General features: G+C 65.7%; 105 protein-coding genes (2 of these 105 running past the window's edge). 44 read left to right on the forward strand and 61 right to left on the reverse strand.

The genetic code is table 11. The annotated features are described in order from the left end of the window. Positions 1 to 386: the 3' end of a M20/M25/M40 family metallo-hydrolase gene (locus KVT32_RS03575; RefSeq protein ID WP_217617718.1), read on the forward strand. Its footprint begins 841 nt before the window's first position; the window shows 386 of its 1227 coding nt (coding positions 842-1227); the start codon falls outside the window, past its left edge; the stop codon is at positions 384 to 386. On the opposite strand, the gene KVT32_RS03580 is transcribed toward KVT32_RS03575, so the two are convergent. Next, a complete protein-coding gene (locus KVT32_RS03580) occupies positions 383 to 2434 on the reverse strand; it encodes an OPT family oligopeptide transporter (protein ID WP_152383736.1) in 2052 nt (683 codons plus the stop codon). The two genes, KVT32_RS03575 and KVT32_RS03580, sit on opposite strands and share 4 nt — an antisense overlap. A gap of 212 nt (positions 2435 to 2646) precedes the next feature. Between KVT32_RS03580 and mdeB the strand changes: the two genes are divergently transcribed. The 3 genes from mdeB to KVT32_RS03595 all read left to right on the forward strand — a co-directional run bounded on the left by mdeB (position 2647) and on the right by KVT32_RS03595 (position 8401). Then, on the forward strand, positions 2647 to 5334 hold the full coding sequence (mdeB, locus tag KVT32_RS03585) for an alpha-ketoglutarate dehydrogenase (RefSeq protein ID WP_217617719.1): 2688 nt from the start codon (positions 2647 to 2649) through the stop codon (positions 5332 to 5334). A 213-nt stretch (positions 5335 to 5547) separates the two neighbouring features. Beyond that, entirely contained in the window at positions 5548 to 7848 is a 2301-nt protein-coding gene (locus KVT32_RS03590) for an NADP-dependent malic enzyme (protein WP_217617720.1), read from the forward strand. Between the two features lie 100 nt (positions 7849 to 7948). Then, entirely contained in the window at positions 7949 to 8401 is a 453-nt protein-coding gene (locus tag KVT32_RS03595; RefSeq protein WP_217617721.1) for a DUF2214 family protein, read from the forward strand. A gap of 9 nt (positions 8402 to 8410) precedes the next feature. Here KVT32_RS03595 and KVT32_RS03600 read toward each other — a convergent pair whose 3' ends face one another. Further along, positions 8411 to 9523: a hypothetical protein gene (locus KVT32_RS03600; RefSeq protein ID WP_217617722.1), complete on the reverse strand. Its 1113-nt coding sequence runs from the start codon at positions 9521 to 9523 to the stop codon at positions 8411 to 8413. A gap of 170 nt (positions 9524 to 9693) precedes the next feature. Between KVT32_RS03600 and KVT32_RS03605 the strand changes: the two genes are divergently transcribed. The 4 genes from KVT32_RS03605 to KVT32_RS03620 all read left to right on the forward strand — a co-directional run bounded on the left by KVT32_RS03605 (position 9694) and on the right by KVT32_RS03620 (position 14800). Then, positions 9694 to 10233 carry a fimbrial protein gene (locus KVT32_RS03605; protein ID WP_063952709.1) on the forward strand — a complete coding sequence of 180 codons (540 nt, stop codon included), beginning with the start codon at positions 9694 to 9696 and terminating at the stop codon, positions 10231 to 10233. A gap of 79 nt (positions 10234 to 10312) precedes the next feature. Continuing rightward, positions 10313 to 11050 carry a fimbria/pilus periplasmic chaperone gene (locus tag KVT32_RS03610; protein WP_152383732.1) on the forward strand — a complete coding sequence of 246 codons (738 nt, stop codon included), beginning with the start codon at positions 10313 to 10315 and terminating at the stop codon, positions 11048 to 11050. Between the two features lie 85 nt (positions 11051 to 11135). Next, entirely contained in the window at positions 11136 to 13760 is a 2625-nt protein-coding gene (locus KVT32_RS03615; RefSeq protein ID WP_254636751.1) for a fimbria/pilus outer membrane usher protein, read from the forward strand. Positions 13761 to 13774: 14 nt separating this feature from the next. Further along, positions 13775 to 14800: a fimbrial protein gene (locus KVT32_RS03620; protein ID WP_175156269.1), complete on the forward strand. Its 1026-nt coding sequence runs from the start codon at positions 13775 to 13777 to the stop codon at positions 14798 to 14800. An 80-nt stretch (positions 14801 to 14880) separates the two neighbouring features. Here KVT32_RS03620 and KVT32_RS03625 read toward each other — a convergent pair whose 3' ends face one another. From KVT32_RS03625 to KVT32_RS03655, 7 genes are all read right to left on the reverse strand, one after another. After that, positions 14881 to 16191, reverse strand: a complete 1311-nt coding sequence (locus KVT32_RS03625) for a citrate synthase (RefSeq protein WP_056322100.1) — start codon at positions 16189 to 16191, stop codon at positions 14881 to 14883. Positions 16192 to 16210: 19 nt separating this feature from the next. Then, positions 16211 to 16471: a succinate dehydrogenase assembly factor 2 gene (locus KVT32_RS03630; protein WP_056322097.1), complete on the reverse strand. Its 261-nt coding sequence runs from the start codon at positions 16469 to 16471 to the stop codon at positions 16211 to 16213. Between the two features lie 24 nt (positions 16472 to 16495). Further along, on the reverse strand, positions 16496 to 17212 hold the full coding sequence (locus KVT32_RS03635) for a succinate dehydrogenase iron-sulfur subunit (protein WP_056322095.1): 717 nt from the start codon (positions 17210 to 17212) through the stop codon (positions 16496 to 16498). Positions 17213 to 17230: 18 nt separating this feature from the next. Next, entirely contained in the window at positions 17231 to 19009 is a 1779-nt protein-coding gene (sdhA, locus tag KVT32_RS03640) for a succinate dehydrogenase flavoprotein subunit (RefSeq protein ID WP_056322092.1), read from the reverse strand. 3 nt (positions 19010 to 19012) lie between these two features. Beyond that, on the reverse strand, positions 19013 to 19396 hold the full coding sequence (gene sdhD / locus KVT32_RS03645) for a succinate dehydrogenase, hydrophobic membrane anchor protein (protein ID WP_056567857.1): 384 nt from the start codon (positions 19394 to 19396) through the stop codon (positions 19013 to 19015). Continuing rightward, entirely contained in the window at positions 19397 to 19810 is a 414-nt protein-coding gene (sdhC, locus tag KVT32_RS03650) for a succinate dehydrogenase, cytochrome b556 subunit (RefSeq protein WP_056322086.1), read from the reverse strand. 120 nt (positions 19811 to 19930) lie between these two features. Continuing rightward, a complete protein-coding gene (locus KVT32_RS03655; protein WP_056322083.1) occupies positions 19931 to 20710 on the reverse strand; it encodes a GntR family transcriptional regulator in 780 nt (259 codons plus the stop codon). A gap of 357 nt (positions 20711 to 21067) precedes the next feature. Between KVT32_RS03655 and KVT32_RS03660 the strand changes: the two genes are divergently transcribed. From KVT32_RS03660 to KVT32_RS03725, 14 genes are all read left to right on the forward strand, one after another. Beyond that, complete coding sequence (locus tag KVT32_RS03660) at positions 21068 to 22057, forward strand: malate dehydrogenase (protein WP_056322080.1); 990 nt, start codon at positions 21068 to 21070, stop codon at positions 22055 to 22057. A gap of 211 nt (positions 22058 to 22268) precedes the next feature. Continuing rightward, complete coding sequence (gene prpB / locus KVT32_RS03665; RefSeq protein WP_056322077.1) at positions 22269 to 23159, forward strand: methylisocitrate lyase; 891 nt, start codon at positions 22269 to 22271, stop codon at positions 23157 to 23159. A 90-nt stretch (positions 23160 to 23249) separates the two neighbouring features. Beyond that, entirely contained in the window at positions 23250 to 24443 is a 1194-nt protein-coding gene (gene prpC / locus KVT32_RS03670) for a 2-methylcitrate synthase (protein WP_056322074.1), read from the forward strand. A gap of 73 nt (positions 24444 to 24516) precedes the next feature. Further along, positions 24517 to 25968: a bifunctional 2-methylcitrate dehydratase/aconitate hydratase gene (locus KVT32_RS03675; RefSeq protein WP_152383729.1), complete on the forward strand. Its 1452-nt coding sequence runs from the start codon at positions 24517 to 24519 to the stop codon at positions 25966 to 25968. A gap of 126 nt (positions 25969 to 26094) precedes the next feature. Next, a complete protein-coding gene (locus KVT32_RS03680; protein WP_172802131.1) occupies positions 26095 to 26523 on the forward strand; it encodes a CopD family protein in 429 nt (142 codons plus the stop codon). A 33-nt stretch (positions 26524 to 26556) separates the two neighbouring features. Continuing rightward, the gene (locus KVT32_RS03685; protein ID WP_175156271.1) at positions 26557 to 28332 is read left to right on the forward strand and encodes a class I SAM-dependent RNA methyltransferase; all 1776 of its coding nucleotides are present in this window, start codon (positions 26557 to 26559) and stop codon (positions 28330 to 28332) included. A 200-nt stretch (positions 28333 to 28532) separates the two neighbouring features. Beyond that, a complete protein-coding gene (locus KVT32_RS03690; protein WP_008161862.1) occupies positions 28533 to 28721 on the forward strand; it encodes a hypothetical protein in 189 nt (62 codons plus the stop codon). A gap of 184 nt (positions 28722 to 28905) precedes the next feature. Further along, positions 28906 to 29427 carry an RDD family protein gene (locus tag KVT32_RS03695; RefSeq protein WP_128827696.1) on the forward strand — a complete coding sequence of 174 codons (522 nt, stop codon included), beginning with the start codon at positions 28906 to 28908 and terminating at the stop codon, positions 29425 to 29427. A 147-nt stretch (positions 29428 to 29574) separates the two neighbouring features. Continuing rightward, positions 29575 to 30480 carry a DUF2167 domain-containing protein gene (locus KVT32_RS03700; RefSeq protein ID WP_152383726.1) on the forward strand — a complete coding sequence of 302 codons (906 nt, stop codon included), beginning with the start codon at positions 29575 to 29577 and terminating at the stop codon, positions 30478 to 30480. Positions 30481 to 30582: 102 nt separating this feature from the next. Next, complete coding sequence (locus KVT32_RS03705; RefSeq protein ID WP_128827694.1) at positions 30583 to 31455, forward strand: UDP-2,3-diacylglucosamine diphosphatase; 873 nt, start codon at positions 30583 to 30585, stop codon at positions 31453 to 31455. 125 nt (positions 31456 to 31580) lie between these two features. Next, the gene (locus KVT32_RS03710; RefSeq protein ID WP_152383725.1) at positions 31581 to 33296 is read left to right on the forward strand and encodes an acyl-CoA synthetase; all 1716 of its coding nucleotides are present in this window, start codon (positions 31581 to 31583) and stop codon (positions 33294 to 33296) included. 1 nt (position 33297) lies between these two features. Continuing rightward, the gene (locus tag KVT32_RS03715) at positions 33298 to 33819 is read left to right on the forward strand and encodes a gamma carbonic anhydrase family protein (RefSeq protein WP_063952693.1); all 522 of its coding nucleotides are present in this window, start codon (positions 33298 to 33300) and stop codon (positions 33817 to 33819) included. Between the two features lie 96 nt (positions 33820 to 33915). Further along, positions 33916 to 34848 (forward strand): Hsp33 family molecular chaperone HslO, encoded by a 933-nt coding sequence (hslO, locus tag KVT32_RS03720; protein ID WP_152383724.1) that lies wholly within the window; start codon positions 33916 to 33918, stop codon positions 34846 to 34848. A 91-nt stretch (positions 34849 to 34939) separates the two neighbouring features. Continuing rightward, positions 34940 to 35692 carry a pilus assembly protein gene (locus tag KVT32_RS03725; protein ID WP_152383723.1) on the forward strand — a complete coding sequence of 251 codons (753 nt, stop codon included), beginning with the start codon at positions 34940 to 34942 and terminating at the stop codon, positions 35690 to 35692. 41 nt (positions 35693 to 35733) lie between these two features. Here the strand turns inward: KVT32_RS03725 and ftsB are convergent, their stop codons facing one another. The 4 genes from ftsB to KVT32_RS03745 form a co-directional block, all read right to left on the reverse strand. Beyond that, positions 35734 to 36201: a cell division protein FtsB gene (gene ftsB, locus KVT32_RS03730; RefSeq protein WP_062838542.1), complete on the reverse strand. Its 468-nt coding sequence runs from the start codon at positions 36199 to 36201 to the stop codon at positions 35734 to 35736. A 66-nt stretch (positions 36202 to 36267) separates the two neighbouring features. Beyond that, positions 36268 to 37554 (reverse strand): phosphopyruvate hydratase, encoded by a 1287-nt coding sequence (gene eno / locus KVT32_RS03735; RefSeq protein ID WP_062838541.1) that lies wholly within the window; start codon positions 37552 to 37554, stop codon positions 36268 to 36270. Positions 37555 to 37558: 4 nt separating this feature from the next. Then, positions 37559 to 37843, reverse strand: a complete 285-nt coding sequence (locus KVT32_RS03740) for a DUF1330 domain-containing protein (protein ID WP_217617723.1) — start codon at positions 37841 to 37843, stop codon at positions 37559 to 37561. Between the two features lie 203 nt (positions 37844 to 38046). Then, positions 38047 to 39699, reverse strand: a complete 1653-nt coding sequence (locus KVT32_RS03745) for a CTP synthase (RefSeq protein ID WP_056322044.1) — start codon at positions 39697 to 39699, stop codon at positions 38047 to 38049. Between the two features lie 222 nt (positions 39700 to 39921). Between KVT32_RS03745 and KVT32_RS03750 the strand changes: the two genes are divergently transcribed. Next, a complete protein-coding gene (locus tag KVT32_RS03750) occupies positions 39922 to 40920 on the forward strand; it encodes a hypothetical protein (protein WP_217617724.1) in 999 nt (332 codons plus the stop codon). 89 nt (positions 40921 to 41009) lie between these two features. Here the strand turns inward: KVT32_RS03750 and KVT32_RS03755 are convergent, their stop codons facing one another. The 9 genes from KVT32_RS03755 to KVT32_RS03795 form a co-directional block, all read right to left on the reverse strand. Beyond that, the gene (locus KVT32_RS03755) at positions 41010 to 42800 is read right to left on the reverse strand and encodes an aminopeptidase P family protein (protein WP_175235131.1); all 1791 of its coding nucleotides are present in this window, start codon (positions 42798 to 42800) and stop codon (positions 41010 to 41012) included. Between the two features lie 14 nt (positions 42801 to 42814). After that, entirely contained in the window at positions 42815 to 43648 is an 834-nt protein-coding gene (locus KVT32_RS03760) for a M55 family metallopeptidase (protein WP_175235132.1), read from the reverse strand. Between the two features lie 20 nt (positions 43649 to 43668). Then, positions 43669 to 44763, reverse strand: coding sequence for a P1 family peptidase (locus tag KVT32_RS03765; protein WP_056322035.1), 1095 nt, complete (start codon positions 44761 to 44763; stop codon positions 43669 to 43671). Between the two features lie 145 nt (positions 44764 to 44908). Further along, complete coding sequence (gsiD, locus tag KVT32_RS03770) at positions 44909 to 45808, reverse strand: glutathione ABC transporter permease GsiD (RefSeq protein WP_056322031.1); 900 nt, start codon at positions 45806 to 45808, stop codon at positions 44909 to 44911. A 7-nt stretch (positions 45809 to 45815) separates the two neighbouring features. Beyond that, on the reverse strand, positions 45816 to 46736 hold the full coding sequence (gene gsiC, locus KVT32_RS03775; protein ID WP_056322028.1) for a glutathione ABC transporter permease GsiC: 921 nt from the start codon (positions 46734 to 46736) through the stop codon (positions 45816 to 45818). 89 nt (positions 46737 to 46825) lie between these two features. After that, positions 46826 to 48379, reverse strand: coding sequence for a glutathione ABC transporter substrate-binding protein GsiB (gsiB, locus tag KVT32_RS03780; RefSeq protein ID WP_063955287.1), 1554 nt, complete (start codon positions 48377 to 48379; stop codon positions 46826 to 46828). Positions 48380 to 48416: 37 nt separating this feature from the next. After that, positions 48417 to 50303, reverse strand: coding sequence for a dipeptide ABC transporter ATP-binding protein (locus tag KVT32_RS03785; protein WP_152383719.1), 1887 nt, complete (start codon positions 50301 to 50303; stop codon positions 48417 to 48419). Between the two features lie 46 nt (positions 50304 to 50349). Beyond that, positions 50350 to 51330 (reverse strand): isoaspartyl peptidase/L-asparaginase family protein, encoded by a 981-nt coding sequence (locus KVT32_RS03790; RefSeq protein WP_152383718.1) that lies wholly within the window; start codon positions 51328 to 51330, stop codon positions 50350 to 50352. Beyond that, positions 51327 to 52202, reverse strand: a complete 876-nt coding sequence (locus tag KVT32_RS03795; RefSeq protein ID WP_056322019.1) for a MurR/RpiR family transcriptional regulator — start codon at positions 52200 to 52202, stop codon at positions 51327 to 51329. The genes KVT32_RS03790 and KVT32_RS03795 overlap by 4 nt, the downstream gene beginning before the upstream one ends. A gap of 190 nt (positions 52203 to 52392) precedes the next feature. Between KVT32_RS03795 and KVT32_RS03800 the strand changes: the two genes are divergently transcribed. Further along, entirely contained in the window at positions 52393 to 52854 is a 462-nt protein-coding gene (locus tag KVT32_RS03800; RefSeq protein ID WP_056322017.1) for a GNAT family N-acetyltransferase, read from the forward strand. Positions 52855 to 52980: 126 nt separating this feature from the next. On the opposite strand, the gene KVT32_RS03805 is transcribed toward KVT32_RS03800, so the two are convergent. The 3 genes from KVT32_RS03805 to KVT32_RS03815 all read right to left on the reverse strand — a co-directional run bounded on the left by KVT32_RS03805 (position 52981) and on the right by KVT32_RS03815 (position 55083). Then, positions 52981 to 53634, reverse strand: a complete 654-nt coding sequence (locus KVT32_RS03805; protein WP_056322014.1) for a CoA transferase subunit B — start codon at positions 53632 to 53634, stop codon at positions 52981 to 52983. Between the two features lie 12 nt (positions 53635 to 53646). Beyond that, positions 53647 to 54345, reverse strand: a complete 699-nt coding sequence (locus tag KVT32_RS03810) for a CoA transferase subunit A (RefSeq protein WP_217617725.1) — start codon at positions 54343 to 54345, stop codon at positions 53647 to 53649. 285 nt (positions 54346 to 54630) lie between these two features. Continuing rightward, entirely contained in the window at positions 54631 to 55083 is a 453-nt protein-coding gene (locus KVT32_RS03815) for a thioesterase family protein (protein ID WP_254636752.1), read from the reverse strand. Positions 55084 to 55193: 110 nt separating this feature from the next. Between KVT32_RS03815 and KVT32_RS03820 the strand changes: the two genes are divergently transcribed. From KVT32_RS03820 to KVT32_RS03835, 4 genes are all read left to right on the forward strand, one after another. Then, positions 55194 to 56840, forward strand: coding sequence for an electron transfer flavoprotein-ubiquinone oxidoreductase (locus tag KVT32_RS03820; protein WP_056322006.1), 1647 nt, complete (start codon positions 55194 to 55196; stop codon positions 56838 to 56840). Positions 56841 to 56915: 75 nt separating this feature from the next. Continuing rightward, on the forward strand, positions 56916 to 57767 hold the full coding sequence (locus tag KVT32_RS03825; protein ID WP_217617726.1) for an NAD-dependent epimerase/dehydratase family protein: 852 nt from the start codon (positions 56916 to 56918) through the stop codon (positions 57765 to 57767). A gap of 72 nt (positions 57768 to 57839) precedes the next feature. Further along, entirely contained in the window at positions 57840 to 59000 is a 1161-nt protein-coding gene (locus KVT32_RS03830; RefSeq protein ID WP_217617792.1) for a cytochrome P450, read from the forward strand. Next, entirely contained in the window at positions 58997 to 59341 is a 345-nt protein-coding gene (locus KVT32_RS03835) for an antibiotic biosynthesis monooxygenase (protein ID WP_152383714.1), read from the forward strand. Before KVT32_RS03830 ends, KVT32_RS03835 begins: the two co-directional genes overlap by 4 nt. An 81-nt stretch (positions 59342 to 59422) precedes the next feature. On the opposite strand, the gene ltaE is transcribed toward KVT32_RS03835, so the two are convergent. The 6 genes from ltaE to KVT32_RS03865 form a co-directional block, all read right to left on the reverse strand. Further along, positions 59423 to 60433 carry a low-specificity L-threonine aldolase gene (ltaE, locus tag KVT32_RS03840; protein ID WP_152383713.1) on the reverse strand — a complete coding sequence of 337 codons (1011 nt, stop codon included), beginning with the start codon at positions 60431 to 60433 and terminating at the stop codon, positions 59423 to 59425. Positions 60434 to 60473: 40 nt separating this feature from the next. Further along, positions 60474 to 61322, reverse strand: coding sequence for a DMT family transporter (locus tag KVT32_RS03845; protein ID WP_217617793.1), 849 nt, complete (start codon positions 61320 to 61322; stop codon positions 60474 to 60476). Positions 61323 to 61488: 166 nt separating this feature from the next. Next, a complete protein-coding gene (gene acs / locus KVT32_RS03850) occupies positions 61489 to 63468 on the reverse strand; it encodes an acetate--CoA ligase (RefSeq protein WP_056321994.1) in 1980 nt (659 codons plus the stop codon). 327 nt (positions 63469 to 63795) lie between these two features. Continuing rightward, positions 63796 to 65136: an MFS transporter gene (locus KVT32_RS03855; RefSeq protein ID WP_062840571.1), complete on the reverse strand. Its 1341-nt coding sequence runs from the start codon at positions 65134 to 65136 to the stop codon at positions 63796 to 63798. Further along, the gene (locus KVT32_RS03860; RefSeq protein ID WP_056321988.1) at positions 65133 to 65540 is read right to left on the reverse strand and encodes a heme-binding protein; all 408 of its coding nucleotides are present in this window, start codon (positions 65538 to 65540) and stop codon (positions 65133 to 65135) included. Before KVT32_RS03860 ends, KVT32_RS03855 begins: the two co-directional genes overlap by 4 nt. Next, positions 65537 to 67561: a propionate--CoA ligase gene (locus tag KVT32_RS03865; protein ID WP_256450065.1), complete on the reverse strand. Its 2025-nt coding sequence runs from the start codon at positions 67559 to 67561 to the stop codon at positions 65537 to 65539. The genes KVT32_RS03860 and KVT32_RS03865 overlap by 4 nt, the downstream gene beginning before the upstream one ends. A 154-nt stretch (positions 67562 to 67715) precedes the next feature. On the opposite strand from KVT32_RS03865, the gene KVT32_RS03870 reads away from it, so the two are divergent. Then, on the forward strand, positions 67716 to 68375 hold the full coding sequence (locus tag KVT32_RS03870) for a C40 family peptidase (protein ID WP_056321982.1): 660 nt from the start codon (positions 67716 to 67718) through the stop codon (positions 68373 to 68375). A 211-nt stretch (positions 68376 to 68586) separates the two neighbouring features. Here the strand turns inward: KVT32_RS03870 and KVT32_RS03875 are convergent, their stop codons facing one another. From KVT32_RS03875 to KVT32_RS03890, 4 genes are all read right to left on the reverse strand, one after another. After that, entirely contained in the window at positions 68587 to 68910 is a 324-nt protein-coding gene (locus KVT32_RS03875; protein ID WP_035212827.1) for a DUF2325 domain-containing protein, read from the reverse strand. 209 nt (positions 68911 to 69119) lie between these two features. Beyond that, positions 69120 to 70064 carry a CysB family HTH-type transcriptional regulator gene (locus tag KVT32_RS03880; RefSeq protein WP_056321979.1) on the reverse strand — a complete coding sequence of 315 codons (945 nt, stop codon included), beginning with the start codon at positions 70062 to 70064 and terminating at the stop codon, positions 69120 to 69122. Between the two features lie 94 nt (positions 70065 to 70158). Continuing rightward, positions 70159 to 71652, reverse strand: coding sequence for a CoA-acylating methylmalonate-semialdehyde dehydrogenase (locus KVT32_RS03885; protein ID WP_056321975.1), 1494 nt, complete (start codon positions 71650 to 71652; stop codon positions 70159 to 70161). A gap of 93 nt (positions 71653 to 71745) precedes the next feature. Further along, positions 71746 to 72963 carry an ABC transporter substrate-binding protein gene (locus KVT32_RS03890; RefSeq protein ID WP_152383710.1) on the reverse strand — a complete coding sequence of 406 codons (1218 nt, stop codon included), beginning with the start codon at positions 72961 to 72963 and terminating at the stop codon, positions 71746 to 71748. Between the two features lie 214 nt (positions 72964 to 73177). Here KVT32_RS03890 and KVT32_RS03895 point away from each other — a divergent pair, with 214 nt between their 5' ends. Then, positions 73178 to 74098, forward strand: a complete 921-nt coding sequence (locus KVT32_RS03895) for a LysR family transcriptional regulator (protein WP_152383709.1) — start codon at positions 73178 to 73180, stop codon at positions 74096 to 74098. A 27-nt stretch (positions 74099 to 74125) separates the two neighbouring features. On the opposite strand, the gene lptF is transcribed toward KVT32_RS03895, so the two are convergent. Beyond that, the gene (gene lptF, locus KVT32_RS03900; RefSeq protein WP_056321967.1) at positions 74126 to 75229 is read right to left on the reverse strand and encodes an LPS export ABC transporter permease LptF; all 1104 of its coding nucleotides are present in this window, start codon (positions 75227 to 75229) and stop codon (positions 74126 to 74128) included. A gap of 57 nt (positions 75230 to 75286) precedes the next feature. On the opposite strand from lptF, the gene KVT32_RS03905 reads away from it, so the two are divergent. The 9 genes from KVT32_RS03905 to KVT32_RS03945 all read left to right on the forward strand — a co-directional run bounded on the left by KVT32_RS03905 (position 75287) and on the right by KVT32_RS03945 (position 84030). Beyond that, the gene (locus tag KVT32_RS03905; RefSeq protein WP_152383708.1) at positions 75287 to 76795 is read left to right on the forward strand and encodes a leucyl aminopeptidase; all 1509 of its coding nucleotides are present in this window, start codon (positions 75287 to 75289) and stop codon (positions 76793 to 76795) included. 22 nt (positions 76796 to 76817) lie between these two features. Further along, positions 76818 to 77279, forward strand: a complete 462-nt coding sequence (locus tag KVT32_RS03910; RefSeq protein ID WP_056321960.1) for a DNA polymerase III subunit chi — start codon at positions 76818 to 76820, stop codon at positions 77277 to 77279. 54 nt (positions 77280 to 77333) lie between these two features. Then, positions 77334 to 77747 carry a hypothetical protein gene (locus KVT32_RS03915; RefSeq protein WP_152383707.1) on the forward strand — a complete coding sequence of 138 codons (414 nt, stop codon included), beginning with the start codon at positions 77334 to 77336 and terminating at the stop codon, positions 77745 to 77747. A gap of 85 nt (positions 77748 to 77832) precedes the next feature. Continuing rightward, positions 77833 to 78543 (forward strand): Bax inhibitor-1/YccA family protein, encoded by a 711-nt coding sequence (locus tag KVT32_RS03920; RefSeq protein WP_056321955.1) that lies wholly within the window; start codon positions 77833 to 77835, stop codon positions 78541 to 78543. A 99-nt stretch (positions 78544 to 78642) separates the two neighbouring features. Further along, positions 78643 to 79560: an aldo/keto reductase gene (locus tag KVT32_RS03925; RefSeq protein WP_152383706.1), complete on the forward strand. Its 918-nt coding sequence runs from the start codon at positions 78643 to 78645 to the stop codon at positions 79558 to 79560. Positions 79561 to 79564: 4 nt separating this feature from the next. Beyond that, positions 79565 to 80854: an NTP/NDP exchange transporter gene (locus KVT32_RS03930; protein WP_152383705.1), complete on the forward strand. Its 1290-nt coding sequence runs from the start codon at positions 79565 to 79567 to the stop codon at positions 80852 to 80854. A 90-nt stretch (positions 80855 to 80944) separates the two neighbouring features. Beyond that, entirely contained in the window at positions 80945 to 81901 is a 957-nt protein-coding gene (locus KVT32_RS03935; RefSeq protein ID WP_152383704.1) for a tripartite tricarboxylate transporter substrate binding protein, read from the forward strand. A gap of 44 nt (positions 81902 to 81945) precedes the next feature. Then, positions 81946 to 82926, forward strand: a complete 981-nt coding sequence (locus tag KVT32_RS03940) for a succinylglutamate desuccinylase/aspartoacylase family protein (RefSeq protein WP_152383703.1) — start codon at positions 81946 to 81948, stop codon at positions 82924 to 82926. Positions 82927 to 82929: 3 nt separating this feature from the next. Beyond that, on the forward strand, positions 82930 to 84030 hold the full coding sequence (locus KVT32_RS03945; RefSeq protein WP_152383702.1) for a pyridoxal-phosphate dependent enzyme: 1101 nt from the start codon (positions 82930 to 82932) through the stop codon (positions 84028 to 84030). Between the two features lie 9 nt (positions 84031 to 84039). On the opposite strand, the gene KVT32_RS03950 is transcribed toward KVT32_RS03945, so the two are convergent. The 18 genes from KVT32_RS03950 to KVT32_RS04035 all read right to left on the reverse strand — a co-directional run bounded on the left by KVT32_RS03950 (position 84040) and on the right by KVT32_RS04035 (position 101132). Then, positions 84040 to 84948, reverse strand: a complete 909-nt coding sequence (locus KVT32_RS03950; protein WP_062840562.1) for a LysR family transcriptional regulator — start codon at positions 84946 to 84948, stop codon at positions 84040 to 84042. 15 nt (positions 84949 to 84963) lie between these two features. Next, positions 84964 to 85551 (reverse strand): DNA repair protein RecO, encoded by a 588-nt coding sequence (gene recO / locus KVT32_RS03955; protein WP_056321935.1) that lies wholly within the window; start codon positions 85549 to 85551, stop codon positions 84964 to 84966. Further along, entirely contained in the window at positions 85544 to 86434 is an 891-nt protein-coding gene (era, locus tag KVT32_RS03960; RefSeq protein WP_056321933.1) for a GTPase Era, read from the reverse strand. The genes recO and era overlap by 8 nt, the downstream gene beginning before the upstream one ends. Continuing rightward, positions 86431 to 87192, reverse strand: coding sequence for a ribonuclease III (gene rnc / locus KVT32_RS03965; RefSeq protein ID WP_056321930.1), 762 nt, complete (start codon positions 87190 to 87192; stop codon positions 86431 to 86433). Before rnc ends, era begins: the two co-directional genes overlap by 4 nt. 2 nt (positions 87193 to 87194) lie before the next feature. Next, positions 87195 to 88082 (reverse strand): signal peptidase I, encoded by an 888-nt coding sequence (gene lepB / locus KVT32_RS03970; protein WP_056321926.1) that lies wholly within the window; start codon positions 88080 to 88082, stop codon positions 87195 to 87197. 22 nt (positions 88083 to 88104) lie between these two features. Continuing rightward, entirely contained in the window at positions 88105 to 89898 is a 1794-nt protein-coding gene (gene lepA, locus KVT32_RS03975; protein WP_062840561.1) for a translation elongation factor 4, read from the reverse strand. Between the two features lie 291 nt (positions 89899 to 90189). Next, positions 90190 to 91671 (reverse strand): DegQ family serine endoprotease, encoded by a 1482-nt coding sequence (locus KVT32_RS03980; protein ID WP_175156285.1) that lies wholly within the window; start codon positions 91669 to 91671, stop codon positions 90190 to 90192. 38 nt (positions 91672 to 91709) lie between these two features. Continuing rightward, on the reverse strand, positions 91710 to 92798 hold the full coding sequence (locus tag KVT32_RS03985) for a MucB/RseB C-terminal domain-containing protein (RefSeq protein WP_056321918.1): 1089 nt from the start codon (positions 92796 to 92798) through the stop codon (positions 91710 to 91712). Continuing rightward, complete coding sequence (locus tag KVT32_RS03990; protein WP_056321916.1) at positions 92798 to 93310, reverse strand: sigma-E factor negative regulatory protein; 513 nt, start codon at positions 93308 to 93310, stop codon at positions 92798 to 92800. Before KVT32_RS03990 ends, KVT32_RS03985 begins: the two co-directional genes overlap by 1 nt. Before the next feature lie 12 nt (positions 93311 to 93322). Beyond that, on the reverse strand, positions 93323 to 93922 hold the full coding sequence (rpoE, locus tag KVT32_RS03995; RefSeq protein WP_008161984.1) for an RNA polymerase sigma factor RpoE: 600 nt from the start codon (positions 93920 to 93922) through the stop codon (positions 93323 to 93325). Positions 93923 to 94414: 492 nt separating this feature from the next. Continuing rightward, entirely contained in the window at positions 94415 to 95644 is a 1230-nt protein-coding gene (gene fabF, locus KVT32_RS04000; RefSeq protein ID WP_217617727.1) for a beta-ketoacyl-ACP synthase II, read from the reverse strand. Between the two features lie 183 nt (positions 95645 to 95827). Beyond that, positions 95828 to 96067, reverse strand: coding sequence for an acyl carrier protein (gene acpP, locus KVT32_RS04005; protein ID WP_003813816.1), 240 nt, complete (start codon positions 96065 to 96067; stop codon positions 95828 to 95830). Between the two features lie 191 nt (positions 96068 to 96258). Then, positions 96259 to 97011, reverse strand: a complete 753-nt coding sequence (gene fabG / locus KVT32_RS04010; RefSeq protein WP_056321905.1) for a 3-oxoacyl-ACP reductase FabG — start codon at positions 97009 to 97011, stop codon at positions 96259 to 96261. A gap of 3 nt (positions 97012 to 97014) precedes the next feature. Then, a complete protein-coding gene (gene fabD, locus KVT32_RS04015) occupies positions 97015 to 97950 on the reverse strand; it encodes an ACP S-malonyltransferase (RefSeq protein WP_056321901.1) in 936 nt (311 codons plus the stop codon). A gap of 96 nt (positions 97951 to 98046) precedes the next feature. Continuing rightward, positions 98047 to 99033 carry a beta-ketoacyl-ACP synthase III gene (locus tag KVT32_RS04020; RefSeq protein ID WP_056321898.1) on the reverse strand — a complete coding sequence of 329 codons (987 nt, stop codon included), beginning with the start codon at positions 99031 to 99033 and terminating at the stop codon, positions 98047 to 98049. Further along, positions 99033 to 100100: a phosphate acyltransferase PlsX gene (gene plsX, locus KVT32_RS04025; RefSeq protein WP_056321895.1), complete on the reverse strand. Its 1068-nt coding sequence runs from the start codon at positions 100098 to 100100 to the stop codon at positions 99033 to 99035. Before plsX ends, KVT32_RS04020 begins: the two co-directional genes overlap by 1 nt. A 59-nt stretch (positions 100101 to 100159) precedes the next feature. Then, positions 100160 to 100342, reverse strand: coding sequence for a 50S ribosomal protein L32 (gene rpmF / locus KVT32_RS04030; protein ID WP_006218037.1), 183 nt, complete (start codon positions 100340 to 100342; stop codon positions 100160 to 100162). A gap of 52 nt (positions 100343 to 100394) precedes the next feature. Continuing rightward, complete coding sequence (locus KVT32_RS04035) at positions 100395 to 101132, reverse strand: DUF177 domain-containing protein (protein WP_217617728.1); 738 nt, start codon at positions 101130 to 101132, stop codon at positions 100395 to 100397. Positions 101133 to 101204: 72 nt separating this feature from the next. On the opposite strand from KVT32_RS04035, the gene KVT32_RS04040 reads away from it, so the two are divergent. The 3 genes from KVT32_RS04040 to KVT32_RS04050 are packed head-to-tail and all read left to right on the forward strand — an operon-like array spanning position 101205 to position 103302. After that, a complete protein-coding gene (locus KVT32_RS04040) occupies positions 101205 to 101807 on the forward strand; it encodes a Maf-like protein (protein WP_152383698.1) in 603 nt (200 codons plus the stop codon). Beyond that, positions 101804 to 102514 carry an SAM-dependent methyltransferase gene (locus tag KVT32_RS04045; RefSeq protein ID WP_152383697.1) on the forward strand — a complete coding sequence of 237 codons (711 nt, stop codon included), beginning with the start codon at positions 101804 to 101806 and terminating at the stop codon, positions 102512 to 102514. Before KVT32_RS04040 ends, KVT32_RS04045 begins: the two co-directional genes overlap by 4 nt. Positions 102515 to 102516: 2 nt before the next feature. After that, entirely contained in the window at positions 102517 to 103302 is a 786-nt protein-coding gene (locus tag KVT32_RS04050; protein ID WP_152383696.1) for an N-acetylmuramoyl-L-alanine amidase, read from the forward strand. Between the two features lie 13 nt (positions 103303 to 103315). Here the strand turns inward: KVT32_RS04050 and msrQ are convergent, their stop codons facing one another. The 4 genes from msrQ to KVT32_RS04070 form a co-directional block, all read right to left on the reverse strand. After that, positions 103316 to 103963 carry a protein-methionine-sulfoxide reductase heme-binding subunit MsrQ gene (msrQ, locus tag KVT32_RS04055; RefSeq protein WP_217617729.1) on the reverse strand — a complete coding sequence of 216 codons (648 nt, stop codon included), beginning with the start codon at positions 103961 to 103963 and terminating at the stop codon, positions 103316 to 103318. A 10-nt stretch (positions 103964 to 103973) separates the two neighbouring features. Then, entirely contained in the window at positions 103974 to 104936 is a 963-nt protein-coding gene (gene msrP, locus KVT32_RS04060) for a protein-methionine-sulfoxide reductase catalytic subunit MsrP (RefSeq protein WP_217617730.1), read from the reverse strand. A 184-nt stretch (positions 104937 to 105120) separates the two neighbouring features. Continuing rightward, positions 105121 to 105783 carry an HAD family hydrolase gene (locus KVT32_RS04065; RefSeq protein ID WP_142050309.1) on the reverse strand — a complete coding sequence of 221 codons (663 nt, stop codon included), beginning with the start codon at positions 105781 to 105783 and terminating at the stop codon, positions 105121 to 105123. 1 nt (position 105784) lies between these two features. Then, positions 105785 to 106747 (reverse strand): RluA family pseudouridine synthase, encoded by a 963-nt coding sequence (locus KVT32_RS04070; protein WP_371825564.1) that lies wholly within the window; start codon positions 106745 to 106747, stop codon positions 105785 to 105787. A 524-nt stretch (positions 106748 to 107271) separates the two neighbouring features. On the opposite strand from KVT32_RS04070, the gene KVT32_RS04075 reads away from it, so the two are divergent. After that, on the forward strand, positions 107272 to 110367 hold the full coding sequence (locus tag KVT32_RS04075) for an Rne/Rng family ribonuclease (protein ID WP_152383693.1): 3096 nt from the start codon (positions 107272 to 107274) through the stop codon (positions 110365 to 110367). Between the two features lie 90 nt (positions 110368 to 110457). Here KVT32_RS04075 and KVT32_RS04080 read toward each other — a convergent pair whose 3' ends face one another. Beyond that, a complete protein-coding gene (locus KVT32_RS04080; protein WP_217617732.1) occupies positions 110458 to 111354 on the reverse strand; it encodes a LysR family transcriptional regulator in 897 nt (298 codons plus the stop codon). A gap of 159 nt (positions 111355 to 111513) precedes the next feature. Between KVT32_RS04080 and KVT32_RS04085 the strand changes: the two genes are divergently transcribed. After that, on the forward strand, positions 111514 to 112449 hold the full coding sequence (locus tag KVT32_RS04085; RefSeq protein WP_152383692.1) for a dihydrodipicolinate synthase family protein: 936 nt from the start codon (positions 111514 to 111516) through the stop codon (positions 112447 to 112449). A 100-nt stretch (positions 112450 to 112549) separates the two neighbouring features. Here KVT32_RS04085 and KVT32_RS04090 read toward each other — a convergent pair whose 3' ends face one another. Further along, positions 112550 to 114097 carry a UxaA family hydrolase gene (locus KVT32_RS04090; RefSeq protein ID WP_152383691.1) on the reverse strand — a complete coding sequence of 516 codons (1548 nt, stop codon included), beginning with the start codon at positions 114095 to 114097 and terminating at the stop codon, positions 112550 to 112552. Between the two features lie 87 nt (positions 114098 to 114184). Further along, positions 114185 to 114844, reverse strand: partial view of a tripartite tricarboxylate transporter substrate binding protein gene (locus tag KVT32_RS04095; RefSeq protein ID WP_056321868.1) — the 3' portion only. 348 nt of this gene lie beyond the right edge of the window; only the last 660 of its 1008 coding nucleotides appear in the window; the start codon falls outside the window, past its right edge; its stop codon occupies positions 114185 to 114187.

The following is a 114844-nucleotide window of genomic DNA, read 5'->3' on the forward strand; positions in this document are numbered from 1 at the left end:
CCGAAGAAAACGCCACAGAGGTCGAGGCCGACATCCGGCGCATCATCGAAGAAGCCGCGGCTTCATGTCCCGGTATCCGCGTCGAGATCAAGCGGCTGCTGCTGGCCAATTCGATGCGCCCGCTGCCCGGCGCGCAGCCGCTGGTGCAGGCCATCCAGCAACATGGGGAGGCCGTGTTCGGCGAACCCATCCCCGCGATGGGCACACCGCTCTACACCGACGTGCGCCTGTACGCCGAAGCCGGCATCCCCGGCGTGATCTACGGCGCGGGCCCGCGCACGGTGCTGGAATCGCACGCCAAGCGCAACGACGAGCGCATCAATCTGGAAGACCTGCGCCGCGCGACGAAGGTCATTGCACGCACGCTGGCGGATTTGCTGCACTAAGCCAGCCGCATCACCCGCCGCCAGAACAGCACGGCCACCATGACAAACACGGCCAGCCCGAGGTAGGACGCCATGCCGGCGAACGCCTCTCCCGCGATCGCCAGCGGCGCCTCGGAGCCCGTGCCGCCGATGATGGCCGCCATCAGCACGCCCACCAGGCTCTCGCCCACGATCAGGCCCGAGGCGATCAGCACGCCGCGGCGGTTGGCCGCCTCGGCGAAGCGGTCGTAGGGCTGGTTGGCGGCGGCGGCGCGGCGGCGCAGGGCGCGCTCAAGCAGCCAGGCGAGCAGCGCGCCCGCCACGATGGGCGCGGCGACGGTCGGCGGCAGGTAGATGCCGATGCCGACCGCCAGCACGGGAATGCGCGCCACCTTGCAGGTGCGCTTCATGATCTCGTCCACCACGATCAGCCCCACGCCCACCGCCATGCCGATCAGGATCATCGTCCAGTTCAGCTGATGGGTGAAGATGCCGCGCGTGATCGCCAGCATCAGCGTGGCCTGCGGCGCGGACAGCGCCTGCGAGGCGTCCATGCCCTCGCGCGGCATCGCGTCCGCAAACCCGTATGCGTTGTACAGCAGCTCCAGCACCGGCGAAATCACCGCCGCGCCCACGACGCAGCCGATCAGCAGCGCGACCTGCTGACGCCACGGGGTGGCCCCCACCAGCCAGCCGGTCTTCAGGTCCTGCAGGTTGTCGTTCGAAATCGACGCCACCGCCACCACGGCCGAGGTGCTGAAGATCGCCAGGGCAATCGCCATCTGCACGCCGTTTTCCAGCGCCATCAGCTCGCCGCCCACGCCCAGCATCAGCACGGACACCAGGACGATGGCGACGATGCCCACGCCGGAAATCGGGCTGGTCGACGACCCCACCAGGCCGGCCATGTAGCCGCAAGCCGCGGCCACCAGAAAACCGAACACAAAGGCGAAGAGGACCGCGTAGGCGACCAGCTTCCAGATGGCGCCGGCCGACAGCGGCGTGCCCGACAGGAACACCTGGAACGTGAAGACCAGGATTGCCACCAGCACCAGCGTCACGGCCGAGATCCAGCCCGCCGACAGGTCGCGTTCGGTGCGCGGCGCGGTGCCCGCTCGGGCCGCGCCCTCCTTGGTCAAGGCCGAAAACGAGGCCTTCACGCCGCGCGCCATCGGCACGAACAGCGTCGCCAGCGTCCAGATCGCGCCCACGCCGATCACGCCCGCGCCAATGAAGCGCACCTGCGAGGACCACAGCCCCGTGGCATAGGATGCCAGCGTCGCGCCCGCGGGCATGTCGCCCATGGCGGTCAGGATGGGCACCGCGATGCCCCACGCAATGACCAACCCCGTCAACATCGCCAGCCCGGCGACGATGCCGATCAGGTAGCCCGCACCCAGCAGCGCCAGCGAAAAGCCCATCGGCAGCCTGAACACGGCGCCGCCCAATGCAAACCAGCCGCTGACGCTGTCGCCCAGCACGCGCAGCCCGCTGGCGGCAAAGCTGACCACGGCCGCCGCGACGCCCCCGGCGACGATGTCGCCCATGCCGGTGGCGGCGGGTTTGGCCGACGCGTGCGCGCCGGTCTGCGGTGCGTCCTGCGCGCGCTCGGCGCTGCCCACCCGCAGAATCTCCGCCGCCGCCACGCCTTCCGGATACGGCAGGTTGCTCTGCACCACCATCACATGGCGCAGCGGAATCGTGAACATCACGCCCAGCATGCCGCCGGCCGCGCAGATGCCCAGCGTCTGCCAGAACGGGAAGCCCTGCCAGTGGCCCATCATGACCAGCGCCGGCAGGATAAAGATGATGGCCGACAGCGTGCCGGCCGCCGAGGCCTGCGTCTGCACCATGTTGTTTTCAAGGATGTTGGCGTCCTTGAACATGCGAAGGACCGACATCGAGATCACGGCCGCCGGAATGGCCGACGAGAACGTCAGGCCCACTTTGAGCCCCAGGAACACGTTCGAGGCGGTGAAGATGACGGTGATCAGCGCGCCGAGCAGGACGCCCCGGACGGTCAGCTCGGGCAGCGTGACCTCCGGCGGAACGCGGATGGGCTGGGTCATGGGTTTCTCCCTATTGATAGCCGCGCATTCTAGCGCCAGACCGTCCACCCCGTGGTCACCAGCGGTAAGCGCGATCGTGCAGTGGAACCTGCCGTGCCGCAGGATCCTGGCGAAAGATTATGCTGAAAGCGCCGGATTTCCTTGCGGAATTTGATGACTCATGCCTCGGGCATGGGTCTAGCATGAGCAGTAAAAACAGGAGACGACTCACCATGCTCGACCCTCGCCAGCCCCTTTCCGGATCGGCCCTCCAGGACGACGCCGACCCCGCCGAAACCGCCGAATGGCGCGAAGCGTTGCAGTCCCTGCTGCAGGCCGACGGGGCCGAGCGCGCGGGCTACGTGCTGGACAGCGTCCTGGGCCACGCCGCCTCGCTCGGGCTGCGCGCCAACAGCCAGACCCGCACGGCCTACCTGAATACCATTCCCGCCGACCAGGAACCGCCCTTCCCCGGCAACCTGGCCGTCGAAGAGCGCATCGCCCGCATCAACCGCTGGAACGCGCTGGCGATGGTGGTGCGCGCCAATCAGGCGCATGGCGAGCTGGGCGGCCACATCGCCAGCTACGCGTCGGCCGCCGACCTGTTCGAAGTCGGCTTCAACCATTTCTTTCGCGCCCGCACGGACGGCAACCCGGGCGACATCGTCTACATGCAGCCGCATTCGGCGCCCGGCGTCTACGCGCGCGCCTTCCTCGAAGGCTTTCTGGGCGAAGACGACCTGGCGCATTTCCGCCAGGAAATTACCGCCACCACGCGCGGCTTGCGCGGCCTGTCCTCGTACCCCCATCCGTGGCTGATGCCGGATTTCTGGCAGTTCCCCACCGGCTCGATGGGCATCGGCCCCATCAACGCCATCTACCAGGCGCGCTTCATGCGCTATCTGGAACATCGCTCGCTGGTGCCCGGCGCCGATCGCAAGGTGTGGGGCATCTTTGGCGACGGCGAAATGGACGAGCCCGAATCCATTGCGGCGCTCACGCTGGCCGCGCGCGAAAAGCTCGACAACCTGATCTTCGTCGTCAACTGCAACCTGCAGCGCCTGGACGGCCCGGTGCGCGGCAACGGCCGCATCATCGACGAACTCGAAACCCTGTATGCCGGCGCGGGCTGGAACGTCATCAAGCTCGTCTGGGGCAGCGACTGGGACGCGCTGCTGCGCCGGGACACCGGCGGCGCGCTCGCCCGCGCCTTCGCCAACACCGTGGACGGCCAGTTCCAGACCTTCGCGGCCAACGATGGCGCGTTCAACCGCGCCCATTTCTTCAACCAGAATCCTGAGCTGGCGGCGCTGGTGGCCGACTGGTCCGACGACGCCATCGACCGCCTGCACCGGGGCGGCCATGACATGGTGAAGATCCACGCCGCCTACCACCGCGCCGCGAACCATCGCGGCCAGCCCACCGTCATCCTCGCGCAGACCAAGAAGGGGTTTGGCATGGGGACGGCCGGCCAGGGCAAGATGACCACCCATCAGCAAAAGAAGCTGGACGACGAAGCGCTGCTCGCGTTCCGCGACCGCTTCGCGCTGCCGATTTCCGACGCCGACTGCCTGGCGCTCAAGTTCTACCGCCCCGCCGACGACAGCGCCGAAATGCGCCATCTGCAGGCGCGCCGCGCCGCGCTGGGCGGCTATATCCCGCGCCGCAACGCCGAGGCCCCGCGGCTCGCGCCCCCGGACGCCGACCAATGGGCGCGCTTTGCGCTGGCGGCCGACGGCAAGGAGATGTCGTCCACGATGGCCATCGTGCGCATGCTGACCGCGCTGCTCAAGGACGCCACCGTGGGCCCGCGCATCGTGCCCATCGTCGCGGACGAGGCGCGCACCTTCGGCATGGCCAACCTGTTCCGGCAGATCGGCATCTATTCCGCGCAAGGCCAGCTCTATGAACCCGAGGACATCGGCTCGGTGCTGTATTACCGCGAGGCGCGCGACGGCCAGATCCTGGAAGAAGGCATCACCGAGGCCGGCGCCATCTCGTCCTGGACGGCGGCCGGCACCAGTTACTCGGTCAACGGCCTGCCGATGCTGCCGTTCTATATCTATTACTCGATGTTCGGATTCCAGCGCATCGGGGACCTGATCTGGGCAGCCGCCGACCAGCGCGCCCGGGGCTTTCTGATCGGCGCCACGTCGGGCCGCACGACACTGGGCGGCGAAGGCCTGCAGCACCAGGACGGCTCCAGCCACATCATGGCCGCCACCGTGCCCAATTGCCGCGCGTATGACCCGGCCTACGCCTTTGAGGTCGCCGTCATCGTCGAACATGGCATGCGGCGCATGCTGGACGAGCAACGCGATGAATTCTTCTACCTGACCGTCACGAACGAGAACCTGGCGCAGCCCGACATGCCCCGGGATCCCGCGACGCGCGAAGGCATCCTGCGCGGCCTGTACCGGCTGCGGCCCGCGCGCGGCAAGGCGCAGGTCCGCCTGCTGGGCGCCGGCCCCATGCTGCGCGAAGCCGAGCTGGCTGCCGCGCGCCTGCAGGACGAATTCGGCGTGGATGCGGAAGTCTGGAGCGTGACCAGCTTTTCGGAGCTGGCCCGCAGCGGCCGCCAGGCCGAGCGCGCACGCGTGCTGGGCCTGGAAGCGCCACAGGACCAGGACTGGGTGCACACCTGCCTCGCCGACAGCGACGCCCCGGTGATCGCGGCCAGCGACTACGTGCGCGCCGTGCCCGAACAGATTCGCGCCTACGTAAAAGCGCCCTACCGCACGTTGGGCACGGACGGTTTCGGGCGCAGCGACACGCGGGCGCGCTTGCGCGATTTCTTCGAGGTCGGCGCCGACTGGATCGTGCTGCATGCGCTGGACAGCCTGGACAGGCAGGACGATGCGCGCACCTTGCGCCGCGCCTTGAACGCCGGCAGCCGCCAGGCGCCACCGTGGGAAATCTAGGGTCTCATCCATTTCACCTCGTCCATCGGGGCGGCGCCGCGCACGCGTTTGCTTGATCAAAAGCGAACGCTCGCTGCACTGCAGCAACCAAGCACCCGCGCTTTCTGGTGAAATACGGGTGTTCCCTAAGCATTTCGCGATGAATACGGCGGGCCGCGAGCCCGCTTTTTGCATCCCTGTTTTTTTCCGTTAGCCCTTTCAGGCCCCGATCCCATGGACGAAACTCTCACCAAACTGGCGTTGGACTACCACGCCTATCCCACTCCCGGCAAAATCTCGGTCACCCCGACCAAGACCCTGGCCAACCAGGACGACCTGTCCCTGGCCTACTCCCCCGGCGTGGCTGCGGCTTGCATGGCCATTTTCGACCAGGGCGACGACGCCGCCTCCAAGTACACGTCGCGCGGCAACCTCGTGGGCGTGATCACCAACGGCACCGCCGTGCTGGGCCTGGGCAACATCGGTCCGCTGGCCGCCAAGCCCGTGATGGAAGGCAAGGGTTGCCTGTTCAAGAAATTCGCCGGCATCGACGTATTCGACATCGAACTCGCTGAAAACGATCCGGACAAGCTGGTGGACATCATTGCCGCGCTCGAGCCCACGCTGGGCGGCGTCAACCTTGAAGACATCAAGGCGCCCGAGTGCTTCTACATCGAAAAGAAGCTGCGCGAGCGCATGAAGATCCCCGTCTTCCACGACGACCAGCACGGCACCGCCATCATCTCGTCGGCCGCCATCCTGAATGGCCTGAAGGTCGTGAACAAGGACATCGGCTCGGTCAAGCTGGCCTGCTCCGGCGCCGGCGCCGCGGCCATCGCCTGCCTGGACCTGCTGGTTCACCTGGGCATCAAGCGCGAAAACATCTTCGTGGTCGACTCGCGCGGCGTCATCTGGGACGGCCGCGACGAGAACATGGAAGCCAACAAGAAGCGCTACGCGCAAAAGACCGACGCGCGCACGCTGGCCGACGTGGTCAATGGCGCCGACGTGTTCCTGGGCTGCTCGACCGCTGGCGTGCTGACCGCCGACATGGTCAAGACCATGGCCGACCGTCCGCTGATCCTGGCCCTGGCCAACCCGGAACCCGAAATCCGCCCCGAAATCGCCAAGGCCGCGCGCCCCGACTGCATCATCGCGACGGGCCGTTCGGACTACCCGAACCAGGTCAACAACGTCCTGTGCTTCCCCTTCATCTTCCGCGGCGCCATGGATGCCGGCGCTTCGCGCATCACCGAGGAAATGAAGCTGGCGTGCGTCAAGGCCATCGCCGACCTCGCCCAGGCCGAGCAGAACGATGAAGTGGCCCGCGCCTACGCTGGCCAGGAACTGTCGTTCGGTCCCGAGTACATCATCCCCAAGCCGTTCGACCCGCGCCTGATCGTCCAGATCGCGCCGGCCGTCGCGCAGGCCGCCGCCGACTCCGGCGTTGCCGCCCGTCCCATCGAGGACATCGAGGCCTACCGCCAGAAGCTGATGGGCTTCGTGTACCACTCGGGCCAACTGATGCGCCCGCTGTTCGCCCAGGCCAAGAAGGCGCCCAAGCGCGTCATCTACGCCGACGGCGAAGACGAGCGCGTGCTGCGCGCCGTGCAGACGGTTGCCGACGAGAAGCTGGCGTTCCCGATCCTGATCGGCCGTCCCGCCGTCATCGAAATGCGCATCCAGAAGGCCGGCCTGCGCCTCATCGCCGGTCAGCACTTCGAGATCGTGGATCCCGAAGACGACAGCCGCTTCAACGAAACCTGGAACGCGTACTACCAGTTGAAGGGCCGTGAAGGCGTGACGCCGGCCATCGCCAAGGCGATGATCCGCAAGCACAACACGCTGATCGGCGCGATGCTGCTGCGCCGTGGCGATGCCGACGCACTGCTGTGCGGCGTGGCCAGCAAGTACGACAACCAGCTCAAGTACATCGACGAAATCATCGGCAAGAAGGAAGGCCAGACCTACGCCGCCCTGAACGTGCTGATGCTGCCCGACCAGACGCTGTTCGTCACCGACACCCACGTCAACGAAAACCCGACGGCCGAGGAAGTCGCCAGCATCACGATCCAGGCCGCCGACGAAATGCTGCGTTTCGGCGTGGTGCCCAAGATCGCGCTGCTGTCGCACTCGAACTTCGGCAGCCGCATCACGGAATCGTCGCGCAAGATGGCCGCCGCGCGCCAGATCGTGCAAGACCGTGCCCCTGACCTGGAAGTCGACGGCGAAATGCACGCCGACGCCGCCCTGTCCGAAAAGATCCGCGTCCTGGCCTACCCGGACAGCACGCTGAAGGGCCCGGCCAACCTTCTGGTCATGCCCAATCTGGACACCGGCAACATCACGTACAACATGCTGAAGATGACCGGCAGCAATGGCGTCGCGATGGGTCCGATCCTGCTGGGCGCCGCGCGTCCCGTGCATATCCTGACCACCAGCGCCACCGTGCGCCGCATCGTCAACATGACGGCCCTGGCCGTGGTGGATGCGCAGCAGGAAGCCGCGGAAGAAGCCAAGAAGCGCCGCCGCTGATCGCACCCTCTGGCTGCACGCTCACGGGCGCCCCTCAAACGGGGCGCCCGTTTTCTTTTTTGGATGGTAAAACCTAGCTTGACCTTTACCTGGAGACGACATGCTGGCCGATGCAATGTATGCCTGGTTCCACTACCTGGCGATCTTCGTTCTGGTGGTGGTGCTCACCGCCGAAGCCGTATTGCTGCGGCCCGACCTGACGCCCGCCGGCGTCAAGCGCCTCATCATCTACGACCGCCTCTATGGCGCGAGCGCAGTCCTCGTCCTCGTCACCGGGGTGCTGCGGCTGACCGCCGGCGCCAAGGGCGCCGCGTTCTACATGGGCAATCCCTGGTTCCACGCCAAGATTTCGCTCTTTGTCGTCATCGCGCTCTGTTCCATTCCGCCCACGCTGACCTTCCTGCGCTGGGCAAAACAACGGCGCCAGGAACCAGAGTTCGTCCCGGCCCTGCCCGAGATCAAGCGCGCGCGCCGCTGGGTGATGATCGCTTCGCACCTGTTCATCTTCCTGCCGCTCTTCGCGGTGCTGATGGCGCGCGGCATCGGCTACTGATGCCTGCGGCTATGGGCAGCGGGCGCGCGCCGGGCGCGCCGGCTCCTTGCCATCGACGACGAACGTGTCAAAGCGGAACACACCCGCCGCTTCGTTGCTGACGATCTTGATGAACTCGCCTTGCGGCGCATGCATCACGGACATGCCTTCGGGCACGTCCTCGTGGCCGGGCCGAACCGCGGCCTGCCCGTTCCAAGGACTGAAGACGAGGACGCCCGGGTACGGTTCACGATCCTCCTCCGCGCCCCGCCGCGCGGTCTTGAACTGTGTGCCAGCGGGGTACGTCAGGCCGCCGAACTGCGTGCGGCACGCCAGCTCCGCGTCCGTGACGCGCAATACGTTGCGCGACGCATCCAGATAGAGCGTGGGCCGGCTGAGAAACAGCCCGAACAGCGGCACGGCCGCCTCGCTCTCCACCTCAAGCCGCCAGCGGTCGGCGTCCCGCGAACCATCCGTGTAGACCGTGCCGCTCGATCCGCGCAACGCCGTGCCTGCCGCGATGGCCAGGCCCGCGGCCTCGTTGCCCGGCGCCAGCACGCATTGTTCGAACGCCTTCATGGCGCCGTCCGGTTTGACGGCGAACTCGATGTCGTGCGCGCCGTCGCACGCCCAACCTTGCACGGTCTGCACGCCCGCGCCCCGCAGGATGACCGTGCGCGGGTGCCGGCCAAGCGTGGCATAGGTTTGCGCTTCGTACTCGGTATCCAGGTAGCGCCGGGCCGACGTTGCCTGAACGCCCAGCATGGGCACCGCTTGCGGAAAACTGGCTTCGACGTAGGTGTCGAGCTTGCCCTCGTCCTGCAGCGTCAGGCGCGTGCCGGCGGGCATAACCACGTCCCCGACCGTTGCCGACTCCTGCAATGTGACGCGCAGCGCCGCCTGCTTGCGATCGATGTCCCGGCCCACCTGCCACATCACCGCGTGGAACCACGCATAGAAGCTGAACGGCGCGGCCAGCGCCAGGCAAAGCACGAGGGACGTCTTCCAGTACTTGCGGACGGTGCGCCGGGCGCGGCCGCTGATGGCCAGGGCGATGCCCCAGCCCAACAACAACAGGCCGGCGAAGAAGCCGGCCGTGAGCAGAATGAAAAAACTGGCGCTGGGAAGTGCTATCGGAATCATGGCGGTGATGCTATCCGCAAAATTACTCACTAGCTAATTATCAGAATTTTATTAAAGACACCACTTCTCGGACCGACTGTAATCACACATGTCGCCGAGAAGTACGCCATAAACCTCTGAAAAGCACCGTCGGCGCATTGCATTTCAGCCAATTTGATAGACATCAACTTATGAAATCCAAAGTAATCATCGCGCTGGCCATCGGCGCCCTCGCTTCCACGTCGCAGCTGGCCTTTGCCTCGGACGGCACGATCAATTTCACGGGCGCCATATCCGCCAACACGTGCACCATCGATGGCAACGGCACCGGCAGCAAGAACTTCAACGTGCTCATGCCCACGGTCGGCGTCGATTCACTGACGGCCGCGGGCCAAACGGCCGGCACCACACCCTTCACCATCCGCCTGACCGCATGCACCCCGGGTACGGGCATGGTCCACACCCTGTTCGAACCCGGCGCCAACGGCAATGCCGCCACCGGCAACCTGACGATCGCCGCAGGGGGGGCCGCCAACGTCGAGATCCGCCTCCTGAATGGCGACGCGACGCCCATCAGCGTCACCGTCGCCGACGAGGCCCAGAACTCCAAGGCCGTCTCCCTGGCCAACGGCGAGGCCACGCTTCATTACCAGGCTCAGTATTTCGCGCTCGGCCAGGCAGGCGCGGGCAACGTGAACGCCACTGCCAAATACACCATCATTTATCAATAAGCCGCCCGGCTTGGCCTTGCGCTCGTTTGCAGCCGCCCGGATCAGTAGTCAAGCCCCCATTTACAGTCCGAGGAAACCGATGAACCCATTCAACGTAGCTCTTGCAGCCGGTGCATTGGCAGGCTGTATCTTCGCCGCCGCGCCGGCGACCGCATCCGTCGTCATTGGCAGCACCCGAATCGTCTATGAGGCCGGCCAGGCGGAAGTCAACGTCAAGCTCAAGAACGAGGGCGACCAGCCCGCGCTCACCCAGACCTGGATCGACACGGGCGACGCCAAGGCGGCGCCGGGGTCCATCCAGGTGCCCTTTATCGTGACCCCGCCCGTGTCCCGCATCGACCAGGGCAAGGGCCAGACCCTGCGCCTGATGCACACGGGCGAACCGATGCCTCAGGACAAGGAGTCCGTGTTCTGGCTCAACGTGTTGGAAATCCCGCCCAAGGACAAGGCCAATCAGAACCTCTTGCAGATGGCGTTCCGGTCGCGAATCAAGCTGTTCTACCGGCCCAAGGACCTCAAGGGCAAAGCCGAAGACGCACCCGCGCAGGTCAGCTGGCGCCTGGTCAAGTCCGGCAACCGCACCGCAATCGAAGCCACAAACCCCACGCCGTATCACATCACCTTCATCGAAATCAATGTGGCAAGCAACGGCAAGCGCGCCAAGTTCACCGACGGGGACATGCTGGCCCCGGGCGAAAAAAAGGTCCTTCCCCTTGTGGGCGACGTGGTCCAGGGCGCAGACGCCGAAGTCACGTACCGCTTCCTGAATGACCACGGCGGCGCAGTCAAAGGCACACGCGCCCTCAGCCCCGCCTAGCGCGGCATCAGCATGACCGGCCCGCACTGACCGGCCGGCGGTCCGCTTACCAAACCACCACCCGACGCCTGCAGGGGCGGCGCCATTGGCAGGCATCAGCCAGCCGATAGCGCCGCGCCTCACCACGCACCTGCCCATCATGGAACGTCTCGCCACCACGCCGCATTTCGCGCTCGCCGCGATCACGCTAAGCCTGCTCAGCGCAACTGCCTGGGCCGCCAGCAGCACCGAGCTCGCCGCGTTGGAAGCGGACGTGGAGTTCAACGACGCCTTCCTGAGCGGCGCGGAGGTGGACGTCAGCCAGTTCTCGCGCTCGAACAGCGCCATCCCGGGCTCCTACCGTCTCGACGTGCTGGTGAACGACCGCTGGCTGGGGCGTTCCGACGTGCGCATCGGCAAACCTTCGACCTCAAACGCGCCGCTTCAAGCCTGTTTCGACCCGGCGCTGGTCGAACTGGTGGGCATCGACCTCGCCAAGATCGACGCCGCGCGAGCCGGGCAGCTGACCGCCGGCCAATGTGTCCCGGTGACCTACCTGGTGAAGGAAGCGCATGCGGAGTTCGACGCGGGCGAACAGCGGCTGAACGTGACGGTGCCCCAGGCCTCGCTGATCCGGCAGGGCCGCGGGTTCGTGGACCCCAAGCATTGGGACGAAGGCGTGCCGGCGGCGCTCTTGAATTACAACGCGAACTTCTACACCTCCCGCGCCGATGGCAAGACGTCGACGCAGAGCTTTGCGGGTCTGAACGCCGGCGCGAACGCGGGCCCCTGGCGCTTGCGCCACACCGGCAACGCAACAAAGGGCAGCAAGAGCGGCCTGCAGTATCAAAGCGTGCAGACCAATCTGCGGCGCAACATCACCGGCATGAAGAGCCAGCTGGTGATCGGCGATGCCTTCACGGACGGGTCGACTTTCGACAGCGTCGGGTTCCGCGGCGTGCAGATGTCCAGCGACGATCGCATGTATCCCGAATCGCAGCGCGGCTTTGCGCCGACCCTGCGCGGCATCGCCAACACGAACGCGCGCGTCCAGGTGCGCCAGAACGGCAACATCATCTACGAAACCACCGTCGCCCCCGGTCCGTTCATCATTGACGACCTGTATGCCACCGGCTACGGCGGCGACCTGGAGATGGTGGTCAACGAAGCCGACGGCCGCGTCCTGGTGTCACGGGTTCCTTTCTCCAGCACGGTGAATTCGTTGCGCCCGGGTGTGACCCGCTACAGCGTCACCGCGGGCCAGTACCGCACGCCGCAGACGGCCGATCGGCCCCTGATGGCGCAAGCGACCGTTCAGCATGGGATCAACAACCTGGTGACCGCCTATGGCGGCCTGACCGGGGCTCAGGGCTACGGCGCCGTGTTGGGCGGCGCTGCGCTAAACACGGATTTTGGCGCGTTTGGCCTGGACGTCACGCAGGCGGCCACGCGCCTGCCCAAGGAAAAAAACCGCAATGGGCAGAGCGTCAAACTGGGCTACTCCAAGTTCCTGGAGCCCACGCGCACCAACCTCACGCTTGCGGCCTACCGCTATTCCAGCCGCGGCTACCTGAGCATGGCCGACGCCATGGAACTGAGATCCCGGCAAGAGCTGGGGCAAGGCGCTGGCCCGTATGGAACGCAACGAGGCCGTCTGCAGGCGACGATCAATCAAAACCTGCCGGCCGGTTATGGATCCCTGCATTTCACGGGTTCGACCCAGGACTACTGGGACAAGTCCGGCCGCGACACGCAGATCCAGGCGGCCTACAGCAACAGCTACAAGCGCGTGAACTATAGCGTTTCGGCCACCCGCCAACTCAACGTGGGCACCCAGAAATGGGACAACCAGGTCATGCTCAACCTGGGCATTCCGCTGGGCCGCAACCAGAATCCGGTCTACGCATCGACCAGCCTGCAGAAGGGATCGGATGGATCTGGCAGCGTCCAGCAATCCGTGGCGGGCTCGCTCGGCGCGGACAACGCGTTCAACTATGGCGTCAGCGCCGGCCGCGGCGTGTCGTCAAACAGCCCGGCCAACACCAACATCGCAGCCAACGCCTCGTACCTCACGCCAGTGACCGCCGTGACCGCCAACGCCAGCACCAGCGCGAACTACACACAATACGGCGCGGGCATTTCCGGCGGCGTCGTGGGCTATGGCGGCGGTGTCGTGATGACGCCGGTCTCTGGCGAAACGATCGCCATCGTCGAAGCGAAAGATGCTGCCGGCGCGCGGGTGCTCAACAGCAGCGGCGTGCGCCTGGACGCCAAGGGCCGCGCGATCGTATCGACGTTGACACCCTACGCCAGAAACGGCATCGAAATCGATCCCAAGGGTCTGCCGTTCAATGTCGAGCTCAAGGCGACCGAACAACACGTGGCCCCTACCGCCGGCGCGGTGGTTCGGCTGAGCTTCGAAACCGAAAACGCCGGCAGTGCCGCGCTGCTGACCGTGGCAACGCCCGGCGGCGAACCCCTTCCGTTTGGCGCCGACGTGCGGGACGCCGACGGAAACAGCGTGGGCGTCGTGGCGCAAGGCGGCCGCGTCCTTGCGCGCGGACTGAAGGACACGCAGGGCATCCTGACCGTGCAATGGGGCGCGAACGATGGGCAAGCCTGCACGTTCGGCTACGCCCTTCCCGCGCAGCCTCCCAAGGACGCAGCGCTGCCGCGGGTAAGCGGACTGCTCTGCGAGGGGTCGGCGCTTACCCGGATAGCCATCAACTGATGATGAGAACACTGATGAAAAAAGCCATCCTGCATGCGGCGATTTTGCTGCTTGCCTTGCTCGGTTCCACGTCTTCGTGGGCCGCCTCGATCTGCACCCAGACGACAAGCTCGGTTGCCGTGAACACACCGCCCCACATCACGATTCCCCGGGATGCGACCAACGGCACCGCGCTGACCGGCTGGCTGGAAACCGACGCCACCACCAATTGGTTCAATTGCAATGTTCCCGCGGGCATCGGCACCGGCACGAGTATGCGCACACTCATTCCCAGCTCGGGTTGGACCAAGGTGGTTGATGGAATCACCTACACGGTTTACGCGACCGGCGTCGATGGTCTAGGCATCATCCTGGGTGGCAGAGGCTACATCAACGGCTGCGGGTGGGCAGCATTCCAGGCCCTGACGCCGATCTGGAGAGGCGGCGCATGCAACACGGCAGGCGCCGTCACCAACGGCGGCCAGCTACGCGCGATGTTCGTCAAAATCGGACCGGTGGCCACCGGCGTTCTCGCACCGATCACCCTTGCCGCCGCGGCGTCGTCATCGAATGAAGGGGGTGGCGGTATCGTCACGAATCCGAACCTCGAAATCCAGTTCGTCACGATGGCGATGGCGGTGACGTCACAGGCGTGCACCACGCCCGACGTTTCCGTATTCCTCGGAACCCCCAAGTCCTCGGATTTCACGGGCAAGGATTCGTCCAGTCAGGTTGTTGCATTCGATATTTCGTTGAATGGCTGCCCGGCGGGGATGAGCACCATCCACTACCGGATCGACGCCGTCACTCCCGTTGTGGACGCCGCAAATGCAGTCATCGGTCTGGACGCGAGTTCATCGGCAACGGGCGTCGGCGTCCAGTTGCTGGACGCCGATGGCAATCCGGCCGTTCTGGGAAGGAGACTGCCGTTTGCTGCATACAACAGCGCAGCCGGCGGCAGCTTCAAGATCCCCTTGCGGGCGAGATATCGTCAAACCGGCGACAAGGTCACGCCGGGCTCGGCAAACACGGCAGTCACCTTCACGATGAACTACCTGTAGCCGGAAAGAAAAACGCCAGTCGGCGCAAGGCTGACTGGCGTTTTGCCGGAAGGCGTTGCCTTCCGGATGCGCATTGCGAATTAACGCTTGTCCATCGGGGGCACGTCGCGCGTGACCGAACCGGTGAACAGCTGACGCGGACGGCCGATCTTGTAATCGGGATCCGACAGCATTTCGTTCCACTGGGCGATCCAGCCCACCGTGCGAGCCAGCGCGAAGATGGCCGTGAACAGCGAGGTCGGGATGCCGATGGCGCGCTGGACGATACCCGAGTAGAAGTCCACGTTCGGGTACAGCTTGCGCTGCACGAAGTACGGATCTTCCAGGGCGATGCGTTCCAGTTCCATGGCCAGCTTGAACAGCGGGTCGTTTTCCAGACCCAGGGCGGCCAGCACTTCCTTGCAGGTTTCCTGCATCAGCTTGGCGCGCGGGTCGTAGTTCTTGTAGACGCGGTGGCCAAAGCCCATCAGGCGCACGCCCGAGTTCTTGTCCTTGACCTTCTCCATGAACTCGCCGACCTTGTCGATGCCGCCGTTGGCTTGCAGTTCTTCGAGCATCTGCAGGCAAGCTTCGTTGGCGCCGCCGTGAGCCGGACCCCACAGGCAAGCCACGCCAGCCGAGATAGCCGCGAACGGGTTGGTGCCCGACGAGCCGCACAGGCGGACGGTCGAGGTCGACGCGTTTTGCTCGTGGTCGGCGTGCAGGATGAAGATGCGGTCCAGCGCGCGCTCGACGACTTCATTGACCTTGTAGTCTTCGCACGGCGTAGCGAACATCATGCGCAGGAAGTTGCCCGTGTAGGACAGATCGTTTTGCGGGTAGATGAACGGTTGGCCTTGCGAGTACTTGTACGCCATCGCAACCAGCGTCGGCATCTTGGCGATCAGGCGGATGGCCGAGATGTGGCGATGCTGCGGGTTCGTGATGTCGGTCGAGTCGTGGTAGAACGCGGACAGCGCACCCACCAGGCCCGTCAGGACGGCCATCGGGTGGGCGTCGCGGCGGAAGCCACGCAGGAAGAAGTGCAGTTGCTCGTTGACCATCGTGTGATGGGTCACTTGCGAGTCGAAATCGGCCTTTTGTTCCTGGTTCGGCAGTTCGCCGTTCAAGATCAGGTAGCAGATGTCCATGAAGTCGCAGTTCACGGCCAGCTGTTCGATCGGGTAGCCGCGGTACAGCAGTTCGCCCTTGTCGCCGTCGATGTACGTGATGCCGGATTCGCACGCGGCCGTCGACATGAAGCCGGGGTCAAACGTGAACATGCCCGTCTGGCCGTACAGCTTGCGGATGTCGATCACATCCGGACCGACCGTGCCCTTGTAGACAGGGAACTCAATGGGTGCGCTGCCATCCGAGAAGGATAGAGTGGCTTTTTTGTCAGACAGGTTCATGTTTATTCCTCTCAATTAATCAGAGCGAGCGCATCTGGCCAATAATCGCCCGAAGCTTGGGGGTGTCCAATTCGCCTTCGAGTTCCTTTCTGGCCAGCAGCAGATCGAGAAGATCGTTGTCTCCCATCTCGAAAAGCTGGGTCAATGCGGCCACGTCATCATCGGTAAGCTCAGCTTCGTGGGCATCCAGATACCGAGTGATGATCAAGTCGTTTTCGAGCAGGCCGCGGCGCGCCCGCCAACGCAGTCGCGCCCGCTCCAGTTCAGTCAGCCTGCTCATTCGTACACCTCAAATACACAAAAACTAGACCGTGCGGCGGACCATCAGTTCCTTGATCTTGCCGATCGCCTTGGTCGGGTTCAGTCCCTTGGGACAGACGTCGACGCAATTCATGATCGTGTGGCAACGGAACAGACGGTACGGGTCTTCCAGGTTGTCCAGGCGCTCGCCGGTGGCTTCGTCGCGGCTGTCGGCGATGAAGCGGTAGGCTTGCAGCAGGCCGGCCGGGCCGACGAACTTGTCGGGATTCCACCAGAACGACGGGCAGGAAGTGGAACAGCACGCGCACAGGATGCACTCGTACAGGCCATCGAGTTCCTCGCGCGCCTCGGGCGACTGCAGGCGCTCTTTTTCGGGCGGCGGCGTGTCGTTGATGAGGTACGGGCGGATCGAGTGGTACTGGTTGAAGAAGTGCGTCATGTCCACGATCAGGTCGCGGATGACCGGCAGGCCAGGCAGCGGACGCAGGACGATCGGTTCCTTCAGTTCGCGCAGGTTCGTGGTGCAGGCCAGGCCGTTCTTGCCGTTGATGTTCATGGCGTCCGAACCGCACACGCCTTCACGGCACGAGCGGCGCAGGGCCAGGCTGTCATCGACGTCGTTCTTGATGCGCACCAGCGCATCAAGCAGCATCTTGTCGGTGGGCTGGAGTTCGACGTCCAGCTTCTGCATGTAGGGACGCTCGTCCTTGTCCGGATCGTAGCGGTAGATTTCGAACTTGACGATTCTCTTGGTGCTCATAGTAGGCTCAATCCGGACTTAGAAGGTACGCGCCTTGGGCGGGAAGGACTCGACCGTCAGCGGCTTCATCTGAACAGGCTTGTAATCCAGGCGGCTGCCTTCGGAGTACCAAAGCGTGTGCTTCAGCCAGTTCTCGTCGTCGCGGGTCGGGTGGTCGTCAAGCGCATGCGCGCCGCGGCTTTCGGTGCGGGCGGCGGCCGACTTGATGGTGGCGCGGGCCACTTCGGTCATGTTCGCCAGTTCCAGCGCCTCGACGCGGGCGGTGTTGAACACCTTGGACTTGTCCTTGAAGTAGATGCTGTCGGCTTGCTTGGCCAGATCTTCGATCTGGGTCACGCCTTCGTTCAGCAGCTCCAGCGTGCGGAACACGCCGCAGTGGCGCTGCATCGAGAAGCGGATGGCGTTGCCGATGTCCTGCGTCTTTTCGCCGGACGTGCGCGACTCCAGCTTGTTGATGCGGTCCAGCGAGAATTCGACGGCCTGCTGCGGCAGGTCCTGGTGCGCGCGCTGGCGCTCAGGATGCGAATTCACGATGTGGTTGCCGGTGGCGCGGCCGAACACGATCAGGTCCAGCAGCGAGTTCGTGCCCAGGCGGTTCGCGCCGTGGACCGACACCGCGGCGCATTCGCCGATGGCGTACAGGCCGTTGACGATCTTGTTCTCGCCGTTTTCGCGCGTCAGCACCTGGCCGTGGTAGTTGGCCGGAATGCCGCCCATCTGGTAGTGGATGGTCGGAACGACGGGGATCGGTTCCTTGATCGGGTCCACGTTGCCGAACTTGATGGCGATTTCGCGGATCGAGGGCAGGCGCTTGTTGATGACGTCGGCGCCCAGGTGGTCAAGCTTGAGCACCACGTAGCTGCCGTCCGGACCGCAACCGCGGCCTTCCTTGATTTCCTGGTCCATCGAGCGCGACACGAAGTCACGCGGCGCCAGATCCTTCAGGGTGGGCGCATAGCGCTCCATGAAGCGCTCGCCATCCTTGTTCAAGAGGATGCCGCCTTCGCCACGCACGCCTTCCGTGATCAGCACGCCCGCGCCGGCCACGCCGGTCGGGTGGAACTGCCAGAATTCCATGTCTTGCAGCGGGATGCCGGCACGGGCAGCCATGCCCAGGCCGTCGCCGGTGTTGATGAACGCGTTGGTGGAAGCGGCCCAGATGCGGCCCGCGCCGCCGGTGGCCAGCACCGTGGTCTTGGCTTCCAGGATGTAGATCTCGCCCGTTTCCATTTCGAGGGCGGTCACGCCCACGACGTCGCCGGCTTCGTTGCGCAGCAGGTCCAGCGCCATCCATTCGACGAAGAACTGGGTACGCGCGGCAACGTTGCGCTGATAGAGCGTGTGCAGCAGGGCGTGGCCGGTACGGTCGGCAGCGGCACAGGCGCGCTGGACGGGCTTTTCGCCGAAGTTCGCGGTATGGCCGCCGAACGGACGCTGATAGATCGTGCCGTCGGGGTTGCGGTCGAACGGCATGCCGAAGTGCTCGAGCTCGTACACGGCGTTCGGGGCTTCACGGCACATGAATTCGATGGCGTCCTGGTCGCCCAGCCAGTCCGAACCCTTGACGGTGTCGTACATGTGCCAGTACCAGTTGTCTTCGCTCATGTTGCCCAGGGAGGCGCTGACGCCGCCCTGCGCGGCAACGGTGTGCGAGCGCGTGGGGAACACTTTGGAGAGCACCGCAACGGACAGCCCCGCTTGGGACAGTTGCAGCGAACAACGCATGCCGGCTCCGCCGGCGCCAACGACCACCACATCAAACTGGCGGCGCGGCAGGGATTTCATGACAGAGACCACGGCTTAAATGCTCCAGAGGATTTGCGCGAAGTAAACGACCGAACCGACCAGCCAGAGGATCGTCAGCACTTGCAGCAGCAGGCGCACGCCCACCGACTTGACGTAGTCCATCCAGATGTCGCGCACGCCAATCCAGGCATGCCAGGCCAGCGCAATGAATGCAAGGGTGGCCAGGATCTGGCCAACCGGAAGAACGCCCACGTAGAAATTGAACAGCGCGGTCCAGTGCTCGTACGTGAAGGCAGGCATCATGAGGATGCCGATGAGCAGCACCAGCGTGTACACGGCCATAATGACGGCGGTGATGCGCTGGATGATGAAGTCCATGACGCCATAGTGCGCGCCGACGACCAGGCGCTTGGGTCCGTAGTTTTTAGCGGCGGCCATTTACAGCACTCCGAACAGTTTGAGAGCAAACACCAGGGTCAGCGCGAGGCTGACGCCGAACACCACGCCGGCGCTCTTCTTGGACGATTGCTTGTCGATGCCGATGTGCAGATCCAGCATCAGATAGCGGATGCCCGCACAGAAGTGGTGCAGGTAACCCCACACGAGGACGAGGAAAACGAGCTTGACGATCGGGTTGCCGGCGTACGCGGCCACGGCGGCGAACGTCTGGGGCGCGGCCACGCTGGCCGCGAACAGCGGCAGGATGACCAAGGGAAGACAGAGGAACAACAACGCGCCGCTGACGCGGTGCAGAATGGACAGCTTGCCGGCCAGGGGCAGGCGGTAACTGGCAAGTTGCGCAATACCAATATTGCGAAACTGCGGACGTGGCTTGGCAGCGGTGTCGGACATGACGGCCTCGGTGTTTCGGAACTAGGGAATCGTTACGGCAAAATTGCCGCGGCCCTTGCGGGCAAACGCGGTATTTTCGCCCAGAGACGGGTTGGTATCAAATCGTAGGTAAAAAGCTCATCAATTCAGACTATTGCGGTAGTGGTATCGATCGGTCAAGTACAACCCCCGGCGGATTTCCATGGGGCGGTCACCGTACGTGTAAGACACCCGGTCTACCTGCAACAACGGCGTTCCGGCGGCAACATTAAGCAGCGTACAGACTTCGGCCGGCGCGGCGACCGCGCGCAGCTTCTCGTCCGCGCGCACCATGCTGACGCCGAACTCGGATTCAAAAAGGCCATAGAGCGGCGCCTTGTTGGCGGTCAGCAGCTCCAGGGTGAGACCACGGAAGATCGAACCGGGCAGCCAGATGTCGTCCAGCACGGTGGGTGTCTGCCCCATGGACAGCAGGCGGCGGATCATGACGACGGTTTCGCCGGCGCGCAGATCGAGCGCGCGGGCGATCTCGGCGGGCGCGCGCGTGCGGCGGCATTCCAGGATGCGGCTTTCCGCCCGGCCGGCCTCGCCCTCTTCGTCGGGGGCCAGGCGCAGGAAACGATAGCGCACGCGGGCTTCGTGGTGGGTGGCGACAAAAGTGCCCTTGCCCTGGCGGCGCAGCAGCATGTGCTCGGCCGCCAGCTCATCGACCGCCTTGCGCACCGTGCCCTGGCTCACCTGGAAACGGGCGGCCAGATCGATTTCGCTGGGGATGAGCTCGCCGGGCTTCCATTCGCCGCGTTCGAGGCTTTGAACAAGCAGATCCTTGATCTGGCGGTAGAGCGGACTGAAAGCGGCTCCCTCGCCCGTCGGACGGGCGGCGCGATTGCGTAAGGAGGTTTCGGGCCGAGGCTCTGCCATGGATCTTCTTGAGAGTGTCATGTTTATCCGGATGAATGAGAAGACAACGCCAGGGATGCAAACTCATCCGCATGCGCTGCTGCCGCCGGTCTTCAGGCTTGATGCAGACGCACGGCCGAGCGGGGCCGCGGCGCATTCGAATAAACGCTCTATTGTGGCATATCGGGAGGCGAGCTGTCCAACGTCTTATGTCTTATATAAGATAGAAGAGCGATTGACGCTTACGTTAATTCGAACTAGGATTCAAAGCTGCCCGCGCGACGCGCGGCGGCCCTGCCGGCCGCCTGAATTTCCGCGCCCAACGATTACACTGATTGGTGAGATTTCTTTCTCGCCAAACCATTACGGAGAACGTTCATGTCCAAGCCTGCCTTGCGTGTCGCCGTCACCGGCGCCGCCGGCCAAATCGGTTACGCACTGCTCTTCCGCATCGCCTCGGGCGAAATGCTGGGTAAAGATCAACCCGTCATCCTGCAACTGCTGGAAATCCCCGACGAGAAAGCGCAAAAGGCCCTGAAGGGCGTCATCATGGAACTGGATGACTGCGCCTTCCCGCTGCTGCAGGAAGTGACCGCGCACAGCGATCCGCGCACCGCTTTCAAGGACGCCGACGTGGCCCTGCTGGTGGGCGCCCGCCCCCGCGGCCCGGGCATGGAGCGCAAGGACCTGCTGTCCGTCAACGCGCAGATCTTCACGGCGCAGGGCAAGGCCCTGAACGACGTCGCCAGCCGCAACGTCAAGGTGCTGGTCGTGGGCAACCCCGCCAACACCAACGCCTACATCGCCATGAAGTCGGCGCCGGACCTGCCCGCCAAGAACTTCACCGCCATGCTGCGCCTGGACCACAACCGCGCGCTGTCGCAACTGGCCGCCAAGTCGGGCAAGGCCGTGGCCGACATCGAAAATCTGATCGTCTGGGGCAACCACTCGCCCACGATGTACCCCGACTACCGCTTCGCCACCGTCGGCGGCGAATCGCTGTCCAAGCTCATCAACGACGACGCCTGGAACCGCGACACGTTCATCCCCACCGTGGGCAAGCGCGGCGCCGCCATCATCGAAGCCCGTGGCCTGTCCTCGGCCGCTTCGGCCGCCAACGCCGCCATCGACCACGTCCGTGACTGGGTCCTGGGCAGCAACGGCAAGTGGGTCACGATGGGCATCCCGTCGGACGGCTCCTACGGCATCCCCGAAGGCATCATCTACGGCGTGCCGGTCACGACCGAAAACGGCGAATACAAGCGCGTCGAAGGCCTGGAAATCGACGCCTTCTCGCGTGAGCGCCTGGACTTCACGCTGAAAGAGCTCCTCGAAGAGCGCGACGGCGTCAAGGACCTGCTGAAGTAAGCAGCGCGCAGTAAAGGTTTGGGCCCGTTCATGCGGGCCCATTCCTTAGGCGGGTCCGCCACGCGCGGCCCGCCATGCAGGCAGCACCGGGAAATACACCTGTCTCTTTGCCAAGCCGCAAAGGTACGCGCCGCGGGATTGTCGCGCAGGGGACAGATTTATTTTTCGGACCCGCGATAACGTCGTGGGCTACCAAGAACAGGAGACAACCATGTCCAGACCCGACTCGCCCGGCGCCCTCTTTCGCCGCGCGCTCGCCGAAGAAAATCCCCTGCAGATCATCGGCGCCATCAACGCCAACCACGCCCTGTTGGCCAAGCGCGCCGGCTATCGCGCCATCTACCTGTCCGGCGGCGGCGTCGCGGCCGGTTCGCTGGGCCTGCCGGACCTGGGCATCAACACCATGGACGACGTCCTGACCGACGTGCGCCGCATCACCGACGTGTGCGATGTGCCGCTGCTGGTGGACATCGACACCGGCTTTGGCCCGTCGGCGTTCAACATCGCCCGCACGGTCAAAAGCCTGATCAAGTTCGGCGCGGCCGCCTGCCACATCGAGGACCAGGTGGGCGCCAAGCGCTGCGGTCACCGTCCCGGCAAGGAAATCGTCACGACCGAGGAAATGGCCGACCGCGTGAAGGCCGCCGCCGACGCGCGCACCGACAGCGACTTCTACCTGATCGCCCGCACCGACGCGATTGCCTCGCACGGCGTGGACGCCGCGATCGAGCGCGCGCTGGCCTGCGTGGAAGCCGGAGCCGACGCGATCTTCGCCGAAGCCGCCTACGACCTGCCCACCTACGACCGCTTCGTGAAGGCCGTCAAGGTGCCCGTGCTGGCCAACATCACCGAATTCGGCAAGACGCCGCTCTTCTCGGTCGAAGAACTGAAGAGCGTCGGCGTGGGCATGGTGCTGTACCCGCTGTCGGCCTTCCGCGCCATGAACAAGGCCGCCGAGGCCGTCTACACCGCGATCCGCCGCGACGGCCACCAGAAGAACGTGGTCGACCTGATGCAGACCCGCGAGGAACTGTACGATCGCATCGGCTATCACGAGTTCGAATCCAGACTGGATGCGCTCTTCCAGAAGGGCAAGGCGTAATCCCGCAACGTCCAGGCGCCGCCGCGGCAACCCCGCGGCGCCGTCCGCCACCCATTGCATCTTCCATCGCGTAAGGAAAGGAGTAGAGACATGAGCACGGCTCCCAAGAAGCAAGAAGCCAAATCGGACGCCAAGCCGGAAGAAAAGGCCGGTTTCAAGCCCAAGAAGTCGGTTGCGCTGTCCGGCGTGGTCGCGGGCAACACCGCCCTGTGCACGGTCGGCCGCAGCGGCAACGACCTGCACTATCGCGGCTACGACATCCTAGACATCGCCGATACCAGCGAGTTCGAGGAAATTGCTCACTTGCTGGTCCATGGCAAGCTGCCCAACAAGGCCGAGTTGAAGGCCTACAAGGAAAAGCTGCGCAGCCTGCGCGGCCTGCCCGCGCAGCTGCAGGTCGCCCTGGAAGCCCTGCCCGCCGCCAGCCATCCGATGGACGTGATGCGCACGGCCGTGTCGGTGCTGGGCTGCGTGCTGCCTGAAAAGGACGACCACAACACCCCGGGCGCGCGCGACATCGCCGACCGCCTGATGGCCAACCTGGGCTCGGCCCTGCTCTACTGGTACCACTACAGCCACAACGGCCGCGTCATCGACGTGCAGACGGACGACGACAGCATCGGCGGCCACTTCCTGCATCTGCTGCATGGCGAAAAGCCAAGCGACGAATGGGTCAAGGCGATGCACATTTCGCTGAACCTGTACGCCGAGCACGAATTCAACGCCTCCACGTTCACGGCCCGCGTCATCGCCGGCACGGGTTCGGACATGTTCTCGGCCATCTCGGGCGCCATCGGCGCGCTGCGCGGCCCCAAGCACGGCGGCGCCAACGAAGTGGCGTTCGAAGTGCAGAAGCGCTATGAAACCCCGGACGAAGCCGAGGCCGACATCCGCCGCCGCGTGGAAGCCAAGGAAGTCATCATCGGATTCGGTCACCCGGTCTACACGGTTTCCGATCCGCGCAACAAGGTTATCAAGGACGTCGCCAAGAAGCTGTCCAAGAAGGCCGGCACGACCAAGATGTTCGACATCGCCGAACGCCTGGAAACCGTCATGTGGGACGTCAAGAAGATGTTCCCCAACCTGGACTGGTTCTCGGCCGTCAGCTACCACATGATGGGCGTGCCCACCGCCATGTTCACCCCGCTGTTCGTCATTGCGCGCACCGCGGGCTGGTCGGCCCACATCATCGAACAGCGCATCGACAACAAGATCATCCGCCCCACCGCCAACTACGTGGGCCCGGAAGACCAGAAGTTCGTGCCCATCGACAAGCGCAAGTAAAGCCAAGCGGAAGTAAAAACGATCGAGGGCGCGGCATGGCCACCTGTATTCACTTTTCCGAAGAGGTACTGCTATGTCTGCCCCGATCTCGAACGTACGTCCCGAGCCCGACCAGGTCCTGGCCGATATCGCGGACTACGTTCTGAATTTTGAAGTCCGCAGCGACCTGGCCTACGAGACGGCACGCAACTGCCTGATCGACACCCTGGGCTGCGGCCTGGAAGCGCTGGAGTATCCGGCGTGCCGCAAACTGCTGGGCCCGGTCGTGCCGGGCACCGTGGTGCCCCAGGGCGCCAAGGTGCCCGGCACGCAATTCCAGCTCGACCCCGTCCAGGCCGCGTTCAACATCGGCGCCATGATCCGCTGGCTGGACTTCAACGACACGTGGCTCGCGGCCGAATGGGGCCATCCGTCGGACAACCTGGGCGGCATCCTCGCCACGGCCGACTGGCTGTCGCGCACGGCGGTCGCGTCGGGCAAGCCCCCGCTCACGATGCGCGACGTGCTGACCGGCATGATCAAGGCGCACGAGATCCAGGGGTGCATCGCCCTGGAGAACTCTTTCAACAAGGTCGGCCTGGACCACGTCGTGCTGGTCAAGGTGGCCTCCACGGCGGTCGTGGCGCAAATGCTTGGGCTGTCCCGCGACGAAGTCATCAACGCCGTGTCGCTCGCCTGGGTCGACGGCCAGAGCCTGCGCACCTACCGCCACGCCCCCAACACCGGCAGCCGCAAAAGCTGGGCCGCGGGCGATGCCACCAGCCGCGCGGTGCGCCTGGCGCTGATCGCCCGCACCGGCGAAATGGGGTATCCCTCGGTGCTGACCGCCAAGACCTGGGGCTTTTACGACGTGCTGTTCAAGGGCCAGCCGTTCAAGTTCCAGCGGCCCTACGGCAGCTACGTGATGGAAAACGTGCTGTTCAAGATTTCGTTTCCAGCCGAATTCCATGCGCAGACCGCCGTCGAATGCGCCATGCAGATCCACGGGCAGCTCAAGTCGCTGGGCAAGACGGCCGACGACATCAAGCAGATCCGGATACGCACGCACGAGGCGTGCATCCGCATCATCGACAAGAAGGGGCCGCTGAACAATCCCGCCGACCGCGACCACTGCATCCAGTACATGGTGGCCGTGCCGCTGCTGTTCGGGCGCCTGACGGCGGGCGACTACGAGGACGAGATCGCGCAGGATCCGCGTATCGACGCGCTGCGCGCCAAGATCGTCTGCGTCGAGGATCCGGCCTTCACCAGCGACTATCACAACCCCGCCAAGCGCTCGATCGCCAATGCGCTGACCGTGCAGTTCAACGATGGCACGGCGCTCGACGAGATCGTCTGCGAATACCCCATCGGCCACAAGCGCCGCCGCGCCGACGGCATCCCGCTGCTGGAAGCCAAGTTCCGCACCAATCTGGCCCGCATATTCCCGCCGCGCCAGCAGCAGCGCATCCTGGACGCATCGCTGGCGCAGGCAACCCTGGAGTCGATGCCGGTCCATGAGTACATGGACCTCTATGTGATCTAAGGGGCGCCAGCCCCCGACGCAGCCGCCCAATCTGACGCCGCGCGCACGCGGGTGTCAGACACCGGCGGCCACGGGTATCGGCCACCGGCGCGCATACAATGCGGCTTTCCTCAATTGGATCGCGCCATGGCCATGCTCTGGGTCAAGACCTTTCACATCGTCTTCATCGCCTCCTGGTTTGCCGGCCTGTTCTATCTGCCGCGCATCTTTGTGAACCTGGCCCAGCAGTCGGATCCCGCCGTGCAGACGACGCTGCTCGGCATGGCGCGCCGACTGTACCGCTTCACCACCATTCTGGCGGTCGTGGCCATCATTTTCGGGATGTGGCTTTACGTGGGTTACCGTATTGGCGTGGGCCCCGGCAATGGCTGGATGCACGCCAAGCTCTTTTTCGTGCTGCTCGTCATCGGCTACCATCACGCCTGTGGCCTCATGCTGCGCAAATTCGAACAGGGCAAGAACACCCGTTCGCACAAGTTCTATCGCTGGTTCAACGAAGTTCCCGTCTTGCTGCTCTTGGTGGTGGTGGCGCTGGTCGTCGTCAAACCCTTCTGATACCCCTACCTTTGCACATTCGCCAGGATCCGTATGTCCTCTGATGAACAGGACCGCCCGCGCAAGACGCTGACGATCAAGAAAACGGCCCGCGACGCCCAAGCCGAAGGCGCGGGCAAGCGCACCCGCACGGGCGCCCGCGCGCGCCTGGTGGCGCAGATCGAGCGCACCCGCGAAAACACCGAACGCCAGAAGGACCCCGCCGGCTACCAGCGGCGTCAGGAAGAAGAGGCGCGCGGCGCCCGCAAGCCCGCCCGCGGCACGTCCTCGCGCCCCGGCCAGTCTGAACGCGGCCAGTACGACCGCGGTCCCGCCAACCGGGGTCCGTCCGACCGTCCCGCGCCGCGCCGTGGCGCTCCCGACCGCGACCGCGCGGGCGACGCCCGCCGCGATGACGCCCCCGGCCCGCGCGCCGGACGCACGCCGCAGCGCGCGCCGCGCCTGGACGACCAGTACATCGCGCCGGCCACGCCTGCCGGCCGCTTCTACGACCCATTCGAAGACGACGGTCCCGCCCCCGAATTCGCGCCCGAACCCGAACACGCGCACGACACCGAGTTTGCGGGCGAGTCCGATTTCGCTCATGAGCCGGATGTACGAAGCGAGCGCGCTGCGCCCCGCGTCGACGTGCGCAGCCGCCGCCCGCGCGAACCGCGCCAGGCGGAAACCTTCACGGTATTCGCGCCCTGCCCGCAAGGCCTGGAAGAAGCGCTGACCGCCGAAATGCAGGCGCTTGGCTACGAAGACGCCAAGGCCGGCCGGGCGGGCTGTTCGTTCACGTCCGACTGGTCGGGCATCCAGCGCGCCAACCTGTATTCGCGGCTGGCAACCCGCATTCTGGTGCAGGTGGCGCATGCCGAGATTTCGCACGAAGACGACATCCTGGATCTGGCCCGCGACACCCCCTGGGAGCGCTGGTTCGGCGCCGAACAGACGCTGCGCGTGGACACGTCGGCCATCAAGAGTCCGGTGCAAAGCCTGCAGTACTGCAATCTGCGCGCCAAGGACGGCATCTGCGACCGCCTTCGCGAGCTCGAAGGCGAGCGCCCCAGCATCGACACGGTGCGCCCGGACGCACGCGTGCACCTCTTTCTGACGGGTCACACGGCGACGCTGTATCTGGACACGTCGGGCGAATCCCTGTTCAAGCGCGGCTGGCGCCTGGACAAGGGTGAGGCCCCGCTGCGCGAAAACCTGGCGGCGGGCATGCTGGCGCTGGCGGGCTGGGATCCGGCCGCGCCGCTGCTGGACCCCTTCTGCGGGTCCGGCACCATCCTGATCGAAGCGGCCTGGATTGCCCTGGGCGTGCCCCCGGGCATTTCCCGCCCGTTCGGATTCGAGCGCCTGCGCGACCACGATGCCTACCGCTGGCGCGACCTGAAGGACGACGCCCGCGCCCGCATCCTGCCCCAGCTCGATGCGCCGCTGGTCGGATACGACCTGAACCCCCTGGCCATCGAATACGCCCGCAACAACGCCGAGCGCGCCTGGCTGACGGCCGATTCGATCCGCTTTGAAGTGGGTGATGCGCGCGAGGTGACGGCGCCCGCCGACCACGGCTGGATCGTCACCAACCCGCCCTACGGCGAGCGCATGGGCGCGGAGCAGGACGCGGACCTGTGGCGCGACTGGGCCAGTTGCCTGAAGCGTAATTTCGCGGGCTGGCAGCTGCACGTCATCACCAGCGACCTGACGCTGCCCAATCAGATGCGCCTGAAGCCCAAGCGGCGCATCCCGCTGCACAACGGGGCGCTCGACTGCCGCTTGTTCGGCTTTGAACTGGTTGCCGCCGGCTACCGCGACGCCTGAGCACGTTGTAAAAGCGCCGCAACATGGCGCGCCTATCTTTGCTTATGGTGCCCCGCCGCGCGGTTTTGGGGCATCATCAGCACCAAGGTGTTGCCAAGTTGCACCAGCCTGCATCGGCCACTTGCATAGTTTCAGGGTAAACCCCTATAATCCGGGTTATCCCTAGTAGCAAACAACTGTGCAAGCCCGTGGAGGCTATAGTGATCAACCCGAACAACACCATTCGCCTGACCGACGAACTCGAGCGTCAACTGATGCTCCAGGCTATCGAAGAACAATTCCGCCCGCATCCGATGCGGGCGTTGGCTGCAGGCCTGCGCAAGCTGGCCCACGGCATCAAGGCCCTGGCTGGCAAGACGAGCGCCAAGAACGCGCATTCCGCTGCCTAAGCAAGGCCTGGGCCGCTGGCCCAACGATTTTCCCCTTGGGGGCTGCATAGCCCCTTTTATAGACCCGCCCTCAACGGCGGGTTTTTTTTCGCGCGCACACCGAAGCGCAGCGGCGGCGCCCCGCCGCCCGGCCGCCCGGCCGCCCGAAGGCGGGGCAGCAGCATTTTATGGATAATACCGGTCCATGAATGATGCCACCCTCGACCAGACTCCGAACCGGCTGCGCCGGTTTGCCTGCATGATGTACGAAGCCGTGCTGCTGTTCGGCGTCGTGTTTCTGGCGGGCTACCTGCTGGACACGCTTACCCAGAGCCGCAACGCGCTGGAATTGCGGGCCGCCCGCCAGGCGTGGCTGTTCGTGGCGATCGGTGCCTATTTCGTGTTGTGCTGGCGACGCCGCGGGCAGACGCTGCCCATGAAGACGTGGAACATCCGGCTGGTGGATCGCCACGGCAACACCCCGTCGACCGGCCTGCTGATCCTGCGCTACATCCTTGCCTGGCCGCTGGTGCTGGCGGGGGCCGCCGTGGTCTGGGCGGCGGCGCTGGCCACGGGATGGCCATCGGTGGACATGTTCATCGTCGCCGCCCCCTTTGCCATCTTCATCTGGTCCTGGCTGGATCCCGACGGCCAGTTCCTGCACGACCGGATCCTGGGCACGCGCCTGCGCAATGCGCCGCAGGCCAAGGGCAAAAAGGCCCGCTGAACCGCGCCGCCGGTGCGCCGGCATGCGGGCGCCGCCCCGGTTTGATGCGGGCCAAGGCGCAGACCCTCTAGCGCGCCCTGTTCAGAAAGATGACAGCCGCACGCCGGGACAATGAGGCCCCAATTAATTTACGGCTTCATCATCACCATGCGCGCATTCCTTTCCCGCCTGTCGCTGGCCTTCGCCAGCGCGCTGTTGTTCCTGCACGCAGGCGCGTCCGCCCAAAACGCCTCGGCCCAGCAGGAGATCGAAGCGGCGTCCAAAGCCGCCTTTGCCGCGGCCCGGCAAGGTCCTGACGACGTAACGCTTGGCGATCAGGCAACCCTGAAGCTGCCCCAGAACATGTTTTTCGTGCCCCGCCCGCAAGCCGAGCGGCTGATGCAGGCCTACGGCAACGGCAAGGATCCCTCGCTGCTGGGCGTCGTGATGCCCAAGAGCGACGATGAGGACTGGGTCGTCACCATCAATTTCGACAAGGCGGGCTATATCAAGGACGACGACGCCCGGAACTGGAACGTGGGCGAGTTGCTGGACAGCCTGCGTGAAGGCACCGAGGCGTCCAACGAGGAACGCAAGAAGCGCGGCTTTCCCGAATTGACGGTGGACGGCTGGGTGGAGACGCCCAAGTACGACAGCAACAACCAGCGCCTGGTCTGGTCGGTGGCTGCCAAGCACAAGGGCGCGGCTGCGGACGAAGACGGCACGGTCAACTACAACACCTATGCGCTGGGCCGCGACGGCTATATCACGCTGGATTTGATCACCGAAAAGAAGAAGGTGCCCACGGACAAGGCCGCGGTGCTGGCCCTGCTGGACAACCTGCATTACGTGCAAGGCAAGCGCTACGCCGATTTCGACGCCTCGAGCGACAAGGTTGCCGAGTACGGTCTGGCGGCCCTCGTGGCGGGCGTGGCCGCCAAGAAGCTCGGGCTGTTCGCGGTGATCGCGGCATTCCTGGCCAAGTTTGCCAAGGTGGGCATCCTGGCCGCGGCCGCGCTGGGCGGCGCGGCCTGGAAGCGTCTGAAGGGCAAGAAGGGCACCGAACAGTCCTGATCCGCCGGACCGGCGCGCGCGGCCCCTGCCCGCGCGCGCCGTCACAACCGTGTCACGGATCCGTCACGCACACGTCATCGCGAGATGGTCTCATGCTCAAGCATGACCACTGCCCACAGGGAAGCGACCGTGAACGAAATCCAACCCGCGCATTGGCGCGCCCTCTGGATTTCCGATATTCACCTGGGCACTGCCGGGTGCAAGGCGGAATTCCTCCTCGATTTCCTGGATCACAACGATTCGGACACCCTCTATCTGGTCGGCGACATCGTCGACGGCTGGCAGCTGCGCAAGCACTGGCATTGGCCCCGCGCGCACAACGACGTGATCCAGCGCATCCTGCGCAAGGCCCGCAACGGCACCCGCGTGGTGTTCATCCCCGGCAACCATGACGAGTTCGCCCGGGAGTTCGCGGGTTTCGCCTTCGGCGACATCGAGGTCCTGGACGAGGACGTGCATGTCACGGCCAAGGGGCTGCGGCTGCTCGTGCTGCACGGGGACCAGTTCGACGGCGTCATCCAGCACAGCCGCTGGCTGGCGCACCTGGGCGACGGGCTCTACCAGCTTGCTCTGTGGATCAACCACCACTTCAACCGCCTGCGCCACCGGCTGGGCCTGCATTACTGGTCGCTGTCCCAGTACCTGAAGCACAAGGTCAAGAACGCGGTGTCGTTCATCACCGACTTCGAGGAGGCGTTGGCCGGCGAGGCGCGGCGCCGCGGCCTGGATGGCGTGGTGTGCGGCCATATCCACAAGGCCGAACTGCGCGACGTCGGCGGCATCCTGTATTGCAACGACGGCGACTGGGTGGAAAGCCTTACGGCGCTGGCCGAAACGCACGACGGGCAGCTCCAGCTCCTGGACTGGGCCGTATTGCAAGCCGAACGCCAGCGCGACCCGGCCAACCGCCCGCCCCGGTCGCTGACCTTGCCGGCCCTGCCGTCCGCCCTGCGCCGCCAAGGCAAATACCCGTGATAACCCTTATGCGTCCCCGTTACGCAACGCGGATATTGCAGTTCAAGCCCCTCTAGGTCATGCTTGCAACTGGTTAGCGGGCGTCATGGCCCGTTCACGCTGCAACATGCTCACAACATAGGGCCATGAACGACCAATATCAGGCGCTCTACCAATCATTCCGCTGGCTGGTGCCCACCCAGTTCAACATCGCGGAAGCGTGCTGCCACCGCTGGGCATCCAGTAGTCCGGATGCGCGGCGCATTGCCATCTACTACGAAGATGAGTCCGGCAACCGCGAGGTCTGGACCTTCGCCCGTCTGGCGGAAGCCGCCAATCAGCTGGCCAACGGCCTGGTGAAAATGGGCGTCGGCCGGGGCGACAGGGTCGGTGTGGTATTGGGACAACGCCCTGAGACCGTGGTCGCCCACATGGCCATCTACAGCGTGGGCGCGGTGGTCCTGCCCCTGTCCGCGCTCTTCGGTCCCGAGGCGCTGCAAAGCCGCCTGTGCGATGCCGAAGCGCGCGTTGCCATCGTCGACCACGCCTCCAGCGCCAATCTGCTGGCCGTCACTGAAAACTGCCCCGCCCTGCAACAGGTCATCGGCATCGGTTTCGCCGACGAACGCGTGCTGCCGTGGCGCAGCCTGCTGGCCCGCCAGCCAAACGAATTCAAGGCCGTCCAGACGCGCTCGTCGGATCCGGCCATCCTGCTCTATACCTCCGGCACCACCGGCGCGCCCAAGGGCGCCCTGCTGCCCCACAGCGTGCTGATCGGCAACCTGCCGGGCTTCGTCGCCTCGCAGGACTGGTTCCCCAAACCCGCGGATGTGTTCTGGTCGCCCGCGGACTGGGCCTGGACCGGCGGCATGATGGACGCGCTGCTGCCCACCCTGTACTTCGGCCATCCCATCGTCGGCACCCGCGGGCGTTTCTCGGTCGAGCGCGCCTTCGAACTCCTGGAACGTTATCAGGTCACCAACACGTTCCTGTTCCCCACCGCCCTGAAGATGATGATGAAGGCGGTGCCCGAGCCCCGCCAACGCTACCAGCTGGCCCTGCGTTCCATCATGAGCGCCGGGGAAAGCGTGGGCGATACGGTCTTCGAATGGTGCCGCACGGCCCTGGGCGTCACGCCAAACGAGATGTTCGGCCAGACCGAGATGAACTACGTGGTGGGCAACAGCAACAAGCGCTGGCCCGCCAAACCCGGTTCCATGGGCCGCCCGTATCCGGGCCACAACGTGGCGGTGCTGGACAGCGACGGTGTGCCGGTTCCCCCGGGCGGAACCGGCGAAATCGCCGTGAACCGGCTCGACATCCACGGCTTTCCCGACCCGGTGATGTTCCTTGGGTACTGGCGCAACGAAGCGGCCACGCAGGCCAAGTTCAAGGGCGACTGGTGCCTGACGGGCGACCTCGCCACCATCGACGAGGACGGTTACCTCTGGTACGCCGGCCGCGCCGATGACGTGTTCAAATCGGCCGGATACCGGATCGGCCCGGGCGAGATCGAAAGCTGCCTGGTCGGCCATCCGGCCGTGGCCAACGCGGCAGTCGTGCCCAAGCCGGATGCCGAGCGCGGCGCGCTGGTCAAGGCCTACGTGGTGCTGACGCCGGAATTTGCCCAGCGGGACCACGGCGAAATCACCGAGAACCTGCAGGAGCACGTGCGCGAGCGCCTGGCGCCGTACGAGTACCCCAAGGAAATCGAATACGTGGACGAACTGCCCATGACCACCACGGGCAAGATTCAGCGGCGCATCCTGCGGCAGCGCGAAGAAGAACGCGCGCTGGCACACGCGCCCCAAACCGACGCTGGCGTGCCCGTTGCCGCCCCCGCGCGACAAACGGAGACATAGCATGGCCATTTACCAACTGGGCGACCTGATTCCCCGCATCGACCCGCAAGCCTACGTGGCCGACAGCGCGGATCTCATCGGCAACGTCACGCTGGAAGCCGGCGTCAGCATCTGGTCGCATGTCTCCATCCGCGCCGACAACGACGCCATCCTGATCCGCGAAGGCACCAACATTCAGGAATCCAGCGTCCTGCACGTCGACGAGGGCTGTCCCATGACCATCGGCCCGAACGTCACGGTCGGTCACCAGGCCATGCTGCACGGCTGCACCATCCATGAAGGCGCGCTGGTCGGCATGCAGGCCATCGTGCTGAACAATGCCGTCATCGGCCGCAACTGCCTGATCGGCGCCGGCGCGATCATCCCCGAAGACCGCGTCATCCCGGACAATTCGCTGGTCATCGGCATCGGCAAGATCGTGCGGGAGCTTTCCGCCGACGAAATTGCCAACATGCACAAGAACACTGCCCATTACGTGGCGCGCGGCCAACAGTACAAGACCGCCCTGAAACGGATCGGCTGACGGCTCCCCCGAGGGCCCCCTCACCGCCTTCGCAACCGTCCCAACCCCTGCTGCCAGCAGGGGGAATACCCCACCGCGATCGGCTAACATTCCGCTATGACCGATCAGCTCAAGAAATACCTCACCGAAGACCGCAGCGTCCGCGTCCAAGCGGTGCGCCTGTCTGACACGTGGAAGGCCGTCCAGGCCAACCACGACTACCCGCCCGCCATCACCGACCTGTTGGGTGAACTGGTGGCGGCATCCACCCTGCTCGCCGCCAACATCAAGTTCGATGGCTCGCTGGTGCTCCAGATCCAGGGCGATGGCCCCATCGCCCTGCTCGTGGTGGAATGCCGCTCGGACCTCAGCCTGCGCGCCACCGTCAAGATGCGCGAAGGCCACGAGGTGCCCAGCGCCGGCGACATGCAAAGTCTGTTGAACCCCGGCGGCAACGGGCGCTTCATCGTGGTGCTGGACCCGCAGCGCAAGCTGCCCGGCCAGCAGGCCTACCAGGGCATCGTGCCGCTCGAAGGCGACACGGTCGCCGAGGCGCTGCAACACTACATGAAGGCCTCCGAACAGCTCGACACGCGTCTGTGGCTGTCGGCCGATGCCGATCACGCCGCCGGCATGCTGCTGCAACGCCTGCCGCATCACGGCGGCGGAGAAACCGACCGCGCCCTGACCGAACAGGTGGCTGCCGAAACCTGGGAGCGCATCAATGCCCTGGCCGGCACGCTCAAGCGCGACGAAATCCTGGCCACGGACATCGACACGCTGATCCACCGCCTGTTCTGGGAAGAAACGCTCATCGCCTTCGACCCGCAGCCCGTCAGCTGGCACTGTCCGTGCACGCGCGAGCGCGTGGCCAACATGCTGCGTTCGCTGGGCGAAGCCGAGGTCAACAGCCTCCTCGAAGAACGTGGACAGGTCGACGTGGCCTGCGACTTCTGCGGCAAGCCCTACAAGTTCGACACCGTCGACTGCGCGGCGCTTTTCTCGGCAAACCAGCCGGCAGCCGGAGACGAACCTCCCACCGTGCATTGATGCCCCCCGGCGGCAAGCCCGCCGGGACGGTTTCGTCACACCGGATTGTCCTCATCGACGGGCGGTCATGGGCGCGCCACACTGCGCAGCCATGACCGCCTTTATTTTTCCTGCCGTGTTTCGCGCCGTCCGCCGACAGCATGGCGCGTCCGCCCTTGAATTTGCCGTGGCGGGCGCCGCGGTGCTGCTGCTGGGTCTGCTGTGCATCGAAGCCGTCCAGTGGCACGGCGCGCGCCAGATGGCCCATCTGGCGCTGACAGAAGCAGCGCGCGCCGGCGCCACGGGCCACGGCGACCCGGCCCGCATGCAAGCCGCCTTTCTGCGGGCGTTGCTGCCGTTGCACGCCCACGCCGAGGGCCCGTCGGGCGCGCGGCGGCGCCTGGACACCGCGATGGCCAATCTGAAGGCGTTGACGGGCGTTGCGCCCTGGCGCATCGAAGTGCTGCTGCCGGACGACCAGTCGTTCCGCGAGCACGGGCACGCGGGCTTGCAGGTGGCCGCCGCGCCCGGCTTGCGCGCCATCAACAACGGCTACCAGGACCTGCAACACGCCCGCCGCCCGCCACGCCCTGGCGGCCAGGACATCTTCCTGGCCAACACGCTCAGGCTGCGTCTGACGTATCTGCACAAACCGCTGCTGCCGCCGTTGCGGGCGCTGCTGGCGGGGCTGGGCCGGCAGGACGGCAGCTACGCCGGGCACGCGCTGGCCAAGGGCGTGTTGCCGATCGTGGTGGAGCTGGATCAGGAAATGCACACGCATCCGGTGGACTGGGCGCGCAGGCGCCCCCATCCCGAAGGCGTGGTGTATGGACCGTGCCGCCAGATGCGTTGCGGCCCGGGATAAGCCGGGCCGCCGCTGGCAAGGCTAAAAAAAACCGCCGGGCATCACTGCCGGGCGGTGGAATTGGAATGGTTGGCGCCGGTGGCGGCGGGCCTGGCTGGCGTTGCCGCCGCGGGCCGGGATGGGGTTGCTGCAGAGGCCGGCCGGGTGGCGGGGGCGTTGGCGCGTGCGGGCGTGCCGGTGGCGGCAGGCTTGGGCGGCGCCTCGGCGGAGAGCGAGGCGCCCGCGGGAGGCTGGGTGTTCTGGGGCAGGATGTGCACGAACACTTCGCCGTCGCGCATCATGCCCAGTTCACCGCGCGCCCGTTCCTCGATGGCCCCCGATCCGCCTTCCAGATCGCGCACTTCCGCCTCAAGGGCGGCATTGCGCGCGCGCAGGCCTTCGTTGGTCTCGCGCTGCTCGGCCACCTGGCGTTGCAGATCCCAGACCTTGAACCAGCCGCCCTTACCCAGCCACAGCGGGTATTGGATCAGGCCTAGCAGCACGAACAGCACCAGGAACAACAGGCGCATACGCGGGAACCTCAACTGTCGTGGCGTGGATGCGGCCCAGGCAACACGCCAGGGCCGCGCTTTTTATCAACGCAGGTTGTAGAAAGCTTCCAGGCCGGGATACGACGCGACTTCAGCCAGCTCTTCTTCGATGCGCAGCAGCTGGTTGTACTTGGCCATGCGATCCGAGCGCGACAGCGAGCCGGTCTTGATCTGCATGGCGTTGGTCGCCACGGCGATGTCGGCAATGGTCGAGTCTTCGGTTTCGCCCGAGCGGTGCGAGACGACGGCGGTGTAGCCGGCGCGCTTGGCCATTTCGATGGCGGCAAACGTTTCCGTCAGCGTGCCGATCTGGTTGATCTTGATGAGGATCGAGTTGGCCACGCCCTTCTGGATGCCTTCACGCAGGATCTTGGTGTTGGTGACGAACAGGTCGTCGCCCACCAGCTGGACCTTCTTGCCGAGCTGGTCGGTCAGGAGCTTCCAGCCTTCCCAGTCGTTTTCGGCCATGCCGTCTTCGATCGAGATGATCGGGTACTTGTCGCACCACGTGGCCAGGAGGTTCGTGAATTCTTGCGAGGACAGCGAGATGCCGCCTTCGCCGGCCAGCGTGTACTTGCCGTCGCGGTAGAACTCGGAGCTGGCGCAGTCCAGGCCCAGGGCGATCTGCGTGCCCGGCTCGTAGCCGGCTTCGGTGATGGCCTTCAGGATGAGCTGAATGGCGGCTTCATGGCTGGGCACGTTGGGCGCGAAACCGCCCTCGTCGCCCACGGCGGTCGACATGCCCTGGCTGTGGATCAGCTTCTTGAGCATGTGAAAGACTTCGGCGCCCCAACGCAGGGCTTCGCGGAAGCTGCCCGCGCCCACCGGCAGAATCATCAGTTCCTGCAGGTCCAGCGTGTTGTTGGCGTGCGCGCCGCCGTTGATGACGTTCATCATCGGGACGGGCATGCTCATGGGGCCGCTGCCGCCGAAATAGCGGTACAGGGACAGGCCAGACTCGTCGGCGGCGGCGCGGGCCACGGCCATGCTGGCGGCCAGGATGGCGTTGGCGCCCAGGCGCTCCTTGGACTCGGTGCCGTCCAGTTCGATCAGCGTGCGATCGACGAACGTCTGTTCCTGAGCATCCAGGCCCATCAGGGCTTCGGAGATTTCGGTGTTGAGGTTTTCAACGGCGCGCAGCACGCCCTTGCCCAGATAACGGCCCTTGTCGCCGTCGCGCAGCTCGATGGCTTCGCGGGCGCCGGTGGATGCGCCCGACGGCACGGCCGCACGGCCCATGGCGCCGGATTCCAGCAGCACATCGCATTCCACGGTGGGGTTGCCGCGCGAATCCAGAATCTCGCGGCCGATGATGTCGACGATTGCACTCATGACTTTACATTCCCTGAACGATAAACATATTCATGACGGCCGCGCCTTCGCGGGCATTGCGGGCACGGCGGTACTGCCAGGAATCGTAGAACGCCTGCGCCGCGGCCATGGACGGAAATTCCATGACGACGGTGCGGACGGGTTCACGCCCCTCGAGGTGCTTCGATTCGCCGCCGCGCACCAGGATCTTGGCATCGTACGCGCGCATGGCGAGCGTGGACAGACGCTTGTAGTCCTCGTACTGCGCGGGCTTGGTCACTTTGACGTCGGCGATCAGATAGGCACTCATGGGGTTCCTTCAGAGCAGTTGCGTTGGTTTCGGTCTGACGCCGGATACGGCGCCGCCGCCAGTGTCGCGCAAGGCGCACGGGCGACGCATATCCGATGCTAATCGGTTGTATCCGAAAGAAGCGCCGCCGTATAGGGCGGCGCTGGGGAATCGGCCCGCGGCCCCGAGGATCCGCTTACGGAACTCAGGACCGCGGACACGCATCAGGCCTCCTGGCCGCGGCGAGCCTTCTGCTCGATGGCGGCGCGGATGTAGCTGGAGAACAGCGGGTGGCCGTCGCGCGGGGTGGACGTGAACTCCGGGTGGAACTGGACGCCGACGAACCACGGGTGGTTGGGCAGTTCCATCATTTCGGGCAGGTTCTCGGTCGGCGTGCGGGCGCTGATCACCATGCCGGCTTCTTCGAGGCGCGGCACGTAGACGTTGTTGACCTCGTAGCGATGGCGGTGACGTTCGTTCACCTCGTCGCCATAGATGGCCTGCGCGCGGGTGCCGGGCTTGATCGGCACGCGTTGCGCGCCCTTGCGCATGGTGCCGCCCATGTCGGACGACGTGTCGCGCTTCTCGACCTTGCCTTCGCGGTCCATCCACTCGGTGATGAGTGCGACCACCGGGTGCGGCGCGGAGGGATCGAATTCCGTGCTGTTGGCGCCGCCCAGACCCGCGACGTGACGCGCGAATTCGATGACCGCCAGCTGCATGCCCAGACAGATGCCCAGGTACGGCACGCCGTTTTCGCGGGCGTAGCGGATCGCGGCGATCTTGCCTTCGGTGCCGCGCTTGCCGAAGCCGCCCGGAACCAGAATGGCGTCCAGGTGCTTCAACTGATCGGTGCCGCGGGTTTCGATGTCTTCCGAGTCGATGTACTCGATGTTGATCTTCGAGCGCGTGTGGATGCCGGCGTGAACCAGGGCTTCGGTCAGCGACTTGTACGACTCGGTCAGGTCGACGTACTTGCCGACCATGCCGATGGTGAGCTGGTGCTCGGGGTGTTCCAGCGCCTCGACCAGGTTGTCCCACATGGACAGATCGGCCGGCGGCGGGGTCAGGCCCAGGGCCTCGCAGACGATGTTGTCCACGCCCTGCTTGTGCAGCATGGCGGGGATCTTGTAGATGGAGTCGGCGTCCCAGACGGAAATGACCGCGTCCAGGGGCACGTTGGAGAACAACGAGATCTTGGCGCGCTCGTCGTCCGGAATGCGGCGGTCGGCGCGGCACAGCAGCGCGTTCGGGTAGATGCCGATTTCGCGCAGCTTCTGCACCGAGTGTTGCGTGGGCTTGGTCTTCAGTTCGCCGGCGGAGGCGATGAAGGGCACGAGCGTCAGATGGACGAAGGCCGCGTTGTTGCGGCCCATGCGCAGGCTCATCTGGCGGGCGGCTTCGAGGAACGGCAGCGATTCGATGTCGCCCACCGTGCCGCCGATTTCCACGATGGCGACGTCGGTGTTGCCATTCCAGCCGGCTTCGGCGCCACGGGCGATGAAGTCCTGGATTTCGTTCGTGATGTGCGGAATCACCTGGACGGTCTTGCCCAGGTAGTCGCCACGCCGTTCCTTGCGCAGCACGGATTCGTAGATCTGGCCGGTGGTGAAGTTGTTCACCTTGTGCATGCGAGCGGAAATGAAACGCTCGTAGTGGCCCAGGTCCAGGTCGGTCTCGGCGCCGTCTTCCGTGACGAACACCTCACCATGCTGGAAGGGGCTCATCGTGCCCGGATCGACGTTGATGTAGGGGTCGAGCTTCAGCATGGTGACTTGCAAACCACGCGACTCAAGGATGGCGGCAAGCGACGCGGCGGCGATGCCCTTGCCCAGGGAAGACACCACACCGCCGGTGACAAATACGTATTTGGTCATCGTAATGAGCACCCGGGACGAGCGGGCGCGTGCGGGAAATTTGGATTATAGCCGGGCGACGCGACTTGTTTGGGTTTTCCCCTAGCTCTGTGCGGGTAACAATTGGCTGCACTCGGCAAGCCCATTGCCACAAGCCCCACGGCGCCCGCATGGTATGGTCGCTCCCTAATTTTGAACCGCTGCCCGTGCGGGCGGCGCCCTCCCATCCCCGCCCCCGCGCCGATGACCGCCCTTTCCCGCCCCGTTCCCTCCCTTGCCTGGCGCATCGCCGTCGCCGCCGTCCTGCTGCGGCTGACGTATATCGCGCTGGTGCAGGCCTACACCTTGTTGAGCCCGACGCCCTATGTGGAGCAACTGCGTGAGAGCTACACGCAGCCGCCGGTGCTGGCCCCGCTGCTGGCCAACATCGTCTCGACCCTGCTCATCGTCGGGCTCGCGGCCTGGGGCGCAATGCGCCAGTGGCTTGCGCGCCGCGATGCGGCAACCGTGGACCAGCCGGGCAGGCTGCTGGGCACGTTCCTGGCTTTGCAGGCGCTCTACACGCTGTGCCTGTCCAGCGGCATGGCCTACGCGCAGCACCTGTTGATGAGCGGCCTGATCAAGGAAGGTTCCTGGCTCCAGACGGCCCTCGGCCTGGATGTGGCCGGACGTTTCATCGTCATGAACCTGGGGATCCGCGTCGTCACGGTGGCGCTGGAGATCGCCGGTATCTGCCTGGCGCTGCGCATCGCCGCCTGGACCACCACCCCGGCCGTCCCCGGCGTCGGCTCAGCGCTGACCCGCCGGCATGCGGCATGGATCAGCGGGCTGACCATGCTGATCTGGCAGTCCAGCGTGTCGATCATGCTGGGCGGCTATCTGCAGATGCAGACGCTGGAAGCGGGCTGGGCCCAGTATGCGCTGGGATATTGGGTGCTGCCCATCGCCCTGCTGGCGCTGACCACGCTCGTTTGCCTGAAAGTGCTGCCGCGCCCGCTGGAACGTTTTGGCATCGGCCGCGCCGTGGCGCTGGGCAGCGTGGCGTTCTGGATCGCCCAGGTGCTGGGCATTGGCCTGGGTATTGCCGTGCTCAAGTCCATGACCTGGGATCAACTGGCCTGGGCCGTCCAATCGCACGCGTCCGCCGCGCTGGCGCTGCTCGCTTACGGCGCGCTGCTGGCGCTGGGTTGCCTGACGGCCACACGCCTGCTTCACCGCAAGCAGGACGCGCCGGCGCGGTAACCGGCGGCGCGCCGCGCCATGAAAAAAGGCCGTGGCGTCATTGCGCCGCGGCCTTTTTTTGCGCCGGCCCTGCCGGCAATACCGTCAGGTCAGATCGCCGCGCAGCGCAGCGTCAGCCACGCCAGCGCCTCGCCCTCGACCAGCGGCGACAGGCGCTCGAACACCGTCTTGTGATAGTCGTTCAGCCAGTCGATCTCGTCTTCGCGCATCAGCGAGGGCTCGATGCAGCGCGTGTCGATGGGGCACATCGTCAGCGTCTCGAAGCACAGGAATTCACCCAGCTCCGAGGTCAGCCAGCTGCGGTTGGCGACCAGGTTCTCGATGCGCACGCCCCAGCGGCCCGGGCGGTAGATGCCCGGTTCGTTCGAGGTGATCATGCCCGGCTCCATGGCCGTGTGCGGACCCGGCATCGCGCGGTACGAAATGACCTGCGGGCCTTCGTGCACGTTCAGGAAATAGCCCACGCCGTGGCCCGTGCCATGGCCGTATTCCGCGCCGCCTTCCCAGATGGGCGCGCGCGCGATGGCATCGAGCATGGGCGACGGCGTGCCACGCGGGAACGACGCGCGCGACAGCGCGATCATGCCCTTGAGGACCAGCGTGAAGTCGACCTTCTGGTCCGCGCTGGGCGTGCCCACCGCGACCACGCGCGTGATGTCCGTCGTGCCGCCGAGGTACTGGCCGCCCGAGTCGATCAGCAGCAGGCCGTCGCCTTCGATCGTGGCGTGCGATTCCGGGGTGGCGCGGTAATGCGGCATGGCGCCGTTGGCGTTAAAGCCCGCAATGGTGGCAAAGCTGGGGCAGACGTACGCAGGACGGCGCGCGCGGGCGGCCGTGATCTGCTCATCGATAGTCAGTTCGGTGATGGTTTCCTTGCCCAGCGCGCCTTCGAACCAGGCGAAGAATTCGCAGAGCGCGGCGCCGTCCTGCGCCATCGCCTGACGCACGTTCGCCAGTTCGGCGTCGGTCTTGCGCGACTTGAGCAGCGTGGACGGATTGATCGCTTCCACGCGCGGCACGGCCGGATCCATGGCGTGGAACACCCCGCAGGTGACGCGGGCCGGATCGATCAGCAGCTTCTGGTCCACTTCCAAGGAGGCCAGCGCATCCGCGGCCTGGGCGTAGTCCGCGACTTCGACGCCATCGGCGGCCAGGATGGCGCGCAGGCTGTCGTCGATCTTGCCGTCCGCCACAAAGAGCGTGGCGTGGTCCAGGCCGACCAGCGCGTGGCCGACAAAGACCGGGTTGAAGTCCACGTCCGCGCCGCGCAGGTTGAACAGCCAGGCAATATCGTCAAGCGTGGAAATGAAATGCACGTCGGCGCCATGCTCGCGCATGGCGTCGCGAACCTGAGCCAACTTGTCGGCGCGGGTCACGCAGGCGTCGGGCGCGACGTGTTCGTAGATCTTGGCGTCCGGCAGCCCGGCGCGATCGGCCCAGACCTCGTCCAGCAGGTCTTCGCGGATTTCCAGCACGGCGCCAGAGGCGGCTGCGGCAGCGGACAAGGCGCGGAAAGCGCCCAGGCCCAGCACCTGGCCGTCCACCCCGATGACGTCGCCCGTGCCGGTGTTTGCGGCCAGCCAATCGACATGGCCCGGCGTCGTGGCCAGCGCAATCTTCATCAGTTGCACGCCCGTGCCCGCAAGCTGGGCTTCGGCCTGAACCCAGTAGCGGCTGTCCACCCACAGGCCGGCAAAGCTTGGCGTAACCACCAGCGTGCCCACCGACCCCGTGAAGCCCGACAGCCAGCGCCGCCCCTGCCAGCGGGCCGGCAGGTATTCGGACAGGTGCGGGTCCGAAGAAGGAACGACGTAGGCAGTCAGACCGCGGCGGGTCATGGCCTGCCGCAATTGGGCAATACGGGCGTCGGTGCTAGACATGGAAGATGGGATCCTTAGCGCAACATGAAAGACATGGCGGCCAGGCTGTTCAACGTGCGGATGGCGGACTGCATGCTATCCGTGGTGAATCGCAAGGTGACGCCGTCCACGCGGTCGAGCGTGGGCCACATGCAGAACAGATCGGCGAGCGCCGAGCTCTGCGTCTGCAACCGGCATTCTATAGGCGCGGGAATGCGGAAAGGAACGGCTTTCTTGTCGCCGCCGCGCTTGAAATTACGCACCGCGCTTTCGGCGGCCGCGGCAATCGCGCGGCGCGAGGCGGCGGGCGACAACGTGATGCCGCTGCCCTGCCCGTGCGCAACCTTGGTCTGCACCCATTCGGCGCCGGGAAAGGTGTCGCGGGTTTCCTCGATGAACACGTCGTCGCCCGTGCCCAGGATGACGGGCACGCCCAACTCGCCGGCCAGCGCGCCGTACAGGCCCGCTTCGCCCAGCTCCATGCCGTTGATGACAACGCGCGCGAACGCGAAGCTGTTGATGGTGTGGGCCAGGATGCCGCGGCCTTGCGAGCGCGAGTGGTAGCCGATCATGAAGACGGCGTCGCACGCCTCTTCCAGCCCGCCCATCATGCCCAGGTAGCGCGGCTTGCCCAGCACCAGGCGGGCGCGCTCGTCCAGGCCATCGGGCAGCAGGTTGCGAAAGCCGCCGTGCGAATCGTTGACCAGGATCTCTTCGGCGCCGCCCGCGATGGCGCCTTGCACGGCCGCGTTGGCCTCGGCGGTCATCCAGGCGCGGGCACGCTCGTACTCGCCGTTGCCGGCACGGACCTGCTCGGCATGGAAGACGCCGGCGACGCCTTCGATATCGGTGGAAATAAGGATTTTCATGAAAGGGGCCTTGAAAATGTTCAGAGTTCGGTGTCGGACAGCCACTGGCGCCAATCGGGCGCGGCGTGGCGGATGCAATCGCGGTGGTTCCCGTCGCGCCCGGTCACGCTTTCGGCGTGCCACAGCGCCGCAATGATGGCCTGTTCGCAGGCTTCGGCGGCGGCCTCGAAGAGCGGATCGATGCGGGCCTCGTGCAACATGGCGATCGCGGGCATGAGCGACTCGGCCAATTGCGGAATCGTGTATGCCGTCGAAAACGCCAGCGCAATGTCGCCGCTGCCGTGGCCGAACACCGAGCCGGTGCGCGCCAGCCCCGCGCCCGCGCGCAGCGACAGCCGGCGCAACTGCCGGGAATCGAGCGGCGCGTCGGTGGCCACCAGCAGGATGATCGATCCCTTCTCGGGCGCGATCACCGCGTTTTCGCCTTGCTGCGCCAGCTTGACGTCAAGCTGGTCCGCCAGCCGGCGGCCGAACGGCCTGCCCGCCACCGTCAGGTTGGGCAACCGGCCGAAGTTGGAAAGCACCAGCGCGCCCACGGTGTACTGCGGTCCGTCCTTGATCCGCGCAACGCGCGAAGCCGAGCCGATGCCGCCCTTGAACGAAAAGCTGGACATGCCCCGGCCGGCGCCAACGGCGCCCTGCGCGAAACGCTTGCCGGCGGCGGTCAGCGCGTCGGCGTAATGCGATTCCTGAACCGCCATCGCCTGGATGTCGTTCAGGAACCCGTCGTTGCACTCGAAGACCAGCGGATTCACGGTCGCCATGCCGCGGCCGATGCCGGGGTTGGCGGCGACCGCGGCGCGGATCTGCGCATTGGCCACCGTGCCCACGCCGAACGTATTGGTCAGCGCGATCGGCGTTTCCAGCACGCCCAGTTCCTGCACCTGAACCAGACCCGTGCTCTTGCCAAAGCCGTTCAGCACGGTGGCCGCGGCCGGCGTCTTGTCCAGGAAGGGATCGCCGTCATGCGGGCGCACGACGGTCACGCCCGTCTGCAGCGGGCCATCGGCCAGCGTGCAGTGGCCGACGGTGATCTCGCCCACGTCGCAGATCGAGTCCAGCGGACCCGAGGGCAGTACGCCGATCCGCGGGATGTCCAGCGCTTGTTTGTCCATGTTCGTCTACGTGTCGCCACGCTCCAGAATGCAAAACGCCGCCACCCTGGGTCCGGGACACGCGCGGTGCAGCGCGTGGCGGACGGAGGCGGCGGCGGAATAATCGCCCTCCACGCCGGCCTGGGCAAACAGGCCGGCGGCAGGTTTACTTGCGGTCGATCTTGGGATCGAGCGCGTCGCGCAGGCCGTCGCCCAGCAGGTTGAACGCCAGCACCGTCAGGAAGATGGCAAGCGCCGGGAAGATGGCGACGTGCGGTGCGATGACCATGTCGGCGCGCGCTTCGTTCAGCATCGCGCCCCACTCCGGCGTGGGAGGCGAAGCGCCCATGCCCAGGAACGACAGGCTGGCCGCGGTGATGATCGAGGTGCCGATCCGCATAGTGCCGTACACCACGATCGGCGAGATCGTGCCGGGCAGGATGTGGCGCATGATGATCGTCCAGTCGGACGCGCCCACGCTCTTGACGGCTTCGACGTACGTCATCTGCTTGATCGACAGCGTGTTGCCGCGCACCAGGCGGGCAAACGCGGGCACGCTGAACACGGCCACGGCCACGATCACGTTGACCATGCTGGAGCCCAGGATGGCGACCACGCCAATGGCCAGCAGCATGCCGGGGAATGCCAGCAGCACGTCGGAGATACGCATCGTGATGCGTTCCCACCAGCCTTCGTAGTAGCCGGCCATCAGGCCCATGAACGTGCCGACGATGGCGCCCATGGCGACCGACAGAAAGCCGGCGGCCAGCGAGATGCGTGCGCCCATGATGATTCGGCTGAAGATGTCGCGGCCCAGCGAATCCACGCCCAGCCAGTGCGCGAGGGACGGACCGGCGTTCAGCGCATCGTAGTCGAAGAAGTTCTCCGGGTCGTACGGCACGATCCACGGCGCGAAGACCGCGACGATGACCAGCAGCAGGACGAAGAGGCCCGCGCCGACGGCAAGCTTCTGCTTCTTGAATTTGCGCCAGAACTCGGTGGCGGGCGTGCGCACGTCGTTCTTGGGAACGGCGGCGATGGTTGCGGCGGGTGTCGTATTGCTCATGGCCGCCTCACTTGTAACGGATGCTGGGATTGATGACGCCATACAGCACGTCGACAATCAGGTTGATCAGGATGAATTCCAGCGAGAACAGCAGCACGAGGCCCTGGATCACCGGATAGTCGCGCTGGGTCACGGCGTCCACCAGCAGGCGGCCTAGGCCGGGCCAGTTGAACACGGTCTCGACCACGATCGAGCCGCCCAGGAGGAAGCCGAACTGCAGGCCCATCATGGTCACGACGGGAATCAGCGCGTTGCGCAGCGCGTGCTTGATGATGACGCGGCGCTCGGACAGGCCCTTGGCGCGGGCCGTGCGCACGAAGTCTTCCTGCACGACTTCCACGAACGACGCCCGCGTGAAGCGCGCCATCACGGCGGCCACGGCGGCGCCCAGCGTGATGGAAGGAAGAATGTAGTGTTGCCAGGTCGAGGCGCCCACCGTGGGAAGCCAGCCAAGGTTCACCGAGAAAATCTGCATCAGCATCATGCCCAGCGCGAACGCGGGGAACGAGATGCCGGACACCGCCAGCGTCATGCCAAGACGGTCGGGCCAGCGATTGCGCCATACCGCCGACACGATGCCGATGATCATGCCAAAGCCAACGGACCACACCATGCTCGCAAGGGTGAGCCACAAGGTGGGCATGAAACGGTCGGCGATTTCGGTCGAGACGGGGCGCTTGGTGCGCAGCGAGGTCCCGAGGTCGCCCTGCAGCATGTGGCTGAAGTAGCGCACGAACTGCTGCGGCAGGGGCAGATCCAGCCCAAGTTCCTTGCGCACGAGCTCGACGGTTTGCTGGTCGGCTTCGGGCCCGGCGGCCAGTCGCGCCGGGTCGCCCGGAAGCATGTGCACAAACAGGAACACGACCACCGCTACCAGCAGCAGCGTGGGGATCATGCCCAAAAGACGTTTGACGATGTAGGTCAGCATTGAAATTCCTGCAACATCGGCGGGGACACCGCGTCCCCGCCGTATGTGGCCTTACAAGGGCCCGAAGGCCCCGAGAGTTACTGCTTGGTTTACTGCTTCAGGTCGATGTCGCCGAACCAGAACGAGGTGTCCGGTTCCACGTACACGCCCGACAGGTTCTTCGACTTGACGTACAGGTTGTTCTGGGTCACCAGGAAGGCCCACGGGGCGTCCTTCCAGATGGTTTCCTGAACGTTCTTGTAGATCTCGGTCTTCTTCTCGCGGTCGGTCGTGGCCAGCGCTTGCTGGACGCCTTCGTCAACCGACTTGTTCGAGTAGTACGACACGTTGTTCAGCACCGGCGGGAACGCGGCGGTGGTCAGGAGCGGACGCAGGCCCCAGTCGGCTTCACCGGTCGAGGACGACCAGCCGGCGTAGTACATGCGGACCTTGGCGTCTTCAGGCTTTTGCACCTGTTGAACGCGCTGCACGCGCTGGCCGGATTCCAGGACTTCCACGGAAACCTTGATGCCGACCTGGGCGAGCTGCTGCTGCAGGAACTGAACGACCTTCACCGAGGTGCCGTCGTTATAGGCGGACCACAGCGTGCTTTCGAAGCCGTTGGGGTAGCCGGCTTCGGCCAGCAGGGCCTTGGCCTTCTTGATGTCGTAGGGCCATGCACCGATCTTGTGCGCGTAGTCCACGCCTTGCGGCACGACGCCGTCGATGACGGTGGCGTAGCCCGAGAACGCGACCTTGGCCAGGGCGTCCTTGTTGATGGCGTAGTTGATGGCTTCGCGCACCTTGACGTTGTCGAACGGCTTTTGCTGCGTGTTCATCGACAGGTAGCGGGCCATGATCGAGTTCTTGTGATCGACCACGTCCAGCTTTTCGTTCTTCTTCAGCACGGCGGCCTGCTCGAACGGCACCGGGAAGGCGAAGTGCGCTTCACCCGTCTGCACCACGGCGGCGCGGGTGTTGTTGTCGGTCACGGTGCGGAAGGTCAGCGTGTCGACCTTCGGGTAGCCCTTCTTCCAGTAACCGTCGAACTTCTTGACCTTCAGGTACTCAGCCGGCTTCCATTCGACGAATTCGAACGGGCCCGTGCCGACCGGGTGAAAGCCGATTTCCTTGCCGTACTTGGCCAGGGCAGCGGGCGAGATCATCATGGCGGCCGGGTGGGCCAGCGCGTTGATGAAGGCCGAGAACGGCTTCTTCAGCGTGATCTTGACGGTCATCGGATCGACCACTTCGGTCTTCTCGATGACGCTGAACTGGATGTAGCGCGACAGGCGGTTGTCCGGGTTGGCCGGACGATCGAAGTTGATCTTGACCGCTTCGGCGTTGAAGTCGGTGCCGTCGTGGAACTTCACGCCGGGACGCAGCTTGAACGTGTAGACCAGGCCGTCTTCGCTGACCGTGTAGTCGGTCGCCAGGACCTTCTGCACCTTCAGGTCCTTGTCGAACTCGAACAGGCCTTCATAGTAGGCCTTGCCAGCCGCCTGGTTCAGCGTGCTGTTGGTGTTGTAGGGATCAAGCGTTTCCAGCGCGATGGAAACGGCGAACGTCACGTCCTTGGCGGCATGGGCCATCGGCGCGGCGAGCACGCCGAAGGCCAGCGCGGCAGCGGCCATCAGCTTGGTGGGGCGCAGAACTTTCATCATTGCAACTCCTGGTTCCAAAAAAAGGTCAACTACTGAGTCAATACGCGCCGCCGACGGGATGGCGGGCTACAAAATGATCCGTACCGACCTGCACCAGCGGCTGCACCACCGGTTCGTCGTTCAGTTTGCGGATCGGGCTGGGGATTTCATCGGACAGCAAGGTGCGCTTCATGTGACGGCGCGCCGGATCGGCGATCGGCACGGCCGACATCAGCTTCTTGGTGTAGGGATGCTGGGGATTCTCGAAGATCGCGCGGCGCGGGCCGATCTCGACGATCTGGCCCAGGTACATCACCGCCACGCGGTGGCTGACGCGTTCGACCACGGCCATGTCGTGCGAGATGAACAGGAACGAGATGCCCATGTCGCGCTGCAGGTCGATCAGCAGGTTCACGATCTGCGCCTGGATCGACACGTCCAGCGCCGACACGGATTCGTCCGCGATCACGACCTTCGGATTCAGGGCCAGGGCGCGCGCAATGCAGATGCGCTGGCGCTGGCCGCCCGAGAACTCGTGCGGATAGCGCTGCGCCATTTCCGGCGGCATGCCCACGCGCTCGAGCAGTTCGGCGACGCGGCGCTCGGCATCCTTGCCCTTGGCCACGCCGTGCACCAGCAGCGGCTCCATGATCGAGAAGCCCACGGTCACGCGCGGATCCAGCGACGCGAACGGGTCCTGGAACACGAACTGGATGTCGCGGCGCAGGGACTGCAGTTCGCTGTTCTTCAGGCGCACGATGTCGCGGCCGCCGAAGCGGATTTCGCCGCCCTGGCTTTCCACCAGGCGCAGCAGCGAGCGGCCGGTCGTGGACTTGCCGCAGCCGGATTCGCCGACCAGCGACAGGGTCTCGCCCGGGTACAGATCGAAGCTGACCTTTTCCACGGCGTGCACGCGGCGCTGGACGCGGCTCATGATGCCGCCGCGCAAGTCAAAGCGCGTCACCAGGTTGCGCACGCTCAGGATGGGCTCGCGCTTGCCGGCGGGCACTTCCTGGGTGCTGACAGCGCCGGCCTCTGCCACGGGCTGGGCCTTGCCATCGACCTGCAGCAGCGGGAAGCGCGCGGGCAGGTCCGTGCCCTGCATGGCGCCCAGCTTGGGCACCGCCGACAGCAGCGCCTTGGTGTAGCTGTGCTGGGGCGCGGCAAACACGCGGTCCGACGGGCCTTCCTCGACCTTGTCGCCGCGGAACATGACCAGCACGCGGTCGGCCACTTCGGCCACCACGCCCATGTCGTGGGTGATGAACACCACGCCCATGTGCATTTCATCTTGAAGCTGGCGAATGAGCTGCAGGATCTGGGCCTGGATCGTCACGTCCAGCGCGGTGGTCGGTTCGTCGGCGATCAGCAGCGCCGGCTTGCAGGCCAGCGCCATGGCGATCATGACGCGCTGGCGCATGCCGCCCGACAGTTGATGGGGATAGCGGTCCAGCACCGACTTGGCTTCGGGAATGCGGACCTGTTCCAGCATGCGCAGCGCTTCGGCGCGTGCCGAGGCGCCATCCATGCCCTGGTGCTCGCGGATCGATTCGGCGATCTGGTCGCCGGCCGTGAACACCGGATTCAAGGAGGTCATCGGCTCCTGGAAAATCATCGCCATGTCGGCGCCGCGCACATCGCGCATCACGCGCTGGCTGGCATTGGCCAGGTCGATCACGGAGCCGTTGCGCCGGCGCAAGGCCATGCTGCCCTGGGCGATGCGGCCACCGCCATGTTCCACCAGACGCATCAGCGCCAGCGACGTCACCGACTTGCCCGAACCCGATTCGCCCACGATGGCCAGGGTCTCGCCCCGGTCCACATGAAACGACAGATTGCGCACGGCTTCGACCGTGCGCTCGGAACCCACGAAGCGCACCGTCAGGTCGTCGACCTGGACCACGCGGTTATCCGGCAGCGCCAGGCTGTTTGCGCGATCAACCATCTCTTCTCATTCCCAAAATAAACCTACTGATCCAAACCGCCGCCGCTCATCGGTAGATGGCGGTTACCGGCTTCTCGCCAACGCGGGCGTAACCCCGGTACATGCCTTCCGTGTTGAACGGCAAGGCCACATTGCCCTGGGCGTCGACGGCCACCAGGCCGCCCTTGCCGCCGATGGTGGGCAGTTTTTCCATTACGACGCGGTCCGCCGCCGCTTCCAGCGAGGCGCCGCAGTATTCCATCTGGGCGGCCACGTCGTACGCGGCAACCATGCGGATGAACATTTCGCCCGTGCCCGTGGTGGACACGGCGCAGGTCTTGTTGCTGGCATACGTGCCGGCGCCGATCAGGGGCGCATCGCCCACGCGGCCGACCTGCTTGTTGGTGATGCCGCCGGTGGAGGTGGCGGCGGCCAGGTTGCCCTGGGCATCGACGGCCACGGCACCCACGGTGCCGAACTTCTTGTCGGCGTCCAGCGGATCGGCGGGCGCGGGCTGGCCGCGCGCGACCATGGCCTGGCCGTCGTGATCCAGCACGGCGGCGTCCGGCGTTTCGCGCTGCACGCGCAGCAGCTGCTCGCGGCGGGCGTCGGTCGAAAAATACGAGGGGTCCACGAGTTCCACGCCTTCCTGGGCGGCGAACGCTTCAGCGCCCTCGCCCACGAAGAACACGTGCTTGCTGTTTTCCATGACCTTGCGCGCGGCAAAGATGGGATTGCGCACGCGGTTCACATTGGCGATGGCGCCGGAACGCAGCGTGGCGCCGTCCATGATGGCGGCGTCCAGTTCATGGGTGCCGGCACTGGTGAACACGGCGCCGTGGCCGGCGTTGAACAGGGGGCAGTCTTCGAGCAGGCGCACGGCCTCGGTGACGGCGTCCAGGGCGCTGCCGCCCTTGGCCAGCACGGCCTGGCCGGCGGTCAGGATCGACTCCAGCGCCGCGAGGTATTCCTGTTCTTTCTCGGCAGACATGGCCGCGCGGGACATCGCGCCGGCGCCACCGTGAATGGCAATCACGGGTTGAATCATCGTTTACCTACTCCATGGATGAGCCACGGCATCACGGACTGGGTCACCCCAGCGGCGGCCGCAACGGAATTCTTGGCCCGATAGGCCACCGCCGCGGACAAGGCTTCGATGAGCCCCAACGCGGCGGTTTCGGAATTGGGAATGAGCTGGCGCGCCGAGAAGGCGTACAGCACGACGGACGCCGTGGGCGCCAGCGGCGAGGTGGGCTTGTCCGTCAGCACCAGCACCGGCACCCCGGCCTGTTTGGCCGCGCCGGCCAGCGTCACGGTGTCGGCCAGGTAACGCGGAAAACCGATGGCGATCACCAGGTCGTTGCTGGTCATGCGCGACATCTGACGCGCCGCGTGCGACACGCCGCCGGGACCGGCCAGCGATTCGACCGAATGCAGGTGCATGCACAGGCCGCGCTGCAAGAGGCCTGCGAGGAACCCGCTGGCGCCGAAACCGATGATGAAGACGCGATCGGCGGCCAGGATGGCGTCGACCGCCTGTTCACAGGCCGCGGAATCCAACGCCTGCAGGTTGCGCTGCGCGTTGCGGATGTCTTCTTCGAGGGTTGCCGCAAAGATCTGGACGGCGCTGGCCGAGTGGGCCAGCTCGGTGCGCAGCTTCTCGACCGGTTCCAGCGCGGCTTCGAAGCCGCGGGCCAGTTCGGCGCGGAACTGCGGATAGCCCGGCAGGTCCAGGGCGCGCGCAAACCGGTTGGCCGTGGCGACCGACACGCCCACTGCCGCCGCGAACTCATCGATGGTCATGGTGGCGACGCGGAACTGGTGCGCCAGCACGTACTCGGCCATCTTGTGCTGGGTCCGGCTCAGCGCGGGCTGGGCCCGGGCGATCCGATCAGCGATCGTAATGGCGGACTTGGTCATCGAACAGCGTGGTGGAAATCGGGCGGCGGGTTTATGTAAATCTGTTTACACACAAATTTTAGTTAAGAAAATAGATTTTCATACTAAGGGTATACCCGTGAATAGATGTAACAATCGGGCCTGAGAAATCGGGGCCGGTTTGCGTTACGCTAGTTGCCCTGTTTTTGTCCCGCTATCTGGAATGACCCGCATGACACCCGCCTGGATCTGCAAGCCCCACGCCGACCTGACCCCCGCTGAGCTCTACGCCATCCTGCGGCTGCGCTCGGAGGTGTTCGTGGTGGAACAGAACTGCGTGTTTCTCGACATGGACGGCAAGGACCTGCAAGGGCAGACCGAGCACCTGATGGCCTGGCACGACGGCGAACTGGTGGCCTATTGCCGCCTGCTGGAGCCGGCCCTGAACGACGGCCGCGCCGTCATCGGCCGCGTGATCACCGCCCCCGCCGCCCGCGGCACGGGCCTGGGCCACGAACTCATGCGCCGCGCCAAGGAAGAAGTGCAGCGTCTGTGGCCGGATCAGCCGGTGTACCTGGGCGCGCAGGCACGATTGAAGGGTTATTACGGCGGCCACGGTTTCGTGCCGGTCACCGAGGAATACATGGAAGACGGCATCCCGCATGTGGGGATGCTGTTGCAGGAGACGGCGTAGCGCGCGGCGCCCCGCCTCTGCATCAAGCAGGAACAAAAAAAAGCGCCCGTTTGAACGGGCGCTTTGATTTTGGCTGCCGGCGGCCGGCATCATCAGCCGGCCTGACCAGCCTGGCGTTCAGCAGCGTTACTGCACCGCAGACACGTCCAGCTTCGCCGCCGTCTTGGACTTGATCTCGTCCACCGTCACGCCGGGCGCCGTTTCCAGCAGCTTCAGGCCGTTTTCGGTGACTTCCATCACGCCCAGGTCGGTGATGATGAGATCGACCACACCCACGCCGGTCAGCGGCAGGTTGCACTCGGGCAGCAGCTTGATGTCCTCGGTGCCGTCCTTTTTCTTGGCCACGTGTTCCATCAGCACGACCACGCGGCCGACGCCGGCCACCAGGTCCATCGCGCCGCCCATGCCCTTGACCATCTTGCCCGGGATCATCCAGTTGGCCAGATCGCCCTTCTCGGAGACCTGCATCGCGCCCAGGATCGCCAGGTTGATCTTGCCGCCGCGGATCATCGCGAACGAGTCGGCCGACGAGAAGATCGAGGAGCCGGGCAGCGTCGTGACGGTCTGCTTGCCGGCGTTGATGAGGTCGGCGTCGACCTGATCGTCGGTGGGGAACGGGCCGATGCCCAGCAGGCCGTTTTCGGATTGGAGCCACACTTCCACGCCCGCGGGGACGTGGTTGGCAACCAGCGTGGGCAGGCCGATGCCCAGGTTCACATAAAAGCCGTCTTGCAGCTCGCGCGCGGCGCGCGCCGCCATTTCATCGCGGGACCATGCCATGTCGTCTTCTCCTTAGGCCGGGCGAGTGGTGCGTTGTTCGATGCGCTTTTCGGGCGTGTCGTTCAGCACGATCCGTTGCACATAGATGCCGGGCAGGTGGATCTGATCCGGGTCCAGGCTGCCGGTGTCGACGATTTCCTCGACTTCGACCACCGTGAACTTGCCCGCCATGGCGACGTTCGGATTGAAGTTGCGGGCCGTCTTGCGAAACACCAGATTGCCGCTGCGGTCGGCGATGTGCGCCTTGACCAGGGACACGTCCGGCACCAGCGAGCGTTCCATCACGTACTGCTGGCCGTCGAACTCGCGGATTTCCTTGCCCTCGGCCACGATGGTGCCCACGCCAGTGCGGGTGAAGAACGCCGGAATGCCAGCGCCGCCGGCACGCAGCTTTTCGGCCAGCGTGCCCTGCGGCGTGAATTCAAGCTCGAGTTCGCCCGACAGGTATTGGCGTTCGAATTCCTTGTTCTCGCCCACGTAGGACGCGATCATCTTGCGCACCTGGCGCGTGTTGAGCAGCTGGCCCAGACCAAACCCATCGACGCCCGCGTTGTTGCTGATGCAGGTGAGATCCTTGACGCCCGAATCGCGCAGCGCGGCGATCAGCGCCTCGGGAATACCGCACAGGCCGAAACCGCCCACGGCGATCATCTGACCGTCCTTGACGATGCCTGCCAGCGCCTCCTGGGCGCTTGCATAAACCTTGTCCATCGCTCCAACTCCTAGTTAAGGTCTAACCAAAGTGAGCCCGCCCCGCCGCTACCCGCGCACGGGTCCCGGAAAAATCGGGGAATCGGGACAAGCCCAGTCGTTCCTTGGGGCGCGGCTGTTGGCGCCCGCTACCCGGGCATCGCGGCGAAGCCCGATTTCCGTGAAGCGGCGGCGCCGAGGGTGGCGCGCCCTCATTGCTTTTTTGATTTTGCGCTAGATTTTACCGGCATGACCGGCCAAAGCACGCGCTATTTTGGCCGGTGCGCGGCCCGTGGCCGCGCGCGCTTACTCGGCCGGCGTGAACTGCGTGGCCATCTGCGCCAGGACTTCGGGCGGCCACGGTGCGGACGTATTGGCCACGTAATCCATCCAGACCAGCACATTGCGGCCGCGCGCATAGGGGCCAGCCTCATCGCCGACCTTCTCGAGCAGCAGCTCGAATTCGGCGCTGGAGCGGCCGATGCGCGTGACCTTGTGCGTCACGCGCACGGTGGCAGGATAGGTCAGCGGACGCAGGAAATCGCACGACGCATGCGCCAGGATCGCGCCATCGTCGGCCGGCAGCTTGAAGCCCGCGTTATACAGAATCTGCATGCGGGCCTCTTCCATGAGGCGGAAATACAGCGTGTTGTTCAGATGGTTCAAGGCGTCTGAATCGCCCCAGCGCAAAGGCAATTCGAGCTGATGGGTGTCGCCCACCGATAGCAGCCGCGCAGACAGATTGTCCGGGTTCACCAATAACTCCTGAAGGCTAAAAGAAATGCGAAGGCATACAGGACCCTCGCCTGCAATACAATCGCCGATAATACTTCCAGCCATATATGGAATACATACGGGGAGCTTTGCAAATGTCTGAACGCGAGTCGATGGAATATGACGTGGTCGTGGTTGGCGGTGGTCCCGCCGGCCTGGCCACAGCAATCCGTCTGAAGCAGCTGGCTGCTGAGAAGAATCAGGAGATTGGCGTCTGCGTACTTGAGAAGGGTGCGGAACTGGGCGCGCACATCCTGTCCGGCGCCGTGATGGACCCGCTGGCGCTGACCGAGCTCATCCCCGACTGGAAGGAAAAGGGCGCGCCGCTGAACGTGGCCGTCACGCAGGACAAGTTCCTGTTCCTGTCCGAGACCGGCGCGCGCGCCACGCCCAACTGGCTGCTGCCCCCCTGCTTTCACAACGAAGGCAACTACATCGTCCGTCTGGGCGACGTCGTCAAGTGGATGGGCGAGCAGGCCGAAGCGCTGGGCGTGGACATCTTCCCCGGCTTTGCGGCCGTCGAAGTGCTGTACGACGAGAACGGCGCCGTCCGCGGCGTGGCCACGGGCGACATGGGCGTGGCCCGGGACGGCAGCCACACCGACCACTACCAGCCGGGCATGGAATTGCACGCCCGCTACACCGTGTTCAGCGAAGGCTCGCGCGGCCAGCTCGGCCGCCAGCTCATCGAGCGCTTCAAGCTGGACGACGGCCGCAATCCGCAGTCGTACGGCATCGGCATCAAGGAAATGTGGGAAGTCGATCCGGCCCAGTCCAAGCCCGGCCTGGTGATCCACACCGCCGGCTGGCCGCTGGATTCGGACACGTACGGCGGCTCGTTCCTCTATCACCTGGACAACAACCTCGTCGCCGTGGGCATGATCGTCGGCCTGGATTACGCCAATCCGTGGCTGTCGCCCTTCGATGAGTTCCAGCGCTACAAGACGCACCCCGCCATCCGCGGCACGTTCGAAGGCGGCAAGCGCATCGCTTACGGCGCCCGCGCCATCACGGCGGGCGGCCTGCTGGCGCTGCCCAAGCTCACGTTCCCGGGCGGCGTGCTGGTCGGCTGCGAAGCCGGTTTCCTGAACGCCTCGCGCATCAAGGGCAGCCACGCCGCCATCAAGTCGGGCAAGCTGGCCGCCGAAGCCGCGTTCGACGCCCTGGTTGCGGACCGCCGCCAGGACGAACTGACTGCATACCCCAAGGCCTTCGAGGCCTCGTGGCTGCACGCGGAATTGAACAAGGCCCGCAATTTCAAGCAGTGGTTCAAGAAGGGCCGCACGGTCGCCACGCTGATGACCGGCATCGAGCAACTGCTGCTCAAGGGCAAGATGCCCTGGACGCTGCGCCACAACAAGCCCGACCACGCCTGTCTGCAGCCCGCGTCGCAATGCGCACGCATCGACTATCCCAAGCCCGACGGCAAGCTCACGTTCGACAAGCTGAGTTCGGTGTTCATCTCCAATACCAACCACGACGAGAACGAACCCGTCCACCTGACCCTCAAGGATCCGTCCGTGCCGGTCAAGGTGAACCTGGCCAAGTACGGCGGCCCCGAGTCGCGCTATTGCCCGGCCGGCGTGTACGAGTTCGTCAAGGACGACCACGGCGACGACCGTCTGCAGATCAACGCGCAGAACTGTGTGCATTGCAAGACCTGCGACATCAAGGACCCCACGCAGAACATCGTCTGGGTGGCGCCGCAAGGCGGCGAAGGGCCGGTCTACAGCGGCATGTAATACCCCGGGCGCATTGCGCCCGCCCGAAAGGCGCCCCGCGGGGCGCCTTTTTTTCCGACTGCCTGGAGCGACACCATGCGCGAACGCGTACTTCTCATCGGCTGCGGCGACCTGGGCCAGCGCGCGGCGCAACGCTTTCTGGCGCGCGGCGACGAGGTCCATGCCCTGCGGCGCCATCCCCCCGCCGGCGACACGAGCGGCATCCAGTGGCTGCAGGGCGACATCACCCGCCCCGACACGCTGCACGCGCTGCCGCCAGGCGTGACCCGGCTCATCCACCTGCCCACGCCTGGCGCGCGCGATCCGCAGGCCTACCGCGGCGTGTTCGTGGAGGGGCTGGCAAACGTGCTGCACGCGCTGGATCGATCCCAGCTCAAGCGCATCGTGTTCGTCTCGTCCAGCGCGGTGTATGGCGAGCATCATGGCGCCTGGGTGGACGAGGACACGCCGCCTGCACCGCAGGGCTTCAACGGCCGCGTGCTGCTCGAAGCCGAAGCTGCGCTGGCGGCGCAGCCGGTCTCGTCGACGGCATTGCGGCTGGCGGGCCTGTATGGGCCCGGCCGCATGCAGCTCATCGAGCGGTTGCGCAGCGGCGCGGCCGGCGCGCCGGTACAGCCCGAACACTGGGCCAACCGCATCCACATCGACGACGCGGCTGCCGCGGTGGCGCATCTGGCGCTGCTGCCGCAGGTTGCGCCGGTGTATGTGGGCTGCGACGACACGCCCCTGCCGCTGCACACGCTGTATGCCGAACTGGCCGCGCTGATCGGCGCCCCCGCGCCGCGCGAGGCGCCCGCGCCGGCCAACGTGGGCAGCAAGAAACTCAGCAATGCCCGGTTGCGCGCCAGCGGCCTGTCGCTGCAATGGCCGGACTCGCGCCAAGGCTACGCCGCCCTGCTGGCTGAGGACGGCGCGTCGCAGGCATAGTTCGGCCCTCGCCGAATCGTTGCCGCCGGCGCGGGCGGATACTGGTGGCCGTCTCCATTGCCCGCCGTCACCATGCCGCCCGCCCATCCCCTGGCCGCCGTCACACACCCCGATCCGTATCCCTACTATGCCCAGCTGGCGCGCGAGCGTCCGCTGTACCGGGATACGGCACTGGGCATGTGGATCGCCTCGCATCCCGACACCATCGCGGCCATCCTGCGGCATCCCGGCGCACACGTGCGTCCCGCGGATGAGCCCGTGCCGCGCGGCTTGTGCCCCGGCCCTGCGGGAGACCTGTTCGGCCGGTTCGTGCGCATGAACGACGGCGCGGCGCATGCGCGCTTGAAGCCGCTGCTGACGGGGTTCATCGCGCACCGGGCGTCGGAACCGGTGCAAGCGCATCACGAAGGACCATTGCCGCGCCTTCCGCTGCAACCAGCCGTCCCGGCATCGCAGGATTGGCTTGCCGCCGCGCCGCACGACCCCGCCGCCGTCGACCGCTATCTGTACACGGCGCCCGTGCACGCGCAGGCAGCATTCCTGGGACTATCCAAAGCCGTTCATGCGGATTGCGCGGCCGATATCGCCGCTTTCCTTTCCGCCCTGCCCGCCGATGCGGGCGCAGACCGGACCTCGGCGGGCCATGCCGCCGCCGCGCGCCTGCAAGCCCGCATGCAGGCGCATCTGGCGGGGCCCGAGGCCACCCCGGCACTGCGCGCATTGCATGCAGACGCACTGCAAGCAGGCATTACGCCCGAACAGCTGGCCGCCAACCTGGCGGGCCTGCTGTTCCAATCTTGCGAAGCGGGCGCGGGACTGCTGGGCAATGCGCTCATCATGGCCGGCCGGCGCGGCGCGTCGGGCGTGCAGACACGCGAGGACGCCCTGCGCCTGATCGACGACACCGTGCGCCGCGATCCGCCCTTGCACAACACGCGGCGGTTCATGGCTGCGCCGCTTGATGTCGGCGGACAACGCATCGAAGCCGGCCAGACCGTCCTGCTGGTGCTCGCCGCCGCCGCCATGATCGAACCCGAGGCGGGATGGATCTTTGGCGCGCACCGCCATGCCTGCCCCGGCGCGTCGCTGGCGCGAAGCCATGCAGCCGATGCGCTGCTGCACCTGTTGCGGCAGGGTATGGACCCTGCCCCGCTGGCGGCGCGCTTTCGCCATCGTCCGCTGCCCAACGCCCGCGTGCCCCAGTTTGATTTTCCCGAGGACCACAACCGATGATTGCCGTGATATTCGAAGTCGAGCCCGCCCATGGCGACCCTGCCCCGTACCTGGACATCGCCGCCGGCCTGATCGATGAACTGCGCACCGTGGACGGTTTCATTTCCGTCGAACGATTTCAAAGCCTGTCCACGCCAGGCAAGCTGCTGTCGCTGTCATTCTGGCGCGACGAAGCGGCAGTCAAGCGCTGGCGTTCGCTGGAATCGCACCGCCGCGCCCAGCAGGCCGGGCGTGGCGGGGTGTTTCAGAACTACCGCCTTCGCGTTGCGCAGGTGGTGCGCGACTACGGCATGCAGGAGCGGGACGAGGCGCCCGCCGACAGCCGCCAGCGCCACGGGTGAAACCGCCGGGACGCGTTAGTCCGGGACGCGTTAGTCCGGGACGCGCTCGTCCGGGACGCCATCCCTTTGCCCCCTGACCGCCTACCGCAGCAGACGGCCCACCGTCTCGACCACGCGCCGCACGTCCTCGGCCGACACGTCCAGGTGCGTCACCAGGCGGGTCGGACCGCCGTAGACGGCGCGCATCAGGATGCCTTCCTTGCCCAGCGCCTCGGTCAGCGCGTCGCAGCGCGACGGCTCGAACCGCGCGAACACCATGTTGGTGTCCTGGCTCAGCACGTCCACGCCCGGGATGGCGCGCAGGCCTTCGGCCAGCAGGCGCGCATTGTCGTGATCCTGGGCCAGCCGTTCAACGTTATGCTCCAGCGCGTACAGGCACGCGGCCGCCAGCACGCCCGCCTGGCGCAGCCCGCCGCCCAGCATCTTGCGCCAGCGATGCGCGCGTTCGATCAGTTCCTTGCTACCGACCAGCACCGACCCGATCGGCGCGCCCAACCCCTTGGAAAAGCAGATGGACACCGTATCGAAGGGCGCGCACAGCTCGGCCACGGGCTTGCCGCTTGCGACCGCCGCATTGAACACACGCGCGCCGTCCAGGTGCGTGGAAAGCCCCTGCTCGCGCGCCCACGACGTGGCCGCCTGGATGTAGGCCGCCGGGATCAGCTTGCCGTGAAAGGTGTTCTCCAGCGCCAGCAGACGCGTGCGCGCAAAGTGCGGATCGCCTTTGGGCTTGACGGCCGCGGCCAGCTTTTCCAGCGGCAGGGATCCGTCGGGCGCGTGCTCGATGGGTTGCGGCTGGATGCTGCCCAGCACCGCCGCGCCGCCGCCTTCGTATTTGTAGGTGTGCGCAAGCTGGCCGACCAGGTATTCGTCGCCCCGCTCGCAATGCGCCATGAGCGCGGCCAGGTTGCTTTGCGTGCCCGACGGAAAGAACAGGCCCGCGGCCTTGCCGGTGCGTTCGGCCAGGGTTTTTTGCAGGCGGATCACGGTGGGATCGTCGCCCATCACGTCGTCGCCCACGGGGGCAGTGGCCATCGCCTGCAACATGGCGGCGCCGGGCCGGGTGACGGTATCGCTACGCAGATCAATCATGAAGGTTCCAGGAAAACGGGGAAACGGGAAGTCGGAAGGGTCAATCGGCTTTCGCTGCCGGCGCCGCGCGGCTGACGACAAAAATGCCCGCCAGGATCAGCGCCATGCCGCCCAGCTCGACCGGCGTGGGCTGCTCGGACAGGAACGCCCAGGCCAGCAGCATGGCCACGACCGGCACACCGAGGCTGGACAGACCGGCGATCGACGCGGGCACCCGGCGCACGACCTGCAGCCACAGCAGCCAGCCTGCCGCGGTGGCGATCAGCACAATGTATGTCATGCCGGCCCAGAGCTGCCAACCCCATTGGGCGGGCATCTGCGGCACCAGCCAGGCCACGGGCGTCATGACCAGGCCGCCGAACAGCATCTGCCAGGCCGTGAACGTCATCACATCCGGCGCGTGGCGATCGAACATGCGCTTGGACAACACCGTGCCCACGCCCCAGCACAGGCCGCTGCCCAGGCCCAGCAGCACGGGGCGGATGTCGCCCAGGCCGTTCCAGGGCTCGACGAAACAGACCAGCCCGACAGCAGCCAGCGCGATGCCGGCCGCGTGGCGGGCGGTGGGCCGCTCGCCCAGCAGCCACCAGGCAAACAGCACGACCCAGAACGGCATGGTGTACGCCATGAGCGACACCTTGCCCACCCCGCCGTCCACCAGCGCGGTCTGCACAAAGCCCTGGAATCCCGCGGTCGGCGTCAGGCCGATCAAGAGCGTCAGTTTCCAGGGCGGCATCGACAGCGGCCGGCGCGTTGCGATCGCCAGCGCGAAGAGCACCAGGCTGCCCACCACGTAGCGCAGCGCCACGAAGTCGAAGGGGCCGATGTAGGGGACGATCAGCTTCATCGCAATCCAGCTACCGGCCCAGACCAGGATGGTGCTGAACATCAGGGCAAGCCCTGCGCGATCGAAACTGCTGCTCACGAGTGTGGCTCCATGCAAGGGGATCTGGCGATCAGGAATGAAGACGCCCGTGCCGCAACATGCCGGCACGGGCGTCTTCATTATGCGCCTGTCGCGATGCAAATGGCCGGTGGGATCCGGCCCGATGCGACTACAGCGGCTTGGAGAGCTGCTCCAGGATGGCGGGATTTTCCAGCGTCGAGACGTCCTGCGTCACTTCCTCGCCCTTGGCGACCACGCGCAAGAGGCGGCGCATGATCTTGCCCGAACGCGTCTTGGGCAGATTGTCGCCAAAGCGGATGTCCTTGGGCTTGGCGATGGGGCCGATCTCGCGGGCCACCCAGTCGCGCAATTGCTTGGCGATGGCCTGGGCCTCCTCGCCCTCCGGACGCGAACGCTTGAGCACCACGAAGGCCACCACGGCCTCGCCGGTCGTGTCGTCGGGACGGCCCACGACGGCGGCCTCGGCCACCATTTCGTGCGCCACCAGCGCCGATTCCACTTCCATCGTGCCCAGGCGGTGGCCCGACACGTTCAGGACGTCGTCGATGCGCCCCATGATCCAGAAGTAGCCGTCCGCATCGCGCTGCGCGCCATCGCCCGCCAGGTAATAGCCGCGCAGTTCGGCCGGGAAGTAGCTTTTCTTGAAGCGCTCCGGGTCGCCCCAGATGTTGCGGATCATGGCCGGCCACGGACGCTTGATGACCAGGAAGCCGCCATTGCCCTTTTCGACGTCGCCGCCGGTTTCATCGACGATGGCCGCGGCAATGCCCGGCAGGGGCAGCGTGCACGAGCCCGGCTTGGTGGGCGTGGCGCCCGGCAGCGGCGTGATCATGTGGCCGCCGGTCTCGGTCTGCCACCAGGTGTCCACGATGGGGCAGCGTTCGCGACCCACGTTCTTGTGATACCAGATCCACGCTTCGGGATTGATGGGCTCGCCCACCGTGCCGATGATGCGCAGCGAGTCCAGGTCGAAATTCTTGGGGTGCGCTTCCGGCGTGGCCTCGGCAGCCTTGATCAGCGAACGGATCGCGGTGGGCGCGGTGTAGAACGTGGTGACCTTGTGGCGCGCGATCATGTCCCAGAAGCGGCCGGCGTTCGGATAGGTGGGCACGCCTTCGAAGACGATCTGCGTCAGGCCGGCGGCCAGCGGACCGTACGTGATGTACGTGTGGCCGGTGACCCAGCCCACGTCCGCGGTACACCAGTAGACGTCGTCCTTGCGCGCGTCGAAGGTCCATTTGACGGTCAGCAGCGCCCACAGCAGGTAGCCGGCGGACGAATGCTGCACGCCCTTGGGCTTGCCGGTCGAACCGGAGGTATACAGGATGAAGAGCGGGTGCTCGGCGTTGACCGGAACCGGCTCGCAGGTGTCGGGCTGGCCGTCCTCGACCTCGTGCATCCAGAGGTCGCGGCTGTCGTTCCATTGCACCTTGCCGCCCGTGCGGCGGTACACGACGACCTTCTTGACGGCCTCGCAGCCGCCCATGGCGATGGCCTCTTCGACGGCGGGCTTGAGCGGGATGGTCTTGCCGCCGCGCACCTGCTCGTCGGCGGTGATGATGAGCGAGGCGCCCACGTCGACGATGCGCTCCTGCAGGCTCTTGGCCGAGAAGCCGCCGAACACCACCGAGTGCGTCACGCCCAGACGCGCGCAGGCCTGCATGGCCACCACGGCTTCGATGGACATGGGCATGTAGATGATGGCGCGGTCGCCCTTCTTGTAGCCCAGCGCCGCCAGCCCGTTGGCGAAGCGGCACACGCGCGCCAGCAGTTCGCGGTAGGTCACCTTGTTGACCTTGCCGTCATCGGATTCGAAGATGATGGCGGTCTTGTCGGCATTGCCGTTGGTCAGGTGGACGTCCAGGCAATTGGCCGAGACGTTCAGTTCGCCGTCGCCGAACCAGCGGTAGAACGGCGCGTCGGATTCGTCCAGGACCTGCGTGAACGGCTTGGTCCATTGCAGATTGTCGCGGGCCTGGCCGGCCCAGAATCCGTCGAAGTCGTTCTCGACCTGCGCGCACAGCGCGTTATAGGCGTCCATGCTGGGAATCGCGGCGCCCTGCGCGGCGCGCTCGGGCGGCGGAAACACGCGGTTTTCCACCAGGACGGACTGAATAGCGTTCGACATGATCTTGTCTCCAAACGGTGATTCTGTTGTTTATGCTGCTTTTTTATTACCCACCTGCAACCGTATCGCCGCGCTCTTACGGGCACCTTACGCAAAATGCGGGCCGGAGCCCGCAGATTGACGAGGCCCAAGGCGATACGTCTGCGCCGGATCTGGGCAGGGAGACGCCCCAAGGCGCCAACCGGGCAGCATGCACAAGCCAACGGCGCGCCGTCACGCGGCGCGCCAACAATGCCAAGCAATCAGCATGCGCCGTCGCATCGAAACGCGCCGGCGCAAGGCAGTCCATAAGGATAGCAGCCGCATCAGGCTTGACGAATACGGCGTTCAGCCGGTCTGCCGGGCGAGGCCGCGTTTCATGTCCACCCGCGACAGCAGGGCCAGTCCTCCGACGAAGAACAACCCTGTGACGAGGATGGCCAGGCGGTGATTGCCGTCCGTGCCCCACGTCACCAGCCCGTACGTCAACGGACCGATCACGGCGGCAAGCTGCACGGCAAAGGTCCACAGCGAATAGAACTCGGCCAGCCGGCCCGCGGGCGCCAAGGCGCCGGTCATGGCGCGGCCCGCGCTTTGCGTGGTGCCCATGCACAGCCCGGCCAGCGCGGCCGCCACCCAGAACACGGGCGCGGTGACGGCCGAGTAGGCCACCAGCACCATCACGATCCACCCGGCCAGCGTGATGGCCAGCGCCGGTTTGTGGCCGATGCGGTCCTGCACGTAGCCGAACGAAAACGCCCCCGCCGCCGCGCCGATGTTCACCGTGAACACCAGCAGCATGATCTGCGGCGTGGTGAAGCCCATGACTTCGGACGCATACACGGCCGCCAGCGTGATCACGACGGAGATCCCGGCCTGGTAGCAGGCAATGCACATCAAGAGGCGGCGGAATTCCGGAAAGTGCAGGCCCGTTTCACGCCAGGCGTACGCCAGCCGCTTTAGCATGTGCAGCGCGGCCGGATTGCCCGGCTGCGGCCGAGCGCGCTCGCGCAGCAGGAAGAACGACGGCAGCGCAGCCAGCGCAAAGACAGACGCCGTGACCACGATGACCCACGGCACGAATTCTTCGGCGGTGGCGCCGCGGGCCTCAGCCAGCGTCACCACGACGAGCGACAGGCCCAGCGTCAGCATGCCGCCGCAATAGCCGAAGCTCCAGCCCCAGCCCGACACGCGGCCCAGTGCCTGCGGCCGGGCGAGTTCGGGCAAAAAGGCAGCGACCACGGACTCGCCGACGCAATAGCAGTAGTTGGACACGACGATGGCGGCCAGCGCGAGCCACACGTCGCCCGGCCCAGCCTGCGTGAGCACCAGCGTGGCGGCCACGCAGCCGATCGTGCTGGTGTAGAGCAGCCGCCGCTTGCTGGCCCGCGCATCGGCGCGCGCGCCCAGCGTGGGCATGGTCAGCATGATGAGCAGGTACGACAGCGACAGCGCCGCCGTCCAGGCCAGCGTGGCCCACGAGGCGCGCCCGCCCACCACGCCGACGAAATAGGTGCTGAAGACCGCCGTGAGGATCACGGTGGTATAGCCGGAGTTCGCGAAGTCGTACATGGCCCAGGCCAGGACTTCGCGCCGGGTGACGCCCGGGTTCAGCGGACCGTCGCCCGCCCCCCGGGGTTCCTGCGCGGAAACGCCGGCCGGCGTTTCCGGCGGCTGCGCCTGGCTCATAGGCCCAGCGCGGCGATGCCTGCTTGTGCAATCTGCACGTCTTCGGTCGACTTCACGCCCGAGACGCCCACCGCGCCGATGACCTGGCCGTCGGCGATGACCGGAACGCCGCCCTCGAGCATGCCTTCGATCAGGGGCGCCGACAGGAACGAGTAGCGGCCGTTGTTGATGAGTTCTTCGTAGATGCGCGATTCGCGGCGGCCCAGCGCGGCCGTCTTGGCCTTGGCCGGCGCGATGTGCGACGAGATGGGAGCCGCATCGTCCAGTCGCAGCATGCCCAGCAGATGGCCGCCATCGTCGGTCACGGCGATGGTGACGGCCCACTTGTTCTGCAAGGCGTGTGCTTCGGCCGCGGCCAGGATCTTTTTGACGTCGTCGGCGCTCAGCACGGGTTTGGTTTTCATTGCAGTGACTCCTTGATCTGTTCGAGGGCGTTAGGGTCTTCCATGGTGGTCAGGTCGCCGGGATCGCGCGACTCGCATACCGCGACGATCGCGCGGCGCAGCACCTTGCCGGAACGGGTCTTGGGCAGCGCGCCCACGAACCGGATCCTGGCCGGCCTTGCCACCGCCCCAAGCTGTTCTTCCACCAGGCGCATGATATCGCCTTCCAGCTGCTTTGCCGCTTCCGGCGTGTCGGCGCCGGCGGGATTCTTCAGCACGGCAAACGCCATGGCGACCTGCCCCTTCAACGGGTCGGACACACCCACCACCGCGCACTCAGCAATGCCGCTGTGGCTGTTGACCGATTCCTCGATTTCGCGCGTGCCCAACCGATGGCCCGCCACGTTGATCACGTCGTCCGTGCGGCCCAGGATGAACCAGTAGCCGTCGGCGTCCACCCGCCCCCAGTCGAAGGTCGAATACACCTGCCGGCCCGGAATCGACGTGAAATAGGTCTCGACGAAGCGCGCGTCGTCGCCCCAGATGGTGGACATGGCGCCGGGCGGCAGCGGCGGCACGATGGCCACCACGCCCTTCTGCTCGGGGCCCAGGTCTTCGCCGGTGGACTCGCTGACGATGCGCGCGTCAAAGCCGTAGACCGGGAACGAGGGGCTGCCAAACCGGGTGGGGACTTTTTCGATGCCGGGCTGCGCCGACAGGATGGGCCAGCCCGATTCCGTCTGCCAGTAGTTGTCGATGATGGGCTTGCCCAGCCCTTCGGAGATCCATTGCGCGGTCGGCTCGTCGAGCGGCTCCCCGGCCAGGTAGACCGCGCGCAGGGTGGACAGGTCATGCCGCTTGAGCAGTTCGGGATCCTGGCGCTTGAGCACGCGTACGGCCGTGGGCGCCGAGAAGAGCGTATTCACGCCGTACTGCTCGACCAGCTTCCAGAGGATCGCGCCATCCGGGCGCACGGGCGTCCCTTCGTACAGGATGGTCGATTGCCCGCCAATGAGCGGTCCGTAGACGATATAGGAATGCCCCACCACCCAGCCGATGTCGCTGGTGCAGAAATAAGTGTCGCCAGGTCGGCCGTCGAACAGGTATTCCATCGACGAGGCCAGCGCCACGGCGTAGCCGCCGGTGTCGCGCTGCACGCCCTTGGGACGGCCGGTGGTGCCGGAGGTGTAAAGGATGTAGCTGGGCTCGGACGATTCCAGCCATTCGACGGGCACCCGGGCGCCGCGGTGGCGTTCGCGCAGCGTCGCGTAATCCAGGTCGCGCCCGGCCACCGGCTCGAACGGCGCCAGGCCGCGATCGAACACCACCACCGACGCGGGCGGCGACTTGGCCAGGCCCAACGCACGATCCAGCAGCGGCTTGTACGGCACGACCTTGCCGGCGCGCGAGCCGCCGTCCGTGCACACCACCACCTTGGGCGCGGCGTCGTCGATGCGCTGCGCGAGGTTCACGGATGCAAACCCGCCGAACACCACCGAGTGGACCGCGCCGATCCGGGCGCACGCCAGCATCGTGAACACCGCTTCGGGCACCATGGGCATGTAAAGCAGGACCCGGTCGCCGCGTCCCACCCCCAGTTCGCGCAGCATGGCGGCGGCGGCGTTCACTTCTTCAAAGACGTCCTGCCGCGTATAGACCTGTTCGCGATCCACTTCCGTGGACACCCAGATGAGGGCCGGCTTGTCCGCCTGCGTGGGCAGCCAGCGGTCTACCGCGTTGTGGCACAGGTTGGTGCGCCCGCCAACGAACCACTTGGCAAAGGGCGGGCGCGAGAAATCCAGCACACTGTCAAATGGCGTTTCCCAGTGAATGCGCGTGGCCTCTTCGCGCCAGAACGCGTCGCGGTCATGAACCGAGCGATAGTGGAAATCCCGGGTTCTTTGCATGTTTGTCTCCTGGTATTGTTCATAGGCCTTAAGGCTGATTGATTTTTTGTCTAATCTTTTCAGCCATTCTGGTAGGCAAACCTTGCACGAGGCTTGCCGCAAGTCAAAAAATTCTTCCAGATGTCCACGCTGCATGGATATTTAGGGCCGTTACGTCACGAATCGGCCTTAAAAGTTTGGTAGAATCCCCGCGAAGTTGCACATAATTGTTGAATTTGCTGACATTTCGGCCCCATCCGCGGCTAAAGCGCGGGTTTTTGCTGTCATTCAGTGATTCATCCCCAGGCGAATGCATCGACACTCCAACCCCGCGCGATTCAATTCAACCACTGGCCATGCAAAGCGCGGTCTGCGCATGCTCGCGTTGGTTGCTTGCTTTGCGGGTCTGGCCGGTTGTGCAAGCACTAGTCAAAAGTCAACCGCCCATACGTCCGAGATCGATCCCTACGAGATGGAATGGGTTGCCACCGCCGATGACCCGATCGGCATGCTGGTGGTCCAGAAATTCAAGCGTGAACGCCAGCGCACCCATTCGGGTGTCGGCAGCGACAACGCCATGGTCAGCGAAGCCCTGAATCACCTGGGCATCCGCTACCGCTTCGGCGGCAGTACCCCCGAAACCGGCTTTGACTGCAGCGGCCTGGTCGCTTACTCGGCCGAACGCGGTCTGGGCCTGAAGCTGCCCCGCAACGCCGCAGAAATCGCCCAGCAAGGCGTGGCCGTCGCCAAGAACGAACTGCAGGTCGGCGACCTCGTCTTCTTCAACACCATGGGCCGCCGCTATTCCCACGTTGGCATCTACCTGGGCGACGACCGCTTCGTGCATTCGCCCAGCGCCGGTGGCGTGGTGCGCGTCGAAAGCATGACCATGGCCTACTGGTCCAAGCGCTACAACGGCGCCCGCCGCCTGGACAACACCCTGATGGCGTCGGCCCGCGCGTCCAACTGACCGCCCTGCCGGACCACGGCTCGTCTTCTTCCCCGCCCGTCTTCTGGGCAACATCTTCGCACGCAGGCCAACCTGCCGCCATCGTCCAAATGCAAAACGCCGCCCGACTTTCCGTCCGGCGGCGTTTTTGTTTTTTCTCTTCGCGGCGATCAGGCCGCAGGCCGTATCGGCCTCCCCAGTTTGTCTTGGATGCGCGGCAAGACGCGTCCCGTCAATGAACGGTGCCGGCGCGCGGGCACAGGCCGCATTGCTGCAGGGCTTGCTGCATGCTGCACACGGAACGGCGACAAGCCACGACCCGGATGCCGCCGCGCTGCGCCGCGTTGCGGAAGGTCTTCATGACATTGTGGCCAAGAAAATCGGTCAGCAGAATGACCAGTTGCGTGCCGGAAGGTAGTTGCAACGTCTTCTTTTGATGCGAGGGATCGCGCCCGCTGATGTGGTGCGTGATCGAGATGTTGTGACCTTTTAGCAGATCGGGAATATTGCCGAGGCGGTCGGCGCCCACTACCACTGCACTAAGTCCTGCCGTCATGATTTACCTCACTGGGTCGTTGAGCCTGGATGTAATGATAATGATTCCTATTTTTTCGTCAACTTAAATGAGATCAGTTCTTATTTAATTATTTTTATGAGCTTGTCGAATGGGATAGCCGTCTCACCCTCCCCGCCTGAATCGCAGGCAAAAAAAACGCGACGTCGTAAGGACGTCGCGCTTTTTCACGCATGCTGCGGCGTTGCGGGCTACTTCGGCGTGCCCTGCACCGCGTCGGTGACGACGGCCCGGGTCAGCGACGGCGCCAGCATCTCCAGGAATGTGTAGACGTAGTCGCGCAGGAACACGCCGGCCTTCACGCCCACGCGCGTGGTATGCGTGCCGAACAGGTGTCCCACGGGCAGGCCGACCAGATTCGAGTCGCGGCGCGGATCATAGGCAACGCCTGCGATGATGCCGATGCCCAGGCCCACGTCCACGTAGGTCTTGATCACATCGGCGTCGATCGCTTCGAGCACGATATCCGGATGAATGCCCTGGTTGGCGAAGATCTCGTCGATCGTGCTGCGGCCGGTAAAAGCCCGGTCGTAGGTCACGATGGGGTATTCGGCCAGTTGCGCCAGCGACAGGCGCTTGGCGGCGCTGGAGGTCAGCTCGGCCAGCGGATGATCGGGCCGCACCACCACCGTGTGCTCCCACGCGTAGACCGGCAGCGTGGCCAGGCCCGGCGTCAGCGCCAGCGATTCGGTCGCCAGCGCCAGATCCGCCTGTTCATGCAGCACCATTTCGGCCAGCTGGGCGGGGCTGCCCTCGGCCAGCGACAGGTGAACCTTGGGGAACTGCTTGCGGAACGCCGGGATCACGCGGGGCAGCAGATAGCGCGCCTGCGTGTGGGTGCAGGCAATGACCAGGCCGCCTTCGTCGCGGCGTGCGAATTCGTCGCTGACTTTTTTCAGGTTGTCGACCTCGCGCATGATGCGGTCAATCACCTGCGACACGGCCAGGCCGGGCTTGGTCAGCCCCTTGATGCGCTTGCCATGACGTTCGAAGATCTTGATGCCCAGCTCGTCCTCGAACTCGATGATGGCCTTCGAAACGCCGGGCTGCGACGTGTAGAGCATCCGGGCGGCTTCAGTCAGGTTGAAGTCGCGCCGGATGGTTTCACGCACGAAACGAAATTGCTGGAGGTTCATTAATTGGCCCCTGATAGACCGGCCAATTATAAGTAATAAGAACGCCTTTCTATATGAATTATCGATATAAGCTTAGGAGCAAGGCGTCCCTCTTTCAGCGCATCGAGATCGTGGTGTTCACGGTCTTGGCGTGTGCCGACCAGCGCGCGGTCACCGTCTTGGTCTGCGTCCAGAACTGCACCGCCTGCTTGCCGTTGGGGCCCAGGTCGCCCAGCTTGGAGCCGCGCGAACCCGTGAAGCTGAACCACGCCACCGGCACGGGGATCGGCACGTTGATGCCCACCTGCCCCACGTCGATGTTGTTCTGGAAGTAGCGCGCCGCGCCCCCGTCCTGCGTGAACAGCGCGACGCCGTTGCCGTTGGGGTTGCGGTTGATGAACGCCACCGCGTCTTCCAGGGTCTCGACACCGACGCAGCACAGGACCGGCCCGAAGATCTCTTCCGTGTAGATGGTCATGTTCTCGGCGACGCCGTCGAACACGGTCGGGCCGACGAAGTTGCCTTCCTCGAAGCCGGCCACCTTCAGGTTGCGGCCGTCCAGCAGCAGCTTGGCGCCTTCGTCCACGCCCTTCTGGATCAGGCTTTCGACGCGCTTCTTGGCGTTGGGCGACACCAGCGGACCCAGGTCGGCTTCGCGATCCGTGCCGGCGTTGACCTTGAGCTTCTTGGCGCGCTCGACGAAGTCGGGCAGCCAGTTGCGGGCTTCGCCCACCAGCACCGCCACGGACGAGGCCATGCAGCGCTGGCCGGCCGCACCAAAGGCGGCGCCCAGCAGCTGGTTCAGCGCCACTTCGGGATCGGCATCCGGCAGGACCACGCAGTGGTTCTTCGCGCCCATCATGGACTGGCAGCGCTTGCCGGCGGCCGACGCGCGGTTGTAGATCTCGGTGCCCACGCGGGTCGAGCCGATGAACGACACCGCCTTGATGTCGGGGTGCTCGCACAGGCCGTTGGCCGTTTCAGGACCGCCGTGCACCACGTTCAGCACGCCCGGGGGCAGGCCGGCTTCCAGCGCCAATTCCGCCAGGAACAGCGACGACGTCGGATCCTGCTCAGAAGGCTTCAACACGAACGTGTTGCCGCACGCCACGGCGATGGGAAACATGAAGCACGGCAGCATGACCGGGAAGTTGAACGCGGTGATGCCCGCGCACACGCCCAGCGGCTGGATCAGGGTGTAGACATCGATGCCGGACGCCGCGTTCTCCGCGTACTCGCCCAGTTGCAGGTTGGCGATCGAGCAGGCGTGCTCGACCACTTCCAGGCCACGGCCGACTTCACCCTCGGCGTCCGGCAGCGTCTTGCCGTGTTCGCGGGTGATCATCTCGGCCAGCTTGCCGGTATTGGCGCGCAGCAGTTCCTGGAACTTGAGCATGACGCGCATGCGCGTGCCCTGCCCGGCGTTGCGCCAGGTCTTGAAGGCCTCCTTGGCGTTGGAGACGGCCAGGTCCAGTTCTTCGCGCGTGGCGAAGGGCACCTTGGCAACGACCTCCTGGGTGGCGGGGTTGATCACGTCTCGCCATTCGGTGGTTTTGGACTGCACAAGCTTGCCGCCGATCAGTAGCGGAACGCGCGGGACTTCACTCATTTTGTTGCTCCTCACACTGCGTAGTCGATGCGGATGAAAATCCGCGTTCTTGGATCGAGCCGCGCCCGCGGGACAGCGCCCGCGGGCTTGGCGCTATTTCTTCACCAGCGGGCAGGTCGAATCGGCCAGGGGCTGGAAGGCTTCGGCCGCCGGAATGGTGGCCACCAGCTTCGAATAGTCCCAGCCGCCCTTGGAGTCCGCGGGCTTCTTGACTTCGTACAGGTACATATCGTGGATCACGCGGCCGTCCGGGCGGATCGACGCATTGCGCATGATGGGATCCTTGATGGGGATCTCGCGCATCTTGTCGGCGACAACCTTGCCGTCGGTGCTGTTGGCGGCGGCCACCGCGCGCAGGTAATGCAGCACGCTGGAATACACGCCCGCCTGCGTCATCGTGGGCTTCAGGCCGCGGAACGCCTTCTCGAAGCGCCCCGACCACTCACGCGTGGCGTCGTCGTAATCCCAGTAAAAGCCATCCACGTAAGACAGCCCCTGCGCGTTCTCCAGGCCGAGCGCACGCAGGTCCGACAGGAAGATCAGCAGGGAAACCAGCCGTTGCCCGCCTGCCACGATGCCGAACTCGCGCGCCTGCTTGACCGCATTGACGGTGTCCTGGCCGCCATTGGCCAGCGCCACCACCTGCGCCTTGGAGCTCTGCGCCTGCAGCAGATAGGACGCGAAGTCGGGCGCGTTCAGCGGGTGGCGCACATTGCCGGCCACCGTGCCGCCCAGCGCCTTCACCGCCTTGGCCGTGTCGGCTTCCAGCGAATGACCGAACGCGTAGTCGACGGTGATGAAGAACCAGGATTTGCCGCCCTCGCGCACGGTGGCCTTGGCGCCGCCCGCGGACTGCGAGTAGGTGTCGAACATCCAGTGAAAGCCGACCGGCGAGCAGTCCTTGTTGGTCAACGCCGTGGTGGCCGGGCCGGAGAACATCACGACCTTGTTCTTTTCGCGGGCAATGCCCTGCACGGCGAGCGCGACTGCGGAATTGGTCAGGTCGGCGATGGCGGTGACGCCGTCGCGGTCGAACCATTCGCGCGCCCGGGCGGCGCCCACGTCGGCCTTGTTCTGGTTGTCCGCGGACACCAGATCGATCTTCATGCCCTTGCACTGCGCGGCAAGGCAGTCGTCGATGGCCAATTGCGCCGCCGCGACCGAGCCTGCGCCCCCCATGCCGGCGTAGGTGCCGGACATATCCGTCAGAATGCCGATCTTCACTGGCGGCTTGTCCGCCGCATGGGCCTGCCCAATCAAACCGGCGCCCAGACACAAGCCTGCGGCGAGCCCGCGTGCGTGCAATTTCATGGATTTGTCTCCTGAGTTTTTATGCGCTGAGTAGTAGCGTTTTGGCGCCGTCTTCGCGGCTTGCGGTCCCAGGGCATAGCCCAAGGCCAGCCGAACCAGTGTAGATGTGTGAAAATCAACAAGCAACACCAGAAATGCACATTCCTTGTGCATTCGTGCACATACAAAAATGTCGCCGGCGCAACATGCTGCCGGAGGCCTGGAGCGACGGATCTTGCTTGATTGGGACAGCCTGCGGTATTTCCTGGAAGTGGCCCGCACCCAGCGCGTCAGCGCCGCGGCGCGCAAGCTGGGCGTGGAGCACACCACCGTGTCGCGCCGGATCCGGGCGCTGGAAACCGAGCTGGATACGCTGCTATTCGAGAAGTCGCGCAGCGCGGGGTTCGTGCTGACGGACGACGGCCAGCGCCTCTTCGTCCACGCCGAGCAAATGGAAAGCGTGGTGCACACGGCGCGCGAAAACCTGTCCGGCATCGGACAGGCGCTGTCGGGTCACCTGCGCATCGGCGCCACCGAAGGCTTTGGCAGCTACGTGTTGACCCCGCTCGCGGCCGACTTCCAGCGGCGCTATCCGCACATCACGCTGGACATCCTGCCCGTGCCGCGCTTTGTCAGCCTGTCCAAGCGCGAAGCCGACCTGGCCATCACCATCGAACGGCCGCAGCGCGGCCCGTACGTGTGCAGCAAGCTGTGCGACTACACGTTGCGGCTGTACGGCACGCCGGGTTATCTGGCCAACCATGCGCCCATCACTCGCCGCGACGACCTGGCGGATCACACGTTCATCGGCTATGTGGACGAGCTGTTGTTCAGCGAGCGCCTGCGCTATCTGGAAGACCTGCTGCCGGCAAGCAAGGTGGTGTTGCGCAGCACGAGCGTCGTGGCCCAATACCACGCGGTGCTGCAAGGCCAGTCGCTTGCCATCCTGCCGTGCTTCATCGCGGCTCAGGATCCGCGGCTAAAGCCGGTGCTGGAAGGCGAGATCGCCATCACGCGCTCGTTCTGGATGTATTGCCATGAAGACCTGCGCAAGCTCAAGCGCGTGACCGCGCTGTGGGAGTTCATCCGCAAATCGGTCTTGAGAAACGCCGACCTGCTGGCAGGCCGGCGCGGGACGATGAAGTATCTGCCCTGACAGGCGCGCATGACGGCGCCTGTCTTGCTAGGTGTTGTTCTTGGGCGCCTTGACGCGCAGGCGGCGCATCAGCAGGAAGACGGTCAACAGCGCGACGGCGCCGTGGATGGCCCATACCCCCAGACCGAAACTGAGCTTGCCGTTGGAGATCCAGGCGCGCGACAGGTTGATCAGGTTCATGTAGAGCAGACCGACCAGACCGGCGATGAGCAGGTCGCCCGAACGCCCCAGCCGCGGATTCACCGCGCCAAGCGGAATGGCCAGCAGCGCAAGATTCAGCGCCGCAAGCGGCAGCGAAATCCGCCACATCACCTGCGACCAGCTGCTGTTGGTGTTGTCCTCGATCAGTTGCGGCGTGCTGCGCGCCTTCGAGGATCGCTCTGCCGCCGCGCGGGCCTCGGCCACCGGGTCGCCGCCCCCCTTGCTTTCCAGGCGCAGACCGTATTTTTCGAAGTGCACAAGGCGCAGCTCGGGCGTGCCAGGCTTCAGGTCGTAGCGATGCCCTTCGCCCAGCACCAGAAAGCGGTCGCCGTTGGGCAGGGTTTCGATATGCGCGCTGCTCGCGGTCAGCACGCTCAGCCATTCGGGACCGATCTCGCGCGCGAACACATTGCCAAGTTCGTCGGTGGGATTGACCGGGTCTTCGGCAAAGAACACGCGGTTGCCGCCCGAGGACTCGGCGAATTGGCCAGCCGTGACCTTGGACAGGTCCGAGCGCTGCTCGAAGCGTTCGTGGTATTCGCCGATCTGGCGGTAGGCCCAGGGCGAGGCCACCAGCGTCAGCCCCGCCACGGCGATCGCGACGGGCACCGCCACGCGCAGCACCGGCTTGAGCCAGTCGGCCAGCGACAGGCCGCTGGCAAACCACACCACCATTTCGGATTCGCGGTAGTTGCGCGTGACCGTGGTCAGCACGGCAATGAAGATCGAGACCGCCAGAATGGTCGGCAGCGCGGTGATGGTAGAGAGCGCGGCAAGCACCACCACCACGTCCGCTCCGATGTTGCCTCCCGCGGCCTCGCCGAGCAGGCGCACGAGAAGCACGCTGAGCCACACGACGAGCAACGTGGAAAAGACAACGCCAGCGTGACTGGTGATCTCGCTGACGACAGAGCGTTTGAATAGAGACATGGGAGAATATGCGGGATAATCGACCGCATCATACACAGACGCACACGGGAAACCCTCATGGAATTTAGCACACAGACCACTGCTTCCCTGCACCAGGTCAAAACCGCCGCCCTCGCCGTCGGCGTGTACGCGGACGGCGTGTTGAGCCCCGCCGCCGACATCATCGACCGCGCTTCCAATGGCGCCGTCCGTGCGGTGGTCAAAAGTGAATTCCGCGGCCGCGCCGGCTCGACCCTGACGCTGCGCACGCTGCCGGGCGTCTCCGCGCAGCGCGTCGTCCTGGTTGGCCTGGGCAAGCAGGATGAATATTCGGCCCGCACTCACGCGTCGGCCGAACAGGCATTTGCCTCGGCCTGCGTCTCGGCCCAACTCACCGAAGGCGTGTCCACGCTGGTCGCCAATCCCATCGCCGGCGTCGACGTCATTACGCGCGCCCGCAGCGCCGCGATCGCGGCCGGCGGCGCGGCCTACTACTACGACGCAAGCTTCGGCAAGCCCGACCGCGACGCGCGCCCCAAGCTCAAGAAGATCGTGCAGGTCGTCGAGCGCGCCGATGCCACGCAAGCCCAGAAAGGCCTGCGCGAAGGCAGCGCCATCGCCAACGGCATGGAGCTGACCCGCACGCTGGGCAACCTGCCGGGCAACGTCTGCACCCCCACTTACCTCGGCGACACCGCCAAACGCCTGGCGCGCGAATTCAAGTCGCTGAAGGTCGAGGTCATGGACCGCAAGCAGGTCGAAGCGCTGGGCATGGGCTCGTTCCTGTCCGTCGCCCGCGGCTCCGAGGAAGCGCTGCGCTTCATCGTCCTGCGCCACGCCGGCGCCAAGACCGCCAAGAAGGGCGCCAAGTCCGCGCAAGGCCCGATCGTGCTGGTCGGCAAGGGCATCACGTTCGACGCCGGCGGCATCTCGCTCAAGCCCGCGGCCACCATGGACGAAATGAAGTACGACATGTGCGGCGCCGCCAGCGTGCTGGGCTCGTTCCGCGCCCTGGCCGAACTGGAACTGCCGCTGGACGTCGTCGGCCTGATTCCCGCTTGCGAGAACCTGCCCAGCGGCAAGGCCAACAAGCCGGGCGACGTCGTCACCAGCATGGCCGGCCTCACCATCGAGATCCTGAACACCGACGCCGAGGGCCGCCTGGTCCTGTGCGACGCCCTCACCTACGCCGAACGCTTCAAGCCGTCTGCCGTGATCGACATCGCCACGCTGACCGGCGCCTGCGTCGTCGCGCTGGGCAACGTCAATACCGGCCTGTTCTCCAAGGACGACGCGCTGGCTGACGCCCTGGCGTCGGCGGGCCGCCGTGCGCTGGACACCGCCTGGCGCATGCCCATGGACGACGCCTACCAGGAACAGCTCAAGTCCAATTTCGCCGACCTGGCCAACATCGGCGGTCCGCCGGCCGGCGCCGTCACCGCGGCCTGCTTCCTGTCCCGCTTTGCCAAGGCTTACCCCTGGGCGCACCTGGACATCGCCGGCACGGCCTGGCGCGGCGGCAAGGACAAGGGCGCGACCGGCCGTCCGGTGCCGCTCCTGATGCAATACCTGCTGGACCAGGTTTGAAGCGACTGACGCCAAAAGCCCCATGACGCGCATCGATTTCGCATTCGGCGCGCCCGACCGCCTGCGCATGGCCTGCCAGGTCGTGCGCAAGCGCGTCCTGGCAGGCCAGCGGCTGGTGGTGTACTGTAAAGACGGTTCGCGCCTGGCGGCGTTCGACCGGATGCTGTGGGCGTTCGACGACACGGCGTTCGTGCCGCACGTGTTGGCAAACGATCCCCTGGCCCCTGAAACGCCGGTGGTGCTTACCGCAGGAGAGCCGCTGCAGGCCTTGCAGGCGGCAGGGCAGCCCGATCAGCCGCAGCCCTGGCTGCTGAATCTGGACGACGATTGCCCGCCCGGCTTCGACGCTTTCGAACGCCTCCTTGAAATCGTCTCGGACGATCCGGACGACAAGCAGGCGGCAAGGCAGCGCTGGCGCACCTACCAGACGGCCGGTCATGTACCGCAAAGCCACGACCTGAGCCGCAAGGCCCAAGGCGGCTGAACCGTCCCCCACGCGCGCCCGCGCGCCGCGTCCACCAGAATCTCGGGAGTTTCCATGCCCGCTCGCACACCCGACCCCGGCATCCCCACCCTGACTCATCGCGCCGAGCCCTCGTTCCACGACCCGGCGGACGACGACGCCGATGCGCCGCTCTTGACCGAACTGGCCGACGAGGCCGGCCCGGTTTACGAGCACGACCCGTTTCCCGTGCTGACGGATGTGGCCGACGACGACGGGCCTGCTGCGCCAGCCGCCAGCCCGGCGCCGACCGCGTGCCAGCCGCCGCCCGCCGCCCCCGCACTACGCGCCCTGCCGGACGCCACCGTGCTCGCCGCCCGCTTGCAGGCCGAGGTGGAACAGGTCATGCGACAGGCGCTTGCCGACGCCGTGGCGCAATTACAGGCACGCATGGATGCGGAATTGCCTGCTATCGTTTCCCGTGTGCTCAATGAGGTCAGGCAAGGCTGACTGGATTCTTCAGGGAACTGTAAGGTATCCTTCGCATCTAAGCCTTCTAGGCAATCACCATACTTGCCGTATACAGGAGTTCTCCATGAACGAATATCGTCCGTCCCCTTTTAACCGTTCCGGCGCGGTCGCCGGCGCGCCGGGCGAGGTCGCTCGCAACCAGGTCCTGCGCAATACGTACTGGCTCCTTGCCCTGTCGCTGATCCCGACGGTCCTGGGCGCGGCCGTCGGCCTCTACACCGGCATCAACCGCGTCATGGGCGCCAGCCCCGGCCTGTCGGCCATCGTCTTCCTGGTCGGCGCCTTCGGCCTGATGTTCGCCATCGAGAAGAACAAGAACAGCTCGCTGGGCGTGGTCCTGCTTCTGGCGTTCACGTTCTTCATGGGCGTCATGCTTTCGCGCCTGCTTGGCTTCGTGATGGGCATGAGCAACGGTTCGCAGCTCGTCATGACGGCGTTCGGCGGCACCGCGATCGTGTTCGGCACCATGGCCACCCTGGCCACGACCATCAAGCGCGATCTGTCGGGACTGCAGAAATTCCTGTTCATCGGCGCGGTCGTGATCCTGGTGGCGGCACTGGCCAACATCTTCCTGCAACTGCCGGCCCTGATGCTGACCATCTCGGTGCTCGCCATCGTGATCTTCTCGGCGTTCATGCTGGTGGACCTGCAGCGCGTGGTCAACGGCGGCGAGACCAACTACGTCTCGGCCACCCTGGCCATCTACCTGGACGTCTACAACGTCTTCTCGAACCTGCTGATGCTGCTGGGCATCTTCGGCGGCAACCGCGAGTAACGCGCCGTCGTCAGACCAGCACCGAAAGGGCCTGCATGCACATGTAGGCCCTTTTTCATTGGGCCGCCCCCTTTCCTCTTGAATAGCCGGAGCCTTGCCATGCCTGACCGCCGCCGCTTCCTGCAGACCACCGCCAGCGCAGCCCTAATGGGGGCCGCGTGGCCGGCATGGGCAGCCACGCCGGGGCAGGCCATGCTAAAGCGCCCGATTCCGTCGTCGGGCGAGACCCTGCCCGTGGTGGGACTGGGCACCGCGGACACGTTCAACGTGTCGCCCGGCGACGCCGCGGCCATGGCGCCGCTGGCCCAGGTGCTTGAAACGCTCATGAAGGCGGGCGGCAACCTGATCGACACGGCGCCCAGCTATGGCCAGGCCGAAGCCGTCACCGGCGCCCTCCTGGCCCGCGAAGGCGGCCTGCGCAAGCGCGTGTTCCTGGCGACCAAAATCAGCACGCGCGGCCACGAATCCGCGATGCGCCAGGTGCGGGAGTCGCAACAGGCGCTGCGCAGCGACAAGCTGGACCTGATCCAGGTCCATAACCTGATCGACACCCGCAACCAGCTCGCCTTGCTGCGCGATCTGACACAGCAGGGCGTGACGCGCTATATCGGCATCACGCATTACACGGACCATGCGCACGACGACCTGACCGAGCTGGTCGAAAAGGAAAAGCCCGATTTCCTGCAGGTGAACCTGTCGATCGCCTCGCGCAGCGCCGAAAAACGCCTGCTGCCCGCGTGCCAGGCCAACGGCGTCGCGGTATTGATCAACCGGCCGTTCGAAGACGGCGCGCTGTTCCGCCAGGTCAAGGGCGTGGCGCTGCCCAAGCTGGCCGCCGAGATCGATTGCACCTCCTGGGCGCAGATCTTCCTGAAGTTCATCATTGGCCATCCCGCCGTCACGGCCGTCATCCCCGCCACGTCCAAGCCCGCCAACATGGCGGACAACGCGCGCGCCGGCTTTGGCCGCCAGCCCGACGCCGCCCTGCGCGACCGCATCGCCGCACTGCTCGCCTGACGCGATGGCGGCCGCCCCTCTGTCCTGGCGTGCCCGTGCCGCACGGGCGCTGGGCATCCAGGAAACCGAGCTCGCGCCTGCCGCGTGCGGCTTCGCGTTCTTCTTTTTCCTTTTCTGCGGTTATTTCATGCTGCGCCCCATCCGGGAAACGATGGGGATCCAGGCGGGCGTGAACCAGTTGCAATGGCTGTTCACCGCCACCTTCCTTGCCACGCTGGCCGTCGTGCCGCTGTTTGGCTGGATATCCAACCGCGTGCCGCGTGCCACGCTGGTGACCTGGGTCTACGCCATCTTCGCGCTGACGATGGTGGGCTTTGCCGCCCGGCTCCACCTGCAACCCGGCAGCGTCTGGGCCGCGCGCGCGTTCTACGTCTGGCTATCGGTGTTCAACCTGTTCGTCGTCTCCATCGCCTGGAGCCTCATGGCCGACGTGTTCCGCATGGAATCGGCCAAGCGGCTGTTCGCGCTGATCGCCGCGGGCGCCAGCGCGGGCGGTCTTTGCGGCCCGCTGCTTGGCGCCCTGCTGGCGGGCGTGCTGGGCCCGGCGGGCTTGCTGGTGCTGTCGGCCCTGCTGCTGACCGCCACGCTGCCGCTCAAGCAATGGCTGCTGGCCTGGCGCGCCGCATCCCGGCCCGACGTCGGCCTTGCAGACATGCAGCGTCCCATCGAAGGCGGCATCCTGGCCGGGCTGTCGCGCATCTTCCAGTCCCGTTACCTCTTGGGCATTTCCCTGCTGGTCGTGCTGCTGGCCACCTTGAACACCTTTCTCTACATGGAACAGGCGCGGCTGGTCGCCGACGCGTTCCCCGACACCGCTCAGCGCATCCGGGTCTTCAGCGCGCTGGATTTCACCGTGCAGACGCTCGCACTGCTGTCGCAGATCTTCATCACCGGGCGCGTGGCCGCCCGCCTGGGATTGCGGTTCCTGCTGACTGCCGTCCCGCTGGCGGTGGCGGTCGCCTTTCTGGCGCTGGCCGCCTTGCCCGTGTTCGCCGTGCTGGCAGCCGCCATGATCCTGCGCCGCGCCGGCGAGTATGCGCTGATCCGGCCAGGGCGCGAGATGCTGTTCACGGCAGTCACGCCCGAGGACAAGTACAAGACGAAGAACGTCATCGACACCGTGGTCTATCGCGGCGGCGACGCTGCCAGCGGCTGGGTGAAGGCCGGCATCGACACGCTGGGTTACGGCGCGGCACTGATCGCCCTGTTGGGCGCGGTCGTGGCGCTGTGCGCGGCTGCGGTGGGCCATGGATTGGGCAAACAGGCCGATCGGCGAAACGGCGACAGTAATTAGATTTAGGCAAACAACCATGTGATTCAACCAAACGGCAGCTGCGTCGTGCAGTCGCACAATGGCGCAGCCCTCAACGCCTCGGGAATCGTCATGAAACGCTCTGCCTGCCTTGCCGCCCTGTTGCTTTGCCTCGCCGCGCCTCACGCGCACGCCGACTACCCCGAACGCGCCATCACGCTGATCGTGCCAGCTGCCGCGGGCGGCAATGCCGACATCACGGCCCGTCTCATCGGCCAGGAAATGAGCCGCCTGCTTGGCCAGCCGGTCGTCGTTGAAAACCGCGTGGGCGCCGGCGGCCGCATCGGCACGCAAGCCGTGGTCCGGGCCCCCGCGGACGGCTACACCATCGGCTATGCCCACGTCGGCACGCTGGTGCTGCACCGTTATCTCTTCAAGCAGCAGATGTACGACCTGGACCGTGACCTGAAACCCATCGGCCTGGTTGCCGAGACGCCCAACGTGATCGTCGTGAACGCCGCCTCGCCGTATCGGGACCTGAAAGGCTTCATCGAGGCCAGCCGCGCGCAGCCAGACCGCCTGACCATGACCTCGGCGGACCCGGGCACGACCAGCGAAGTGGGCGTCAAGCTCTTCATTGCCCAGACCGGCGCCGCCGTGCGCCAGATTCCGTACAAGGCCACCGCCGCGCAGCTCTCGGACCTGCTTGGCGGCCATGTGGATTCCATGATGGAAAACCTGCCGCCGTTGATCGGCAATCTGAAGGACGGGCGCCTGCGCGCGCTGGCCGTCACAACCCGCAAGCGCGCCGCGTCCAATCCCGACGTGCCAACGGTGGCCGAACAGGGCTATCCGGATTACGAGCAGTCCGCGTGGAGCGCGCTGGTGGCCCCGGCAGGCACGCCGCCCGCCGCGATCTCGCGGCTGAACGCCGCGCTGAATCAGGCGCTGCGCTCCGACGCCGTGAGCCGGGAGTTGCGCAGCCGCTCTCAGGAGCCCCTGGGCGGCACGCCGCAGGATGTTCAGGCCCAGATCAAAAAGGAGCTGCCCAAGTGGGAAAGCATCATCAAGGCCGCCACGCTGGACTGACCCGCGCCCCCCGCGCGTCCGACACCTTTCCCCGGAGCCCCCGCATGGCCAGCGTAACTCGCGAGGATTTTTCCGTGGCCGCCGCCACCAACGCGTCGGCATACCGTCGCATCACGATCCCCGTCCTGCGGATCGAGGCAGGCCCGGGACCCGCCGTCGCGCTGATCGCCGGCGTGCACGGCGACGAATGGGAAGGCCAGGCCGCCATCCTGGATTTGTGGCATCAGTTGCCGGACATCCTGCAGCGCGGCACCGTCTATCTGCTGCCCGCGGTCAACGCGGAAGCATCGCTTGCCGGCACCCGGCTGTCCCCGTCTGACGGCGGCAACCTGAACCGCGCCTTCCTCGGCGAACCAGCGCGCGGCTATACCGAAAGCGTGGCAGCCGCCCTGGAAGCGCGGCTGCTGCCCCGCGTACAGGCCCTGGTGGACGTGCACAGCGGCGGCGCGTCGCTGCGCTACCTGCCGTCGTCGGTCATCACCCGCTACGGCAACGATCCCTACGACGAACGCCTGCCCGCGCTCGCGCGCGCGTTCGGGCTGCCCGACTGCGTGTTCTTTCGCGGCGGCGAAGCCGGTTCCATGCCCGCCGCAGCCAGCCGGCACGGCGTGCTGCGCCTGTCTGCCGAGATCGGCGGCGGCCGAGAGACCAGCCAGTTACTGGCGGACCGTTGCCGGGACGGATTGCTGGGCTGCCTGGCCGAATTGGGGCTCCTGCATGGCCGGGCGCCCGCCTCCGCCGCGCAAGTCCGCCTCTACGACCTCGACACGCCCGCCGCGACGCTGCGGTCACGTGAATCCGGCGTCTTCGTCCCCGCCGTGGAACTGGGACAATCCGTGGACGCGCACCAGCGCATCGGCCGCCTGATCGAACCGGCACGGCCCGACGCCCCGCCGCGCGCCCTGCTCAGCCCGCAGGCCGGCACGGTGGTGTGCCTTCGACCCATCGCGCGCAGCGACGACGGCGATTGCCTGCTGCAGGTCGCCCCCGCCCTCCCCTTGGACGCTCTTGCAACAAGATACTGACTCATGCAGATGAACCCCAGATTGACCGGCCTGCGCTGCATCCGCTGCGCAACCCTTTGGCCCGCAGGCGACTACCCCGAAGGCTGTCCCGCTTGCCTGGCGGCCGGCCACCCCGCCACGCTGGAGTGCCAGTATGACGCGCACGCGGTGGACGAGGTCATGCCCCTGCCCGTGCTGTCGCCCGTGACGTTGGGCGAAGGCGGCACGCCTTGCCTTGCCGCGCCCGACCTGGCGCGTGAAGAAGGCGTGGGCGCGTTGTGGCTCAAGTGCGAAAGCGCCAATCCCACAGGCAGCCACAAGGACCGCATGTCGGCGCAGCTGGTCTCGCGCGCGCGGCTGGCTGGCGCCACCCGCGTGGCGGCGGCTTCCAGCGGCAACGCGGGCGTGTCGCTGGCCGCCTACTGCGCCGCGGCAGGCCTGGAGGCCGACATCGCCATCACCCGCAACTGCCCGCCACTGCAACGCGAAGCCATGGAGCGCTTCGGCGCCCGGCTGCGGGCGTTCGAAGACAGCCTGGGCCGGTGGCCCTACGTGGCCGACCTGTGCCGCAACCACGGCGCGTTCGCGGGCACGAACTACCTGAATCCGCCGGTGGGCACGCACCCCTATGGCGTTGAAGGCTACAAGCCCATCGCCCAGGAGATCCTGGACGACTGCGGCGTGCCCACGGACATCATCGTGCCGACGGCGCGCGGCGACCTGCTGTGGGGCATCTACCTGGGCTGGCAGCACCTCTTGGCGGCTGGCCGCATTACGCGCCTGCCGCGGCTACACGCCGTGGAACCCTACGCCCGTCTGTCACGCGCACTCACGACCGGCGATGCCCGGGGCCAGTGGGAAAGCGCGACACAGCAATACTCCATTGCGGGCGGCACGTGCACGCTGCAGGCCCTGGAGGCGCTGTCGCGCTCGGGCGGCATGCCGGTGGAGACATCCGATGCGCAAGCCGGCGACGCGCGCCTGCGCCTTGAACGCATGGGCCTGGGTGCGGAATTATCGTCGGCCGCCGCCCTGGCGGCCGTGGCGCGGCTCAGGCGCGCCGGCAAGCTCGACGCGGAGTCGGCGGTGGTGTTGATGCTGACCTCGGACGGGCGCCGGGGCTGACCGCCACCGCTACACGCCGAATCGATCGATCAGCGGGGCCAGGGCGGCGCGCAGGCACGTCGCCCAGAACTTGCCGGCTTCGGACAAGGGGCGGCTGCCATGCACGATCATGTGGCATTCGAAATGCACGGGGGCTTGAAGCGGCCGGAAGCTGAGTCCCGCAGCCTCCATGCCTAGCGCCGTTGCCGGATTGGCGATGCCCACGCCATGCCCCGCCAGCGCAAGCTGACAGACCGTGCTGGAATACGGCGTCTCGATCGCGACGCGCAAGCTTTGGCCGGCCTGGCGCAACAGCGCATCCAGCCGCTTGCGCGAGCCGTCCTCGGCGTTCAGCGCAATCACATCGACTTCGGCCAACTGCGAAAAATTCACCGACTCCAGCCGCGCCAGCGCGTGTCCGGCCGGAAACACCGCCACCGCCCGCAAGCTTGCCAGACGATGCCCGCGCAGCCCTTCCAGTTCGGACTCGTCGGCCACTGCCGCCAGATCCAGCTCACCGGACACCACCATGTCGCGCAAGGTGTTGGAATCGCGTATCTGCAAGTAAAGCGGCGTATCGGGGTAGCGCACGCGAAAGCGCGAGATGGCATCGGTGACGATGGCGCCGCTGTAGGCGTGGATGCAGCCGATCCGCAGCCGCGGCTGCGCGGCGCCGCGGATCGCCCGGATCTTGCGTCCCAGGCTTTCCAGTCCGACATTCAGGCGGCGGATCTCTTCGTACAGGAGGGTAGCCTCGGGCGTGCGTTGCATCCGCTGGCGCACGCGCTCGAAAAGGCGCAGCTCGATGCTGGCTTCCAGCGCGGCCAGCGTCGCGCTGACGGTTGCGGGCGACACGTCCAGACGCCGCGCGGCAGCGGTAACGCTTTCGGTTTCGTAGACCGTGCGGAAGGTTTCGACCTGCTTGAGCGTGAACGTCATGAGGCCGGGCCGCAATCAGATGCGCTGCAGGTCCAGCAGCACGCGCCGCGTGGAAAGCGGACGGCCCGCCAGAATTTCGGCCAGGCGCGCGCGCAGATCGCTGCGCAGCGCGGGCTCGATCACCGGATCATCGAAATCGGGCGGCGCTTCGTCCACGCCGTAGCCCGTCTCGCGCAGCAGGGTCCACTCAAAGCGGCGCAGCGCACCGGCCGCGCGGGTGCCAGCGGACAATTGCTGCAGCGCCATGTCATACGCATCGAACAGCAGCGGGTGGGCGTCCTCGCGGGGCAGAAGGCGCAGCAGCAGTTCGTTCATGTACCACGCCGACATCAGCGCGGCGCCGGCCAGCGGCCGGATGCCGGCGATCTCGGCGCGGGTCAGCGTCTTGACCTCGCCGTTGCCGGTCCATGACAGCAGCAGCGGCTGAAAGGCTGACAGGACGGGGCGCAAAACGGAATAAGGGCGCTTGGCGCCCTTCGCGACCATGGCCACGCAGCCGTGATCGCGAGAGAAGGTCTGAACAATCAGAGAGGTTTCGCGCCACGCCGTGGCGTGGAGCATGAACCCCGGGCGATCCTGGACGCGTGGCGCCCGTCTACTCATAACCCAGATCGCGCAGCGCACCCTCGCGGTCAGACCAGCCCTTGCGCACCTTGATGTAGACCTCCAGATGCACGGGCTTGTCCAGCAGCTTGGCGATGTCCTGCCGCGCCTCCGTGGCGATCCGCTTCATGTGCATGCCGCCGGTGCCCAGCAGGATCGGCTTGTGGCTGTCGCGTTCAACGACGACACAGGCATTGATGGTGGCGCCCTTGGCGGTCTCTTCCCATTGCTCGATGACGACCGTGCAGCCATACGGCAGTTCGTCGCCCACCAGGCGGAAGATCTTCTCGCGCACGAGTTCGGCCGCGATGAAGCGCATGGGACGATCGGTGAGCGTATCTTCCTCGAACATCGGCTCGCCTTCCGGCAGGCGCGACGCGATTTCGTCGAGCAGTTGATCCAGTTGCTGGTTCTTGGTGGCGCTGACAGGCACCACCGCGCCGAACGGATGCTGCGCCATGATCTTGGAGACGAACGCGAACAGGTCGTCGCGGTTCTTCAGGGCGTCGATCTTGGACACCACGAGAATCGTGCGCTCGGGATTGGGCAGGAGCGGCAGCAGCTTGGCGTCGCCCTCCGACCACTTGCCGGCTTCCACCACATGCACCACCACGTCGACGTCGGCCAGCGCCTGCGTCACGACGCGGTTCATCATGCGGTTCATGGCCCCGCCGTGGCGCGTCTGGAAACCCGGGGTATCGACGAACACGAACTGTTCGTGCTCGCGCGTGAGCACACCGTGGATGCGGTGGCGGGTGGTCTGCGCCTTGCGCGAGACGATGGAGATCTTGGAACCGATCAGGGCGTTCGTCAGCGTGGATTTGCCCACATTGGGGCGGCCAACGATGGCAACGAAGCCAGTACGAAAAGGGGTATCGCTCATTTAGTCTCTTGAGCCACTGCCACGGGCAGCGACAATTGCGCGGTTTTGCGCGCCTTGCCCGATTTGCGGGCAGCCTTGGCGGCCGGGCTGACGGCCAGCGCGGCCTCGAGCGCCAGCTTGGCCGCGGATTGCTCGGCGGCGCGACGGCTGGCGCCAGGCGCCATCACCTTGATATCGAGCGCCGGAATGGCGCATTCGACTTCGAACTGCTGGCTGTGGGCCGCGCCGTGCGTGGCCACCACCGTATACAGCGGCAGGGCCATCTTGCGGCCCTGCAGAAATTCCTGGAGCAAGGTCTTGGCATCCTTGCCAAGCGTCTTGGGGTCCACCGACGCCAGCACCGGCTGGTATTGGCGCACGATCACGCGTCGCGCCGCGTCAAAGCCCGCGTCCAGGAAGACGGCGCCGAAGATGGCCTCGACCGTGTCGGCCAGGATGGAAGGCCGGCGGAATCCGCCGCTCTTGAGCTCGCCCTCGCCCAGGCGCAGGTACTGGGACAGCTCCAGCCGCTGGGCGATGTCGGCCAGCGATGCCTGTTTGACCAGGTTGGCGCGCAGGCGCGACAGATCGCCCTCGTCGATCTTCGAGTAGCGTTCGAACAGCATCGCCGCCACGACGAAGTTCAGCACGGAATCCCCAAGGAATTCCAATCGCTCGTTATGGCGCGCCCCGTGGCTGCGGTGCGTCAGCGCCTGTTCAAGCAAGGCTGGATCACCGAAGTGGTGATCCAGGCGGTTTTCTAGCGTGGCTAGCGACATAATCAGTTGAATCGGCCGATGCGGCTCAGATCGCTGAAGTTCATCCAGATGAAGAAAGCGCGGCCGACGATGTTGGCTTCCGGGACAAACCCCCAATACCGGCTGTCCGCGCTGTTGTCCCGATTATCGCCCATGGCGAAATAATTCCCTTCGGGTACTTTGCAGCGTACCCCATTGTGGCTGTATTGGCAGTTTTCGCGGTAGGGAAAACGCCACTCCTGCGGGGTATAGCGCTGCGGAACGTTCTCATCTAGCAGAATCTTGTGCTCAACGTCGCCCAACTTCTCTTTATATTGCGCGATATAAGACACACGATCCGGCTCGAAATAGTCGCCATCGCGCACATGCGGCACCAGTTCGCCATTGACATACAGCTTCTTGTCGATGTATGCGACCTCGTCGCCCGGCAAGCCCACCACGCGCTTGATGTAATCGACGTCCGGATCCACCGGATACCGGAACACGAACACGTCGCCGCGCTGCGGCGAGCCGATGGGGATGACCTTCTTGTCGATCACCGGCAGGCGAAGGCCATAGCTGAATTTGTTCACCAGAATCAGATCGCCCGATTGCAGCGTGGGCAGCATCGATCCGGACGGAATGCGAAACGGCTCGACGACAAACGAGCGCAGCATGAACACGAACAGAATGACGGGGAAAAAGCTGACCGCGTACTCGACCCACCAGGGCACGCGCCGGGCAGCGTCGCCAGCTTCGCGCCGCAGACGCTCGGCCTCTTGCGCGTCGCCCACCAACGCCGTGTCGTACTGCGCCATCGCGGCCTGCGCCCGGCGCTCTCGCCCCTTGCGCAGCACGGCCAGATCGAGCGCCCAGATGACGCCGGTAACCACCAGCAGAATAAAAAGGATCAGGGCAAAGTTCCAACTCATCAGCTAATCGCCTTCTGGGGTTCTATTTGTCTTCCACTTGCAGGATGGCAAGGAACGCCTCCTGCGGAATTTCCACGCTGCCCACCTGCTTCATGCGCTTCTTGCCCGCCTTCTGCTTTTCAAGCAGCTTCTTCTTGCGCGAGATATCGCCGCCGTAGCACTTGGCCAGCACATTCTTGCGCAGCGCCTTCACGTTCTCGCGCGCAATGATTTCCGCGCCGATGGCCGCCTGGATGACCACGTCGAACATCTGGCGCGGGATCAGGCCGCGCATGCGCGTCACCACATCGCGCGCGCGGTGGCGCGCATTGCTGCGGTGGACGATGACGGCCAGCGCATCGACGCGGTCGTTGTTGATCAGCAGGTCGACACGCACCACGTCCGCGGAGCGGTACTCCAGGAATTCGTAGTCCATCGACGCATAACCGCGCGACACCGACTTCAGCTTGTCGAAGAAGTCGAGCACGATTTCGGCCAGCGGGATCTCATAGACCAGATGGACCTGGCGGCCGTGGTAGCTCATGTTGACCTGCACGCCGCGCTTGTTGTTGCACAGCGTCATGACGGGGCCCACATAGTCCTGCGGCATGAACAGCGTGACCTTCACGATGGGTTCGCGAATGTCCTGGATCTTGCCGATCTCGGGCATGCGCGAGGGGCTTTCCACGGTGATCACGGACCCGTCGCGCTGCTCGACCTCGTACACCACCGACGGCGCGGTGGTGATGATGTCCATGTCGAATTCGCGCTCCAGGCGCTCCTGCACGATTTCCATGTGCAAGAGGCCCAGGAAGCCGCAGCGGAACCCGAAGCCCAGCGCTTGCGACACCTCGGGCTCGAACATCAGCGCGGCGTCGTTGAGCTTGAGCTTTTCGAGCGAATCGCGCAGCTGGTCGTATTCGGAGCTCTCCACCGGATACAGGCCGGCGAACACCTGCGGCTTGACTTCCTTGAAGCCCGGCAGCGGGTTGGCGGCCGGCTTGTTGGCCAGCGTCACCGTATCGCCGACCTTGGCGTCTTCCAGTTGCTTGATGCCGGCGATGATGAAGCCCACCTCGCCCGCCGACAGATGCGGACGCTGCTGCGACTTGGGCGTGAACACGCCCGTCTGCTCGCACAGGTGGGTGGCGCCGGACGCCATCAGCAGGATCTTGTCCTTGGGCTTGAGCACGCCGTTGATGATGCGCACCAGCATGACCACGCCGACGTAGTTGTCGAACCACGAATCGATGATCAGCGCCTGCAGCGGCGCGTCGGGATCGCCTTTGGGCGCGGGAACGCGGGCAACGATGGTTTCCAGGATCTCGTCGATGCCCATGCCGGTCTTGGCGCTGGCCAGCACCGCGTCCGAGGCGTCAATGCCGATCACGTCCTCGACTTCCTGGCGCGCGCCTTCGGGATCGGCCTGCGGCAGGTCCATCTTGTTCAGAACCGGCACGACTTCCACGCCCAACTCGATCGCGGTGTAGCAGTTGGCCACGGTCTGCGCTTCCACGCCCTGCGACGCGTCCACCACCAGCAGCGCGCCTTCGCAGGCGGACAGGGAACGGCTGACTTCGTACGAGAAGTCCACGTGCCCCGGGGTGTCGATCAGGTTCAGGTTGTAGATCTTGCCGTCCTGCGCCTTGTAATGCAGGGCAGCCGTCTGGGCCTTGATGGTGATGCCGCGCTCGCGCTCGATTTCCATGGAATCGAGAACCTGCGCCGACATCTCGCGATCCGCCAGTCCGCCGCAGCGCTGGATCAGGCGATCAGCCAGGGTCGACTTGCCATGATCGATGTGGGCAATGATGGAAAAGTTGCGGATATGCTGCATGCTTGAATTTATAAGGGACGGAACAGACGGCATATTGCCGGGAGACACCGCCGCCGGAGTGTGCACGGCCGAGGTGTGAGGCGCTGACGGGCTGGGCCCGGACAAAACTGAGGGGGCGCCTGGCGCCCCCTCTTGCGGCAACCAGCCATTTTAGCCGGTCTTGAGCCATTTTATTTGTCACGGCTGCGCCCCGGGACAAAAAGCGCCCTGAGATGCCAGCGCCCGCCGGTGTCCGGCCGAGCCGCCGGCCGGACCTGGCGCCCGAGGGCACCGGCCGGCAGGGCCGTCACATCACTTGCCAGCAGGTACCGCCACCCACTGCGTCTGGTCGCCGCGGCGCACCAGCAGACCCGTCGCGCGGCTCTTGTCCAGCTTGGCGACCAGCTCGCCGAACTGCTTGGCGCCGGTCACGTCGGTGTCGTTCAGGGCCAACACGATGTCGCCTTCCTGCAGGCCCGCCTTCCCGGCCGCGCCATCGGCAACCTTCACCTGGACGCCGCCCTTGATGCGCAGCTTCTTCTGGACATCGGCCGGCACGTCGATGACGCTAAGGCCCAGCGCGTTCGTCACTTCGGGCTCGGGCGCGGGCTTCTTGCCGGCGCCTGCCGCCTTCTCGGCCGGGATCTCACCGACCTTGACCGACAGCGTCATGCTCTTGCCCTTGCGCCAGATTTCCATGTCGGCGCGCGTGCCCGGCTTGGTCTCACCGACGATGCGCGGCAGATCGGACCAACGCTTGATGGGTTCCTTGTTGAACTTCAGGATCACGTCGCCCGGCTGCACGCCCGCCTGTTCGGCAGGACCCTCGGCTTCGACGCTGCTGACCAGCGCGCCTTCCGCCTTGGGCAGGCCGATGGCCTCGGCCACATCCTTGCCGACTTCGCCGATCTGCACGCCAACGCGGCCGCGCGTGACCTTGCCCGTCGTGCGAAGTTGCTCCACGACGCGCATGGCTTCGTCGATCGGAATGGCCAGCGAAATGCCCATGAAGCCGCCGCTGCGCGAGATGATCTGGGAGTTGATGCCCACGACCTCGCCGTCCAGGTTGATGAGCGGCCCGCCCGAATTGCCGGGATTGACCGCAACGTCGGTCTGGATGAACGGCAGGTATTCGCCGGTATCGCGGCCGATGGCGCTGACGATGCCGGAGGTCACGGTGGAGTCCAGGCCGAACGGCGAGCCGATGGCCAGCACCCACTGACCCTTCTTCAGCGTCTTCGGGTTGCCGATGACCAGCGGCGTCATGTCCTTGGCTTCGATCTTGATGAGCGCCACGTCCGTGCGCTCGTCCGTACCGATGACCTTGGCCTTGAACTCGCGTCCGTCGGTCAGCGTGACATAGATGTCCGTCGCGTCGACCACGACGTGGTTGTTGGTCAGGATATAGCCGTCGGCTGAGATGAAGAAGCCCGACCCCACGCCGCGCGGCACGGTGCGCTCTTCAGGCGGCGTCGGCTGCGGACGCTGGCGCGGATTGGGCGATTGGCCGGGCGGCTGGAATTCGGGGCCGAAGAACCAGCGGAACAGTTCGTAGGGATCGCTGCCGCCGGGACCATTGCCCCCGCGCACGGGCACGGTGGCCGTGGTGCGGATGTTGACGACGGCCGGATCGGCCTTTTCAACGATAGCCGTGAAATCGGGCAAACCGACCGCGGCGGGCGCCGTCGTCTGCGCCACCGTCACGGGCACATAGGCGGTGGACAGCAACGTCCCCGCCGCGACAGCCGCCAGAAAGCGCCGGAAAAAAGCGTTCGAGACCGTCATTGCTTTCATATGTCACTCCGAAATTGCTGCTTGCGGAACGGCGGGAATCATTTGGCCCCGCCCTCCGCGGGTGCGGCTGCCGCGGGTGCGGGCGGCACGTACTCAGTGGCTTGCGCAAGTTGTTCCAGCGTGGCGGCGGGCACTTCGCCAACCGCCGTCAACCAGAAGTCCGCGATGCGCGCGCCATAGACGTTGATCGCGCCGCGCTGCGACGCGCCATGCAACGGCTGGTGATTGCGCTGGCTGTCGTAGGGCTCGATGAAGACCGAAATCGCCGCCAGGCCGTCGGACAGTACCATCTGGCTGACGGGCGATCCGCGCTTCATGGCGCGCGACACCTGCATGATCGTCTTGAAGCCATCGGGCGCCGGAATGCGCCACCCCTGGGCCGCAAGGTCCACGGGCTTCATGTTGGCCTCGAGCACCTTCCAGTCACGCGTGTTCCAGCGCGAGGACAGCGACTGCGGATCCACTTCGGAACCCAATCGCAGCGAAGTGAACGACACCTGCTCGACCACGCCGCGCGCGGCGTTCAGCGTCTGGGCCTTCAGCAGCAGATTGGTTTCGACGTCCGCGCACAGGCGATAGCCATAGCGCAGCTTGTCCAGGGGTTCGATCGTGATGAGCCGGCATTCGCGGCCCGCGACGCGATGCGGCGTGGGTTCGGTGCGGATCTTGTAGTGTTCGGACAGATTGGCGGCGTCGCCCAGCAGCAGGCCGGGAAAGCGATCACCGCGGCGACGCTCGATCAGCACCGTCTTGCGCTCGGGGATCAGGCACTGCACATCGTCGTTGTGACGCAGGTATTCGCGCGGCTGGCCGTCAAGAATCTCGAGGCGTTCGCGCTCACCAGTGCCGTCAAGGACATGCACCAGGCGCGAGGACTGGATCACATCGCCCTGCTGATACATGAAGACGCCGGCGTAATCCTGCTTGCGGGCCGCCTGCTGGATGCGCGTGAGCAGTTGCACCACGTCCTCGGTCTGGCCGGCCGGCGTGGCGCCGGCGGCGGCCGCGGGACCGTGCGCGGCAAGGAAAGCAGTCAGGAGCGTGGCGGCGAACCAGCCGGCGCGGTGAGCGTGCCACGAGGCAGCGCGTCCCAATACGGGCCAGCGTGATGCAAGCACAAGCGCCATCAGCGTCCCGCTCCGCCATCGAACGACACCTGGCGGACCGCGCTGGGGCCGGCCATCTGGCGATGGGCCTCCAGGTAATCACGCAGGCCCGAGTCGTCGGACGCCGAGGCCGAACCCGACGAACTGGCGTCGGCCAGCACGCGGACGTCCGTCGAAGGCGAGCCGGTGACGTACGGCTGCGCCACCCATGCGACCGTGGCCACGGCGGCGGCGACGGCCAGGCCCGACAGGCCCATGCGCAAAGGAGAGCGGCGCCGAGGCGCCGCTACGATGGGCAATTCCGCATCCAACGCGCGCGCCAGCCGGGCCGAAAAGGCCGCGCTGGGCGTCAGCGCCAGATCGGCGTTGCGCAGGGAATCACCAATCAGATGATAGGTGTCCCAAGTCTGACGTCCCTCTTTGGACAACAGACTGGGAAGAATATCGTCGGAATCCTCTCCGTCCATCCAGGCGGAAACCGATTCTTCCCAGGAAGACTCGGTGATTTCAACGGATTTGGCTGCTATTTGCATGACTGCCACTCCTTACCAGCGACGCTCGACATCGGTGTCGAGCAGTGGACGCAACTTGGTGGCAATGGCTTCACGCGCACGAAAAATGCGGGAGCGCACCGTACCGATCGGGCAGTCCATGCTCTGGGCGATGTCTTCGTAACTCATACCTTCGATTTCACGCAGGACAATTGCGGTGCGCAATTCTTCAGGCAATTCCTCAATGGCCGCGTTCACCGTCTCGGCGATTTCGCGGCTGGCAACCATGGATTCCGGCGTGCTTATATCCGTTAGGTTGTCGGTTTCGTTAAAAGTTTCACCGTCTTCCGTTTCAATCGCATTGGGTGCGCTGGGGCGGCGTCCCTGCGAGGCAAGCCAGTTGCGCGCGGTGTTGATGGCGATGCGGTAAAGCCAGGTGTAGAAGGCGCTTTCGCCACGGAATTGGGGCAAGGCGCGGTAGGCCTTGATGAAGGCTTCCTGCGCCACATCCTCGATTTCGGCCGGATCGCGGATCATGCGGGCGAGCAGGCGGAGGATCTTGCGCTGGTATTTCAGCACCAGGAGATCGAAGGCCTTCTTGTCGCCCCGCTGCACGCGCGCTACGAGCTCTGCGTCGACTTCGCGTTCGCTCATGAGGCCTCCCGCAAACGACGCGCAGGTTGTGCCTGCCGCGCCGTGCCCGCGACGAGGCGCAGACGGCGCCAGGATTCGGGTCGCAACGTGTGCTTCCAGACGGTGAGGGTGATTTTGCTGGTGGTAAAGGCCGTACTCCCGGTGGGCAAGGGCTGCAAGACAAGCGTCAGCCACGCTGGCCCCCTTTGCTGATCCAGCAGCAGCGCATCCTGCCAGCCTTGCGGCCAGCGTAGCTGCCAATGGTCAGCCCCGGTCGCGGTGCGTAGCGCCGTTACCGGGGACGGGGTGCTCCGTGCCGAGTGTAACAGCCCGGCCAACAGAAACAGAAACGCGAGCAACGCGGCGGCCATCCAGGCATGACCGTGCCAGGACGCCGCCGTCAACACGCAGGCCACGGCCGCGGCCAGGGCCAGCCCGAAGAGCGCGACGGCGCTCCTGGGCGGCGAGACTGGCACGCGGAATGACCAGCGCCCCCCGACCGAGCCTTCCAAATCAGACCCGGCGAACGGCCATCGAGCCGTTGGTGCCGCCAAAGCCGAACGAATTGGACAGGCCCACGTCGATCTTCATCGGCCGCGCCTCGTTGGCGCAGTAATCCAGATCGCATTCCGGATCCTGATTGAAGATGTTGATCGTCGGAGGCGAGACCTGGTTGTAGACGGCCAAGGTCGTGAACACGGCTTCGATGCCGCCGGCCGCGCCCAGCAGGTGGCCCGTCATGGACTTGGTCGAGTTGACCACCAGCTTCTTGGCGTGATCGCCGAACGCCAGCTTCAGCGCATCGGTTTCGTTCTTGTCGCCCAGCGGCGTGGACGTGCCGTGCGCGTTGACGTACTGGACGTCTTCGGGATTCAGGCCGCCGTTGCGCAGCGCGTTGATCACGCCGCGGCGCGGGCCGTCCTTGTCCGGCGCGGTGATGTGGTGAGCGTCGGAGCTCATGCCGTAGCCAGCCAGTTCACCGTAGATGCGCGCGCCGCGCTTCTTGGCGTGCTCGTACTCTTCCAGAACCAGGACGCCTGCGCCCTCGCCCAGCACAAAGCCGTCGCGATCGCGGTCCCAGGGACGCGAAGCGGTCTGAGGGTCATCGTTGCGGGTCGACAGCGCGCGCATGGCGGCAAAGCCGCCGATGCCCAGCGGCGACACGGTCGACTCGGCGCCGCCGGCCACCATGACGTCGGCATCGCCGTATTCGATCAGGCGGGCAGCATCGCCGATGCAGTGCAGGCCGGTCGTGCAGGCCGACACCACGGCGTAGCTGGGGCCCTTCATGCCATAGGCGATCGACAGATGCCCGGAAATCAGGTTGATCAGCGAACCCGGCACGAAGAACGGCGAAATGCGCCGCGGGCCCTTGGCAAGGTACTCGACCTGGGTTTCTTCGATGCGCGGCAGACCGCCGATGCCGGACCCCACGATCACGCCGATACGCTCGGCGTTTTCTTCGGTGACTTCCAGGCCGCAATCGCGCCAGGCCTGCATTCCGGCAGCCAGGCCGTAATGGATGAACGTATCCATCTGGCGGGCTTCCTTGGCCGAAATATAGGTACTGATGTCGAAGTTTTTGACTTCGCCAGCAATGTGGGTGGTGATGGCCGAGGGATCGAAACGGGTGATGCGGCTGATGCCAGAACGTCCGTTGACGATATTGTCCCAAGCGGTGGTCAGATCATTTCCTACGGGGGAAACGATACCCAGGCCGGTGATGACGACACGTCGCTTCACGGATGACTCCTCAAACAGACAAAAGAAAGGCGGTTTTCGGGATGCGCTGCGCGTGTGGACCACATGAAGGCAGGCGAGGCGTTATAACGCCTTGCCTGCCGGTGGACCACACGGCACTCCTGAAACCGCCCTGATTCCAGGTTGGCCGACGATATCGGGCAACCAGGACGATATAGGCTGAGCTTACTGCTTACCGTGCGAATTGATGTAGTCAATCGCTTGTTGCACGGTCGTGATCTTTTCGGCCTCTTCGTCGGGGATCTCGGTCTCGAATTCGTCTTCGAGGGCCATGACCAGTTCGACCATGTCGAGCGAATCGGCACCGAGGTCGTCAAGGAAGGAGGACTCGTTCTTGATCTCGGCTTCGTTGACGCCAAGTTGTTCAGCGACGATCTTCTTGACGCGCTGTTCGATGCTTTCCATGCAGATCTCCAATTGGGAAAAATCCCGCGAATTATAGCCAAGCGCGGAGTGATGCAACGCCTGACCGTGACAAAAATAACACCGCGCATTTGTTCTGTCGCCGAGAGCGGCGCGGGAAGACCATGTGCGGCGTTTCCGGAGAATCGCGCCCCGCCTTGCCGGTTGCCCGGCGGCGACGCGCGATTCGTGATTTATTGCATGTACATCCCGCCGTTGACGTGCAGGGTGGTGCCGGTAATGTAACCCGCCTGAGGCCCGGACAAAAAGGCCACGGCATGCGCAATGTCAGTCGGAGAGCCCAGACGGCCCAGCGGAATCTGCTGCAGCAGCGCCGCGGTCTGGTTTTCGCCCAGCGCACGCGTCATGTCGGTATCGATGAAGCCAGGGGCCACGCAGTTCACGGTGATGTTGCGGCTGCCCAGTTCACGCGCCAGCGCACGGGACATGCCTGCCACGCCGGCCTTCGCGGCGGCGTAGTTGGCTTGGCCCGCGTTGCCGCTGGAACCCACCACGGAAGTCACATTGATGATGCGTCCCCAACGAGCCTTCATCATGCTGCGCAGCACGGCGCGCGACAGGCGGAAGACCGACGCGAGGTTGGTGTCGATGACCGCCGACCAGTCGTCGTCCTTCATGCGCATCGCCAGCGTATCACGGGTGATGCCGGCGTTATTGACGAGGATGTGCGGACCGCCGCCTTCCTTACCCAACGCGTCGATCAACGCGTCGCAAGCGGCAGCGTCGGTCACGTCGAGCACCACGCCGCGGCCGCCAAACGGCGCCAGCGCTTCGGTGATGCCCGCCGCGCCCGATTCGGACGTGGCAGTGCCGACGACGGTTGCGCCGCGTGCGGCCAGTTCCAGGGCGATCGCCCGGCCAATGCCGCGCGTGGCGCCCGTGACGAGCGCGATCTTGCCCTGCAGTTCGGTCGAGGTGTTGTCCATTGATCAGTTTCCGTTGACGGCAGCCAAAGCCGCTTCCAGCGAAGCGGGATCGGTGATGGCCAGGCCGGTGAGTTCGGGGTCGATGCGTTTGGTCAGGCCGGCGAGCACCTTGCCGGGACCACACTCGATGACGTGCGTGACGCCTTGCGCCTTCATGGCGCGCAGGGTTTCGACCCAGCGCACAGGATGCCACGCCTGGCGCACCAGCGCATCGCGGATTGCCCCGGGTTCCGTGGGCGAGGCCACATCGACGTTGTTGATGACCTGCACCTGCGGCGCGGACACGGCGGCGCTGGCAAGCGCGCCAGCCAGCACGTCGGCGGCCGGCTTGAGCAGGCTGGAATGGAACGGCGCGGAAACGGGCAGCAGCAAGGCGCGCTTGGCGCCGGCGGCCTTGGCCAGTTCGCAGGCGCGTTCGACGGCGGCCTTGTGGCCGGCGATCACGACTTGCGCCGGCGCATTGAAGTTGACGGCTTCGACGACTTCGCCTTGCGCGGCTTGCGCACACGCGGCGCGCACGGCATCGTCGTCCAGGCCGAGGATGGCGGCCATGGCGCCGGTGCCGACCGGCACGGCGGCCTGCATGGCATCGGCGCGCACGCGCACCAGGCGCACGGCGTCTTCCAGCGTCAGCGAGCCCGCGGCAGTCAGCGCGGCGTATTCGCCCAGGCTGTGGCCGGCCACGACATCAGGCTTGCGGCCGCCCGCGGCCACCCATGCGTTGTAGAACGCCACGCCAGCGGTCAGCATGGCCGGCTGGGTGTTGGTGGTCAGGTTCAGTTGTTCCGCGGGCCCCTGCGCGATCAGCGCGCCCAGGTCCTGCCCCAGGGCCTCGGAGGCACGCGCCACGGTGTCGGTGACCGCCGCCACGCCGGACCAGGCGTCCAGCATGCCGACAGCTTGCGAACCCTGGCCAGGAAAGACAAAAGCGATTTTCATGATTGAGCGTGTGGATTGATTCAGTGTCTGAGTGGGATGCCAGGCGCGCTCTCAGGCCGCCGGCGGCACACGTGCCGCCGCAGCCCGGGCACGCCCTTACATGCGGGCCAGTACCGAGCCCCAGGTGAATCCGCCGCCGACGCCTTGCATCAGGATGAGCTGGCCCGGCTTGACGCGGCCGTCGCGGCGCGCGGCATCGAGCGCGAGCGGCACGCTGGCCGCGGACGTGTTGGCGTGACTGTCGACGGTGATGACGACCTTCTCGACCGGCACGTCCAGCTTGCGGGCAAGGAAATTCAGGATGCGCACGTTGGCCTGATGCGGGATCAGCCAATCGACGTCGGCAACGGTGACGCCGGCCTCGGCGCAGGTGTCGCGTGCGGAGCGGTCCAGGACGGTGACGGCTTGCTTGAAGACGGCCTGGCCGTCCATGCGCAGGAAAGGATCGCCCGTGACGTCGCCATAGGCCACGTTGCCGGCCGCGCTCAGGATCTTCATCTGGCTGCCGTCGGCATGCAGTTGCGCGGCCATGATGCCGGGCTTGTCGGACGCCTTGAGCACCACGGCGCCTGCGCCGTCGCCGAACAGCACGCAGGTGCTGCGGTCGTTCCAGTCGAGGATGCGCGAGAACACTTCGGCGCCGATCACCAGCGCGCAGCGCGCGCGGCCCGCGCGGATGAAGCTGTCGGCGGTGGTGAGCGCGTAGACGAAGCCGCTGCACACGGCCTGTACGTCGAACGCGGCCGAGCCCTTGGCGCCGAGGTTGGCCTGCACCAGGCAAGCCGTGCTGGGGAACACGAAATCGGGGGTGGACGTGGCCACGATGACGAGGTCGATTTCGGAAGCGTCGACGCCCGCATCGGCCAGCGCGCGGCGCGAGGCCTCGGTGGCCAGCTGGCTGGTGGTCACCCCACGCTCAGCCAGATGGCGCTGACGGATGCCCGTGCGCTCGACAATCCATTCGTCCGAGGTGGCGATGTCGCGCGTCGCCAGTTCCGCAGCCAGTTCGTCATTCGAAACCACGCGTTCCGGCAGGAAGCTGCCGGTGCCCGCGATCACGGAGTATTTCATTGCGGTATCCATCAAGCGGTATCCCCAGCCACGTTGGGCGACGCCGCCGAGGGGCGATCGCCGGATTGAACGCGCTTGGTAATTTGAGCGACCGTCTGCGCGGTGCGCTCCAGCAGTTTACTCACTACGGCTTCGCGGGCGCGTTGCAAGGCAAAACCGAAGGCGTAAACGTCCGCGGAACCGTGGCTCTTGATGACCACGCCGCGCAAGCCCAGCAAGGCTGCGCCGTTGTAGCGGCGGTTGTCTACGCGGTTGCGCAGGCGGTTCAGCACAGGCTTGGCCACCGCGCCGGCGATCAGCGTGATCAGATTGCGCTTGAACTCTTCGCGAATGATGCTGGACAGCATCTTCGCCAGTCCTTCGACGGACTTGAGCACGACGTTGCCGACAAAGCCGTCGCAGACGACGACGTCGACCGTGCCCTTGAAGATGTCATTGCCTTCGACGTTGCCGTAGAAGTTCAGCGGGCTGCCGCGCAGAAGCTCGGCGGCTTCCTTGACGACTTCGTTGCCCTTGATGACTTCTTCGCCAATGTTCAGCAAACCCACGGTGGGGTTGTCGCGATGGTCCACCGCCTGCGACAGCGCGGCGCCCATGATGGCGAATTGCAGCAGGTGCTCGGCCGTGCAGTCCACGTTCGCGCCAAGGTCCAGCACCGTGGTGGCGCGGCCCGTCTGGTTCGGAATGGACGTGGCGATCGCCGGGCGGTCAATGCCGTCCAGCGTCTTGAGCACATAACGGGAAATGGCCATCCAGGCGCCGGTGTTGCCCGCGGAAACGCAGGCGTCCGCCCGCCCATCCTTGACGGACTGGGCAGCGAGGCGCATGGAGGAGTCTTTTTTGCGGCGCAGGGCGACCTCGACCGGGTCGTCCATGGTGACGACTTCGGAAGCCGCCACGATCTCAATGCGATCGCGCGCCACGTTGCGGTGCTCGGCGAGCGCCGCTTCGATGGCGTCGGGAAGCCCGACCAACAATAGCCGGGTGTCCGGAAATTGCCGGGCGAACTCGATCGCAGCCGGAATCGTGACGGGCAGACCGAAGTCTCCGCCCATACAGTCTATGGCGATGCGTATCACGGGTGCCAGGTATCAGCGCTCAGCCGAAATGGTCCGAGTACGAGTTCGGCCCGGGGGCCTTATTCGTCGGCCTTGGTCTTCAGGACCTTGCGGCCACGATAGAAGCCGTTGGGGCTGATGTGGTGACGCAGGTGCGTTTCACCGGTGTTGGGTTCGATGGCGGTCGACGGGGCCACCAGAAAATCGTGCGAACGGTGCATACCGCGCTTGGAGGGGGACTTCTTGTTTTGTTGAACGGCCATGATGACTCCTAGAAACGGGGCGCATTGTACGCGATGCGGCCCGATGTTGATCTCAATCTTTGTGCTTCAGTTGTTCCAGCACCGCAAACGGCGACGGACGCTTGACAGCGGGCTCCTCTTCAGGAGCTTCGCTGGCCTTGGCCTGCGCGCCCGGGCATACATCATGCTTGGGCACATACGGAATGCTCAGAATGAGCTCATCTTCGATCTGGGCCAACAGATCAAAATGATGCGAACCCACCACCTTTTCAGGCAGGTGGGCCACAGAATCCCTTCCTACGCCTTCGTCGCCCTCGTCGTCGTCATCGTCGCCGTGATCGGCAAAGGAATGATCGTCGTCGAGGTCGTCTTCGGATTTGACCAGTTGCAGCACGACTTCGCTGTCCACCGGATAGGCAAACGGCACATTGCACCGCTGGCACATCACCACCGGATTGGCCCGCACATGCAGGCGCAAAATCGGCTGGCCCAACAGCAAGCCGGTCTTGCCTTCTTCGCCTTGCACGGACCAGGTCACAAGCCCGGCTTCGCCCAGCGGTTGCTCGGGCAAGCCGTCAACCACGCGGCCAAGCCGCACCAAGGCGATGGCGCCCTGCGCGCTCTTGCCCAGTCGAGCAAAGGCAAAGGCGTCGATGCGCTTTACACCGGTATCCACGGGCGCGGCTTCCAGTGCTTTGTCGGCTAAGGCTTTGTCGGCCAGAGCTTTGTCCGCCGGTGCTGCATTCACACGAGCACCGGCCGATCCGTCCGCGCGGCGACTCAAGTCGCCAGGCTTTCCCTTCGGTGTCATGTTGATGTTCCTGCAAAAATGCCGCAAAACGTTAGATAATACTGTGACTTACGTATTACCGTCAAATGCCGCATGCCCTCAAAGCCTAGCCTGATCCTCGCGTCCAGCTCGCGATACCGCAAAGAACTGTTGTCGCGCCTGCGCCTGCCCTTCACCGCGATTTCCCCCGATGTAGACGAAACGCCACAATCCGGCGAAACCCCCGAGGCACTGGCGCTGCGCCTGTCCGTTGCCAAGGCAATGGCGGTGGCCACCAGCCACCCGGGCAGCATCGTGATCGGCTCTGACCAGGTGGCGACCGTGGATGGAACCCCAATCGGCAAACCGGGCGACTTCGCGCGGGCACAGGCGCAGTTGCGCGCCCTGTCGGGCCGGATGGTGGAATTTCACAGTGCGCTTGCCGTGACCGATGGCGACCGGGTGGCAAAGGCCGACGTCATTACCCGCTGCCGCTTCCGCCAGTTGTCCGACCATGCCATCGACGCCTATCTGCGGGCCGAGGAACCTTACGATACCGCAGGCAGCGCCAAGGCGGAAAGCCTGGGCATTGCCCTGATGGAAAGCATCCAGAGCGACGATCCCACCGCCATCATAGGCCTGCCGCTGATCGAACTGACGCGCATGCTGGCCACTTTCGGACTGGATCCGCTGGACGCCCCCGGAGCGCCCGCATGACCGGCGCCCTGCACCTGATTCCCGTCAGCCTGGGCGAAGCCCCGCCCGAGCGCTGGCTGCCCGCCGACGTGCGCGCGCTGGCCGGCCGGCTGGACACGTATATCGCCGAGAACGCCAAAACGGCGCGGGCCTTTCTGAAGCTTGTCGGAACCACCCGGCCGCTGCAGGAAATCACCATCCACACCCTGACCGACATGGCTGATGCCGCGCAGATCAAGGCATGGCTCGAGCCGGCCAGGCGGGGCGCGGAAATCGGGCTGGTTTCCGAGGCGGGCTGCCCGGCCGTCGCCGACCCCGGCGCCAAGGTCGTGGACGCGGCCCATCGCCTGGGGATCCCCGTCAAGCCTTGGGTGGGACCCTCTTCCATCCTGCTGGGCCTCATGGCAAGCGGCCTGGACGGGCAGCGCTTCGCCTTTCATGGCTACGCGCCCGTGGACCCCGGCGAACGCGCCAAGCAATTGCGCGCCTGGGAGCAGCACTCTGCCCGCCACAACCAGACGCAGCTCCTGATCGAAACGCCCTACCGCAATGCCGCGATGTTCGCCACGCTGATCGCCACCCTGAAGGGCGACACCAAGCTCTGCGTGGCACGCTCGATGACGACGGCGGACGAATGGGTGGTCACGCACACGGTGGCCGACTGGAAAAAGCTGCCCGCGCCCCAGCTGGACAAGCTGCCCACGCTGTTCCTGTACCTGGCCCGCTGACCATGATCCGCCTTTCCTGCACGCTGCTTGCCGCGGCGCTCCTGGCGGGCTGCGCCGCGCGCGGCCCCGCCGGCCTCGATCTGGACACTTCCATCACCGCCGCCAGCCAGAGCAGCCGGGTGCGGTCCGTGGTCGTGCACTACACCACGGTCGACGATGCCGAGTCGCTGCGCCTGCTATCCAAAGGCAAAGTCAGCGCCCACTACCTGATCGACCTGGACGGTCGCGCGTACCGGCTGGTCGACGAAAACCGCGCCGCGTGGCACGCCGGGGCCAGCTCCTGGTACGGCAACATCGCGATGAACAGCACGTCCATTGGCATCGAGATCGTCAATCCCGGCTGGACCGAGGGCAGCAACGGCGAGCGCGTCTGGCATCCCTATGACAGCCGCCAGGTCCGGGCGCTGACCATCCTGTTGCGCGACATCGTCCAACGGCACAACATCGCCCCGGAAAACGTGGTGGGCCACAGCGACATCGCGCCGCAACGCAAGGTGGACCCCGGCCCCCTCTTTCCCTGGAAGTCGCTGGCGGATGCGGGGATAGGACGCTGGTACAACGAGGCCGGCGCGGCCGAGCACCTGGCGCGCCTGCAGACTCAAGGCGTTCCGGATATCGCGTGGTTTCAGAAGCAGCTTCAGCGGCTAGGCTACGCCTGCCCCCAGGACGGCGTGCTGGACCGCGCAACGATCAACACGTTGGCCGCCTTCCAGATGCACTATCGCCCTGCCCTGCACGACGGCCAGCCCGACGCAGAAACCGCGGCCATCATGCTGGCCATCCTGTAGCCTCGCTGCCGCCCTATGCCCGCCGCCGCCACCAGGTGGCGAGGCGCCACCCCAGCAGCACCGCCAACACGGCGGCGTAGATTGCCGGCTCTGTCAGGTCATTCTTGCCGGCCTTATGCCACCAGTAGTGCAAGATGGCTAGCAGGCCAATCGCGTAGATGGCCCGATGCAGCGTCTGCCAGTGTTTTCCCAGCCGGCGCATCGCCCACTGCGTCGACGTTGCAGCCAGGGCCGCCATCAACACGAAGGCCGAAAATCCCACCATGATGAAGGGACGTTCGGCGATGTCACGCACCATTGCGGCCGGATCGAAACCACGATCCCACCACACCCAGGCCATGAAATGGAGCGCGGCGTAGAAGAATGCAAACAGCCCGCACATGCGCCGCACGCGCACCAGCGCGGGCTGGCCCGTCAATCGCCGCAGCGGCGTGATCGCCAGCGTGACCAGCAGGCAGACCAGCGCCCAGGTCCCCGAGGATCGGGTCAGAAATTCCACGGGATTGGCAGTGAGCCCATTGTTCACGCCCAGCCATATCCAGCGCGCGAAGGGCGCGATGCCCAGCAGAAACAGCAGCGGCTTGAAGCGCCCGACGGTGCGGGCCGATAGCTGCGCCTTCGGGTAAGCCGCAGCCGAGGCCGCGCGGGGCGTCACAGACATGGAGGCGCCCTCAGTAATTGGCCTTCAGGTCCATGCCCTGATAGAGCGATGCCACCTGGTCGCCATAGCCGTTGAACATCAAGGTCTTGCGCTTGGGACTGAACAGGCCGTCCTCGCCGATGCGCCGCTCGGTGGCCTGGCTCCAGCGAGGATGCGCGACGTTGGGGTTCACATTGGCGTAGAAGCCGTATTCCTGGGGCGCGGACTTTACCCACGAGGTCACCGGCGGCTTTTCCACCAGCCGGATCTTCACGAGCGACTTGCCGGACTTGAAACCGTATTTCCAGGGCACGGCCAACCGCAGCGGCGCACCATTCTGGTTGGGCAGCACGCGCCCATAGACCCCGAAGACCAGCATCGCCAGCGGGTGCATGGCCTCATCGAGGCGCAGTCCCTCCACGTAGGGCCAGTCCAGGATGGCCGTACGCACGCCGGGCATGTTTTCCCGCTGCACGGCAGTGACGAACTCGACATACTTGGCGTTGCCGGTCGGCTCCACCTGCTTGAGCACTTCGGACAGGGAATAACCCACCCACGGAATGACCATCGACCAGCCTTCGACGCAGCGCAGGCGATACACGCGATCTTCCATTGGCGCGAGCTTGAGCAGATCTTCGATGGTGAAGGTGCGGGGCTTGCTGACCTCGCCCTCGACGCTGACGGTCCACGGCTGCGTCTGCAACTTGCCGGCATTTTTGGCCGGATCACCCTTATCTACGCCGAACTCGTAGTAATTGTTGTAGGACGTGACATCCGACAGCGACGTCTGCTTGTCCATGACGCTGAACGCGGGACTGGGCTTGCCGGGCAGCGCACCGGCCTCCTGGGCACGCGCGGCGCGCGTTGCCCAGCCGGATAACCCTACAGCCGCCGCGGCGGCGCCGGCCCGCAGCATCAGGTCGCGGCGGGATCGCCACACCGCCTCGGAGGTGATCTCGGAAGGGAGAACGTCGTCGGGTTTGCGTATCAGCATCGTAATCTCCGGTATGGCAGCGCGCCTTGCGCGCGCCCCGCATCAATCATGGACGATGGACGGGACCAAGTTATTCCACGGCGCCGGCCTGCAACATGAAACACCCACGCAATGCACGCGGCGAACCTTCCAGATAGACTTGCCTGCCGGGCGGACGTTCCTGCCGCCCCTTGCCTGCAACCGGCTAGCCGCGTGCGACAACTCGCGGCATCAGCCACTCACGCATCAGCGGAACCGAGTCGAGCACGGCTTGGGGGGCACACCCCTGAAGCTCTTTCAAGGTATGCGCGCCATAGGTAACGCCCAGCCCGTGCACGCCGGCATTGCAGGCCATCTGCAAATCGTGCGAGGTATCGCCAACCATGATGACCCCCGACGGATCCACGTCCAGCTCCTGCATCAATTCGTGCAACATGGCCGGATGCGGCTTGCTGAAGGTCTCGTCGGCGGTGCGGGTGGCGTCAAAAAGGGGGCCCAGGCCGGTGGCGGCCAGCGCGCGCGTGAGACCGACGCGGCTTTTGCCCGTCGCGACCGCCAGCCGCACGTTCTGGTTGGCCAGGTCGGTCAGCAACTCGTTGATGCCCTCGAACAGGCGCAATTCGGGATCGCGCAGCAGGTAGTGGGTGCGATAACGCTCAAGAAAGCGCGGCAACATGGCCTGCGTCAATTCGGGGACAGCACGTCGCAATGCGCTTTCGAGGGAAAGGCCGATGACCCAGCTGGCCTCGGAGGCGGACGGCACCGCCAGCTCAAGGTCGCGGCACGCGCCCTGGATGGCGGCCACGATGCTGTGCGTGGAATCCATCAGGGTGCCATCCCAGTCAAAAACGACCAGCGAATACGACATATCAGGCAGACTCCAGTGATTTCAGTATGTTCCGGCAAGCAGGCGGCAGCTCGGCGGTCAGTGTCATGACCTCGCCCGTCAGGGGGTGAGGAAGGGTGAGGCTGTGGGCGTGCAGGAACATGCGGTTGAAGCCTTGGCGCGCAAATTGCGCCCGCACGTCGTCACTGCCGTATTTGTCGTCGCCGACGATGGGAAAGCCGCTTGCGGCCAGATGCACGCGGATCTGGTGCGTGCGCCCGGTGCGCAGCTCGGCGTCGACCAGACTGTAACCGCCAAAACGTTGCTTGAGCGTGACGATGGTGTGCGCCGCCTGCCCGTCCGGGTCCACCTTGACGCGGCGCTCGCCCGACTGCGTGGTCCATTTGGACAAGGACAGCTTGATGTGCTGGCGATCGTTCACCCAGTCGCCCTCGACCAGCGCGAAGTAATGCTTGTCGCTCCGGCCCTCGCGCAGCATGGCGTGCAGGGCCAACAGCGCGCTGCGCTTCTTGGCGACCATCAGCAGCCCGGAGGTCTCGCGGTCCAGCCGGTGCACCAATTCCAGGAACTTTGCCTGGGGACGGGCCGCGCGCAATTGCTCGATCACGCCGAACGACACGCCGCTGCCCCCGTGGACCGCCACGCCGGCGGGCTTGTCCACCACCAGCATCGCATCGTCTTCAAACACGATGGGGAATTCGGCCGCGGGCACGGGCCGGGGCTTGCCGGGGTCGGGCAGGCGCAAGGGCGGAATGCGGACCACATCGCCCTCTTGCACCCGGTAATCGACCTGGATGCGTCCCTTGTTGACGCGCACTTCGCCGCCCCGGATGGCCTTGTAGATATGCGTCTTGGGCACCCCCTTGCACAGCCGCATGAGGAAGTTGTCCAGGCGCTGGCCGGCGTGCTCGGCGCCCACTTCGACCATGCGGACGACGGGGGCTGCTTTAGAGGCGGATACAGGGGAGGAAGTTTCTTTGCGCATTGCGGAAAGCGACATATAATCGGGACAGCCTAAAGGGGCTGAACAAGCCGCCTGGCGTAGAGATGCAACCAACACGCAACTCCGTCGAGCGCGCGGGCCGCCATTGTACTGCCTGCTCATTCAACCCCTGGGTCTCTTGGTCGCCGGCGCAACCGAGCCCTGTGGAATAGTGGTGTGGCATTCATCTTGCCCGCTTTTCCGGCAGGTCCGTTGCATGCCGCAAGCGGCTCTGAAGCACTGCAAGAATCGTCGCATATTTAAAGCACCAGCTGCGTGTAGGCAACCAATCCGACCGCAGCTGCCGTTCCCCAGCACAACTCCGTCAAACCACATTCAGTGAAGCTGACCCTCCTGCTGAAAGAACCCCGTGCCCCACGGCACGACGTGCCCGCCTGACCCGCGGCGGATACGCCTGGGCGCCGCCCAGGTACGGTCCGCATCTTCTTGCCCGCTTCAGCCGCAGCCCGAGTGGCCCGAGGTCACGCGCCGATATCGGCGCGTCATGACAACGGAGAAACCCTCTCATGAAGCGCATGCTGTTTAATGCGACGCATCAGGAAGAATTACGCGTCGCTATCGTCGATGGGCAAAAACTCATCGACCTTGACATCGAGACTGCCGGCCGCGAACAGCGCAAAGGCAACATCTACAAAGGTGTCATTACCCGGATCGAACCCGGCCTCGAAGCTTGCTTCGTCAACTACGGCGAGGATCGCCACGGCTTTCTGCCCTTCAAGGAAGTCGCCCGCAGCTTCTTCAAGGAAGGCGTCGATGTCCGCACCGCCCGTATCCAGGACGCCCTGCGCGAAGGCCAGGAACTGATCGTCCAGGTCGAAAAGGAAGAACGCGGCAACAAGGGCGCTGCCCTGACCACGTTCATCTCGCTGGCCGGCCGCTACCTGGTCCTGATGCCCAACAACCCCCGCGGCGGTGGTGTTTCGCGCCGCGTCGAGGGCGAGGACCGCCAGGAACTGCGCGACACGATGGAGCAGCTTGACCTGCCCCAGGGCATGAGCATCATCGCCCGCACCGCAGGCATCGGCCGCAACGTCGAAGAGCTGCAATGGGACCTGTCCTATCTGCTGCAACTCTGGACCGCCATCGACGGCGCCGCGCGCGACAACTCCGCGCCCATCCTGATCTACCTCGAATCCAGCCTGGTCATCCGCGCGATCCGCGATTACTTCTCGCCGGAAATCGGCGAGATCCTGATCGATACCGACGAGATCGCCGACCAGGCCACCGCCTTCATGAGCGTGGTGATGCCGGACAACGTCCAGCGCGTCAAACGCTACCGTGACGACATCCCCCTCTTCTCGCGCTTCCAGATCGAACACCAGATCGAGACGGCCTACTCGCGCACCGTGCAACTGCCCTCGGGCGGCGCCATCGTCATTGACCACACCGAAGCGCTGGTGTCCGTCGACGTGAACTCGGCCCGCTCGACCCGCGGCGCCGACATCGAGGAAACCGCGCTGCGCACCAACTCGGAAGCGGCAGACGAAGTGGCCCGCCAGTTGCGCCTGCGCGACCTGGGCGGACTGATCGTCATCGACTTCATCGACATGGAAGACAGCAAGAACCAGCGCGCCGTCGAACAGCGCCTGCGTGATGCCCTCCATTTCGACCGTGCCCGCGTCCAGATGGGCAAGATCTCGCGCTTTGGCCTGATGGAACTGTCTCGCCAGCGCCTGCGCCCCGCCCTGAACGAAGGCTCGCACATCACCTGCCCGCGCTGCAACGGCACCGGCGTGATCCGCGACGCCGAGTCCAGCGCCCTGCACGTGCTGCGCCTGCTGCAGGAAGAAGCCATGAAGGAGAACACCGCGGCGGTCCACGCCCAGGTGCCCGTCGACGTGGCCACCTACCTGCTGAACGAAAAGCGCGCCGACATCACCAAGATGGAAGCCCGCCTGAAGGTCAACCTGATGCTGATCCCCAACAAGCATCTGGAAACGCCGCACCACCACATCGAGCGCCTGCGCCACGACGACCCCCGCCTGGAAGAAGTGAAGACCAGCTTCGAACTGGTGGAAGCGCCGGCCACGGATGCGCCCTGGCAGCCCCGCGAAAGCGAAATCAAGTCGCGCCCGGAAGCCCTGGTCAAGGGCATCACGCCCTCGCAGCCCGCTCCCGTCTCCACGCCCGCAGCGCCGGCCGCGGCACCTGCCGCGCCCGCAGCAGGCGCCGGTCTGGGCGGTCTGTTCAAGCGGTTGGTCGGCTGGCTGACCGGCGGCTCCGAGCCCGCCAAGCCCGCGCCTGCCGCCGCCGAGGAAACCGCCAAGCGCGCCGCCCCGGCCCGGGGCAAGGGCCGTAACGGCCATGACGGCCAGGACCGCCGCGGTGAACGCCACGGCTCCGACCGCAACCGCAATCGCCGTGGCGAAGGCCGTGGCGAAGGCGCCGAGGCCACCGAAGGCGGCCGTCACCACGTGCGTGGCAATCGCCGCTCGGACGCCGAGCGCGGCGAACGCAACAACCGTGGCGAAGGCCGCGGCGAGCGCGACGCGCCGGCCGCCACCCAGGCAGCCCTGGCGTCCGCCCGTCCTGAACAAACCCCTGAGCTCAATGGCGAGGACACCGGCGCAGGCCGCAACCGCCGTCGTGGCCGTGGCCGCAACCGCCGCGAGGAAGGCCAGGCCGACGCGCCGATGAGCGAACAGGAAAGCATGGTCGCCGCGCTGGCCCAGACGGTCGCCACCGCGCTGCCCGACGCCAAGTCGGATGCCAAGCCCGCCGCCGAAGCTGCCATGGACACGGCTGACGCCGACGATCTGTCCGCCGAAGCGATCCCGGGCGTTGAAGGCGCCGAAGGCGCGGCCGATCCCGAGCGCAAGCGCCGCCGCCGCCGCAGCCGCCGTGGCCGCCGCAGCCAGGACGAAGCTGGCTTGGCCGGCAGCGACGAGCAGCAGGAAGACGGCGCCGAAGACGCTGGCGAGCAGCAGGCCGAAGGCGTCGACGCCCAAGCCGCCGAGCCGGTTCAAACCGCAGCCGCCGAGGCAGCGCCCGCCGCAGCCCAGCAGGTTCAAGCGCCGGCCCAGCCCGCGCAGACCGCCGCGCAGCCCGAGCAAGCCCCGGCCGAGCCGGTTCAAGCGCCCAAGGCTGAACCTGTCCAGGCCGCAGCAGAGCCCGCCGCTGAGCGCGCGGCTGAGCCCGCGATCGAGCCCCTGACCCAAGCCGCGGCTGAACCTGTCGCCCAACCGGTCCAGACGGCGCCCGAAGCGACCCCGCCCGTCGCCGTGCAACCCGCAAGCGAGGCTTCGGTCCCCGCCGCGCCGGAGCAGGCGCCGGTGGAAGCGCCCGCCGTCGAACCGGTCGTCCCGGCTCCGGCAGCTGCGCCCGCCCCCGCGCCCGTCGCGCCGGCCCCCTCGCCCGTGGCTCCGGCCAGCGCGCAGCAGCCCATCGTGGTGCCCGCCGCTGCCCCCGCCGCCAAGGCGCAGGCCTTGCACGACGTGGTCAACGCCGCTGGCCTGAAGTGGGTGGAAACCGATCCGGAACGCCACGCACAGACGCAGCAACGCATTGCCGCCTCGTATGCGCCGGTCCGCCTGGGCCGCGAGCGCAAGCCCGTGACGCCCGTCTCGAACGAGCCGCTGGTTCAGGTCGAAACGCGCCACTAAGCCGCTAGGCCGCCAGGGCCCGGCCCTGAGAAGCACAACACCCCGCACACCGGAAACGGTCTGCGGGGTGTTTTTTTGCCTCGAGCGGCGTCAGTCGCTTGCCGAATGGCGCGCCTGCGGATCCAGTGCGCGGCCCGCTTCCTCCACAAAGGCTTCCGCCAGGGCCGAATGCGGCATGTGACGCGCCCACAGAATGCCCATCCGGCGCAGCGGCGCTCGGCCGGGCAGCAGCACACGCTTGACGCGGCGGCTGTCGAGCCAATCCGGCGCCCAATCCGGCACCAGCGACACGCCCAGCCCCTCCGAGACCATGCAGGCAATGCCCATCAGGCCGTCGACCTCCAGCCGCTCGCGGGGCGCAATGCCATGCTGGCGCAGGTACTGGTCGGCCAGCCGCCCACCCCAGACATTGCGGTCGTAGCGGATGAAGGGTTGCGTGCGCATCAGCTCGTGCGCGTCGTTGCCCGGCGTGTCGGGCGGGGCAAGCACGACCAGCGGCTCCTCGGTCACCTGCTTCCAGGCGTAGCCCTTGGACAGGTTGAATTGCGGCTTGACGATGAACGCCGCATCCAGGTCTGCATTGATGACGCGGTGGTACAGATGGTTGGACGTGCCGGGTTCCATGAAGACCGCCAGCTTGGGCATGCGCCGGTACAGCCGGGCCAGCACGATGGGCATGATGCCGGTCAAGGCCGACGCCGAGACGCCCAGGCGCAGCTCGCCGAGCGGCGCGTCGTCCGCGGCGCTGGCCCGCAGGTCGCGCACCTCGCGCAGCACGCTGCGGGCGCGCTCGAGCACCTTCAGGCCGGCTTCGGTCGCCTTGACGCTGCGGCCCACACGCTTGATCAGCGTGGCGCCCAGCTCTTCTTCCAGCGTGCGCACGCGCGCCGCGATGGCGGCGGGGGTCAGGTCCAGCCGCCGCGCGGCCTCGGCGAGCGAGCCGCTCTCGATGACCGACACAAAGCTCTGCACATAGCGCGTTTCCACGATCTCCCCCTTTTCTTGACGTGTGGCAAACCACAACAATTTTATGGATTGAAGCCATTAAACAGCAGATGTTCGCAGGACAGATCAATGCCAGAATCGGAAATCGCAGCCGCGCGACCGCGGCGCGCTTTTTCCATCCTTCCAATAACGAGTAGAGACATGACGACCCCTGCCCGCATTCCCGGCGTTTTTTCTCCTGTCCTGACGCCGTTCGACGAGCGCTACCGCCCGGCACTGGGGCGTTACGTGAAGCACTGCCGCTGGCTGCGCGAACAGTCCGTCGGACTGGCCATCTTCGGCACCAACTCCGAGGCCAACTCGCTGTCGCTGGAAGAGAAGCACACGCTGCTGGACGCGCTGCTCGAAGCGGGGGTGGAACCGTCGGCGCTGATGCCGGGCACGGGCGCCTGCGCGCTGCCCGATGCCATTTCGCTGACGCAGCATGCCGTGCGCAGCGGCAGCATGGGTGTGCTGGTCCTGCCGCCCTTTTATTACAAAGGGGTCAGCGACGAAGGCCTTTTCCGCTACTACGCCGAGCTGATCGAGGGCGTGGGCGACGACAAGCTGCGCATGTATCTCTATCACATCCCGCCCGTGAGCCAGGTGCCGCTGAGCCTGGCCCTCATCGAGCGTCTGCTCGATCGCTATCCCGGCATCGTCGCCGGCGTGAAGGACAGCGGCGGCGATTGGGCCAACACTGCCGCGATGATCGAGCGATTTTCGCCCCGCGGATTCCAGGTCTATGCGGGCAGCGAGGCATTCCTGCTGCAGACCCTGCGCGCGGGCGGCGTGGGCTGCATCACGGCCACGGGCAACGTCAACCCGGGTCCGATCGTGGCGCTCCAGCAGCGCTGGCAAGAGGCGGATGCCGACGAGCGTCAGGCGGGCCTGAACGCCACGCGCAACGTGTTCCAGCAGTTTCCGATGATTCCCGCCATGAAGGCGGCCATCGCCTGGAAGTCCGGCGATGCGGCGTGGGCCACGGTAAGGCCGCCGCTGGTGGAACTGAATGCCTCGCAGACAGAGGGGCTGAAGGCTGCGTTGCAGGCCAATGGGTTTGAGATGCCGGGCGCCGCCACGCTGTCCGACGCCTGAGCGTTTCTGCACCACACGCGCAGGGTCAACACGCGGACAATCCCAAACGCGGACGGTCGAATACGCTGACCGTCCGCGGTGCCGCCGTCTTGCGAGGCGGTCAGCTCACCACGCCGATATTCCAGGGCACGAATTCGTGGTCCCCCAGGCCCAGCAACTCGCTCTTGCTGCGGTCGCCGGAGGCCACCCGCAGGATTTCCTCGAAGATCCGCTGCGCCACCTCTTGCAGCGTTGCCGTGCCGTCCAGGATGTCGCCGCAGTTGACGTCCATGTCTTCAGTCAGCCGGTCGAACATCGGCGTATTGGTGGCCAGCTTGATCGAGGGCACCGGTTTGGCGCCGAACATCGAGCCGCGGCCGGTCGTAAAGCAGATGATGTTGGCGCCGCCCGCGATCTGCCCCGTCGCCGACACGGGATCGAACCCCGGCGTGTCCATGAACACCATGCCCGGCTGCCGGACAGGTTCCGCGTAGCGGTAGACCTCCATCAGCGCCGTGGTGCCGCCCTTCATCGACGAGCCCAACGATTTTTCAAAGATGTTGGCCAGGCCGCCCATCTGGTTGCCCGGACTGACCTTGCCGTTGATCTGCACGTCGCGCCCCGGCGAATACTCTTCCTTCCACCAGCGGATGCGCTGGACCAGCTTCTCGCCGACTTCGCGATTGCGCGCCCGTGACGTCAGCGTATGCTCGACGCCATAGATTTCCGGCGTCTCCGAGAGGATGGCAGTGCCGCCATGCCGCACCAGGATATCCATGGCCGCGCCCAGCGCCGGATTGGCGGTGATCGACGAAAAGCCATCCGATCCGCCGCATTGCAGGCCGATCTTCAGGTGCCGCGCCGGCACCGGCTCGCGTCGCACGTCGTTCGCGGCCGGCAGCATCGCCTTCACCGCGGCGACGCCGGCCTCGATCGTTTTTCGGGTGCCGCCCGTCTCCTGCATGATGAAGGTCTGCAGCCGCGCGCCCGCCTCCAGGCCCTGGTCCTTGAGCAACGCATCGAGCTGATTGCGTTCGCACCCCAGGCCGACGATCAGCACGCCCGCAAAATTTGCATGACAGGCGTATCCGCCCATCGTGCGCCGCAAGAGATCCATCGGCTCGCCGGACATCTCCATGCCACAGCCCATGCCGTGACTCAACGCCACCACACCATCCACGTTGGGATAAGCGTCCATGACATCCTGTGCGAACGCGGCCGCAATCCGATGCACCACCGTCGCCGAACAGTTCACCGTGGCAAGAATCCCGATGTAGTTGCGCGTGCCCACCTGCCCGTTGGCGCGCACGATGCCCTGGAATTTCGCCTGCTCCGATTCGGGCAGGATTTGCGTCGGGACGTAGTCCCGCGCGTGGGCATAGTCGCGGTCGAATTCCTGGAAATCCATGTTGTGCGAATGCACGTACGTGCCCGCCGGGATGTCGGTGGCGGCAAAGCCGATGCAGACGTTGTATTTCAGGATGGGTTCGCCGGCGCGCAGATCGCGCGCCGCGATCTTGTGGCCGGCGGGCACCTGGCTGCGGCTGACAAGGTTTTCGGAGGGCACGGCAGTGCCGATGCCGATGGGCACGCGAGCCACCACGACGTTGTCTGCGGAATGCAGCCGGATGACGGGGCCGGCGGCGCGTTTTTCGGTGAAGTCGATCATGTCATTGTCTCGGGTGAATGAATGGGAGCCGCCGGTGAACGGCTCCCGCTGACGCCCGCCCAGGGGCGCCAGCACGTGGTGACCGCGTTATTCCGGCTTGATGCCGATGTCGCGGATCAGCACCGACCAGCGCGGCAGTTCGGCGCCCACGAATTGGCTGAAGGCCGCCGAATCGCTGCCCACCACCGTGAACCCCTGCTCGCTCAGCTTGGCCTGCATGTCCTGTTGCGCCAGCGCGGTGCGGATGGAATTGGACAGCTTCTCGATCACCGGCTTGGGCGTCTTGGCCGGCGCGAACACGCCATACCAGGTCGACACCTCGAAGTCCTTGAAGCCCGATTCGGCCAGCGTGGGAATCTGCGGCGCCTTGGGATCGCGCTTCAGGCTGGTGATCGCCAGCGGACGCACCTTGCCCGAGGCGATGTGCGGCAGCGCCACCGGCAGGTTCGCAAACATGTAGGGCACGTGCCCGCCCAGCACGTCGGCGATCGCCGCCGATTCGCCCTTGTAGGGCACGTGCGTGACCTTGGTGCCGACCCGGTGCGCGTACAACTCACCCGCGATGTGTTGCGGGCCGCCCTGGCCGGAGGACGCATAACTGAGCGCGCCGTTGCCCGCCTTGCGGATGTGCTCGGTCAGCTCGCCGACGCTCTTCACATCGATCATCGCGGGGTTGACCACGAGGATGAGGGGCATCGTCACGATCTGCGATACCGGTTCGAAGTCGGTCTCGGGTTTGAACGGCAG

Origin of the sequence: Achromobacter sp. GbtcB20 (assembly GCF_019091095.1) — a bacterium.
GTDB lineage: Bacteria > Pseudomonadota > Gammaproteobacteria > Burkholderiales > Burkholderiaceae_B > Achromobacter > Achromobacter mucicolens.

Bases quoted from the DNA above. Each gene is read 5' to 3' on its own strand.
- KVT32_RS03580 (WP_152383736.1), bottom strand. From the start codon at position 2,434: ATGACCCAGCCCATCCGCGTTCCGCCGGAGGTCACGCTGCCCGAGCTG.
- mdeB (WP_217617719.1), top strand. From the start codon at position 2,647: ATGCTCGACCCTCGCCAGCCCCTTTCCGGATCGGCCCTCCAGGACGAC.
- KVT32_RS03590 (WP_217617720.1), top strand. From the start codon at position 5,548: ATGGACGAAACTCTCACCAAACTGGCGTTGGACTACCACGCCTATCCC.
- KVT32_RS03595 (WP_217617721.1), top strand. From the start codon at position 7,949: ATGCTGGCCGATGCAATGTATGCCTGGTTCCACTACCTGGCGATCTTC.
- KVT32_RS03600 (WP_217617722.1), bottom strand. From the start codon at position 9,523: ATGATTCCGATAGCACTTCCCAGCGCCAGTTTTTTCATTCTGCTCACG.
- KVT32_RS03605 (WP_063952709.1), top strand. From the start codon at position 9,694: ATGAAATCCAAAGTAATCATCGCGCTGGCCATCGGCGCCCTCGCTTCC.
- KVT32_RS03610 (WP_152383732.1), top strand. From the start codon at position 10,313: ATGAACCCATTCAACGTAGCTCTTGCAGCCGGTGCATTGGCAGGCTGT.
- KVT32_RS03620 (WP_175156269.1), top strand. From the start codon at position 13,775: ATGAAAAAAGCCATCCTGCATGCGGCGATTTTGCTGCTTGCCTTGCTC.
- KVT32_RS03625 (WP_056322100.1), bottom strand. From the start codon at position 16,191: ATGAACCTGTCTGACAAAAAAGCCACTCTATCCTTCTCGGATGGCAGC.
- KVT32_RS03630 (WP_056322097.1), bottom strand. From the start codon at position 16,471: ATGAGCAGGCTGACTGAACTGGAGCGGGCGCGACTGCGTTGGCGGGCG.
- KVT32_RS03635 (WP_056322095.1), bottom strand. From the start codon at position 17,212: ATGAGCACCAAGAGAATCGTCAAGTTCGAAATCTACCGCTACGATCCG.
- sdhD (WP_056567857.1), bottom strand. From the start codon at position 19,396: ATGGCCGCCGCTAAAAACTACGGACCCAAGCGCCTGGTCGTCGGCGCG.
- sdhC (WP_056322086.1), bottom strand. From the start codon at position 19,810: ATGTCCGACACCGCTGCCAAGCCACGTCCGCAGTTTCGCAATATTGGT.
- KVT32_RS03655 (WP_056322083.1), bottom strand. From the start codon at position 20,710: ATGGCAGAGCCTCGGCCCGAAACCTCCTTACGCAATCGCGCCGCCCGT.
- KVT32_RS03660 (WP_056322080.1), top strand. From the start codon at position 21,068: ATGTCCAAGCCTGCCTTGCGTGTCGCCGTCACCGGCGCCGCCGGCCAA.
- prpB (WP_056322077.1), top strand. From the start codon at position 22,269: ATGTCCAGACCCGACTCGCCCGGCGCCCTCTTTCGCCGCGCGCTCGCC.
- prpC (WP_056322074.1), top strand. From the start codon at position 23,250: ATGAGCACGGCTCCCAAGAAGCAAGAAGCCAAATCGGACGCCAAGCCG.
- KVT32_RS03675 (WP_152383729.1), top strand. From the start codon at position 24,517: ATGTCTGCCCCGATCTCGAACGTACGTCCCGAGCCCGACCAGGTCCTG.
- KVT32_RS03680 (WP_172802131.1), top strand. From the start codon at position 26,095: ATGGCCATGCTCTGGGTCAAGACCTTTCACATCGTCTTCATCGCCTCC.
- KVT32_RS03685 (WP_175156271.1), top strand. From the start codon at position 26,557: ATGTCCTCTGATGAACAGGACCGCCCGCGCAAGACGCTGACGATCAAG.
- KVT32_RS03695 (WP_128827696.1), top strand. From the start codon at position 28,906: ATGAATGATGCCACCCTCGACCAGACTCCGAACCGGCTGCGCCGGTTT.
- KVT32_RS03700 (WP_152383726.1), top strand. From the start codon at position 29,575: ATGCGCGCATTCCTTTCCCGCCTGTCGCTGGCCTTCGCCAGCGCGCTG.
- KVT32_RS03705 (WP_128827694.1), top strand. From the start codon at position 30,583: ATGACCACTGCCCACAGGGAAGCGACCGTGAACGAAATCCAACCCGCG.
- KVT32_RS03710 (WP_152383725.1), top strand. From the start codon at position 31,581: ATGAACGACCAATATCAGGCGCTCTACCAATCATTCCGCTGGCTGGTG.
- KVT32_RS03715 (WP_063952693.1), top strand. From the start codon at position 33,298: ATGGCCATTTACCAACTGGGCGACCTGATTCCCCGCATCGACCCGCAA.
- hslO (WP_152383724.1), top strand. From the start codon at position 33,916: ATGACCGATCAGCTCAAGAAATACCTCACCGAAGACCGCAGCGTCCGC.
- KVT32_RS03725 (WP_152383723.1), top strand. From the start codon at position 34,940: ATGACCGCCTTTATTTTTCCTGCCGTGTTTCGCGCCGTCCGCCGACAG.
- ftsB (WP_062838542.1), bottom strand. From the start codon at position 36,201: ATGCGCCTGTTGTTCCTGGTGCTGTTCGTGCTGCTAGGCCTGATCCAA.
- eno (WP_062838541.1), bottom strand. From the start codon at position 37,554: ATGAGTGCAATCGTCGACATCATCGGCCGCGAGATTCTGGATTCGCGC.
- KVT32_RS03740 (WP_217617723.1), bottom strand. From the start codon at position 37,843: ATGAGTGCCTATCTGATCGCCGACGTCAAAGTGACCAAGCCCGCGCAG.
- KVT32_RS03745 (WP_056322044.1), bottom strand. From the start codon at position 39,699: ATGACCAAATACGTATTTGTCACCGGCGGTGTGGTGTCTTCCCTGGGC.
- KVT32_RS03750 (WP_217617724.1), top strand. From the start codon at position 39,922: ATGACCGCCCTTTCCCGCCCCGTTCCCTCCCTTGCCTGGCGCATCGCC.
- KVT32_RS03755 (WP_175235131.1), bottom strand. From the start codon at position 42,800: ATGTCTAGCACCGACGCCCGTATTGCCCAATTGCGGCAGGCCATGACC.
- KVT32_RS03760 (WP_175235132.1), bottom strand. From the start codon at position 43,648: ATGAAAATCCTTATTTCCACCGATATCGAAGGCGTCGCCGGCGTCTTC.
- KVT32_RS03765 (WP_056322035.1), bottom strand. From the start codon at position 44,763: ATGGACAAACAAGCGCTGGACATCCCGCGGATCGGCGTACTGCCCTCG.
- gsiD (WP_056322031.1), bottom strand. From the start codon at position 45,808: ATGAGCAATACGACACCCGCCGCAACCATCGCCGCCGTTCCCAAGAAC.
- gsiC (WP_056322028.1), bottom strand. From the start codon at position 46,736: ATGCTGACCTACATCGTCAAACGTCTTTTGGGCATGATCCCCACGCTG.
- gsiB (WP_063955287.1), bottom strand. From the start codon at position 48,379: ATGATGAAAGTTCTGCGCCCCACCAAGCTGATGGCCGCTGCCGCGCTG.
- KVT32_RS03785 (WP_152383719.1), bottom strand. From the start codon at position 50,303: ATGGTTGATCGCGCAAACAGCCTGGCGCTGCCGGATAACCGCGTGGTC.
- KVT32_RS03790 (WP_152383718.1), bottom strand. From the start codon at position 51,330: ATGATTCAACCCGTGATTGCCATTCACGGTGGCGCCGGCGCGATGTCC.
- KVT32_RS03795 (WP_056322019.1), bottom strand. From the start codon at position 52,202: ATGACCAAGTCCGCCATTACGATCGCTGATCGGATCGCCCGGGCCCAG.
- KVT32_RS03800 (WP_056322017.1), top strand. From the start codon at position 52,393: ATGACACCCGCCTGGATCTGCAAGCCCCACGCCGACCTGACCCCCGCT.
- KVT32_RS03805 (WP_056322014.1), bottom strand. From the start codon at position 53,634: ATGGCATGGTCCCGCGATGAAATGGCGGCGCGCGCCGCGCGCGAGCTG.
- KVT32_RS03810 (WP_217617725.1), bottom strand. From the start codon at position 54,345: ATGGACAAGGTTTATGCAAGCGCCCAGGAGGCGCTGGCAGGCATCGTC.
- KVT32_RS03820 (WP_056322006.1), top strand. From the start codon at position 55,194: ATGTCTGAACGCGAGTCGATGGAATATGACGTGGTCGTGGTTGGCGGT.
- KVT32_RS03825 (WP_217617726.1), top strand. From the start codon at position 56,916: ATGCGCGAACGCGTACTTCTCATCGGCTGCGGCGACCTGGGCCAGCGC.
- KVT32_RS03830 (WP_217617792.1), top strand. From the start codon at position 57,840: ATGCCGCCCGCCCATCCCCTGGCCGCCGTCACACACCCCGATCCGTAT.
- KVT32_RS03835 (WP_152383714.1), top strand. From the start codon at position 58,997: ATGATTGCCGTGATATTCGAAGTCGAGCCCGCCCATGGCGACCCTGCC.
- ltaE (WP_152383713.1), bottom strand. From the start codon at position 60,433: ATGATTGATCTGCGTAGCGATACCGTCACCCGGCCCGGCGCCGCCATG.
- KVT32_RS03845 (WP_217617793.1), bottom strand. From the start codon at position 61,322: ATGTTCAGCACCATCCTGGTCTGGGCCGGTAGCTGGATTGCGATGAAG.
- acs (WP_056321994.1), bottom strand. From the start codon at position 63,468: ATGTCGAACGCTATTCAGTCCGTCCTGGTGGAAAACCGCGTGTTTCCG.
- KVT32_RS03855 (WP_062840571.1), bottom strand. From the start codon at position 65,136: ATGAGCCAGGCGCAGCCGCCGGAAACGCCGGCCGGCGTTTCCGCGCAG.
- KVT32_RS03860 (WP_056321988.1), bottom strand. From the start codon at position 65,540: ATGAAAACCAAACCCGTGCTGAGCGCCGACGACGTCAAAAAGATCCTG.
- KVT32_RS03865 (WP_256450065.1), bottom strand. From the start codon at position 67,561: ATGCAGCGTGGACATCTGGAAGAATTTTTTGACTTGCGGCAAGCCTCG.
- KVT32_RS03870 (WP_056321982.1), top strand. From the start codon at position 67,716: ATGCATCGACACTCCAACCCCGCGCGATTCAATTCAACCACTGGCCAT.
- KVT32_RS03875 (WP_035212827.1), bottom strand. From the start codon at position 68,910: ATGACGGCAGGACTTAGTGCAGTGGTAGTGGGCGCCGACCGCCTCGGC.
- KVT32_RS03880 (WP_056321979.1), bottom strand. From the start codon at position 70,064: ATGAACCTCCAGCAATTTCGTTTCGTGCGTGAAACCATCCGGCGCGAC.
- KVT32_RS03885 (WP_056321975.1), bottom strand. From the start codon at position 71,652: ATGAGTGAAGTCCCGCGCGTTCCGCTACTGATCGGCGGCAAGCTTGTG.
- KVT32_RS03890 (WP_152383710.1), bottom strand. From the start codon at position 72,963: ATGAAATTGCACGCACGCGGGCTCGCCGCAGGCTTGTGTCTGGGCGCC.
- lptF (WP_056321967.1), bottom strand. From the start codon at position 75,229: ATGTCTCTATTCAAACGCTCTGTCGTCAGCGAGATCACCAGTCACGCT.
- KVT32_RS03905 (WP_152383708.1), top strand. From the start codon at position 75,287: ATGGAATTTAGCACACAGACCACTGCTTCCCTGCACCAGGTCAAAACC.
- KVT32_RS03910 (WP_056321960.1), top strand. From the start codon at position 76,818: ATGACGCGCATCGATTTCGCATTCGGCGCGCCCGACCGCCTGCGCATG.
- KVT32_RS03915 (WP_152383707.1), top strand. From the start codon at position 77,334: ATGCCCGCTCGCACACCCGACCCCGGCATCCCCACCCTGACTCATCGC.
- KVT32_RS03920 (WP_056321955.1), top strand. From the start codon at position 77,833: ATGAACGAATATCGTCCGTCCCCTTTTAACCGTTCCGGCGCGGTCGCC.
- KVT32_RS03925 (WP_152383706.1), top strand. From the start codon at position 78,643: ATGCCTGACCGCCGCCGCTTCCTGCAGACCACCGCCAGCGCAGCCCTA.
- KVT32_RS03930 (WP_152383705.1), top strand. From the start codon at position 79,565: ATGGCGGCCGCCCCTCTGTCCTGGCGTGCCCGTGCCGCACGGGCGCTG.
- KVT32_RS03935 (WP_152383704.1), top strand. From the start codon at position 80,945: ATGAAACGCTCTGCCTGCCTTGCCGCCCTGTTGCTTTGCCTCGCCGCG.
- KVT32_RS03940 (WP_152383703.1), top strand. From the start codon at position 81,946: ATGGCCAGCGTAACTCGCGAGGATTTTTCCGTGGCCGCCGCCACCAAC.
- KVT32_RS03945 (WP_152383702.1), top strand. From the start codon at position 82,930: ATGCAGATGAACCCCAGATTGACCGGCCTGCGCTGCATCCGCTGCGCA.
- KVT32_RS03950 (WP_062840562.1), bottom strand. From the start codon at position 84,948: ATGACGTTCACGCTCAAGCAGGTCGAAACCTTCCGCACGGTCTACGAA.
- recO (WP_056321935.1), bottom strand. From the start codon at position 85,551: ATGAGTAGACGGGCGCCACGCGTCCAGGATCGCCCGGGGTTCATGCTC.
- era (WP_056321933.1), bottom strand. From the start codon at position 86,434: ATGAGCGATACCCCTTTTCGTACTGGCTTCGTTGCCATCGTTGGCCGC.
- rnc (WP_056321930.1), bottom strand. From the start codon at position 87,192: ATGTCGCTAGCCACGCTAGAAAACCGCCTGGATCACCACTTCGGTGAT.
- lepB (WP_056321926.1), bottom strand. From the start codon at position 88,082: ATGAGTTGGAACTTTGCCCTGATCCTTTTTATTCTGCTGGTGGTTACC.
- lepA (WP_062840561.1), bottom strand. From the start codon at position 89,898: ATGCAGCATATCCGCAACTTTTCCATCATTGCCCACATCGATCATGGC.
- KVT32_RS03980 (WP_175156285.1), bottom strand. From the start codon at position 91,671: ATGAAAGCAATGACGGTCTCGAACGCTTTTTTCCGGCGCTTTCTGGCG.
- KVT32_RS03985 (WP_056321918.1), bottom strand. From the start codon at position 92,798: ATGGCGCTTGTGCTTGCATCACGCTGGCCCGTATTGGGACGCGCTGCC.
- KVT32_RS03990 (WP_056321916.1), bottom strand. From the start codon at position 93,310: ATGCAAATAGCAGCCAAATCCGTTGAAATCACCGAGTCTTCCTGGGAA.
- rpoE (WP_008161984.1), bottom strand. From the start codon at position 93,922: ATGAGCGAACGCGAAGTCGACGCAGAGCTCGTAGCGCGCGTGCAGCGG.
- acpP (WP_003813816.1), bottom strand. From the start codon at position 96,067: ATGGAAAGCATCGAACAGCGCGTCAAGAAGATCGTCGCTGAACAACTT.
- fabG (WP_056321905.1), bottom strand. From the start codon at position 97,011: ATGGACAACACCTCGACCGAACTGCAGGGCAAGATCGCGCTCGTCACG.
- fabD (WP_056321901.1), bottom strand. From the start codon at position 97,950: ATGAAAATCGCTTTTGTCTTTCCTGGCCAGGGTTCGCAAGCTGTCGGC.
- KVT32_RS04020 (WP_056321898.1), bottom strand. From the start codon at position 99,033: ATGGATACCGCAATGAAATACTCCGTGATCGCGGGCACCGGCAGCTTC.
- rpmF (WP_006218037.1), bottom strand. From the start codon at position 100,342: ATGGCCGTTCAACAAAACAAGAAGTCCCCCTCCAAGCGCGGTATGCAC.
- KVT32_RS04035 (WP_217617728.1), bottom strand. From the start codon at position 101,132: ATGACACCGAAGGGAAAGCCTGGCGACTTGAGTCGCCGCGCGGACGGA.
- KVT32_RS04040 (WP_152383698.1), top strand. From the start codon at position 101,205: ATGCCCTCAAAGCCTAGCCTGATCCTCGCGTCCAGCTCGCGATACCGC.
- KVT32_RS04045 (WP_152383697.1), top strand. From the start codon at position 101,804: ATGACCGGCGCCCTGCACCTGATTCCCGTCAGCCTGGGCGAAGCCCCG.
- KVT32_RS04050 (WP_152383696.1), top strand. From the start codon at position 102,517: ATGATCCGCCTTTCCTGCACGCTGCTTGCCGCGGCGCTCCTGGCGGGC.
- msrQ (WP_217617729.1), bottom strand. From the start codon at position 103,963: ATGTCTGTGACGCCCCGCGCGGCCTCGGCTGCGGCTTACCCGAAGGCG.
- msrP (WP_217617730.1), bottom strand. From the start codon at position 104,936: ATGCTGATACGCAAACCCGACGACGTTCTCCCTTCCGAGATCACCTCC.
- KVT32_RS04065 (WP_142050309.1), bottom strand. From the start codon at position 105,783: ATGTCGTATTCGCTGGTCGTTTTTGACTGGGATGGCACCCTGATGGAT.
- KVT32_RS04070 (WP_371825564.1), bottom strand. From the start codon at position 106,747: ATGCGCAAAGAAACTTCCTCCCCTGTATCCGCCTCTAAAGCAGCCCCC.
- KVT32_RS04075 (WP_152383693.1), top strand. From the start codon at position 107,272: ATGAAGCGCATGCTGTTTAATGCGACGCATCAGGAAGAATTACGCGTC.
- KVT32_RS04085 (WP_152383692.1), top strand. From the start codon at position 111,514: ATGACGACCCCTGCCCGCATTCCCGGCGTTTTTTCTCCTGTCCTGACG.
- KVT32_RS04090 (WP_152383691.1), bottom strand. From the start codon at position 114,097: ATGATCGACTTCACCGAAAAACGCGCCGCCGGCCCCGTCATCCGGCTG.